Annotated in this window: 99 protein-coding genes and 1 tRNA gene (2 of these 100 running past the window's edge); 42 read left to right on the top strand and 58 right to left on the bottom strand. The window is 44.3% G+C overall.

Annotated features, from left to right (window positions below; all coding sequences use genetic code 11):
• The 5 genes from R8G66_15300 to R8G66_15280 all read left to right on the top strand — a co-directional run.
• Positions 1-1974, top strand: the 3' portion of a protein-coding gene (locus R8G66_15300; GenBank protein ID MDW3193736.1) for a hypothetical protein. Its footprint begins 75 nt before the window's first position; 1974 of the gene's 2049 nt are visible here — the last part of the coding sequence; its start codon lies beyond the left edge, outside the window; its stop codon occupies positions 1972-1974.
• A complete protein-coding gene (locus R8G66_15295; protein MDW3193735.1) occupies positions 1940-5416 on the top strand; it encodes a CHAT domain-containing tetratricopeptide repeat protein in 3477 nt (1158 codons plus the stop codon). The genes R8G66_15300 and R8G66_15295 overlap by 35 nt, the downstream gene beginning before the upstream one ends.
• A 171-nt stretch (positions 5417-5587) precedes the next feature.
• Positions 5588-5944, top strand: coding sequence for a hypothetical protein (locus R8G66_15290; protein ID MDW3193734.1), 357 nt, complete (start codon positions 5588-5590; stop codon positions 5942-5944).
• 141 nt (positions 5945-6085) lie between these two features.
• Positions 6086-6607: a hypothetical protein gene (locus R8G66_15285; GenBank protein ID MDW3193733.1), complete on the top strand. Its 522-nt coding sequence runs from the start codon at positions 6086-6088 to the stop codon at positions 6605-6607.
• A gap of 3 nt (positions 6608-6610) precedes the next feature.
• On the top strand, positions 6611-7333 hold the full coding sequence (locus tag R8G66_15280; protein MDW3193732.1) for a hypothetical protein: 723 nt from the start codon (positions 6611-6613) through the stop codon (positions 7331-7333).
• A 111-nt stretch (positions 7334-7444) separates the two neighbouring features.
• On the opposite strand, the gene R8G66_15275 is transcribed toward R8G66_15280, so the two are convergent.
• The 8 genes from R8G66_15275 to R8G66_15240 all read right to left on the bottom strand — a co-directional run bounded on the left by R8G66_15275 (position 7445) and on the right by R8G66_15240 (position 14619).
• Complete coding sequence (locus tag R8G66_15275) at positions 7445-7969, bottom strand: hypothetical protein (protein ID MDW3193731.1); 525 nt, start codon at positions 7967-7969, stop codon at positions 7445-7447.
• A 72-nt stretch (positions 7970-8041) separates the two neighbouring features.
• Positions 8042-9013 carry a hypothetical protein gene (locus R8G66_15270; protein MDW3193730.1) on the bottom strand — a complete coding sequence of 324 codons (972 nt, stop codon included), beginning with the start codon at positions 9011-9013 and terminating at the stop codon, positions 8042-8044.
• A gap of 342 nt (positions 9014-9355) precedes the next feature.
• The gene (locus tag R8G66_15265; GenBank protein MDW3193729.1) at positions 9356-10168 is read right to left on the bottom strand and encodes an SDR family oxidoreductase; all 813 of its coding nucleotides are present in this window, start codon (positions 10166-10168) and stop codon (positions 9356-9358) included.
• Entirely contained in the window at positions 10165-10749 is a 585-nt protein-coding gene (locus R8G66_15260; GenBank protein ID MDW3193728.1) for an SRPBCC domain-containing protein, read from the bottom strand. Before R8G66_15260 ends, R8G66_15265 begins: the two co-directional genes overlap by 4 nt.
• A 58-nt stretch (positions 10750-10807) precedes the next feature.
• Positions 10808-11386: a Crp/Fnr family transcriptional regulator gene (locus R8G66_15255; GenBank protein MDW3193727.1), complete on the bottom strand. Its 579-nt coding sequence runs from the start codon at positions 11384-11386 to the stop codon at positions 10808-10810.
• Between the two features lie 140 nt (positions 11387-11526).
• Positions 11527-12438: an alpha/beta hydrolase gene (locus R8G66_15250; protein MDW3193726.1), complete on the bottom strand. Its 912-nt coding sequence runs from the start codon at positions 12436-12438 to the stop codon at positions 11527-11529.
• Positions 12439-12511: 73 nt separating this feature from the next.
• A complete protein-coding gene (locus R8G66_15245; protein ID MDW3193725.1) occupies positions 12512-14260 on the bottom strand; it encodes a TonB family protein in 1749 nt (582 codons plus the stop codon).
• Complete coding sequence (locus R8G66_15240) at positions 14257-14619, bottom strand: BlaI/MecI/CopY family transcriptional regulator (GenBank protein MDW3193724.1); 363 nt, start codon at positions 14617-14619, stop codon at positions 14257-14259. Before R8G66_15240 ends, R8G66_15245 begins: the two co-directional genes overlap by 4 nt.
• A 353-nt stretch (positions 14620-14972) precedes the next feature.
• On the opposite strand from R8G66_15240, the gene R8G66_15235 reads away from it, so the two are divergent.
• Entirely contained in the window at positions 14973-15974 is a 1002-nt protein-coding gene (locus R8G66_15235) for a hypothetical protein (protein ID MDW3193723.1), read from the top strand.
• A gap of 185 nt (positions 15975-16159) precedes the next feature.
• Here the strand turns inward: R8G66_15235 and R8G66_15230 are convergent, their stop codons facing one another.
• From R8G66_15230 to ubiE, 5 genes are all read right to left on the bottom strand, one after another.
• Positions 16160-16855, bottom strand: a complete 696-nt coding sequence (locus R8G66_15230; GenBank protein ID MDW3193722.1) for an SDR family oxidoreductase — start codon at positions 16853-16855, stop codon at positions 16160-16162.
• A gap of 328 nt (positions 16856-17183) precedes the next feature.
• The gene (locus R8G66_15225; protein ID MDW3193721.1) at positions 17184-18524 is read right to left on the bottom strand and encodes a saccharopine dehydrogenase family protein; all 1341 of its coding nucleotides are present in this window, start codon (positions 18522-18524) and stop codon (positions 17184-17186) included.
• A 10-nt stretch (positions 18525-18534) separates the two neighbouring features.
• Positions 18535-19293, bottom strand: coding sequence for an SDR family NAD(P)-dependent oxidoreductase (locus tag R8G66_15220; protein MDW3193720.1), 759 nt, complete (start codon positions 19291-19293; stop codon positions 18535-18537).
• Complete coding sequence (locus R8G66_15215; GenBank protein MDW3193719.1) at positions 19290-20066, bottom strand: porin family protein; 777 nt, start codon at positions 20064-20066, stop codon at positions 19290-19292. Before R8G66_15215 ends, R8G66_15220 begins: the two co-directional genes overlap by 4 nt.
• Positions 20015-20737, bottom strand: coding sequence for a bifunctional demethylmenaquinone methyltransferase/2-methoxy-6-polyprenyl-1,4-benzoquinol methylase UbiE (gene ubiE, locus R8G66_15210; protein MDW3193718.1), 723 nt, complete (start codon positions 20735-20737; stop codon positions 20015-20017). Before ubiE ends, R8G66_15215 begins: the two co-directional genes overlap by 52 nt.
• Positions 20738-20829: 92 nt before the next feature.
• Between ubiE and yihA the strand changes: the two genes are divergently transcribed.
• Both yihA and R8G66_15200 read left to right on the top strand, forming a co-directional pair.
• On the top strand, positions 20830-21429 hold the full coding sequence (yihA, locus tag R8G66_15205) for a ribosome biogenesis GTP-binding protein YihA/YsxC (protein MDW3193717.1): 600 nt from the start codon (positions 20830-20832) through the stop codon (positions 21427-21429).
• A 121-nt stretch (positions 21430-21550) separates the two neighbouring features.
• On the top strand, positions 21551-21976 hold the full coding sequence (locus R8G66_15200; protein MDW3193716.1) for a response regulator: 426 nt from the start codon (positions 21551-21553) through the stop codon (positions 21974-21976).
• A gap of 98 nt (positions 21977-22074) precedes the next feature.
• Here the strand turns inward: R8G66_15200 and R8G66_15195 are convergent, their stop codons facing one another.
• The 6 genes from R8G66_15195 to R8G66_15170 form a co-directional block, all read right to left on the bottom strand.
• Entirely contained in the window at positions 22075-23577 is a 1503-nt protein-coding gene (locus R8G66_15195) for a TolC family protein (protein MDW3193715.1), read from the bottom strand.
• A gap of 14 nt (positions 23578-23591) precedes the next feature.
• The gene (locus R8G66_15190; protein MDW3193714.1) at positions 23592-24980 is read right to left on the bottom strand and encodes an HlyD family efflux transporter periplasmic adaptor subunit; all 1389 of its coding nucleotides are present in this window, start codon (positions 24978-24980) and stop codon (positions 23592-23594) included.
• A 2-nt stretch (positions 24981-24982) separates the two neighbouring features.
• Positions 24983-27166 (bottom strand): ATP-binding cassette domain-containing protein, encoded by a 2184-nt coding sequence (locus R8G66_15185; GenBank protein MDW3193713.1) that lies wholly within the window; start codon positions 27164-27166, stop codon positions 24983-24985.
• 1 nt (position 27167) lies between these two features.
• Complete coding sequence (locus R8G66_15180) at positions 27168-27842, bottom strand: TetR/AcrR family transcriptional regulator (GenBank protein ID MDW3193712.1); 675 nt, start codon at positions 27840-27842, stop codon at positions 27168-27170.
• Between the two features lie 287 nt (positions 27843-28129).
• Positions 28130-30730, bottom strand: coding sequence for an ABC transporter permease (locus R8G66_15175; protein MDW3193711.1), 2601 nt, complete (start codon positions 30728-30730; stop codon positions 28130-28132).
• Positions 30727-31065 (bottom strand): helix-turn-helix transcriptional regulator, encoded by a 339-nt coding sequence (locus R8G66_15170; protein MDW3193710.1) that lies wholly within the window; start codon positions 31063-31065, stop codon positions 30727-30729. Before R8G66_15170 ends, R8G66_15175 begins: the two co-directional genes overlap by 4 nt.
• Before the next feature lie 1800 nt (positions 31066-32865).
• On the opposite strand from R8G66_15170, the gene R8G66_15165 reads away from it, so the two are divergent.
• Positions 32866-33027, top strand: a complete 162-nt coding sequence (locus R8G66_15165) for a hypothetical protein (protein ID MDW3193709.1) — start codon at positions 32866-32868, stop codon at positions 33025-33027.
• A 10-nt stretch (positions 33028-33037) separates the two neighbouring features.
• Here R8G66_15165 and R8G66_15160 read toward each other — a convergent pair whose 3' ends face one another.
• From R8G66_15160 to R8G66_15125, 8 genes are all read right to left on the bottom strand, one after another.
• Entirely contained in the window at positions 33038-33355 is a 318-nt protein-coding gene (locus tag R8G66_15160; protein ID MDW3193708.1) for a hypothetical protein, read from the bottom strand.
• A 74-nt stretch (positions 33356-33429) separates the two neighbouring features.
• Positions 33430-33636 carry a hypothetical protein gene (locus R8G66_15155; protein ID MDW3193707.1) on the bottom strand — a complete coding sequence of 69 codons (207 nt, stop codon included), beginning with the start codon at positions 33634-33636 and terminating at the stop codon, positions 33430-33432.
• Positions 33637-33645: 9 nt separating this feature from the next.
• Positions 33646-36123 (bottom strand): HAMP domain-containing sensor histidine kinase, encoded by a 2478-nt coding sequence (locus R8G66_15150; GenBank protein ID MDW3193706.1) that lies wholly within the window; start codon positions 36121-36123, stop codon positions 33646-33648.
• A gap of 97 nt (positions 36124-36220) precedes the next feature.
• Positions 36221-38839, bottom strand: a complete 2619-nt coding sequence (locus tag R8G66_15145; protein MDW3193705.1) for a tetratricopeptide repeat protein — start codon at positions 38837-38839, stop codon at positions 36221-36223.
• 132 nt (positions 38840-38971) lie between these two features.
• The gene (locus R8G66_15140; protein ID MDW3193704.1) at positions 38972-40921 is read right to left on the bottom strand and encodes an adenylate/guanylate cyclase domain-containing protein; all 1950 of its coding nucleotides are present in this window, start codon (positions 40919-40921) and stop codon (positions 38972-38974) included.
• Positions 40899-42461, bottom strand: coding sequence for an MFS transporter (locus R8G66_15135; GenBank protein ID MDW3193703.1), 1563 nt, complete (start codon positions 42459-42461; stop codon positions 40899-40901). The genes R8G66_15140 and R8G66_15135 overlap by 23 nt, the downstream gene beginning before the upstream one ends.
• A 155-nt stretch (positions 42462-42616) precedes the next feature.
• Positions 42617-43741, bottom strand: coding sequence for a YncE family protein (locus R8G66_15130; protein ID MDW3193702.1), 1125 nt, complete (start codon positions 43739-43741; stop codon positions 42617-42619).
• Between the two features lie 6 nt (positions 43742-43747).
• Positions 43748-45724 carry an Ig-like domain-containing protein gene (locus R8G66_15125; GenBank protein ID MDW3193701.1) on the bottom strand — a complete coding sequence of 659 codons (1977 nt, stop codon included), beginning with the start codon at positions 45722-45724 and terminating at the stop codon, positions 43748-43750.
• A gap of 149 nt (positions 45725-45873) precedes the next feature.
• Here R8G66_15125 and R8G66_15120 point away from each other — a divergent pair, with 149 nt between their 5' ends.
• Complete coding sequence (locus R8G66_15120) at positions 45874-46371, top strand: transcriptional regulator (GenBank protein MDW3193700.1); 498 nt, start codon at positions 45874-45876, stop codon at positions 46369-46371.
• 14 nt (positions 46372-46385) lie between these two features.
• Here R8G66_15120 and R8G66_15115 read toward each other — a convergent pair whose 3' ends face one another.
• Positions 46386-46859 (bottom strand): hypothetical protein, encoded by a 474-nt coding sequence (locus R8G66_15115; GenBank protein ID MDW3193699.1) that lies wholly within the window; start codon positions 46857-46859, stop codon positions 46386-46388.
• A gap of 531 nt (positions 46860-47390) precedes the next feature.
• Between R8G66_15115 and R8G66_15110 the strand changes: the two genes are divergently transcribed.
• The 3 genes from R8G66_15110 (at position 47391) to R8G66_15100 (ending at position 51047) form a co-directional block, all read left to right on the top strand.
• Positions 47391-47909, top strand: a complete 519-nt coding sequence (locus R8G66_15110) for an RNA polymerase sigma factor (GenBank protein MDW3193698.1) — start codon at positions 47391-47393, stop codon at positions 47907-47909.
• Positions 47910-48045: 136 nt separating this feature from the next.
• Positions 48046-48381, top strand: a complete 336-nt coding sequence (locus R8G66_15105; protein ID MDW3193697.1) for a PadR family transcriptional regulator — start codon at positions 48046-48048, stop codon at positions 48379-48381.
• Complete coding sequence (locus R8G66_15100) at positions 48378-51047, top strand: ABC transporter permease (protein MDW3193696.1); 2670 nt, start codon at positions 48378-48380, stop codon at positions 51045-51047. The genes R8G66_15105 and R8G66_15100 overlap by 4 nt, the downstream gene beginning before the upstream one ends.
• 162 nt (positions 51048-51209) lie before the next feature.
• On the opposite strand, the gene R8G66_15095 is transcribed toward R8G66_15100, so the two are convergent.
• The 7 genes from R8G66_15095 to R8G66_15065 form a co-directional block, all read right to left on the bottom strand.
• Entirely contained in the window at positions 51210-52358 is a 1149-nt protein-coding gene (locus R8G66_15095; protein ID MDW3193695.1) for a hypothetical protein, read from the bottom strand.
• The gene (locus tag R8G66_15090) at positions 52345-53028 is read right to left on the bottom strand and encodes an ABC transporter ATP-binding protein (protein ID MDW3193694.1); all 684 of its coding nucleotides are present in this window, start codon (positions 53026-53028) and stop codon (positions 52345-52347) included. The genes R8G66_15095 and R8G66_15090 overlap by 14 nt, the downstream gene beginning before the upstream one ends.
• Before the next feature lie 2 nt (positions 53029-53030).
• Positions 53031-54239, bottom strand: a complete 1209-nt coding sequence (locus tag R8G66_15085; GenBank protein ID MDW3193693.1) for an FtsX-like permease family protein — start codon at positions 54237-54239, stop codon at positions 53031-53033.
• Positions 54236-55450 carry an FtsX-like permease family protein gene (locus R8G66_15080; protein ID MDW3193692.1) on the bottom strand — a complete coding sequence of 405 codons (1215 nt, stop codon included), beginning with the start codon at positions 55448-55450 and terminating at the stop codon, positions 54236-54238. Before R8G66_15080 ends, R8G66_15085 begins: the two co-directional genes overlap by 4 nt.
• Positions 55451-55456: 6 nt before the next feature.
• Positions 55457-56203: an outer membrane lipoprotein-sorting protein gene (locus R8G66_15075; protein ID MDW3193691.1), complete on the bottom strand. Its 747-nt coding sequence runs from the start codon at positions 56201-56203 to the stop codon at positions 55457-55459.
• Positions 56200-56778 carry a TetR/AcrR family transcriptional regulator gene (locus tag R8G66_15070; protein MDW3193690.1) on the bottom strand — a complete coding sequence of 193 codons (579 nt, stop codon included), beginning with the start codon at positions 56776-56778 and terminating at the stop codon, positions 56200-56202. The genes R8G66_15075 and R8G66_15070 overlap by 4 nt, the downstream gene beginning before the upstream one ends.
• Before the next feature lie 253 nt (positions 56779-57031).
• Positions 57032-57958 carry an aspartyl/asparaginyl beta-hydroxylase domain-containing protein gene (locus R8G66_15065; protein MDW3193689.1) on the bottom strand — a complete coding sequence of 309 codons (927 nt, stop codon included), beginning with the start codon at positions 57956-57958 and terminating at the stop codon, positions 57032-57034.
• Between the two features lie 205 nt (positions 57959-58163).
• Between R8G66_15065 and R8G66_15060 the strand changes: the two genes are divergently transcribed.
• Genes R8G66_15060 through R8G66_15050 form a run of 3 tightly spaced genes read left to right on the top strand, consistent with a single transcriptional unit; the run spans position 58164 to position 63046 of the window.
• A complete protein-coding gene (locus tag R8G66_15060) occupies positions 58164-58568 on the top strand; it encodes a response regulator (GenBank protein MDW3193688.1) in 405 nt (134 codons plus the stop codon).
• Between the two features lie 23 nt (positions 58569-58591).
• On the top strand, positions 58592-61267 hold the full coding sequence (locus tag R8G66_15055) for a TonB-dependent receptor (protein ID MDW3193687.1): 2676 nt from the start codon (positions 58592-58594) through the stop codon (positions 61265-61267).
• On the top strand, positions 61268-63046 hold the full coding sequence (locus R8G66_15050) for a YfiR/HmsC family protein (protein MDW3193686.1): 1779 nt from the start codon (positions 61268-61270) through the stop codon (positions 63044-63046).
• Positions 63047-63104: 58 nt separating this feature from the next.
• On the opposite strand, the gene R8G66_15045 is transcribed toward R8G66_15050, so the two are convergent.
• From R8G66_15045 to R8G66_15015, 7 genes are all read right to left on the bottom strand, one after another.
• Positions 63105-64583: a hypothetical protein gene (locus tag R8G66_15045; GenBank protein ID MDW3193685.1), complete on the bottom strand. Its 1479-nt coding sequence runs from the start codon at positions 64581-64583 to the stop codon at positions 63105-63107.
• A gap of 956 nt (positions 64584-65539) precedes the next feature.
• Positions 65540-66628, bottom strand: coding sequence for a serine hydrolase (locus R8G66_15040; protein ID MDW3193684.1), 1089 nt, complete (start codon positions 66626-66628; stop codon positions 65540-65542).
• A gap of 107 nt (positions 66629-66735) precedes the next feature.
• Positions 66736-68112 (bottom strand): hypothetical protein, encoded by a 1377-nt coding sequence (locus tag R8G66_15035; protein ID MDW3193683.1) that lies wholly within the window; start codon positions 68110-68112, stop codon positions 66736-66738.
• 135 nt (positions 68113-68247) lie between these two features.
• A complete protein-coding gene (locus R8G66_15030) occupies positions 68248-69099 on the bottom strand; it encodes a phytanoyl-CoA dioxygenase family protein (protein MDW3193682.1) in 852 nt (283 codons plus the stop codon).
• A 125-nt stretch (positions 69100-69224) separates the two neighbouring features.
• Complete coding sequence (lgt, locus tag R8G66_15025; GenBank protein MDW3193681.1) at positions 69225-70055, bottom strand: prolipoprotein diacylglyceryl transferase; 831 nt, start codon at positions 70053-70055, stop codon at positions 69225-69227.
• Complete coding sequence (locus tag R8G66_15020) at positions 70052-70237, bottom strand: hypothetical protein (GenBank protein ID MDW3193680.1); 186 nt, start codon at positions 70235-70237, stop codon at positions 70052-70054. The genes lgt and R8G66_15020 overlap by 4 nt, the downstream gene beginning before the upstream one ends.
• On the bottom strand, positions 70218-70715 hold the full coding sequence (locus R8G66_15015; protein MDW3193679.1) for a sigma-70 family RNA polymerase sigma factor: 498 nt from the start codon (positions 70713-70715) through the stop codon (positions 70218-70220). The genes R8G66_15020 and R8G66_15015 overlap by 20 nt, the downstream gene beginning before the upstream one ends.
• Before the next feature lie 319 nt (positions 70716-71034).
• Between R8G66_15015 and R8G66_15010 the strand changes: the two genes are divergently transcribed.
• On the top strand, positions 71035-71214 hold the full coding sequence (locus R8G66_15010; protein MDW3193678.1) for a hypothetical protein: 180 nt from the start codon (positions 71035-71037) through the stop codon (positions 71212-71214).
• An 89-nt stretch (positions 71215-71303) separates the two neighbouring features.
• The gene (locus R8G66_15005) at positions 71304-72647 is read left to right on the top strand and encodes a tetratricopeptide repeat protein (GenBank protein MDW3193677.1); all 1344 of its coding nucleotides are present in this window, start codon (positions 71304-71306) and stop codon (positions 72645-72647) included.
• A gap of 29 nt (positions 72648-72676) precedes the next feature.
• Here the strand turns inward: R8G66_15005 and R8G66_15000 are convergent, their stop codons facing one another.
• The 5 genes from R8G66_15000 to R8G66_14980 all read right to left on the bottom strand — a co-directional run bounded on the left by R8G66_15000 (position 72677) and on the right by R8G66_14980 (position 77294).
• On the bottom strand, positions 72677-73111 hold the full coding sequence (locus R8G66_15000; protein MDW3193676.1) for a helix-turn-helix transcriptional regulator: 435 nt from the start codon (positions 73109-73111) through the stop codon (positions 72677-72679).
• A 294-nt stretch (positions 73112-73405) separates the two neighbouring features.
• Complete coding sequence (locus R8G66_14995; protein ID MDW3193675.1) at positions 73406-75274, bottom strand: SUMF1/EgtB/PvdO family nonheme iron enzyme; 1869 nt, start codon at positions 75272-75274, stop codon at positions 73406-73408.
• A gap of 60 nt (positions 75275-75334) precedes the next feature.
• Positions 75335-76138 (bottom strand): CPBP family intramembrane glutamic endopeptidase, encoded by an 804-nt coding sequence (locus R8G66_14990; protein ID MDW3193674.1) that lies wholly within the window; start codon positions 76136-76138, stop codon positions 75335-75337.
• Between the two features lie 76 nt (positions 76139-76214).
• Complete coding sequence (locus R8G66_14985) at positions 76215-76427, bottom strand: helix-turn-helix transcriptional regulator (protein ID MDW3193673.1); 213 nt, start codon at positions 76425-76427, stop codon at positions 76215-76217.
• Between the two features lie 3 nt (positions 76428-76430).
• Positions 76431-77294: a DUF2975 domain-containing protein gene (locus R8G66_14980; protein MDW3193672.1), complete on the bottom strand. Its 864-nt coding sequence runs from the start codon at positions 77292-77294 to the stop codon at positions 76431-76433.
• A gap of 127 nt (positions 77295-77421) precedes the next feature.
• Between R8G66_14980 and R8G66_14975 the strand changes: the two genes are divergently transcribed.
• Positions 77422-78201 carry an SGNH/GDSL hydrolase family protein gene (locus R8G66_14975; GenBank protein MDW3193671.1) on the top strand — a complete coding sequence of 260 codons (780 nt, stop codon included), beginning with the start codon at positions 77422-77424 and terminating at the stop codon, positions 78199-78201.
• Here R8G66_14975 and R8G66_14970 read toward each other — a convergent pair.
• The 3 genes from R8G66_14970 to R8G66_14960 form a co-directional block, all read right to left on the bottom strand.
• Positions 78182-78991, bottom strand: a complete 810-nt coding sequence (locus R8G66_14970; protein ID MDW3193670.1) for a hypothetical protein — start codon at positions 78989-78991, stop codon at positions 78182-78184. The two genes, R8G66_14975 and R8G66_14970, sit on opposite strands and share 20 nt — an antisense overlap.
• Positions 78992-79003: 12 nt before the next feature.
• The gene (locus tag R8G66_14965; protein MDW3193669.1) at positions 79004-79294 is read right to left on the bottom strand and encodes a hypothetical protein; all 291 of its coding nucleotides are present in this window, start codon (positions 79292-79294) and stop codon (positions 79004-79006) included.
• 349 nt (positions 79295-79643) lie between these two features.
• The gene (locus tag R8G66_14960; protein ID MDW3193668.1) at positions 79644-79940 is read right to left on the bottom strand and encodes an iron-sulfur cluster biosynthesis family protein; all 297 of its coding nucleotides are present in this window, start codon (positions 79938-79940) and stop codon (positions 79644-79646) included.
• Positions 79941-80042: 102 nt separating this feature from the next.
• Here R8G66_14960 and R8G66_14955 point away from each other — a divergent pair, with 102 nt between their 5' ends.
• From R8G66_14955 to R8G66_14890, 14 genes are all read left to right on the top strand, one after another.
• Positions 80043-80564: a hypothetical protein gene (locus R8G66_14955; GenBank protein MDW3193667.1), complete on the top strand. Its 522-nt coding sequence runs from the start codon at positions 80043-80045 to the stop codon at positions 80562-80564.
• 246 nt (positions 80565-80810) lie between these two features.
• Positions 80811-81263 (top strand): D-aminoacyl-tRNA deacylase, encoded by a 453-nt coding sequence (dtd, locus tag R8G66_14950; GenBank protein MDW3193666.1) that lies wholly within the window; start codon positions 80811-80813, stop codon positions 81261-81263.
• A gap of 167 nt (positions 81264-81430) precedes the next feature.
• Positions 81431-82894: a hypothetical protein gene (locus tag R8G66_14945; protein ID MDW3193665.1), complete on the top strand. Its 1464-nt coding sequence runs from the start codon at positions 81431-81433 to the stop codon at positions 82892-82894.
• Positions 82876-83505, top strand: a complete 630-nt coding sequence (locus R8G66_14940; protein MDW3193664.1) for a hypothetical protein — start codon at positions 82876-82878, stop codon at positions 83503-83505. The genes R8G66_14945 and R8G66_14940 overlap by 19 nt, the downstream gene beginning before the upstream one ends.
• Before the next feature lie 130 nt (positions 83506-83635).
• Positions 83636-84691: a complex I subunit 1 family protein gene (locus R8G66_14935; GenBank protein ID MDW3193663.1), complete on the top strand. Its 1056-nt coding sequence runs from the start codon at positions 83636-83638 to the stop codon at positions 84689-84691.
• A gap of 12 nt (positions 84692-84703) precedes the next feature.
• On the top strand, positions 84704-85831 hold the full coding sequence (locus R8G66_14930; GenBank protein ID MDW3193662.1) for a 4Fe-4S dicluster domain-containing protein: 1128 nt from the start codon (positions 84704-84706) through the stop codon (positions 85829-85831).
• A complete protein-coding gene (locus R8G66_14925) occupies positions 85828-86328 on the top strand; it encodes an NADH-quinone oxidoreductase subunit J (protein ID MDW3193661.1) in 501 nt (166 codons plus the stop codon). Before R8G66_14930 ends, R8G66_14925 begins: the two co-directional genes overlap by 4 nt.
• The gene (gene nuoK / locus R8G66_14920) at positions 86325-86630 is read left to right on the top strand and encodes an NADH-quinone oxidoreductase subunit NuoK (GenBank protein ID MDW3193660.1); all 306 of its coding nucleotides are present in this window, start codon (positions 86325-86327) and stop codon (positions 86628-86630) included. The genes R8G66_14925 and nuoK overlap by 4 nt, the downstream gene beginning before the upstream one ends.
• Positions 86627-88561 (top strand): NADH-quinone oxidoreductase subunit L, encoded by a 1935-nt coding sequence (locus tag R8G66_14915; GenBank protein ID MDW3193659.1) that lies wholly within the window; start codon positions 86627-86629, stop codon positions 88559-88561. Before nuoK ends, R8G66_14915 begins: the two co-directional genes overlap by 4 nt.
• Before the next feature lie 5 nt (positions 88562-88566).
• On the top strand, positions 88567-90171 hold the full coding sequence (locus R8G66_14910; protein MDW3193658.1) for an NADH-quinone oxidoreductase subunit M: 1605 nt from the start codon (positions 88567-88569) through the stop codon (positions 90169-90171).
• Positions 90171-91574: an NADH-quinone oxidoreductase subunit N gene (locus tag R8G66_14905; protein ID MDW3193657.1), complete on the top strand. Its 1404-nt coding sequence runs from the start codon at positions 90171-90173 to the stop codon at positions 91572-91574. The genes R8G66_14910 and R8G66_14905 overlap by 1 nt, the downstream gene beginning before the upstream one ends.
• Before the next feature lie 20 nt (positions 91575-91594).
• Positions 91595-93484: an amidophosphoribosyltransferase gene (locus R8G66_14900; protein MDW3193656.1), complete on the top strand. Its 1890-nt coding sequence runs from the start codon at positions 91595-91597 to the stop codon at positions 93482-93484.
• Positions 93485-93715: 231 nt separating this feature from the next.
• Positions 93716-95350, top strand: coding sequence for a DUF3843 family protein (locus R8G66_14895; protein ID MDW3193655.1), 1635 nt, complete (start codon positions 93716-93718; stop codon positions 95348-95350).
• Between the two features lie 9 nt (positions 95351-95359).
• Positions 95360-96793 (top strand): pyridoxal-dependent decarboxylase, encoded by a 1434-nt coding sequence (locus tag R8G66_14890; GenBank protein ID MDW3193654.1) that lies wholly within the window; start codon positions 95360-95362, stop codon positions 96791-96793.
• Between the two features lie 304 nt (positions 96794-97097).
• On the opposite strand, the gene R8G66_14885 is transcribed toward R8G66_14890, so the two are convergent.
• Positions 97098-98540, bottom strand: coding sequence for a hypothetical protein (locus tag R8G66_14885; protein MDW3193653.1), 1443 nt, complete (start codon positions 98538-98540; stop codon positions 97098-97100).
• Between the two features lie 198 nt (positions 98541-98738).
• Between R8G66_14885 and R8G66_14880 the strand changes: the two genes are divergently transcribed.
• Positions 98739-99221: a Crp/Fnr family transcriptional regulator gene (locus R8G66_14880; GenBank protein MDW3193652.1), complete on the top strand. Its 483-nt coding sequence runs from the start codon at positions 98739-98741 to the stop codon at positions 99219-99221.
• A 123-nt stretch (positions 99222-99344) separates the two neighbouring features.
• Complete coding sequence (locus R8G66_14875; GenBank protein MDW3193651.1) at positions 99345-99797, top strand: hypothetical protein; 453 nt, start codon at positions 99345-99347, stop codon at positions 99795-99797.
• Positions 99798-99926: 129 nt separating this feature from the next.
• Here the strand turns inward: R8G66_14875 and R8G66_14870 are convergent.
• Together R8G66_14870 and R8G66_14865 are read right to left on the bottom strand one after the other, a co-directional pair.
• A tRNA-Leu gene (locus R8G66_14870) sits at positions 99927-100008 on the bottom strand.
• 328 nt (positions 100009-100336) lie between these two features.
• A complete protein-coding gene (locus R8G66_14865) occupies positions 100337-100741 on the bottom strand; it encodes a nuclear transport factor 2 family protein (GenBank protein MDW3193650.1) in 405 nt (134 codons plus the stop codon).
• Between the two features lie 76 nt (positions 100742-100817).
• On the opposite strand from R8G66_14865, the gene dinB reads away from it, so the two are divergent.
• Positions 100818-102026: a DNA polymerase IV gene (gene dinB, locus R8G66_14860; GenBank protein ID MDW3193649.1), complete on the top strand. Its 1209-nt coding sequence runs from the start codon at positions 100818-100820 to the stop codon at positions 102024-102026.
• A gap of 113 nt (positions 102027-102139) precedes the next feature.
• Positions 102140-103972 (top strand): long-chain fatty acid--CoA ligase, encoded by a 1833-nt coding sequence (locus R8G66_14855; protein MDW3193648.1) that lies wholly within the window; start codon positions 102140-102142, stop codon positions 103970-103972.
• A gap of 136 nt (positions 103973-104108) precedes the next feature.
• Here the strand turns inward: R8G66_14855 and R8G66_14850 are convergent, their stop codons facing one another.
• From R8G66_14850 to R8G66_14830, 5 genes are all read right to left on the bottom strand, one after another.
• Positions 104109-105827, bottom strand: a complete 1719-nt coding sequence (locus R8G66_14850; GenBank protein ID MDW3193647.1) for a sulfatase-like hydrolase/transferase — start codon at positions 105825-105827, stop codon at positions 104109-104111.
• Between the two features lie 485 nt (positions 105828-106312).
• Positions 106313-106984 (bottom strand): hypothetical protein, encoded by a 672-nt coding sequence (locus R8G66_14845; GenBank protein MDW3193646.1) that lies wholly within the window; start codon positions 106982-106984, stop codon positions 106313-106315.
• Positions 106985-107091: 107 nt separating this feature from the next.
• Positions 107092-107694, bottom strand: coding sequence for a hypothetical protein (locus tag R8G66_14840; GenBank protein MDW3193645.1), 603 nt, complete (start codon positions 107692-107694; stop codon positions 107092-107094).
• 7 nt (positions 107695-107701) lie between these two features.
• The gene (locus tag R8G66_14835) at positions 107702-108187 is read right to left on the bottom strand and encodes a sigma-70 family RNA polymerase sigma factor (GenBank protein ID MDW3193644.1); all 486 of its coding nucleotides are present in this window, start codon (positions 108185-108187) and stop codon (positions 107702-107704) included.
• A 123-nt stretch (positions 108188-108310) separates the two neighbouring features.
• Positions 108311-111025 (bottom strand): S8 family serine peptidase, encoded by a 2715-nt coding sequence (locus R8G66_14830; protein MDW3193643.1) that lies wholly within the window; start codon positions 111023-111025, stop codon positions 108311-108313.
• A 131-nt stretch (positions 111026-111156) separates the two neighbouring features.
• Here R8G66_14830 and R8G66_14825 point away from each other — a divergent pair, with 131 nt between their 5' ends.
• The 5 genes from R8G66_14825 to ggt form a co-directional block, all read left to right on the top strand.
• Positions 111157-111984, top strand: a complete 828-nt coding sequence (locus tag R8G66_14825; protein ID MDW3193642.1) for a M57 family metalloprotease — start codon at positions 111157-111159, stop codon at positions 111982-111984.
• Positions 111985-112535: 551 nt separating this feature from the next.
• Entirely contained in the window at positions 112536-112736 is a 201-nt protein-coding gene (locus R8G66_14820; GenBank protein MDW3193641.1) for a hypothetical protein, read from the top strand.
• 8 nt (positions 112737-112744) lie between these two features.
• Positions 112745-112894 carry a T9SS type A sorting domain-containing protein gene (locus R8G66_14815; protein ID MDW3193640.1) on the top strand — a complete coding sequence of 50 codons (150 nt, stop codon included), beginning with the start codon at positions 112745-112747 and terminating at the stop codon, positions 112892-112894.
• 353 nt (positions 112895-113247) lie between these two features.
• The gene (locus R8G66_14810) at positions 113248-113844 is read left to right on the top strand and encodes a hypothetical protein (GenBank protein MDW3193639.1); all 597 of its coding nucleotides are present in this window, start codon (positions 113248-113250) and stop codon (positions 113842-113844) included.
• Between the two features lie 84 nt (positions 113845-113928).
• A protein-coding gene (gene ggt / locus R8G66_14805) for a gamma-glutamyltransferase (GenBank protein MDW3193638.1) crosses the window boundary here: on the top strand, positions 113929-115343 show its 5' portion. Its footprint extends 283 nt past the window's final position; 1415 of the gene's 1698 nt are visible here — the first part of the coding sequence; its start codon is at positions 113929-113931; its stop codon lies beyond the right edge, outside the window.

The raw sequence follows: 115343 nt of genomic DNA, 5'->3' as shown, positions 1-115343 counted from the left end.
ATACTGGAAGCGCAAAGAAGCCAGACAAAGGACGAATTCTTTTTTGCCTTGCAGGATTTCCAGCGACTCAATCCGCAATTCTCCAATGTGTATTTTCAATTGGCGCAGGCCAATTTGGATTACTTCTCCAGTGCAGATCCGATTATCAGTCGAGCCGCTTCAGTACAGTATATCTACAATGCCAAGATCAATGCGGGTCTGGCCAAAAGCTTCTATGATGAAAAAGAAGCGATCAAAAACCCGGAATGGTACAATTTGCCTAAGATCAGGGAGCGAGACTCATTGGTCATCATGATCAATCAAAAAGTTGATGGCTTGTACGATTCAGTATTGGTTTACACGGATCGATACGAAGCGTTGATCAGCAACTATGATAAAGCGGTGCAGAAATACCTGACGTCTCGTGAAGGCTTTGTGGAGATCAATAACAGTAGTAACAACCTGAGAGAGCTCTTTCTGAAAGCGGACAAATCACTGGAAGATGCCATCGATCAGGTAGGACAGGACTTTGATTCATCGATGTATTACCTGTCAGCATACCGTGATCTTTACCAGCAGATGCCACATCCCAGAAAACGTCAGGTATTGGTCAAACGGCAGCAGATCGAACATTTTCGAATGAACGGCATCACACCTTCCAATTTTCTTGCGGATGAAATTGTGGTTTGGGATTACGGTCAGTGGTCCAAAGACTTCAGGCAGCTTTTAAAAGAAGAAGTAGATGGCCTCAAAGGAGAAATCACAGAAGCCTACCGCTTTTTCCAGGCCACCAATCGTCGCATGTTGCAAGGAGACGAATGCTTACAAGCGAATTTGGAAAACCTGAAACTGCAACGAATCATCAACCTAGTAACGAAGTATGATAATCAATCTATTTTGATCGATGTATTTGCTTATGTCGGAGAGAAGCTGGAATTCGGGAATAAGTTTGTCTATGAGAAGAACTGCAACATCATCGATAATCTCCCTTCAGATGATATCATTTCCCGTAAAGCCCGCGCGTTTCAAAACATCTATGGTTCCTGGTTTGCTGCGGATAGTTCTGCACAATTGATTGAACAATCTCCGCGTAATCAGACGCATTTTTCCTGGTTCTATGACAGTGACATGCCAGAAGGAGCCGTAGGTTTTTCTGGTCAACAGCGACAAGAAAACAAGGAAGCATTTATTGAAGAGCTGGACCGACTCTATGAGCTTTCCGCTATACAAAAAATGGAGCTTTCAGATTCGGTAAGGTTTGCCCGGCAGGATTCTTTATTGTTGTCAGACTATGCGGCATCAGATGGCGATGCGCTGATGATTTATACGAGTATTGAAACATCCGACAGTACACGATTGGTTTATGGGAAACAAGGAGAGGAACTTCGAATGATGTCCATTCAGGAAGATCGGGAGGATTTTAAATTGTTGTGGGAGAAGCCACAAGCAGTGCCTGCTTCCTATTTCAAAGTGTTGGGAGACACCTCTTTTGTGTCTGTTCATCAACAAAACCTCGTTCATTTTTACTCTTCAGGAACCGAGAAAGTCAACCTCAAGTTGCCGGCAGGTAAGATGAAGAACCTGCTTTACAATTACCTGCGAGCCCAATATTCCTTGCTGATACAGGATGCTGAAAATGACACCACTTACCAATTGGTACAAATGGACTATCGGGGAAAGACGACCGCACAAGGCAAGTTCACAACATCGGGTGAAGTGATCACCCACTTTACCAATGGTGATCTAGTCTGGGTTTTTGCGTCCATCAGTAATCCTGATAATACCACGACACTACGCGCTTATACATTTGATGCGACTTTTCAGCCCGTGGGTGTTTTCGATTATCAATTGGCCAATGAGCTGGATGACGTTCGGGTGGTGAAGAATGATGATCAGACATTGACAGTAGCTGCCAGATCAAGCGCTACGGATGAGAAATATGTTTATGCACTACTCAATTATGAAGGGGAAGTTCAGCACGAATCTGTTTTTTAAGGTTTTTTTCCTGCTGGTTGTATGCAGCGTTCAGGCACAGGACATTGACTTTCAAGCCAGTACTACGGCCATTGATGACCTCATTGCACAACAGGACTATGAGCAAGCATACGGTGAACTGAAAGGCTTTCAATCTGCCATTTCCGGTACCGCCTATCAAGAGGAAGACTCTGTCAGGCTGTACTTGTTTTCTAAGCTTTCACAGGTTTACTATCAGCTGGATAGTTGTACACAGGCGATTGAAAACAATAGAGGAGAAGCGGAGCTTCGTATGAACTTATTCGGTCCGTCTGAGATCACAACACTGCAGACCATCAGAAATCTGGGCGTGTATTATTTGAATTGTGGAGAGTACATTCAGGCAGACAGTACCCTGTCGCAAGTGGTGGACCTGCATCAGAAAAATATCGGTAAGATCGATGAACTGTATGTCCGTACTTTAGATGACCTGGCCTTTGCCAAAGGACGTGTAGATCAACCAGACGAAGCAATTGAGATATATGCCAAGATACTGGAAATATTGAGCAACTCACCCAAAGGAGGTTTTTACTATCAGGTGGTCGAAAACTACAGTGCTCTGCTGATGAACAACGAACGTTTCGAGGATGCGGTCCCCTTTTATCCGGAACTTAAAGAATACATGAAGGACCGTGCTGAATACGTCGACTTTTTGAAAGATTATTATAATGTTTTTGTTCATCTAAAGGACTATGCCAAAGCGTATGAGACCAGTAGCAGTATTGTCGAATGGTGTGCGATCGGTCACTGTTTGCCAGAAGTACATTTAAATTTCAATTTAAATGCTGCCCGACTAGCTGTTTTGATGGGTAAATACACGGAAGCCGATCAATATTACTCTGAATGCCAGGAAGCAGAAGGATCAACGACTAATGATGAGATACAGGTGTTGTTGGAGCAGGCAGACGTCAATGGGTACCTGGGCAAACCGTTTGAGCAGGTAGGTGGCCTGGAAAAGTGCCTCGACCTTCATGTTCGCAATGGCCTTACAGATAGTACTTCTTACTCTCGGGTGGTTTTGCGATTGGGGAATTTATTGACACAGTTAGGTCGTTTCGAGAAAGCTGAGACTCTGTTTACCAATTACATCGATGCTCTGGAGCGTGATGCCAGTGCTGATTCTGAAAAGCTGGCACAGGCTTACCAGTCGCTGGGGAATCAAAAGTACTTGCTACGAGATTTCAATGGGGCTGACCTGTACCTCAACAAAGCCCGACAAACTTTGCTCGATCATTCCCTGGAGCAATCAAGGGCTTACGCCTCGGTGCTTAATAGTCTGGGTGCCTTGCAGGAAGGTCTGGCCAATTATGACCAGGCGGAACGATACTACAAAGTTGGGCTGGAGGCTGCTACACAAGAGGATGCAGGCTTGTCATTGCGCGTGGCTCTGGCCGCTAACCTGGCCAATATTATGAATTCTTTTACGCCGGAGAATGATTCGATTGAGCTGTTGTTGAGCAAAGCCATCGGCTGGCAACAAAGCTTGACTGGAGAGAAGCACCCGGAGTATGCCAACTTGTTGAACAAACGAGGGTTGCACTTGCAGGAGACGGAGCAATTTTCTGCCGCCGAGTCAGATTATCAGAAAGCCCTGGAAATTCTGGGCAACTCCGTGGGTAGGTCACATCCCGAATATTTATCGGTGCTGTCTAACCTGGGCTTGTTGTATGATGCACAGGGCAACGATGAAGCGGCTTTGAAATACATGCTGGACGCCAAACAACTGTACGAGCAATTCTATGCGGATGACAATCCGGGCTATGTACTGGCCGTCAATAACCTCGCGAACACCTACACGCGATTGGAACGCTATGACGAAGCGGCACCTTTGTTTGCCTATCTGGCGGACATTGTCCTGAAAGAGATCCGAGAATCTTTCAGCTATCTTTCCGAAAACGAAAAGAAGCAATTCGTAACCGAAAAACGAAAGTTTCAGGACAATTTGAAACGCTACATCGTTTCGCGGTTTACAACAGATCGTGTTGATCCTCAGATGCTGGCTACCTGGTACGAGTTAGAATTGACAATGAAAGGAATCCTGCTGAATTCCACCAAACGAGTTCGTGAACAGATATTCAAAAGTGGCGATGAAAATTTGATTGCACTCTTTTCAGAATGGTCCTTGGCACGCCAGGAGGTAGCTAAACGTCAGTCGCTAAAAAGTGACCTGAGTGCTAACCAGAAACAAGCACTTGATTCTTTGACCCAGAAGATAGCAACGCTGGAAAAAGACATTGCACGAGCATCCGGGGATTTTGAGAACACTTTTGCGGCTGAGAAGTCTGATTTTTCATCAGTCAGTAGTGCTTTAGGTGCTGATGAGTGCAGCATTGAAGTCATTCGTACCGAGATCAATGGCGACAATATTTATACTGCGTTGTTGGCCTTGCCCGGAGCTCAATATCCTGAACTCATCTTGTTAGGAAAAGGGGAGGTATTGGACGAAAAGTCTTTCGCATTCTATAAAAACACCATCAAGTTCAAAATCGATAATGCCAAACCTTTTGATATCTACTGGAAGCCCATCCATGATCGGATCAAGGACCTGGGAATCAAGAAGATCTACTATGCTCCCGATGGCGTTTATCATAAGATTAGCCTGGCCACGCTCTTCAATGGCGAGACCAAGTCTTATTTAATTGAAGATTATGAGCTGGTACAATTGACATCCACCAAAGACATTGCACGGGTAAAACAACCAGCATCAGGGATAGATACATCAAAAAAGATCTTGTTGATGGGACGGCCCACTTATACTTTTTCAGGAGAAAATAGTGGCAGTATTGCTGGTACCAGAGGTCTGGCGTCTTTTGAAAATATTGCAGATCTGCCCGGAACGGAGGCAGAGGTCACTGAAATCAACGCGACGCTTGGCGAAAAACAATTGCAACCGACCTTGTTGCTGGGTGAGGAATCTACTGAAGCCAATTTCAAGGCCAATCTGGATCATGACATCATCCATATCGCGACACACGGATTTTTCATCGATAAGCGACCAGGGTTAGGGGAGTACCTGGACCCGATGTTGTATTCAGGCTTATTGTTGGCCGGTGCCAGTGAGGAGTCCACCATGGCCAATACCGGCGAAGATGGTGTGCTGACCGCCTACGAGATCATGAACATGGAATTCAGCAACCTCGACATGATCGTGCTTTCTGCCTGCGAAACCGGAACCGGTCAGGTGGCCTCCGGTGAAGGAGTTTATGGACTACAACGTGCGTTTTTTGTGGCGGGAGCCAATACCTTGATCATGTCCCTTTGGAAAGTGGATGATAATGCCACCAAGGAGTTAATGATCGCTTTCTACCGCAATTACCTGAAGACCGGAGACAAACGCGCTTCTTTCCTTGATGCGCAGAAAAAGGTGAAAAAGAAGTACAAATCACCCGTGTACTGGGGAGCGTTTGTGATGGTGGGAAGTTAACTGCCAAACCTTCTACCAGATGGAGCTTTTCAGCCCATATTTCACCACTCATCATTTTATATCAGGATATCCAAACCTTGGATAGTCAATGGTGTTATATGACTTTGAGAGCGGTAGTCGTGAAATAATGTGGCTGCCTGTCTTATTCTTAAACCACCTAGCTAACACACCATGTCTGTAGACTATATCATTCACAAGAAGAAGAGAATTCTTGAGGCGGATTACTCGCTTTGTGAGACCAAAGATGACTTTTATAAAAAGATTGATGAGCTGACGGAAGAAGTTGCTGCTTCGAAGGATCAGGTACGTGTATTGACAGACGTCACCTTCGCCAATGTGGGTAATGATTTTTTGAGTCGCGCAAAGACCAAAGCCAAGCCACTGCAACATAAGGTCGATAAATCTGCGATTTTGGGCGTCACAGGATTCAAGAAGCTTATTCTAAATGCCTATACCAAATATACTGGGAGCAAGATGCGGGCCTTTACTTCCAGAACAGAAGCACTAGATTACCTGGCTTCGGATTAAACTTCATCGCTACTATCGCTAAAAGGTGATTCCTATTAGCTGAAAAGGTAGTCTTCGTTTAAGCCAGACCGGATCATTCGAGATCCTGCTTTTTTCTTGCGTCACGAAACGTTATTTTTAGTTGGCAATTCAGCATGACGTATGAAAAACTTTGAGCAGCGGCTGACAGGAGGCCATCCTAATTCTCTGGGGAATACCCTGGAGGTGGTGGAGGAAGTATTTGCAGATCATTCGTTGTTTGAGGAGTTATTCAATTGCTACTTCAGTGACGATGAAGTGGTTCGTTTGCGGACTTCAAATGCGGTTAAGCGGGTTTGTAAAGCCCATAAACAAGTACTTATTCCCTACATTGATCGTTTACTAACGGAGATTGCTGCGATTGATCAGGCTTCTACACAATGGACGCTGGCCAACTTATTCGATCTATTGTCAATAGACATGTCCAAAGATCAGTTAGAGCAAGCAGAAGCGTTGTTGAAAAATAACCTGGCTCATCATCAGGATTGGATCGTGCTGAACAATTCTATGGAAACATTGGGAAAATGGGCCAAAAAAGATCCTATGTTGAAGGCATGGTTATTGCCACATTTGCAAAGACTTGCCGGGGATACCCGGAAATCGGTGGCTCGAAGAGCCGATAAACTTTTAAAAATATTTAGTTAATCCATGTATCGTCTTTTATTCATTGCCTTGTTGTGGGCTTGCCAAAGTCCGACCCAGGAAGCTGCCGGCGGAGGATCAGTATTCGAAGAACAACCCGTAGCGGAAATCCAGGACCCCCAGGAAATCCCTGTTCCGGAAGGATATAATATACTAGAACGAGTCGATGGCGACCTGGATAAAGATGGAATCGAGGAGGCTGTTGTAGCGTACAATACAGCTGAAATCGATGAAGGCTCTTTCAAGAATGTTGAGCGAGATTTGATCATCTACAAACAGCAAGCAGGTAAATGGGTGAAGTGGAAATCCTCATTGCAGGCCTTGTACGGGAGTAGAGACGGAGGCATGATGGGTGATCCGTATGATACCATGTCCATTGAGATTGGAATACTGAACATTCAGCATTTTGGTGGAAGTTCCTGGAAATGGTCGGTGACGGATAAATACCGCTATCAGGACAATGAGCTTTTTCTCATCGGTTATACCAGTACTTCAGGTGCACCATGCGAATACTTTGTGAATGCAGATTTTAATGTATCTACCGGGAAGATCATCATAGAAAAAGAATGGGAAAACTGTGATGACGAAAATGCCGAGAACAAGAAAGTAAGTGAAACCTCTTTAGTCCAGGGATTGAAAGTTACCTTGCAAAACAGACACGACAAGCGTATCCATATCGTGACGCCAAAAGAGAAACTGGAGGTTTTTGTGTCTACCGGGCCCAATTAACCATTTCTAATCCTCGATTGTATCGAGGATTCCTAAGTTGTCGCGATTAGATCGCCTTGCAGAACCTGGAACAGGATTAAACCAGGTCTTCGACTTGAGAGAAGAAAAGCATTACCTAGGTAAGTACTTCTCAGGAATTGGATTTTCCTCGGATTCGGCAGTCCAGTAAATATTCACGATCCACCATCTATCTACACTTTTCATGAGCTGGATGCTGTTGATGCCCCGGGCAAAAGGTTTTTCATCCTTTTCCGATCGATAGGACTCATAGGTACTGAAAATATGTGTGACTTGACCAAAAGATTCCTCTACCCGGTTGATTTCAATTTCAAAGAAACCATTCTCTTCAAGCCACGCGCCAGATCTTTCGATGTATCCTTCCGGGCTTAGCGCCAGGTAGGTGATTATGCCGTCTTCGTTTTTGAAACTAGGAATCAATTGCGCATCGTCCGTAAAGAGGAATTTGAACAACTCCCAGTCCCTTTTCTCGCCAGCTTCTCCGGAGATAACACCATAGAGCGTTTCAATTGTGGAATCAAGTGTTTTTACTTTTTCCAGATAGGAATCTTGTGCTGTGGCGCAGCAAGTGAATAAAATAAGGAGAAAAGAAGCAGTCAATTTCAGGATAGCGCGCATGAGCAAGATGATTAGTGCTATCTAAAACTAAGCACTTTCGATTAGAGTATGGTCCGGATTTCTATAAGCGGATCACTCCACCTTTTCAAAGAAGTTGTAAACGCCATACGCTTCAGGGAAGTAGTCCGTCCGGAGTTTGTTGCCATCAAAGACCAATTCAACACCATTTCGTTCTGTAGTTTCCAGATAATTCCAGAAGCCATAAGATTGTCCATTCGGAGAAAAGTAGTAGGCTTTGGCAATCTCTTCTTTGATCACTTTGCCATTGTGCCCGAACCTGATCTGACCTTCTTCTGTCAATTCAATTTCATAGGAACCATCCGTATCATCCGCCGAGATCAATTGACCATTTTTCACCGAATACACCCATTTCCAGCTTCCAGTTGCTTCAGGTTGTTCTTTTGAAAATCGCAGCCATCTGGCCGTTTCTCTAGCGATTCCCTCCACTGCGTAGGGAACATCCTTGCGATTGATCTCCTGAGTTTCATGATTGAAATACAGGGTGTGCATGTATTCGTGGATGATCATTCTGCTGGCAGCAACGGAATCATTATTATCAAGGTATCGGTTGAAATGGTGCTTTGATACCCGAATATAGGGGCAGCCCAACGGTGTGAACCCTGCTGTCATTGTACTCCAATTCCTGGCTTTCATTTCCTCAGCAGGCATGAATTCCAGAACGATATCCATGACGTGATCTTCGGTATCAATCATATCTAATTCTTCCATTCCGGCCGACCGGCAATGGATGTCAAAGCGTTCTTCGTGTGCCTCCAACAGGCTGCTCAGGATTTCTTTATTGGTCATTTCTTCTCTGAGGTATGGACGCTTGAATTCCATCGGCGTATTGAGCACTGCATGTTGGAAATAATCGGAATTAATGATCTCTGTAATCAAAGGAGGGAGGCTCACGATAAATGAGTTCATCTGAACTTCTTCTGAAGAAAGTCCATAAACAGCATGAATACGTACTTCTGTTTGATTCCCCTGCCCAAATAGAAAACCACTACAGTTCAATAGAGAAAGGAATAAGGTCAACTTCATACATGAAATATTGAAGCTTCTTGCATTCATTTCCTAAAGATAGAAGAATCGAAAGTGTGTATCTTACTTGTGCTCATTCAAATAGGGATACACTGAGGTCCTCGAAGTGTAACCCTCCGTAGGTACAAGGATTCCTGATTGGGATCTATTGCTAATCCTCGTTTGTAACGAGGATTGCTAAAGTATCGCGATTATATCGCGTTCTGGAACCTTCGTATGATCACATTTTCCCATCCTATCTAGCGGAAGTTTGCAACTTTCGCTATTTAATGAATTGGAGTTTATGTTTCCTATCCAATTTACGTTTGCGACCAGGTAGGATTGGGTTCTCGTACAAAGCAACTAGGTAGCCTGCTGATGTTTGGTCATCCCACCCATCACCAGTTTCATGATCCTGATTTTTGCCCATCTTTGTACGGTTCGCAAGGAATAAACCAATAGTTTGGTAAGCCCTCCCGGGAGCACGGTCATTTTTGACCCCAGTGCTTTTAATATCTCGGAGCTAAGGTCTTCTGGTTTCATTACACCATCCATTACCATATTGGCTCGTTTGGCGAAAGAAGTTGCCACGGGACCAGGAGCTGCCGCCAACACATCTACATTTTTTTCCTTCAGTTCATGATAGAGTCCCTCTGCCAGACTTTGGACATAGGCTTTTGTAGCTGCATAGTGTGCGGTATAGGGTGTACCCTGAAATCCGACCATGGAACTCATCAAGATGATGCCTCCTTGTTGTTTTTCAGCAAAGTATTGAGAGAAATAATGTGTCATTTCCAATAATGCTCGACAATTGACTTCCAGCATATTTAATTCTTCATGGATGGAGGAATTAATAAAATAGCCAGAAGTCCCAAAACCTGCATTAGCAATCAACAATCCTACGTTCTTATTTTGCGTGGCATTGATGATTGCTTCAATAGGATCAGCACCTAGATCCATGCCGAGTACTGCCGCCTTAACCTGATATTTCTTTTGGATCTCTTCTTTCAAGCGTTCCAGCGCCGTGGTATTTCTAGCTACCAATAAGACATTAATGCCACATTTAGCCACTTCGATTGCCAGCCATTTTCCAATGCCACTGGAGGCTCCGGTAATCACCGCCCACTCGCCATATTTTTTGTGGAACTTACTTATGAAGTTTTTACTAAGACTCATTTTGCTGAAAGTTTATTGGATTGATTTTCTAGCTTTTCTTTGAAACCACCCAGCCAGATGTCATGAAGTTTCTGCAGTTTATTTGGGAGGAATACTTTCTGCAGTTTGGCTAACGTGCCTGTCTGCGTTTCATCCGTGATGAGCAGACATCCGTTCTCATTTTGGACAATTAGCCAGGAATGAACCGCATGTAATTTTGGATGGTTCGTTTCCCAGGTCAATCGTTCATTTGGAATGTATTCAATGACCTGAGCATCGAAATCCCTATTCATGGTATGGAATTTCAATTGAGATGCTGACCTGATCATTCCATTTTCATCATTGAGCACTTCAACATTTTGCATGCCTTCGTACCATTCTGACCATGATTCTGCCTGGATCAATAAGTTCCAGACTTCTTCCGGCCGAGCCTCAACCTCTATGCGGTTGTGGATATAGAAATCTACTTCGGAGGGGCTTGCTTCTTTAGGCCAATTGATTTGGTCATTGTATGGCTCACCCGTTTCAATGCGTTTTTTTAGGGAATAGCAACTGCTAACAGCCAATAGCAGTGACACCCAAACTAGAGATGGTTTTAACATGATTTTTGCTTTTCAGCAAAGTTGGATCGGGGGTGTCCTCAAAAACGATAACAAATGTTTACGTTTTATTCAGGTCTTGCTTTTTCAACCGACTAAGATGAATAGAGGTGATGCCCAGATAGGAGGCAATCATATGTTGAGGTACCCGGTTGTGGATGTTGGGAAATACTTCTGTGATGGTGTCATAACGTTCTTTTGGTGTACGGGTGTACTGATTCTTGATCCGATTGTCTTGATATATGAAATAGAATTCCGCGATCAGTCGACCCATTTTATCTCCTTCTGTAAGGTTACTGTAACCCCATTCGATGGCATTTCTGGGCAATACGATCACTTCTGTTTCTTCCAGTGCTTCAAGGGTATATAGGCTATGCTCTTTCCTCATGAATGCTGAATAATCACATATGAATTGATTTTCTAACGCAAAATGTATGGAATGTTCGTTGCCTTCCTTATCAAGAACGCTGACCCGTACGATTCCGGAAACAATGAAAAACACTTCGTTGGGATAAGTCTGGGGCCGGCTGAGTACTTCCTTTCGTTTCAGCTTTTTCGGAAAGCACCTGCTAAGAAAGTCATCCAACTCCTCTTCGGAGATATTGATCATTTGTTGCATTGCAAATTGAAGTGCTTCCATGACGGTGTAATTCCTATACTAGGATAACAACTTTCTTTGAATCGCAGTTATTTCTTTTTGCTTATCTCTTTTTCGCCCAGTCCCAATCTTCGTTTATAACGAGGATTCCTAAAGTATCGCGATTTTATGGCGTGATGCAACTACTGTTTTTTGACCATATCAGCATAGTCCTTAAGCACAAGTTTGATGCTGGTAATGACCAGTTCCGGGTCTTCCCATTGGACGAAATGACCGGCATCCCCGCTATATAGAAGCATGCCACGCTCTACTGACTGAATGACATCTGTCCACCTCGAAACCCGATGTTTCAATTTCGATCGGAAATAGCGTTCCTCATCGTACTCCTTAGATTGCTTTTCCACGGGTTTACCAAATTTCCCGCCTACAATGATATGGACAGGGATGTTGGGCAATGGTGTGGATTGGATGGCGTCGAAATTTTTTAGTCGCATGGCTTCCAGGGCCTGGCCCTCTCGCTGAATGGCGGGTGGGGCATTTACCCTACGTGTTGCACGATTTTCGATTTCCATTTGAATGTGCTGATCGATCTGATCATCATTCCAGTCCAGTACCTCATAATAATCCCGTTTGTTCAGCTGTGTCTCTGTGAAGTCGCCAGGGTCTACGATCACCAATCCCGCCAACTTATGAGGGTAGTAAACTGCAAAACCTCGCACGTAGATACCTCCAAGAGAATGTCCAACCAAAATGTAGGGTGGTTCCAGTTTAAGGTAATGAAGCAGTCTTACTAGTCGATTAGCGACATTCACTGGTGTCGGTATTTCATCCACTGCTTCAGACTCCCCGATGCCAGGTCGGTCATAAGCGAGGATGGCTCCCAAATTGAGGCTATCTGCAATGATCTTATCCCAATTGCCCATGGGGGTACCTGCTCCGCTTTCGAAAATCAATAGCGGTTCTCCGGTTTTTCGTTCTTCAATACCAATGGTATTGACCCGAATTTTCACACCATCTACTTGCACAAATTGAGGTTGCGCAAGCGACGAATAACAATAGATCAGCCAAAGACCAGAAGCGATGATCCATTTCATATCCATAAGCATTTGAGAGGGAGTAAACGTCTCAAGCCCCCGATAGGAACTTGAGACTTTGACCTTTGGGTTTTTATTCAGGTTGTAGCAGGATGCTTTCGTACCCGATAAAGCTTACCTGTAATTCTTCATTTTTGCTGGCGGAGATGGTGAAATTTCCTTCCAGATCGGATACGGTGCCTCGCGTTGTACCAATCACGACAACATTGACGCCAGGCAGTGCTTTTTGATCACTACTCATGATTTTTCCAGTCCATTGACCATTGTCGAATTTCGCGTCAAGTTGGAATTTTTCGTAATCCGTGGTGACTTCTTCCAGAATGATGCTCCCTCCAGGGTTTCCGTCTTTACTTACAAATTCATTCATTATTTTGAACTGTATAGGCATGACCATCCTTACCCTCACGGATTTTCCTCGCTGCTTTCCAGGATTGAATTTATTCACACTTTTTACCACCCGTACCGCTTCCTCATCACATCCATACCCAATACCATCGATGGCTTTTACCTCAGAAAGCGTTCCGTCCTTTTCTACTATAAATTGGACATTCACGATCCCTTCGATATTATTTTTACGAGCTTCCTTGGGGTATTTGATATTACTCGCGACCTGTTTGTAAAACGCGGGCATTCCTTCCTCATACTCAGGTTCTTCTTCCACCAGGGTAAACAAGTTACTCTCGGCTTGAGATTTTTCTGATATATAATTAAAGTGCCTGCTATCTTTCTTCAGTGCGATAAAGATCCGTTGAGATTCCCGGTCAATGTTAAGCGTATGGATTGCATCGGGATCCATTTCTTTCAATGCTTCGATCTTCTCAAAATTATTGTCTTCGGGAATCGCCACGCTGACAAACGCGAGTTCATCTTTTAAGGAGGCGAGCTCAGCCTTCATGTCGGCAGGAAGTTGGTCAAAGGTGATGGAACTACTATTTTCTCCCATCTCCTTCAGGTTGTTATCAATTTCTTCGCTACATGCGAATGCGATCAGTAATATCGCACCAAGAGCCGTCAGTGCCCCCAGCTTCCAGGGACGGACTGTTTTTGCTTTTTGCTTCATTGCATTTAATCGTTTGAAAATAAATCCATCATGGAAAGAGCTGGCCAGGCTTAATCCATGAGTGGCTAAAGTTGAACTGATCAGTATAGACGAATACTGGTCGATGTGATACGTTTTCAAGGCGTATGCATCGGCCTGGTACTCGTGTATTTTTCTAATTTCTTTGTTGAGGAACCAAATGGTAGGTACCCACCAGAAGCACACTTTGAAGAGTTCGAGGAACAGTAAGTCATAAGAGTGGCCTAGCGAAACGTGTGCTTTTTCATGCTTTAATATCACGTGGTAATCTTCGTGTTCCATATTGATCTTTTCATTGAGGAAGATCCAGTTGAAAAAGGTAAAACTGCCTTGTACTTGTGCTACTTTTCTAACATGGAAGTTGTGAAATCGCTCATGGTTGCTTTTGCGTTCCAGGCGAATGATCTGGAAAATATTTGCCAGGAATTTGAGTAACAGAAAACCGCTGATGGTGAGGTATATATAAAGGAAAAGTTCGGGTGTCCAAATAGAGGTTTGTGCCGGGGTGGCTACGGGAAGTACATTGACTGCCATTGGCTGTAATTCGATGGCACCTACTACCGCTTGATCCTCACCAAAAGAGATTTTGGGCAATTTCAGGAGCGGAATGATCAACGCCAGCAAGGATGAGCCGATCAGGTAGATGCGCATCTTCTGGTATTGGCGTTCTTTTCGAAGCAATACCCCATAACCCAGGATAAGTGCCAGGTGGATCGCGCCCAATTCCAATAGATAATTACTCATGATTGCTTGTTTTTTAGTTCTTTTAGGAGCTCTTCCAATTCATTCAGACTCAGGTTTTCTTCCTTGGTGAAGAAGGACACCATTTTCTGATAAGATCCGCTGAAATATTTGCCTACAAATCCAGTCATGAATTTGCTCGTATACTCCTCTTTGGAGATCATCGGATGATATTTGTGAGACTGCCCGTGAGCTTCATGTCCCACAAAGCCCTTTTGTTGCAAAATCCGCACCAGGGTAGAAATGGTACTGTAAGCAGGTTTAGGCTCCGGAAACTTCGCGATAATGTCTTTGACAAATCCCGATTCCAGGTCCCATAGTACCTGCATGATCTCTTCTTCTGCTTTGGTTAATTCCTTCATTTAATTTTTCTCTGAACTAAAACTTTAGCTCGAAACTAAAAGCTTAGTCAGGAATAAACAAGAAAACCTGACTAAAAATTTAGTTGGGTAGTGAATTGACTTAATAAAACCACTCGCGGCGCTCCCTGGATCATTGTGCGCTTTATAAATGAAGTCACAACTTTTATGATCATAGGGGAGTCTGCGAGTGATCACCTACCTGGTGAAAGTTTGCCACTTGCGCCTATAGATAGATTAAGAGTTTTCCAACTCCCCGATTCATAACCCGATTCCTTATCAATCGAATTATTATTCAAATCGAGGAATTCAATCCTGATCTCACTAACTTTCTTCATGATCAATACTCAAAATCAATGAAGTCTTTCTGGTTAGTAGCGTTTGGTTGCTTTGTTCAGTTGTCGCTTTTGGCGCAGCCATTACAATATGGTGAAACCAGGTATTTCAGTTTCAAGAACAACTTCTGGATCAACCTGCATCATTTCCTGTATCAAGAGGCCTCGGGAAGTCAGCTGAGACACTTGCAAGAAGACGGAATGACATTTCTTGATATTGGAGAGGCGCCGATAAGAAAAGGGCTCTCACAAGAAGATCAGGAAATACTACAACAAGCCATCAGCTATTACACGAAAAAACTGGTCGCTAAGGACCTGAGAACGGACCTTGGGCAAATGCGGACCTGGTTTCGCAAGCAACCTGAAAATGGCCAAATTACAGATACACGATTCACCAGGGAATTTACGGCTATACTGAATAGGGTTGCTCCGATCTATCGGTCTAACTTCTGGCAACTCCATGAATCTCATAACTGGGAAATCATGGATCAACACATTGAGCGGATTTACCAGATAGAGGAGGCCATGATCCGAAAAATGGAAGAAATGTCTGCGAATGTCTGGCCTGCTGAAACAAAGGTACGTGTGGACTTGACAACCTATGGCTCCTGGTCCAGTGCCTATTCCAGTTCAAGGCCTATCATGAATCTGGTGATCTCCACCATCGATCCAGGCCATGAGACAAGTGAATTCATCGAAACGACGTTTCATGAAGGGACTCATTTGCTTTACCTGTTCGATCAAAGTCCGGTTAGAGATGAAATATATAATCAGGCAGAAGCACGAGAAATGGATTTCCCTCGTGGACTCTGGCACGCATGGTTGTTTTACCTCTGTGGCAAAGCCACGCAAGAGGAATTGGCTGCTTTTGACGAGTCGCACCAGCTCACGATCGACACGAAGAATGTCTTTTCCAATTACAATACACCAGCCTTACGAACCATACTGGATCGCTATTACGAAGGGAAGTTGGATATGAAGGAAGCAGTGAAGACCCTCCTGGATGATCTGGCTTCGAAATAGCCCCTGACGCCCCTGGCGAAGGTTTGCAACTTTCGCCTATAGATAAAATGGAGTTTCCACCGCAAAAGCGTCATTGCGGAATTTTTCGGCCTATATTCAAATGGGCGAAAAATGTCCTTGCTATCTCATTAAGAGCTTTTGTGTTGATTCATTCCAATCCGTAGCTGGTCCGAGTTTACAACTCTCTAGAATGAAATTGCATTCTTATCCCTAAAGAACTTTCCATTGGGTCCACTTTCCGGCAATTGCGCAGCCCAGACGATGGATTCTGCACCCTTCTCCGGACTTCTGGTAGCGCCGGATCCGCCCATGTCCGTTCTCACCCAACCGGGACAAACTGCATTTACTAAGAGTCCTGTGCCCTGGAGTTCTGCACCCAACTTGATGGTAAGGACATTCAAGGCAGCTTTTGAAACACTGTAAGCAGGAGTGCCACCTGACATGCCGGAGATAGCTCCTGATCCACTGGATACATTAACGATTCTGCCATAGCCGGCTTTTTTCATTAGGGGAATGAATGCATTCGTCATGCGCCAGGGGCCAAGCAGATTGGTATCCAGGGTTTCCTGAACATTCGTCAAGTCCGCGTTTTCCGCCTTTTGCCACGTGTCATAGTTGATCCCTGCATTGTTGATCAACACATCCAGCCGGCCGAATTTCTGCTCCACGAAGTTCCTTATCTGATCAACACTATGCTGATCACTCACATCAAGGGTGTGGAAATAGAGATTGTCTGGATTGCCGAGTTTGGTCAGGGCATCCTCACCGGAACTTTCACTTCTGGCGGTGAGGATCACTGAATGATCTTTTTCCAACAGCGTTTTGGCCACAGCAAAACCTATTCCGCGATTGGCGCCGGTGACGAGTGCAATTTTGTTCATAGGTGGAAGTTAGTAAGCATGAATCAATTCCTTTGCTTATGTAACGTGGTGAAACATACTTGTGATAATTCCTTTCCCGGTAATAGAATGGATCTTACCAGGGTCTAAATAAGAGTAGTCTATGCGTAAGAGTCCTGATACGCATTGATCTTCACCTTTCACTTTCCTATACCCAGTGCATTTCCTGTCGTCGTGCGTTGGTGTCCTTACAAATGGCAGTAAATGATAAAACCTCATAGGTTTTGTGAAGTGGTAGTTCGGGACCTATGAGGTTTGTGATGGTTTTTATCCCTAACAGGGTCTCAAACTACTGTTAGGGGTTCATGTTTTACGAAATGGTCTCTCTCTCCTGAAAGTCAAAGCCAAGTTCCTGTAACTCTGCCAATACAGGCTCATAGATCTCAGCTTGCGTAGGGATATGTGTTCCGGTGAGTTTGAGTTCACCTTTTAGGAGCATTTTCGCAGCGATGGCCATGGGAAGTCCGACGGTTTTACTCATGGCAGTATTCACTTGATCTTCACCGATGGCGACCATGTGTGATTGGATCTGTTTTGGCCGGCCATCCACGATGAAATCAAACTTGTGCCACATCACGATCATGTCCAGATCGGTCTCATCAATGGTCCACTTCTTTTTCAATATGTGCTCCAGGATCTGAGCAGGAGTGCCTTTATCCATCCCTATCAGATCATCGGAAAAGAGATCCAGCCACTTGAGACGATACATCTCTTCTGATTCCAAACCGAGGTTCAGGTAGTGTGCCAGTTTCAGCTCAACTGAATCATGAGGGTTGTAGGATAGGAATGAGTTAATGAACTGACGATGGGTCATTTGAGCCACATCTTCCATTTCGTAAGTGTCATCCGTAGCGCCTAATTGAATAAAAATATCCCAGGTTTTGCAGAAACCTAATCGCCTCAGGGTCCCTCGGTACAATGTCTTGATGCCTCGCAGATTATAAAGGTCCAGGTACTTCAACGAGTCCCGGTTGGCGTAACCCTCGAAGTAGCCATGACCGGGGATGTGGATCACCTCGGTTCTGCCAAACAATTTGTGGTACGGGATATATTTAAATCTTCCTTCCTGCACAAACTTTACATTGCCGGTTCCTGCCATCACTACATTGCGAGGATTCCAGGTGAACTTGTATTGCCAGGGATTATCTTTCTCTGTGTTGTCAGCCAGCAAACCTCCGGTAAATGTCTCAAATCCGGTCAGTTCATGACCTTCCTTTTTGATGGTATCCAAAACCTTCATGGCCGACATGTGGTCAATCCCCGGATCCAATCCCATTTCCATCAACAGCAGTTTTCCTTTGGCAGCAAACTCCGCCGAAAGCGCTTCAATCTCTTCGGTGAGATAAGAGGCGGTGATCATATGGATACCTAACGCAGCACAGCGTTTCGCAGCATGTATATGCATGGATGCGGGCAGCATGGAAATGACTAAGTCCGCTTTTTCAAATGCCGTATTGGCTTCGGTATCATTCAAAACATCAAATTCTGTCAGTTGAATGCCGGGGAATTCTTTGACTCGTTGTTGACCGATCTCCTTACTTTTTTCACACAGGGTAAGGGTCCAGTCTTCAGATTTTGATTGTTGATGCAAGTATTGGATCAATGAAGAGGCTGAGCGGCCTGCTCCCAGGATTAGTATATGTTGGCTCATTTAGGGGTGATTATTGCTTCTTTACGATCGTAGCACTGGCTTGTGCTGTTGGTAATATGGTCAATTCGGCGATGGTCACATGGGCAGGTGCCAGCACAGCATATCTTATTGTATCCGCCACATCATTGGCCGTCAATGGTTCGAAACCTTTGTACACTTGTGCAGCGCGATCGGCATCTCCTTTGAAGCGTACTTCCGAAAACTCAGTTTCCACCAGACCCGGCTTAATTTCTGTGACACGAATGTTAAAGGGATTCAGGTCCTGGCGCATGCCTTGTGTGATCGCATCTACGGCAAATTTAGAAGCACAATAGACATGTCCTTTTGGATAGACTTCTATGCCGGCAATGGATCCGATATTGATGATGTGCCCTCTCTCTCTTTTGACCATGCCGGGAGTAATGGCATTGCTAACGTATAGCAATCCTTTTACATTGATGTCGATCATGGCATCCCAATCTGCCACCGATGCTTCGTGAAATGGGTCTAATCCATGTGCATTCCCCGCGTTATTGATCAATACTTCGATGTTTTGCCATGCTTCGGGCAGGGAAGCGATTTTTTCAGCTACCGCCTGCTGGTCCCGTACATCAAAGTCCAGTTGATGGATGTCTGTGTCGGATGATAAGGCTTCGGCAAGTTGGGTCAGTCGCGCTACGCGACGGCCGCAAATGATCAATCGGTGGCTGGGTGCAAGCAATCTTGCCGCGGCCTCGCCAATACCACTGGAGGCACCGGTGATCAAGGCGATCGGTTTTTGGTTCGTCATCTTCTGAGTCTTCTCTTTTTGAGGTAACTGGGTCCGCCCTCAAAAGTGATGAAAAAGGTGAAATTATGCTGAACCAATTTATCGAGTGCCGCATTGAAATCATTTTTATTGTCAGAAAGCAGGTTTCTGAGCCCCCAGGAATACCGGATTTCCGGAGAAAACTTAAAAAGTGGGAAATAAATATCGAAACCGATCCCGGTCTCAATGGCAAAGTTCCAGTTTCGGGTTTCGAGTGTTTCCACATCGGCCACTTCATCGCCTCGAGCTGCAGCTTCCAATGATGGACTGACCCCACCCACCACATACAGTGCGTGATTTCTCCTACGCACGCTTTTGTATTTTAAAACGATCGGCAATTCGAAATAAGTGGCGTCCTTGAACAAAGCGAAAGTGGTCCCGTTCGTAAACCGATACTGTAGCTCATTTTCATAGAGTCCAAAGGTGGGTAACACCCGCAGGTCCAGGTATTGTAGTAAATGGAAATTGACGACAAATCCAACTTTGAAACCACCCAGTGCCCGGTTGGCAATAGAATGCAAAGAGTCAAACGACGGACTTACAAAAGTATCGTTGTATTTAAATACATACCGGGAAGCATGACCGCCAAATGCAAATCCATAGTGGATGAATTCATCATCATAATGGATCAAATTTTCCGTTCGCCCCGAAGATGATTGTCCCCAGGATGGAAATGAGGCCAGCAGCACTAAGGCTACCAGGCTTATTTTGAGCCAACGTATATCGAACTTATGCCGAGGGTAAGGGGTCTGCATTGGGTGTTCAAAAAACCTATCCTGTCTAGGATGTTCAAAAAGTCTTTACCATCCGGAAAATTGCGAACAGAATCAGGCAAATATGTATAAGCCGCCTGGTCTTTGGAAATTAATCTCCCCACCGATGGCAAAATATATTTGAAGTAGAATTGATACAGCTGCTTGAAAGGGAACATCGTGGGCTTGGAAAATTCCAGTACCACTACCTTTCCGCCGGGTTTCAATACCCTGTACATATCAGCCAATCCTTTTTCCAAATTCTCAAAATTCCTTACGCCAAATGCAACGATCACTGCATCGAACTTATTGTCATCAAACAACAATCCTTCGGAATCCCCTGAGCGTAATTCGATGCGGTCGTCGTATTTTTTTTCCTTCATTTTCTTGCGACCGACTTCCAGCATGCCTTCGGAGATGTCCACTCCAATGACTTTTTCCGGATTCAGGGCCAGTGCTTCAATGGCAAAATCTCCCGTTCCGGTGGCTATGTCCAGAATCTGTTTCGGTTGGTCTTGCTTGAGCATCTTGATGGCTTTTTTACGCCACATGATGTCGATCCCCAAGCTAAGAAAATGATTCAGAAAATCATACCGCTTGCTGATGTTGTTGAACATTTGGGCGACTTGCTCTTTCTTCCCTGCGGTCTGCTCCTTGTAAGGCACTATCTCCATAATTCATGCAATATTACGGATTAACCTATAGCCCATCGCATAGGTTAAGAATATTCCTCTCAATCGCGAACAAATTCCTCTAATTTTGCGGCATGAATCCTGTGAAAACGGCTGTATTTGAGAAGAGTAGCTCCAAAATTGAAGAATGCCCTCCGCCAAAAGTTCCTGAATATGCATTTATTGGTCGGTCCAATGTGGGCAAGTCTTCGTTGATCAATCACATCACAGGGAATAAAAAACTGGCCAAAACTTCCGGGAAGCCAGGCAAAACCCAACTGATCAATCATTTTTTGATCGATGACCAATGGTACCTGGTGGACTTACCGGGTTATGGCTGGGCACAGGTCAGCAAGACGGAAAAAGCCAAGTGGAAAAAGATGATCGATCGGTACCTGCGAGAGCGAGAGAATCTTGCGTTGGTATTTCTATTGATCGATTCACGACATGAACCGCAAAAGGTAGACATGGAATTCATGCGCTGGCTTGGACAGAATGAAATTCCCTTTATTCTGGTCTACACCAAAGTAGACAAGCAGAGTAAAAACCAGACGGAATCCAATATTGCCAAGTACCGAAAAATACTTAAAAAGGAATGGGCGGAGCTGCCAAAATATTTCACCGCTTCGAATGTTACGGGTGAAGGGCTGGAAATCATAGATTATGTTCGTCTGCTCAATGAGGACTTGCATTAGCAAGAATAATCCCGCTTGACCCCATTAAATTTCCTTATGAGCCAGATTTAATTAGTTTGGTTCTTGAATCAAGTATTTTTGTAATAACCTTAGACTATAGAGCAAAAACACCGACGTTTAGATGGCAGAAGTAGCTGAAAGAAGATCAAGAAAGAAAGTAAAGGAGTTTACGATCCTTTATGTAGACGATGAAGCTCCGAACCTGAGAGGATTCAAAGCGGCATTTCGTAGATTATATAACATTAAGGTAGCCGATGGGCCGGAAGAGGCTTTGGAGATTGTGAAATCTGAAAAGATCGACCTGGTGGTGACTGACCATCGCATGCCCGACATGGTAGGAACTGAATTGTTGGAGAAGGTACATGCTTTCAATCCCGAAATCAAGCGTATGATCCTGAGCGGATTCATCAAACGGCACGAACTGGACGAAGCTGTCGGAAGCTTTGGTATCCATGAGTTTGTAACCAAACCATGGGATTTTGATGAAATGCTGGAAATCTTCGAACGTTTACTAAGAACCAATCCCGACGTTAAGAGCTTTTCTTAACGGTCTTAACTGATAAATATTAAAGAAAGGGTAGCTGCTTGATTTTCATTCAAGCAGTTACCCTTTTTTGATGGAGGCTTTTGTAAACTCTTTAGAGATCAATTCACCGGCGAAAGCAAAGGATACCCTGCTTCATACAAGATCTCCGCTTTCAACTTCTGAGCCTTCGCCTGGGTCTTCAGGAATTTCAACCTGGAGTTGATGTATTTATCCTGCTGGATGTTGAATTTGAACAGGTCACTTTCTCCGGTTTCCAGATTGAACAGCTCCGCCTGTACCAACCGATTGTAATTATCCGCCATTGATTCATAGTTCCTGGCATTCCTGTCGGCCATTTGCAGTTCCGCATAGCTCGTTCTCAGCTGGTTTTCAATGGCCAGCTTACTGCGTTGCAATTCCAGGTCATTACTCACGATTTTAAGTTTCGTTTTCTGAAGTTTTCCTCGTTCTTTCCTTAAGAAAATAGGGAACGAGAAGTCCAGTCCAAGTTTGTAATTGTCATTGAAGTCAATGGTAGAAGACTCACCCTGAGGGGTGATGGGCGCATCAATAAATGAATAATTAAAGTCCAATTGGGGCTTGAGGGTTTCTCTATTCCAGCGCTGTTCCACCTCCAGCTGACTGCCTTTGCCCTCTAGTTTTTGAATTTCGGGATGAAAAACCCGTGCCCAGGTCACCATGTCTATCAGGCCTTCTTCTGTAGGAATGGCCCCAAACGTGGACAAAGTGTCGGGAACCACTCCGTCCTGAAACCCCAATGGAATGCCTTCTACCGACCAAAGGTGAACAGCCAGGCGCAATTGGGATTTGATGTAATCAAATTTTACTTCTTCATACTCTACCTGACGTGTTTGGTAGTTGATCATGGCCTGAATGGTGTCCACAGGCGCTGCTTCTCCGAACTGAAAATCCAAAACCAGTCGCTCGTACAGTTCCTGAGCAATGCCCACACTCTGCTCCAAAAGCAACACCTCCTGATAGGCGAGTTGCCATTCCCAATAATCCTTGATGGCCGTGAACAAGATCTTGTTCACCATTTTTGTTTGTTCAGCTGTGGCGATGTTTTGATAGATGCGCGCTTGTTTGACCACTGCACGTCGTTCATCGATAAACAATCCTTTACCAAGTGGGATAGCCACACCCGCCGTGACTTGTTGGTAATCACTACTGGGACTAATGAACCTTTCAGGATTAAGGAAATCACCCTGCGCTCGGTCAAAAGTGATTTTGGGATCGATGGGAATCCAGGTAGGAACCTTCAAGGTTGTGTTCAGGATGTCCCAATATTCCGTGTCTTTTAGATTTTTCAGGTCATACCCCGCCGATATCTTCGGATCGAAATTTCCTTTTGCACTCAACAATTCGGCGTTGGCCATTTCTCGTACCATTTCCGCCTGTTGCACCACCGGATGATTGGCCAAGACCATATTGACCAGTTGCGAAATGGAAAAGGTGGTCTGAGTAGAATCTACTGCCGCAGTGGAGACTGCCACATTGGATACTACCACTGAGGACATTGAAGTGATATCCAATGAATTAGTTTGAGCCTGACTAACCCAGGAAAAACCAATGAACAATAAAGCGTAAATAATGGATCTCATGTTGGAGATAGCTCTCATTTTTTGCCATTCTTATCACCATTTCCGTTGCCTCCTTTGTCGGAAGTGTAGGAGTCGGCACCAGGTTCATCGTACAGACTTGGAGGGAAGCCATTGAGCTGTCGCCAGATCTCGTACCATACGGAGACATTTTCCAGCATTACCCATCCTTTGATACCAGATCCCATTCTAAGTTGCTGTGGCCACGGGTCTTCATTTTCATCAGGTTTGATCAAAATTCGGAACATGCCTCCTGAGGTGTTTACCCGATCAATTACCTGAACGGTCCCTCCGAAAGTACCCACAGAAACAGCCGGCCATCCCGAAAACTGCAATGCGGGCCATCCGTCAAATTCAATTCTCACTTTTCGACCCTGTGAGATCAATGGTACATCCATGGCCTGAACGTACATTTCTACCGCCAGATCCGGGTTTTGCGGCATAATACTCGCAACTGCTTCTCCTTCCTTGATGGTTTCACCCAGCCCTTCTTTCAAGGCTTTGACCATGTATCCGTCTTGTGGAGCAATCAGGTAATATTGGCCTTGCCTCACCTGTACATTGCTAAACTCATTGCGGAGTTTGGCAATTGATCCTTGAGTTTCCTGAATTTCGGAAAGTGTGGCTTGCAGGTCAGTGGTGGCCTTGCTGATCTTTTCAGCATAATTGGCCTGTATGGCTGCCAGGTCTGTCTGGTTAATGGCCAGATCCGCCTGACTTTGTAAGTATTTGTTTTCAGCCTCTAAAACTTTGGCCGCTCCCTGCTGGTACTTGTTCTCCAGGTCCTGGAATTTTGTTAAAGAGATGTTCCCACTTTCGTAACGTTGCTTGTTCCGTTCGAAAATATTGTCGGCATTAGCAAAGGCCACTTCTTGCGCTTTGAACTTGATGCTATCACTTTGTACTTTCAACCCTCCCTGAATGATCTTATTCCTGGCCTGTTGAAGCTTCGCTTTCAATGCGGCTTTCAGCGCCGTAATTTGATCAGAATAGGCATCACGTTTAAGTTCCTTGGCCTCAAGGCTCATCACTTTGGCGTCGATTTGTTGCTGTAACCTGGTAAGGATCTCCGGATCAAAATATTTGTCTTTTACTTCGGCAAGTCGCAGAATCGTGTCACCCTTTTGGACGAGATCTCCTTCGAAAACATACCATTCAACAATTTGACCAGGGATAGCCGATTGGACCGTTTGTGGTCGATTGGCTGGATTGAGTGCAGTTACTTTGCCCTGCCCACGAATGTTCTGCTGCCAAGGTAAAAACAGTGAAATAATGGCCACTGTAAAAATGGTCAGCAAGACCCTTGCCAGGAAGATGCCCAGGTTTGGAGTTCTCAGCGTTTTGAGCGAATACAATTGTTTATCCGCTAACTGGTCGTCGATGCTATTTTTAGAAATGTTCAGCATGATCAGTTAAGATTTTTTACGACTTCTTCATTGGACAAGACCTGATCCACCGGACCATCGACCAGGATCTCTCCTTTACTCAGGTATACCGTTCGGTCGCAAGCAGCCATGATCAAAGGATCATTAGATACCAGGATCAATGTCCATGGATGCGAAGGCTCTGTAAGTGTCTGGATCAGTTTCAATCGCTCGTTTTTAGAGAAGGCCCCAAACATATCATTTAAGATCAGAACGTTGGGTCGTTTTGCCAGACACCTGGCCAGAATAAGCTTTTGTATAAAGGTCTGAGAAAAACCTTTTCCTGCACTCAACATCGGAGTATTCAGTCCGTCAGGCAGAGAGTTGATTTTGTCTTGCAGTCCCACAAGTTCCAGCGCCTCAATGGCTGCCATTTCCTCGGCAAAAGGCTTACCTACTAGGATGTTTTCTAGAATCGTACCTTCAAAGATGTCTTCCGCGGAAACATTCTTACCAATTCTGTCACGCAAGTGCACACGGTCCAGATCTCTGAGGGAGTATTTGTTATAAGTCACTGAACCATCAAACTGGCTATACATACCTGCAATGGTGTTGGTCAGTGTGTTTTTTCCGGACCCACCTACACCACTGATACAAATTCGTTGGCCACTCGGTATCGTCATGTTGATGTTCCTGATCGAAGATTGCCTGGTGCCCGGATAGGTATATGAGAGATTGCGGACGTCTATGGTAAATCCTTGATAAGGAACATCCGGATTGGTTGGGATGTCGATGCCTCCAGTGGTTTCAAGGGGCAAATCTGTCACATGAGAGATTTTATCTACGGCCGTGAGCATGTCATAAACCACGTCCATGTACATGATGATTTTCTCCACTGAGTTCAGGATGAGGATGATGATCACCTCCGAGGCTACAAATTGACCAAGGGTAATTTCTCGCTGAACCACCAGAATCGTACCGATGATCAGCAAACCCGCCGTTACTACTGCTTTGAAAAGTAATACGTATGAATATTGCGTAATCAGGACGCGGAAGTGCTTCCTTCTGTTCTTTAAGTAGTTGTTGACGAAGTAGTCGGTTTTCTTAATTGGAAGGTCGGTACTTCCGGATAATTTGAAGCTGTACAGTGCACGTGCCAGTTCCTCCAGCCAGTACACCGCTTTGTATTTATACTTCGATTCCACGATCGAAGATTGCAACCCTTTTGGACCTGTTAAATAGAAGATGAGAAACAGAATCACCATTAGGAATAGGCCAAAGAAGACGAAGAATGGGTGATAGAACGATAGCAATAAAAGGCCAAACAAAATTTGGATGATACCCGTAGACAAGTCGATCAAGAGCTTGGGTAATCCCTTTTGAATGGTCAGTACGTCGAAGAACCGATTCATTAATTCAGGAAAATGCAAGTGCAATACCGCTTCCATTTTGATCCTGGGTACCCGGAATGCAAATTCAAAGGCTGCTTTGGTAAACACCCTCCTTTGCAAGTATTCCACAATCGTAATCTGTAGTACCTGGAGTAACCCTGATCCCAATACACCTAGAATGATGATAGTGATCAGAAAATAGACCGAACTGAAGAAAACCCCTCCAGAGATCAATTCAATGGCAGCCTGTATCCCCAGCGGCAGGATCAAACTAGTCACCCCAATGATCAGGGCATAGACATAGACATAAAAGATGTCACGCTTGTCTGCGCGCAGCAGCCTGAATAACCTTTGGACAGGGGAAAGTTTTTCTATCTCACCTTCGCCCATGTCACTGCCAACCACACTGTTGTAAGCAAAGACGGAAAGAAAGACCAAATCGCCAGCATCCGTACGTAGGATCTGTTTTTCATTGACGTCTTCCCAGTTGCGTACCTCATTTCGTTCGGGAAACAACAGGGTGATCTTCTTGTTGTCTTTTTTGTTGGTATTGACAATGGCCGGGATCGGCGTATCATCTTTCCAGATGAAAATGACCATTGGAGAATCGAAGTTCTCTACAAAAACTTCAAATTCCTTTGGTTCAATCTCTTTCTTGATGAAAACAATCCCCGTATTATTCGCAATGTTGGTCAAGTCCCTGATGAATTCCCCTAATTCGTCGATATGATATCGTCGGAGCAAGTCATCGGTCGCCTTAAGCACACTGCTATCCAGGTCCATGTTGAGCAATTGTGCGCTCTCGTGGAGGATTTGCCGGATGGTCTGATTATTCATATCAGTTACTAATTGCTTTTAATACCAGTGTTTTGAGAAATTCAAAATTATCGGTGTAGGGATCTTTCGAATCCCGCATTTCAGATAGGGTAGGGAGGTGTTCTGCGAAAAAGATCTGCTGATTGGAGGCCTCCAGGCAAGTACTCACCAATGAATTTGGGTAAGGAAAGTCCTTGTTGATCTCCAGAATGATACTACTGATCTTCTTGCAGAGTGATTTGTAACCCAGGAAGAGTCCATCTTTATTGTCTTCATCGACCTCTCGCGTCAGATAAGTCTTGTCTGACTCTGCAATGACGATGCGTTGCAATGCCGGCTCGTCAATGTCAGGAAAGTTGGCGTCTTGCTCCTTCTTATCAGTAATCGTCTTCAATGCGATCAATAAACGCTCCTCGGCAGAAGGAATGTTATTGGTTTTGAAAGTGATGAGGTGCTCCAACCAACTCCAGTACCAGGCGATGAGGTAGATCAGCAGCTTATGTTTGTTTTCAAAATAGCGATAGATGGAAGCTTCTGTGGATTCAATCGCTACTGATAGTTTTTTGAAGGTAAAGGCTTCAAAACCCATTTCATCGATCATGGACACACTTTGCTGGATGATCTTTCGTCCCAGGTCAGTGGATTGTGGATCCTTGAGGTAAAGGTTCGGATTTAACCGCAGTTGCAGGATGGTCATAGCAAGATAGCTCTATATCGTTTACGATAGTATTGCTATCAAAACGCATAGCGACTTAAAAAGTTCAGGAAGTGCTACTTTTTTTAATGATAGTATAGAATGGTAGGATGAGTGGTGCTGATTTGTACTCAAATCAACATGGGAGGGGACAGATTGTTTTTGTGTTTGGTTGAATTTCGTAAAAAGAATGCGCCCGGCAGATTACCGGGCGTTCAATTAATCAGAATATTTCCGAAACCGATAAGGCTTTCGCTAAGGCCTAAAGTTTCTTAGGGTTTCGGATCGGTTTACTCTGCCCTCAATGTCTTTACCGGATTGGAACTGGCAGCCTGATACGATTTGAAGCTCACCGTCAATGCACCAATGATGAAAGTCAGGAGGCCTGCCAAAATGAAGCTCGTCACTTGTAGGTTGGTTCGATACTCAAAGCTTTGGAGCCAATCCTGACAATAGTAATAAGCAATCGGGGTGGCTATGAGGAACGAAAGGATGATCAGCCTGGAATAATCTTTGGAAAGCATCAATACCAAAGGCACGATACCAGCCCCATGAACTTTCCGGATCCCGATCTCTTTCGATCGTTGCTCGGTAGAGTAGGAAACCAAGCCTAACAAGCCCAGACAAGAGATAAAGATGGAGATAGAAGAAAAGATATTGGTGAGTTTACTCACGATGAAGTCGCTTTCGTAGCTTTGCGCATAGGACTCATCCATCCATTCGTATTCGAATTCCTCATTGGGGTCCATGGTACGGGTGATTTCCTGAACCGCAGCCAGGGTTTCGCCAGGTTTGTCGCTTACTCGTATGAGGGCCACATTGATATTGGAAGGTCGATACCACATGATCATAGGAGCGATTGGCGTATGGAGGTCACGCATGTGGAAGTTTTTGACGACTCCTACAATGTGACCCGGAACACCCCAAATACTTAGTTTTTTACCAATGGGATCATCATAGCCCATCACTTCTGCCGCTACTTCATTGATGATGTAACTGAGCGAATCATTCAGCTCAGGAGAGTAATTGCGGCCAGCTGCTATTTCCATTTCCATGGTAGACATGAAATCATCGTCGACGAGGATAACCTTCATCTCATATTGATCATCTGGACTTTTTCCTTCCCAGCTTGCTGAACTGGTGGAGCGGCCATAGTCCAGTGGATTACCTGAGGCAGCGGTCATTTGTTCGATTTCAGGAATTTGAGTGAGTTCTGACTTATATGTATCAAAACGTCCGCTTAGGTCATCACTAAGCCCAACCATCAACACGTTTTCACGGTTCATGCCCAGGTCCTTATTCAGGACATAATGCAGCTGATCTTGAATGACCAGGGTGCCTACGATGAGCAACATCGTAATAGCAAATTGGATGACCAGTAAGCTTCTTCTGAAAAGTGCGGAGCCCGCAGACCGGGTCATCGTACCTCTAAGGGAATGGAGGATGTTCAACGCTGGCATGATCAATGCCGGGTAGCTACCAGAAAGAAGCGTCATTCCGACCATGACAATCAGGATCAGGCGCCAGATCTCCAATTGTGTGAAATCCAGCGCAAGTGATTTTGAAACTAGATCATTGAAGGCAGGTAGCACCAACCAGACAATCAGAATGGACAAGACGGAAGCAAACAAGGTAAATAGGAAGGCTTCTGTATAAAACTGAGTTCGTAATGATCCTTTTTTAGCACCCATGACCTTGCGAACACCAATCTCTTTGGCACGTCTTCCGGCCCTCGCCGTAGCGAGGCTCATGAAGTTGATGGCGGCTATCACCATCAGAAAGAGTGCTACCACGATCATTAACCGAACCTGATCAATCCGGCCACCGGACACTACACCATTTTCGAAATTTGAATAGAGGTATTGTTCTCTGAATTTTTGGATAAAGAGTAGTTCGTGGCCAGCATTGTCGCCTTCGCTGACATTGTCCATGATCTCGTTGGTGATGCGTTCATTAACCGCGGCAGCTTTTTCGTCTGAACTGGTCGTGAAAAAGAGACTGAAAGAGCCATTGCCCCAGTTATCCACCCAGGAGTTGGTGTCGAAGAAAGTTTGCGCAGGCAACAGCCAGTCAAAGGTCAATGTAGAATTCGTTCCGGGATTTTCAAATATTCCGGCAACAATAGCATCTTGTTGCTCGTGGACACGCATGGTAGCACCCATGGCGGTTTCTTTCCAGTTCGAACCGAAGAACTTCTCCGCCGTAGTTCTGGAGATCATGATGCCGCTATGGTCTTCGAGTGCGGCTTTGTCGCCTTGCAGCATGGTAAAAGAAAAGGTCTCGAAAAAATTGGCAGAGACGAATCGGCCTTCCTCTTTAGATCTTTGATCTCCAAGTTGGAAGAACAAGTCCATGGGCCAACTGTAGTAAGTGATGGACTCCACTTCCGGATATTCGGTCGAGATCAGATCGCCCAGTGGTTTGGGAACCGAAGAAGTGGTTACTACAGAGCCAGAAGATTCATGCATGTTTCTCCAGACCCGGTAAATGTTGTTGCCATTCGCATGGAACTGGTCCATTTGCATTTCGTCACTGACCCAAAGGGCGATAAGTAAGGAGCAGACCATGCCTACGACGAGTCCGGCAATGTTGAGTGCGGTGTAGCCTTTGTATCGGAGGGAATTCCGCAAGGCCACTTTTAAATAATTCTTGAACATGAGATTTTGACGTTTTATTGGATTGAGTTTAATGCTTTTGACAATGCCCGGCCGAAATAAGAGCAACACATCCAGCAGGTACCTGAACCGGGCTTTTCGCCGTGAGGTCTCCAACCGTTCGGTATACAATTCGGCCAGGTCTCCTTCCACATCTTCGATCAGGTCCGGATGGCAAAACCACCGGAGCCATCGGGTGACCCATAGAGGAGGAGAGTTTTGAGAGATGCGGCTCATGCGAACTTGAAATCGAAGGCTATGGAAGGAATGGCTTCCCAAAGCTGCTTGCGGGTTTCCATGATGTGGTCCAGCGCTTCTTTACCGACCGGAGTGACTTTAAAAAATCGCTTTCGTTTGCCACCGCGGCTGGCTGTTGCTTCTCCGAAGTGAGAGGAGAGGTAGCCTTTTTTCTCCAGGCGATTGAGGGCGGTACGCATGGCCCCGACGCTGACACTTCTTTTCAGGCGTGTTTCTATGTCCTTTTTGATAGTGATCCCATAAGCGTTTTCGTAGAGGATGGCCACGGTCAGCATGACAATCTCCTCAAATTCGCCCATTGCGTACTTTTTCATAAGGCTTTTATTTAAATCCTAAATGTAATCTAAATATAAAAGTCCTAAACGTAGCTATAATAAAAAGGTTTTTGTTTGAGGAAACCTATATGGTCTAATAGCTGGTATGAAGAGATCTTATAGGTTTATTAGAAAGGGGTGGTGAGGCTGGAGTTGGCTACAAGCCAAAGAAATATGGATCACTCGACAGGAGCCGAGCGATTGCTAATATGTTGGTGTAGTTTCAAACTACACCTAGGGGGTGCCTTTCAACGAATTGGTCGTATTGGTACTTTGAGCGTATCTACTTTACATCAACAACTAGCCTAGTAGGGAGTTTGTCATCTGAAGTAATTTCTAAAGGTTATGACTTGCCATCTGAAAGAGGTTTAGAAACCAAGATAACAGGCTGTGCATCAATATACCCCTTATCCAATTTCTGCTTAGGATTAGCATTTGCTTTTGGGACTATTTGCATAAAACTTCAGAAACAAAGATTGATTGCGATGATAGCTAGCAGAGTGTTGGTGGTTTTCGAAGATTTCATAACGGAGGAGTTTTCACTGAAGATAAAAATCATTTCTCATTTAATGGGCGTCAGTCCTAAAACCGATGGAAACTTGGCATAAAAAAAGCCCCGAAGGGCTGATTAGTCTCTTTCAATGTGATGGACTATTTCTCACTCTTGGCGTTTTGACCTTGAGTACTGGCCCGCCCTTAATCTGTCTGAGTTGACTCTTTTCAAGCTTTCTCATAGTTGTAAAATTTAGTTGAGTAATGAAGTTATTTAAAAGCCCCGAGGGGCTTGGATTAAGATTAACCCCCACCTTGACTGACTCTCAACATTGGGGTTTTCCCTGCTTTAACGGACTGAGCTTGTTTCACATTCAGCTTTTTCATAGTTGTAAAATTTAGTTGAATAAATAATTGATCGATCAGGACCAATGAATCCGGATCAGAAACGTTCGTCCCCATTCAGGTACCAGTTCGATATTTATTAGTTATCTAATAGTACTTGACCTCCTGGGTTAGTTCGACTGCCTGCTTTGATTGATTGTAATTGCTTCGCATTCAGCTTTTTCATAGTTCTAATAATTTAGTTGAGTAATGAAGTTGTTTAAAAGCCCCGAAGGGCTTGGATTAACCTATTTCAGGTCATTGTTTGATGGTCAATTTAGGACCCCCTTTAACAGACTGTGCTTGTTTCGCATGTAGTTTTTTCATAGTTGTAAATTTTTAGTTGAGCAAATAAGATACACAACAATAGACAGAGTTCAAAGCTGATAGGCTCTGAATTAGCTAAAATCCAGGATAATATGGATTGCTCGACAACAGCCGAGCTTTGCTGTAGGGATTAAAAAAAGCCCCGAAGGGCTTAACTCATCATCCACCTGTTGGTTGTCCGACTTTCAATTTAGGACCTCCCTTCACAGACTGCAATTGTTTCACATTTAGCTTTTTCATAGTTGTAATATTTAGTTGAGATATGACTAAGGCAAATAACATACCCAATTCAAATACCGATCAAAATAAAGAGTATAAAAAAAGCCCTCCTGTACTCGCTCGGTTTTGCCCCGCCGTGTAGGCCGAGTGAGTCATATTTATTTAGGCTCAAGCCTAAAGAAGTAAGTCTGTGTTCTGAATTGGCTAAAAGCCAGGGATATATGGATCGCTCAACGAAGCCAAGCGATTGCTAAAAAAAGGAGTCTAATTTCTCACTAAAAATAAATTAAAATGAAAAATAGAATCGCAATAAAGGTGAAGATGTAAACGACGTAAGAGAAGGAATTTTTGCGAATCAGGAAAGCAATGGCCGATGGAATGAAAATTAGTGTCATCGTGCCGAAAAAAGTACCTACAGTGAACCAAACTTCGCTTATTCCTTCCACGCCGCTTGTTTTTGATGAGAGAGGTATGCTGGTGATCAATGATGCCATGATTGCGACTAAGGCAGCGATCTTATTTTTTCTAGTATTCATTTGAAGGAGAACGCCTACCCCAACTTCCTGATCATTTTCTCCAAAGTCTCCAAAATAAGCGTATATATAGGTTCGATCATGGGTTCTAATTTGGTGAAACTCGCTGTATCTCCTTCTTCTGCGGCTCGACCAATCATCATATAAGTCAACACTTTTTTCCTGAAGGTATCATCGAAAAGGTCAGCGTAGGGGTGGAGGATATTGATGCAAGTGGCAGTCCTGTTGGCAGCAGCTTTCTTCACATCTCCATCGTGTTCTTCGGGTACGATTTCGACCTTCTTGACAGCTGTTAAAAGCTTTAGGAGAATTTTCTTTTTGTGTTTCTTATTCATGGTGTCGTATGCTGATCGCCAAAGAAAGCAAGAAAATTTATTTTGTCATGCTGAGCCTGTCGAAGCGTGACAAATTATCCTTCCTTTTCTAACGATTTGACTTTGGCTTGTAGTTTCTCGACTGCTCGCTGACTGATCAGCAATGCGATAAATGTGAAACCAAAAGCGGCCCAAAGAAAAGTAGTATGTCCGATGAAATGGGCAATCCTTAACAGTGCCAAAATGATGATGATGAATGCGCTGCTTCGTTGAATGACTTTGTTGCTTTTTAATAAATCCATGGCCAAAAGTTAAGGAGAAACTTCCAGATCGACGAGCTGTCGATACTTCTCTGTGTCAGATTGTTCTACAGCTACACGTAGTTCCTGAGCCCAGGGTGATTGCATATTGCGGGCCTCGTCACGGTTCAGGATCTTGAAGATCTCCCCAGCCTGATAAACTTGCAATTTTCTCAGCTCTTGGGCTAATTCCTGGACCAGGTTCTTTTCTTCGTGAACCACCAAATTGTCCTCAATCCCTACTGGCTCCTGGATTGTTTTTATCGGCAGGGTAAAGGTAAACGTACTTCCTTTCCCATGTGTAGACGTGACCTGGATGTCTCCATCGTGTGCTTCTATAGCCAGTTTACAAAAGGTAAGTCCAAGACCTGTTGACGTGACATGTCCTGTTTTTCTGGCGTCGGTTTGCCAGAACTTTTCAAAAACATGTGGGAGGTCATCTTCATGAATGCCTGAACCGTAATCAACGATACTAATGGTCAGGAAGTCGTTGGAAGTTTGATTAGAGGTGATCTTGATACTGGATTGACCGCTGGAATACTTGATGGCATTGGTCAGTAAATTAACTAGCACCCGGACAATGAGACTATCATTGCAATGCACCGCAGGATTGTCTTCCAGCTCCCGTTCAATGGTCAGGCCTTCGGAATAAGCGAGTAATTCTACCTGTAGCACTGCTTCGGAGATCAGTTTCTGGATCGAATGTTGGGAAGGGTTGAGGTGGATCTGTGCTTCCTCAAATTTTTGAATGTCCAGCATGTTGAGGACCAGACTCAGCAATTGCCCACCAGACTGATGAATTTGTTTCATCTTTTCTTCCGACTCGTTTTCAGACAGCCCCAGAATCACATTCAGGCTGTTTTTCATGTCATGTGCGATCATGTGTGTCAGGCCATCCTTGAAGCTGGAAAGCTCCTGCAATTGTTGGTTGCTAAAGGCCAACTGATTGGCTTGCTCCTGGATGTGGGCATTGTCTTTTTGCTTGGTCCGATAGGATCGGTAGAAGCTGATGGCCAATAAACAGACCAATCCGAATCCGGCAAAAGCACTGTATTGGATGACGCGCTGTTGCTGCAATTTGTTGTTCAGTGAAAGTTCCGTCTTTTCTTGTTCGGCCACCAAAGCGAGGCGCTCTTTCTCGGCTTTGTGTTCCTGATCTACGATGGTGAATTCCTGCGTTTGTGCTTCCGATCTTAGGCTATCATTCAATGTTTTGAAAAGTTCCAGGTGTTTGAGAGCGAAGGTCAGATTGCCGCTTTTTTTATGAATGCGATACAGCAGGTCATTGATCTCTTTATCAAACTCCATGTTGACTCCCAGGCTATCACTCCAACTCTGGGCCGTGTTGGCATAAGCTAGAGCGCGGCGAGCCTGTGATTTTCTGAGCAATAATTCTGCCTTGCTTTTATTGAGAAAGAAACCTTCAAAAGCCAATTGCTTTACTTTTTGTTGGACTAGTCCTGAATCGGCATAAGCTTCGGAACGTTCATAGTCTCCCATGTCGAAATACAGATCAGACAAGCGGCTTTGGATATAAATGATGTCCACTTCCAGATCTAGATTACGGGCCATTTTAAGACTCTTAAGGTAGTAGAAGGCTGATGAATCATAAAGATCAAGCGACTTATACACGTCTCCCAATTCATAAAGTAAATTGATAGCTCTGGAACCATCTCTGGTCATATAATTATCGTGTGCCTGTAAATACAATTTTTTGGCTTGTTGATAATCATCACGCATGTACAACAACGAAGCCAAAGCGAAATTAAGGGTCGCAATGGCCTGATCTTTTTCAGGGCTGTTGTCCATGTTAGAAATGGCATCTTTTCCTTCCTGAAGGCTGATCAGGGATTTTGCGAATTCTCCTTTGCCGCGATAAATGAAAGACAAGTTGCTTAGGGAAACGGAGATGATATCAATATCTCCTAAGGCAATCCCAATTGCTTTCTGTTTTTCTATGTAGTATGTAGCAGAATCTTGTTCACCCAAATAGAAGTAGGCCGCTCCTATTCTGCCCATCACACCTCCATAACGATTGCTATCAGCTGCCATCAATGCGGCATTTGAAGTCATTCGAAACTCGGTCAGGCTCTTTTCAAAAGCTCCGGCAGCTATATAAGCAGCACCGGCATCTGTACCTCGTCTGGTAAATGTCGACCAGAGTTTGTTTTTCCACGATTCGGGCATTTCAATAGCAAGCAAGCTGTCTTCCTCCGCTCGTGCTTTTTCATACAAAGCAATGGCTTCCTGAAGTCCTGTTGACTGACTGGCTAATTTGGCTTTGAAGTAGGCAGCATAGGCAACCGCGGGTACATAACCCTCCGACTTAGCGAGTGTTTCTAATGATTGAATAACAAGTTGGGCACTGTCCGTATTCGTCTTGTAAACTTTGAAGAATTGTGAATTCAGCGAATCAGTAAGCGCAACGTAATCTTGCCCATGTCCGAAAATGCTGATCAGACACAGGATACTAAATAAAAGACTTCTCATGAAAGGCGGTAAGTCGAGTATGCTGTTGGAAAAGTAACTATGCGAACATTGAATTCAAAGTAAGTCCTGATGAATGGACCATCATTTTATTCATGGATCAGCCTGCGGCTTCCAGATCCACCAGTTGACGGTACTTCTCTGTGTCGGACTGTTCCACGGCCATGCGGAGCTCCTGAGCCCAGGGTGATTGCATATTGCGGGCCTCGTCACGGTTCAGGATCCTGAAAATCTCTCCAGCCTGATAGACTTGCAGTTTTCGTAGTTCCTGTGATAATTCTTCCACCAGAGATTGCTCCTCCTGAACCACCAACTTGCCTTGCGAGGCTTCTGGTTCTGCCATTGTTTTTAAAGGAAGAGTGAAGGTAAAGGTGCTTCCCTGACCATAATTCGAGGCTACATGAATATTTCCGCCATGTGCTTCAATGGCCAATTTACAGAAGGTGAGCCCTAGTCCTGTAGAAGTGACTTGTCCACTCTGCTTTGCTTTGGTCTGCCAGAATTTATCAAAGACGTGTGGCAGGTCATCTTCGTGAATGCCTGAACCGTAATCAATGATGCTGATAGTCAAGGTGTCTGTGGAATTTTGACTTGAGGTGATCTTGATACTGGATTGACCTCTGGAATACTTGATGGCATTGGTCAGTAAATTGACCAGGACCCGTACAATGAGACTTTCGTTGCAATGTACCAAAGGGGCATCATCCAGCTCCCGTTCAATGGTCAGGCCTTCGGAATAAGCGAGTAATTCTACTTGCAGAATGGCTTCTGAAATTAGTTTCTGGATCGATTGCTTGGATGGGTTCAGATGGATCTGTGCCTCTTCAAATTTTTGAATATCCAGCATGTTGAGGACAAGGCTCAGCAATTGCCCACCGGACTGATGGATTTGCTTCATCTTTTCTTCCGACTCATTTTCAGATAGCCCCAGGATCACATTCAGGCTGTTTTTCATGTCGTGTGCAATCATGTGCGTCAGGCCTTCTTTGAAGCTGGAAAGCTCCTGTAATTGTTCGTTACTAAAGGCTAATTGATCTGCCTGCTCCTGAATGCGGGCATTGTCAAGGCGTTTTCTTCGGTAGGATCTATAGAAGATCACCGCCAAAATGATGAAAAGTATACCACCTCCAATCGTAGCATATTGAATTGCTTTTTGTCTTTCCAGTTCATCGTTAAATGCGAGTTCTTTCTGCTGTTGTTCAAGATCTATTTCTTTTTTCTCCCGATCAAATTCATATTGCATCCTTAGCTCCGTAAGTTTCTGAATGGAGTTCTCGTTCAGGATGCTGTCTTTCTGTTCAGAATAAAGTTTATGGTAGGAGAAGGCATTTTTGAAATCACCTTCCTGATAAGCGATATCTGATAAAATCTTTGCTGCGTCACTGATACGTTGACGGTTCATCTGAGCCTCCGCATTTTTTAAGGCCTCCCGGGCATGTTGTTTACTGCGTGTCAGGTCACGCTGATGAAGATAAACGGTGGCCAATCCCAGACTTGCAGGAGCCAGGACACGGGTCAGCTGGTGTTGTTTGCCAACCTTAAGGGCTTCTTGAAAGTAATATTTGGCGCTATCATACATGTCCAGCTTCAGGTAATTGTCGCCAATGTCATCAAAGAGCGTGTTGATTTTACTGAGTTGACCCTGGCTTTCGGTCAGAGCAAGCGCTTTCAGGTAATAATTAGTTGATTCACGATAATGCCCTTGTTCGCTGAGCAGTTCGGCTACATGACCATAGCCAACCGCCAGTGCTTCCCGGTTATTTTGCTCAATACCTAATTTGATGCCTTTTTGAAAATATTCCATGGCCAGTTCATATTTTTTCTGGCGCATGTAGATCATTCCTACACTGCCATACACGTAGAAAATGCGGCTGTAAGACTGATAGGCCTCCAGGATATCCAGGGATTTTTGATAATGCTCCAGTGCTCTTGGAAGATCACCTTGTCGTTGGTAGATGCCACCGATGTTGTTCAACTGGGTAGCCATCCCCAATTCATTGTCGAAACTTCTGTTAATGTTCATTGCCTTGCTGAAGAACTCAGAGGCTTTGTCCGGATCACCCATCATGTCGTAGACCTGCCCGATGTTGCTGTAGGGTGACTTTAATTCAAAAGTTTTGTGCGTTTGTTGATAGGCGGTGATGCTTTTGTGCAGATCAGCCTTACTCTCCTCGAGATTCCCGGATTTGGCTTTGACGATTGCAATGGTATTGTAAGCAAGCGCCACACCATGATGATAGTTGATTTTTAGAGCAAGGGCCAGGCCGTCCATGACATCCCTTTCTGAAGCGATGTGTTCTCCCATTTTTTCATAAATGGCCCCGCGTTCCAGGATCAGCCGACAGGTACCAATGTCATATCCAATTTCCTCACTGATTTCCAGTCCCTGCTTGAGGTATTCCATGGCCCGGTCGAAGTTGCCTAATCGATCCTGGGCATTGCAGAAATTGAGCATGGCGCGTGCTTTTCCGAAAGGGAGATTGGCTTTAACACTCAGGTCGTGAATCGCCGTATCTAATTGTGCAGCTTCCTCAGACTTACCGAAGAAGAACAATGTTTCAGAGAGCTCGATCATTGCCGCCAGACGACTGGAATCTCCTTCAGCTTTTGCCACAGCATCTCGCCACTGACGAATCGCCATGTTTTCAGTGTCTTGCCCGTGTAGTACCAGACAAGCCAGCATAAGTGTGCCAATGAGCATCAAGCAGGATCTTCCCATAAGACTAAAATACTATTCAATAGGTGTTAGAGTCAACCTTTTAGTGAGGGATTGAACTGTATGCCGCCCAATTTCACACCTTCCATGGAAGAACCATGTTTTTGATCCTTCTTTAGATTGGTAAAAATCGATTTAAGTCTCGGGATTTTCTACGAGTTGTAGCCCAACTGTATCCAGCAATTGACTGAACCGGGGTTCTGAGCGGATAGGTCGCCAAATTGGGCTGAGGTGTAAGAAAATAACTGCACCGATCTTATCTGTTACACATCGCTCAAGGAAATCGATAGCTTCTTTTTTTCTACCCATTCCTGTATACAAAATAGCAAAACTCATGTGGAAAGATTTATCTTCTTCATTTCCGGCATCAACTTGCAGCTTCTTTAAGTATACTTCAGCCATTTTAAGGTCACCTTTTAATCCATAGGCGTAACCCAATTGTGCGTAAGGCTTTAAGGCATGAACTGAATCTTCGGACAGGAAGGATTCAAAAATAGAAATGGCTTTTTCATAATCTTTTAACATCAAATAGGCCCAACCTTTGAAATCCAGCGCCACTTTAAAATCCGGATCTTGTTCCAGTAACCAGTCATAAATGGCAATAGACATCTTATAATCTCCCATTAGATAATAAGAATCGGCAAGTGTACGGTTGTTTGTCAGTGAAAGTGGATCGATTTCGCGGGCCTTTTGTATATAGGTAATGGCGGATTTCACTTTTCCTTTGATCAGGTAATAAAGACCATAAGTAACATTAGCTTCGGAAGACCTGGGATTGATTTCCAGCGCCTTTTCCAGGTGATTTCTACCTCTTTCAAAATTCCAGTAAAAGAAAAAGTCTGCAAAGGCTAAAGCGACGTAGCCATCCTCATTTTCCGGATTCAATTCCAGCACCTTGTTAGCCGTGTCTACTGTTTTTTGAAAGCCTTCTTTCGGCGGTAGATACCTAGTCACTGCAAGGAGCGAATAAGCACGAGCTAATCCTCCGTAGGCCTGATCGTAAAGGGGTTCGAGTTCCAAAGCTTTCAAGAAGGCTTTCTCGGCGAGTTTGGCATCACCAGGAGTCCACTTGTTATAGTAAAACTGACCTTGTAAATAGTAGTTGTAGGCTTCCAGAGATACGGTAGGTTCTGATCGAATCTCAGCGTGTTCATCAAAGGAGAACTTTTCACTTAATTCATTGGTGATGGTTTGTGCTACTTCGTCCTGAAGGTCAAAAGTGTCTACCAGCTCCCTGTCAAAACGTTCCGTCCATAGTTCATAACCATCTGACGTGCTACTCAATTGAGCATTGATCCGGATACGATTGCCTGATTTTTTGATACTGCCTTCCAGCACTGATTGTACCTCCAACTCCTTACCGATTGCCCGAACATCGAGATGTTTCCCTTTCAATGAAAATGAGCTTGCTCGTGAAACCACCTTTAATCCTTCCAGATGTGTTAATTCTGTAATCAATTCTTCAGTAAGGCCATCACATATATATTCAGTATTCGGATCAGGACTTCTATTGACAAAAGGAAGTACTACGATGCTTTTGACACGTTCTTTTACCTTGCCTTTGAGGTCACTCCGGGAAGGGACAACCAGTCCATCATTGGTCAGTGCATAAATCTCTACCGGGCGTTTGACGTTTTTTAACTCAAATTCACCCATCAACGAAGGCTTGAAAGCAGAATGATTCTTGATGTCATCAAATACTTTGTCTGAGATCATGACAGAACCAGTCGTAGCAAAAGATTCTATTCTGGACGCAATGTTGACACCATCACCATAGACACCATCTTCCTCAATGACCACATCACCGCTATGGATACCAATTCTCAGCGGAATTTTACTGGTGATTGACGCTTTTTGGATATTTACGGCAGATGTAGTGGCTGATATTGTGCTATTGAAAACAGACAGAGCCCCATCTCCATAGTATTGTAGCACTTGTCCGTCATGTTCGGCAATTTCTTTTTCAAGGATTTTTCGATGACGATCTCTAAGCCCTTTGGCATTGATCTCATCATCTTGCATGATGGCGGTATAGCCCGCCAAGTCGGTGAACATGATTGCACTAAGCTGTCGTTTCGCCATCATTCTTGTTTTTCTTTTCAACCATAAAAAAGGCAATGCCCGAGCTCACGAATGCTAATACAGCACTCAGCAACGCGACAATCTGATAGGTGCTAATGAATCCCCATATAAACATTTTGTTGATCTGAAATTGGAGGTTTGTTGCTAGCTGTTCAGGGGCCCTAGCCTCTCCGAATTTAGCTGCTTCAATCACAATTTCAGATCGAATATTTTCCTCAAACTCGAAGCGATCCATGACTTCTGCAACGTAGTTGGTGAAGATCATGATTGCTACAGCTCCCATGATGGCATTGATGAACGTACTTGCGATCCTAGTTACACTGTTATTGATTCCGGAAGCTATACCCGATTTGCTGACGTCCAGGCATGTCATCACAGCGGATGTTAGCGGTACCACCGTTATGGCCATGCCGAGGGCAAAAACGACTAAGGGAGGAAAGAAGGTGGTCCAGTATTCCGATGGCCCTAAAGTATTTCCGATCATGGACATCCAAAGCATGCCCAGGCCGGTAAGGGCAGGACCAATGATAAGAAATGGACGCGCACCGTAACGATCCGTCAAACTTCCCATTTTCCTGGCCAAAGAAACCATAATCACAGAAAAGGGCAGGAAGGTGAGTCCCGCTTCCAATTGCGAATATCCTTGTGCCTGTATCATGTTGAGGGAAAGGAAAAGCATGATAGCGCCCAATCCGGCATAGAGGAAGAAGCTAAGTAAATTAAGTCCTGCAAATGTTCTGTTATGGAACAAGCTCAAGGGCATCATTGGGGCATTTGCATGTCGCTCAATCTTTAAGAAAAACAAAAAAGCCAGGATTCCGAAGATCAGACTTGCGATCACCACTGGATGTTGAAACCCCCATTCGGGCATCTCCAGAAAACCAAAGGTGAGACAAGCCAGGCTTACAACAAGCAAGGTGGCACCCCACCAATCTATGGTCGCGGCTCCGGGTTCACGGCTTTCCGGCACTTTTAGATGCAATACCAACCAGGAGAAAATGCCTAAAGGCACATTTATGTAGAAAATGAACCTCCAAAGACCTATATCAGCCAGCGCTCCTCCCAATACCGGACCACAAATTCCAACAATGGTCGTGGCTGCCGACCAGGTGCCAATGGCTTTGCCCTTCTCTTTTTCGCTGAAAATAGAAGAGATGATTGCCAGACTTCCTGGAATCATCAGGGCACCACCTGTGCCCTGGATCATTCGGAAAATAATCAGAGATCGGATTGAGGGAGATAAACCACAAAGAATTGAGCCGATTGTGAAAATGAGGATGCCAATTTTAAACATTTTAACCCTTCCTAGTTTGTCACCCAGGCTGCCCCCGACAATGATTAAGGCAGAAAGCATCAATAAATAGCCGTTGAGTACCCAGAAAAGATCAGTCGCATTGGCCCCAAGGTCTCGCTGCAAGGAAGGAAGGATCACGTTGAGTGCCGTAGCATCAATAAAGGCCATGCTGGAAGCCAATATCGTTGAAATGATGGTCCATTTTCCGATGGTGCTCTTCAGTGAATGATATTCATTGGTTTCTGACATGTACTCAAGTTAGGCAAATCACATGGACAAGACGAATCAATGAATTCAAATAGGACAGGCCTGTTTAATTTTTTGAAAAAGGATCTAAAACAGCCTTTTAATAAACAAAAAAAGACTGCCTAAGCAGTCTTCATTCTTGGTTGGTTATAAAATGCTTAATCTTCCATTTTCCAGAAAGCAATGCCTCCGGCTTGTTTACCCACTTCCGCATAGGCAACTAATTCCATCTTCTTCAGATCGATCACATCCACAGATCCTGGTTGTCCACCTTTTCCTTCGACAGAGATGAATGCATACTTAGAATCAGATGAAATAGCGATGCCGTGCGACACTTTCCGTGAATTGGTGATTTTTGTGGCCTCTTTCCCTTTTTTCAGGTTCCAAACCGCTGTGGTTCCTTCTGATTTGTAGGTGGCCACCAGTGTCTTACCGTCCGGGCTTATCTCTACATTATAGGGTCCTTTTCCTGTGGTAAAAGTTCGGGTAGTTTCCCAGGTTTTCGTATCAATCTCCAATATTTCATCTGAGCCATTTCCTGCTACATAGACTCTACCGTTAGTCGGATGCGGAATGACCCAGGTAGGTTTCACCTTTGAGTGACTCATGCCTTTGTCCATGTTCATGTGCTGGCTGTGGTCCATTCCTGCGTGCATCGAGTGATCCATACCTGCTTCTTCCTTGTCCAGTTTCAATACTTTAGACACTTGTAAGGAAAGGGCATCAATCTCGAAAAGCTCGCCGGACATCATTGCTACCGAATAGTGTTTGAGTCCGTCAGGACTGATCCGGGAGCCATGGGGCATGGAACCTGTGGTGATCTTTGTAATCTCACTCATGCTGACCGGATCCACGACAGAAACTGTACTTGGTACCATTCTTCCATGCAAATTGAAGTTCACACAAAATAGCAAACCACTGGCTTCGGAAATTTGCATGGTTGCCGGGAAAATGCCCAACTCCACATAATCCACGAGTTTGTTATTGTCCGTTCGGTATTTATAGAGCCTTCCATAAGGATTGCCATGTGCCATGGAGAGGTACCAGAATTCTCCTGAAGGGTCTACAGTGATTCCGTGCGGCCCTTCGATTTCAGTAGGCTGGTATCCTACAGCGATGGTTTCAGCAACTCGTGCCGTTTTGCCATCGAAGTGAACGACGGCCACTTCATCTTCAGATTCCGCTGCCACATAGACGTAGTAGTTCTGCGCCTGTGTTCCCCAAGCAAGCAACACAAACCCTACGGTAAGTAACATTTGTCTCACGTTTGAAAAGGATCTCATGCTGGTTTATCTCGTTTCGATTTTCGTATTCTTGGGCTTTTTCGTCTCTACTTTCACTGCCCAAAGGCCACTGTTCCAATCAGAGAAGAAAATGTGTCCTTTGTGTGGCTGAGGTCCCCAGGCCATCGGTGCATTCGCGATACGCCCTTCAGGATCTGTTCCGAGGAACCAGGCAACTTCACGGCCTTGTCGATACAGGTCTCCCATCAGATCACCAGAGATGTCCACAACTCGCAAACCTGCATTGTAATTAGCCACATACAGCAAGTCGCCATCTACCCAGTAGTTGTGTGATCCAGCTCCAGGTACTTCATATTTTGCGACTTCCTTGGGATTATCCATGTCCGTAAAATCGATGAAGTGGAGGTATCCTGCAGGAATGGTTGGGCTGTCGTCCACATGAAGTCCGTTCGGGAAAGCTTCGTCACCACCGATCACGTAGAATTTACCTGTTTGCTCATCCTTATACGGGAAGGCAGCGTGGTTCCATCCGCTAGGATAGGCGTAAGAAGAAATGATCTTTGGGTTTGCCGGGCTTCCACCAGCCATGCCGTTTCCAACGTCAACCATGAAGACGCCATCATCCCAGTTGGAAGAATACGCGATGCCATCCATGACCCATACATCGTGGATGGAGTGGCCTCTGGTCTCTAATTCAAATTCCCCAACCTTCTTAGGATTGGCAGGATCTTCAATATTGATGATGTCATAGCGTTCACCATTGCTCAACGCATAAACGTGATTTTGGTAGATGAACAGGTTGTGCACACCACCGGTCAACCCATCAGTATAGGTCGAAATTTGTTTTACATCTCTCGGATTAGTAACATCCAGTATGACGATACCATTTTTTCGATTGGAAGCCCCTTCACGTGAAAGGATGCAGATCTTGCCATCTTCGGAGACTTTCACATCGTTCACTGTTCGCGCGTCCACGGTGATCGTGTCGATGAGAACCATGTTTGCAGGATCCGTCACATCCCAGAAAAACGCTTCACCATTGCCACCCCAGGTTCCGGTAACACAATAATCTCTTCCGTCTACACCTTCCCATACCCATAGGTCTGAAGTGTGTACATCCGAAACGGCGCCTTTTCCGATCAACTGGACTTTCTCTGTGACATTTCTTGGGATCGCCTTGATGGTTTTTTGGGTAGTGATGTTCCCAAATGCAGCAGTGATGGTGTATGTTCCGGCTACGTCTGCTACGAATCGTCCATCGTTCTGGATCATGCCACTGGCATAGGAAGAGACATCTTCTGATTGTCCCTGGAATGCAAATTTTGGTTGAATACCGCTGAGTTCTTCTCCGGATTGGCCATACGCTTTGAATTTAAACGGAATCACATCACCGGTTCTTACTTCCACTACATCGCTCATGAGTTCCAGTCTACTCACTGGATTCTCTTTGACGGTCAGGTCTGTGGTGGTAGTCAGGTTGCTGATGCGTAGCGAAATGCTTGTTTTTCCAGGAGTGAGGGCCTGCAGGTTTCCAAAAGCATCAATGGTGGCCACTTCGGGATTTGAGGATTCATAGACTGGTTTGGCATTGACCATGCTAAAGCCCTTCTCATCAATCGCAGAGAATTGTATAGGCAGATTTACTCCGGTATACAATTCTGAAGGCAATTCATTGATCTCCAGGGTAGCGGGCTCACTGTAATCCACAAAAACAGGAATATCAGCCCGGCCATAGCCTTCAATTCCGGATGATCGGGCGATCACGATGATCCGACCATTTCCTGGTTCATATCCGGTGACTACTCCTTTTTCATCTACGTCAGCTATTTTTCCTTTGGAGCTGTAATAATAGAAATTCGCTTTCAGCTTTTTTCCAGATTCGTCGAAGGCAGCTACTTCCAATTGGGTAGTCCCTTCTACTTTCATATTTATTTCTTCAACATTTGGACGTACTTCTATCTTCTGAGCCATGCCCAGGAAAAGTTGACCAGAAAGTACAACGAGTAGTAAAATTCGTTTCATCGGTTGATAATTTTTATAACTGGTGACCAATCTAATAAGTAAATCAGGTTTTTTTTTGAACATTTTACAGCAATGGTGAGTAATACTTACGACTTGGATTTTTAATTTTCAGAAATTTCAAAGAGTATTGGATGTTGAATACTGTGACGATGGAGCTTGAAGAAGCTAAACAATCTTTGATAGAAGCCTGGGGAACACTCGGAGGCAACTGGGGAATCAACCGTGCGATGGCCAAAATCCACATTTTATTGATGATTTCGCCAGATCCGCTAAGTGCCGAAGATATCATGAGTGAATTGAACATTTCCCGGGGAAATGCTAACCTGAACATTCGCGCACTGATCGATTGGGGACTGGTTAGTAAGAAATTAGTGCCAGGTGAGCGCCGAGAATATTTTTATCCCGTAAAAGACATGTGGGAACTGCTGCGCATTGTAGCAGCAGAGCGCAGGAAGCGTGAAGTACAACCCGTGGCCAAAGTTTTGGATGACGTAAGCCATGTCGAGGTAGATTCTCCGGAGGCAGAAGAATTCCTGCGAGTGGTCAAAGGCTTGAAAGGCTTGATCGATAGTGGTGATCTGGTGCTTGATATCCTGACAAAACTCGAGAAGAACAGATTCGTCAAAGGATTGCTTACCATGCGGTAAGTAATTCCAATTACTTATTCTCCGGATCCAGCGTTGCGCTGGAAGATCATTGTGACAGTTGATGAGAGAAAGGCCAGCAATGCGCCTAAAACGATGTTAAAGGATTGGGTAGCCAGTTCCTGGATATCACCAGCGCTGTTATTCACATCTTTCATGAATTCATCCAACAAGGCATTGAAAGCCTCATTGACCAAAGGATCAGGTGTCTTTACATATTGATTGGTGATCTCATAGTGCTTTTGTCTGATGAGTTCGTATTTCTTTAAAACCTTGTCAGGATCATTGAAATCCTGTTCCCAAAAGGCGACATAAGCAATCTCCAATAAGATGCTAAGATATATGGCCATGAGGGTGAACCAACGCGCCAGTATATAAACGTCCTTCTTTTTTTTAGGGGGTAAAGGCCGAGGTGGCTTATTCTGTGTTGTCAGTACATGGGTAGCAGTAACCAAATGCAGTGTCAACTCGATGGATTGAACTAATCTCATATAAGCTTGAGTCATGCAATTACTGATCTGATCCGTTTTTTAAAGTGGGTTCTGCTCCACCTGGCTACTCTGTTCAGGATTTTGGCTTTCCTCTTTCTCATATCGATTCATCAAGATGGTATGCAAAAAAGCTCAAGCTACGCTTCGATAAATTGAACAAATCTGAGTATGAAATAACTATTTGTCGTATAACTAAATAGTGTCACGATCTACGATGGTTTGTTGAATGAACGGCTAAATCTCAGCGGTCTTGAGAGCTATTACTATCGGTAAGAATAGTAGGCAGATGAGAATCATTACCATTCAAAAACAGTAATCTATCTGGGGAAAAGAGGTGGAATTTTTGATAAATCAATTGAAATCACCCGTATTTTTAAGGAGAAATCGTTTTAAAATTACCGATAAAATAAGAAAAACCTCCGTTTAAACCTTCTCAGTACACTTCCAGCTGTTTTTGCTTCACAAACTTTCAATACTTTTTGAAAGTTTGATATATCTCGTATATTTGTAGAGAACTAAACTTACAAAAGTATGTCTGAGGTAGAATTCGGAACCGCAATCAATAGCTATGCTAAGCCACTTTTTGGATTTGCTATGAAACTCACCAAAGACGATAGTGACGCGAAGGATTTGATGCAGGAGACTTTCGTCAAAGCGTATACCAATAAGGATAAATTTCGTGAAGGAACTAACCTCAACGCGTGGCTGTTTACCATCATGAAGAATTCATTCATCACCCAGTACCAGAAGGCGGCCAGACAAAAGACATACGTTGATAACTCTGAAGACCTTCACTTGCTCAATACGGCTGTTTCTCACAATGAGGGTGCCAGAAACCTGAGCTTGCATGAGTTGGAAGCCAGAATTGCGGCACTGGATGAGAAGCACAGAAGGCCGTTCGTGCTTTATACCAAAGGATTCAAATATCAAGAGATTGCCGAGCAATTGAACATCCCGCTGGGAACAGTGAAAAACAGAATTCACGTGGCCAGGCATGACCTACAAGCATACGTGATGAAGTTTAGAGGTGACAAAGTAAGAATGAACTAAGCAGACGATTTGTATTTTAGATTTAGATAGTTTTGAAAAGGCGGCCGGTTTTACCCCGGTCGTTTTTTTTGATAATTAGTTGTACAAAAACTCAACTAATATATAACTTGTGCGTTTGTACAAGAAATGAATACTCATGAGAGGTGAACATATTGGAGAATTGGAGGAATTGGTATTGCTCACGGTCGGAGCGTTGGACCGGGAAGCATATGCTGTCCTGATCATGGAAGAGATCAAGAACAACTCCAGTAGAAATATGGATGTGACAGCCATACATTCCGTGTTGCGCCGGTTAGAGAAAAAAGGATTTGTCGCTTCCGAAATGGGAGGAGCTACAGCAGAACGTGGAGGCAGAAGAAAGCGGTTTTTCACACTGACTCGTTCGGGCAGGAAGGTCCTGGACGAAACCATGGATCTTCGGATGAATCTGTATGCCAAACTGCCGAAACTTACTTTCTCTACCCTTTCATGAGCCCTCATCCACCCAGATGGGCCGATCGATTCCTGCAATGGTTCTGTCGTCGGGATATATTGGAGGACCTGCAAGGTGACTTGTATGAGATATTCGATCATGTGGTAGCTGTAAAAGGTCAGAGAAGGGCTAGCTGGATCTTTGTCTGGCTCGTTTTCAGGTCATTCCGCCCTTCTGCCATCCGGTTAAATGTCAAAGTCAAAAACTCAATTTTTATGCAATCCAAGATCAATTTGAAAGTAGCCTTTAGGGTACTCAAACGAGATCGGTCCAACTCCCTCATCAATCTGTTAGGGCTGACCATTGGGATCTCTTGTTTCATTTTATTAGGTCTGTATGTTAAGCAAGAGCTTAGCTACGATCACTTTCATAGCAAAAAAGACCGCATCTACAGGTCATGGTTAAAAGAGGATTACGGGGAAGGTAAGATCTTTTTCAATTCCAATACCCCGTTACGTTTCGAATCGCTTCTGGAAGAGAATTTCCCGGAAGTTGAACGGTCAGTTCAGATCACCAGATTTGAATTCCTGACAGGTAAGGGGGAGAATAAGCTTCGGGAAGAAGTGTATGTCGTTTCACCGGATTTACTGGAGGTATTTGATTTTAAACTGCTGGCAGGTAACCCGGAATCTCCTATTCCTACTAGAAATGACCTGTTGATTTCGGAACAATTTGCGAGGAAGTATTTCGGAAATGAAAATCCGGTAGGACAGCCGTTTTACCTGTCGATAGGTCCGGAGTTGAGAGAGTTCACGATCACGGCTTTAATGGCTGATATTCCTTCGGAATCCAGTGTGCAGTTCGACCTGGCCATTTCCTCCGCGAATGATGATATCCTCTATGACGACCGGGTAAGACAGGCGTGGTTTACAATCATACCAGAGACCTACGTGCTGATCAATGAAAATTCGTCGATTCAGACGGTGGAAGCGGGCATGCAGGATGTGGTCATGTCTTATCTGGAAGGCGAGGTAGAGCGAGATGTGTATCAGATTGGATTTCAACCACTGACGGATATTCACTTAAATCCTGATATTCCCCTGGGTTTTGCTCCGGTGGGAAACCCTGAATATGTATCGATCCTCGGTTTTGTCGGGATACTGGTACTGATCATCGCTTGTATTAATTACACCACCTTATCTGCGGGACAATCGATCAAACGCGCCAAAGAAGTGGGCGTGCGGAAAGTAATGGGAGCACCAAGAAAAGGATTGATGGGTCAATACCTGACAGAGAGTGTCCTTATGTCACAGGTAGCCATGCTGTTGGGGACAGTAATCGCCATTGTGTTGATTCCTACTTTTAATTTACTGACTGGTGTTACCTTGTCCTATGCCTTCCAATGGTGGCACATTGGGTTGTATTTTGCAATCGGTTTGTTCATCGGATTGCTGGCAGGGGCTTATCCAGCATTGGTCATTTCCGGTTTCAAGACAGTAAGTATCTTGAGAGGTTCCTTACAATCAGTAGGAGGGATGTCTGTTCGAAAAGGACTAGTGGTCGTCCAGTTTTTGATGACTGTTTTCTTACTGAGTACGACCCTGATCATGAAAAAACAGGTGAATTACCTGAAAAATGCTGACCTGGGGTATGACTATGAAGCGGTGATTTCCACGCAATTGCCAAGCGATCCCGAAGCTCAAAGACTTTCACAGCAGATCACCTCAGGAATGGAAAATGGTGAGTTGTTAAAAGCCAGGTTGGAGCAATATCCTGAAATTTCAAGGATAGCCCGAGGTAGCCATATTTTCGGAACGAATGGCTGGACGGGGTTGGCCTATACGGATGATAAGGGGGTTTTTCGTCAGTTTCGACTCTTAGTGGTAGATGATGATTACCTGGATGCTTTTGGTATTGAAATCGTGGATGGTAGAGGTTTTGAAGCGAATAATGGTTTGGACCGTCGCCAATCGGTGATCCTGAATGAAACGGCTGCCAAATATTTTGATTTGGAGAAACCTGTTGGAAGTAAACTCCCGGGCAATGACTTTGATGAACACCGGATCATTGGGGTTGCTAAGGATTTTCATTTCACTTCCTTGCATTCGGAAATTGAGCCTTTGGTCATTGTGCAAAACATTATACCTATAGCCCGTGGTGTATCCGATAGTGATTTTGGGGATACGGTCGTGCCAAAATTGGTGTTTACCTATTCCGGATCCAATTTGACGAAAGGAACTGAAATTTTGCAGAAGGAGTGGGAAGCACTGTTTCCCAACGTGAGTTGGAACTTTGAATTTATCAGCGAAAATCTACAAAATCAGTATCAGGGTGAGATTCGAATGAACCGACTGATCACTGTAGCAACCGTGCTGTCCATCGTCATTGCTAGTTTGGGTTTGTTAGGGCTGATCATGCTAGTAGCCAATGCCAAACTCAAAGAAATTGGTATCCGCAAAGTGATGGGTGCCTCGGCCGGGGCCATCTTCAAGCTGCTATCGAAGGGGTTTGTCTGGCAGTTGTTGATTGCTATTGTACTATCCATTCCTCTGACTATTTGGCTTATGAATAGCTGGCTTGAAAATTTTGCCTACCGCACAGACATTGGCGCCGGGCTATTTGTGATCAGTGCATTATTGTCCGTCATCGTAGCAGGTCTGGTGATCTTGTACCATACTGTTCGCGCTATGCGCGTAAACCCTATTAAGTCATTGCGGATGGAATGATGCTTCGACAGCCAAGTGAGATTTAGCAGGATATTAACTATCCCGGCTCTCGTGCCGGGGTGTCCGACCAGGGATCTTCTAATTTGAAGGTTTCTGATAAGGGTTTCAATAATCTACAAACAAAGCGTCAGGTTAACTAGGCGTTCCCGAGCTTGTCGAAACCTAGAAAGACCACTTTACCCTGGCGTACATTACATAAACATCATCACTATCGCTCCAGGCGAAGATCTGCCCAATTAGGTCCAGATCCAGGTTGCTAAGCATACTCCATGTCAGGAAGGGGTTAATGAACACACCCTGATTACCTGGAAAAGTCATCGTTGAAATTCCAACATTGAAAAGGGGATGAGCAGGAAAACTGGCCTGAAGAAAAGCAGAATAGCGATAAGGAGACAAGGAACGAACATCCAGGTTGGCGGTACTTGCCTGGAGTAACGAACCACTCGTTATGGGTGCAGAATTGAATAAGATAGATCCATTGAGGTAAAGTGAGTTGGCGAATACGTAATCTCCGGAAATGGATGCCAGAAAAGTCCGTTGATCTGTATTTCCAAGTGGTTCAAAGTAGGTCATTTCACCTTTGAAGCCTGCATTGCCGATACTGCCTGCCCAACCGCCACCAAGTACGAAATTGTTGCGCATGACACCACTGAGTACCTGAAAGTCGTAGTTATGCTGATTCCATTTGTACAAGTAAGCAGCGGTGACTTCATCCAATTCATCAGCCATGGAAACAGCGATCTCGTAGCCTCCCGCGTAGCCCCGGTATTTCTGGAAACGAATGGCGTCACTACCCGGCCTTTCTTCATAGTCAAAATCAAAGAAGGAGTACGCATTGAAGATGTCATTTGGATTCCAGGCCAGGTTTACGCCCCAGTTGATGCGCTGCCTGCCGACACTCAGGGACCAGCTTTCCTGTTTCCATTCCGCATAGGCCCGATCGATCATGCTATGAATCACCAGATCGTTTTTATCGACCACCAATATGGACGCATCGAAGTAGTCATCATTTACATCAATGAATTCGCCATAATTCGGAATTTGAGAGACGAAATCACCGAAAAAGATCCGATTCCTGACTTCCAATCGGAATTGAAATTGCTGACTGGGAAACCAACGGAAGTTCAACCGGTTGTGAATGAGATTGTCTATAGCTACATCGTCCTGACTGGGAAGAATATTCATAGAAACCATGTCCTTCAGATAACCGGAAAGTCGTGTGGTTTTTTTCTTCTCTTCCTCCTCTTCCTGCGCCACCAATGAGGTGGCCAGCAGCAATAAGATCAGTAGTAGAAAACTACTTTTTTTCATCGGAAACGATCTTTCCATCTTCCAGCGTGATCACACGTTTGGCTTTATCAATCACCCGTTGATCGTGGGTGGAGAACACAAAAGTAACTTGCTCTTCCTCGTTCATTTGAGCCATGATGTCCAACAGATCTGAGGTAGACTTGGAATCCAGGTTGGCCGTAGGTTCATCTGCCAGGATCACTTTTGGCTTACTCGCCAAGGCTCTTGCTACTGCCACTCGTTGTTGCTGGCCGCCGGACAATTCTGAGGGCTTCCGGTCTAAAGTTGCTAAAAGCCCCATTTTTGACATTAATTCATTCACGCGTTCATCACGATCCTTCTTGCTCATGTCCTGCAACAACATAATGAATTCCACATTTTCTTTAGCAGTCAAAACAGGCACCAGGTTGTAGGATTGGAACACAAACCCAATATGTTTCAGACGGAAGTCGGTCAATTGGGCTTCTTTCATTTCATGGATCGCCTGATGATCGACGGTCACGTTTCCTGAAGTAGGTTGATCCAGACCGCCAATCATATTGAGTAGCGTCGTTTTACCACAACCTGACGGGCCCACGAGCGCGGTGAACTCACCCGTTTCGACATGAAGAGATACACCGTTGATGGCGTGAACAGGGATGCTGTCCGGGTTATATACTTTTTCTAGTTGATGTGTTTCGATGACGTTCATAATCACAATTTTCGAATGGCTTCAAGAGGATTCAAATGGATGGCTTTGAGGGCCGGGTAGATGGCACCAACAAACGCGGTGAAGATTACCACCAGCATGAGGCTGATGTATTCACTGCCTTGCATGGCAGGATAAAAAATGGCTTCCGCGCCATATTGGGCCAGTGCATCTGCATAGGCACTCATGTCCAGTCCTTTGGTGTTGAGCCAGGTGATTGTCGCTAGTCCAAGTAAGCAACCTACAGGTCCACCCAACATCCCGAGGAAAAGCGTCTCTAGCAGAATCATACTAAACACTTTGCTTTTGTGCATGCCAATCGATCTTAACATGCCTATTTCACGAGTACGTTCCAATACGGCCATGAGCATCGTATTGATGATCCCGAAGAGTAAAGCCAGCATCATGATCACGGTCATGATCCGGGTAATCATTTCGGAGGACTCTTCCATCAAATTGAATTGCGGTGCTACTTCTTTGTAGGACCTTACTGAATTGCTAGTGAACTGTGCAATTTGAATTTGTGTAGAGTCAATGGCTTGTGCACTGTGGAGCAGGATCCCTATTTCATGTGGTTGATCGATCAGGGTAAGTTTGGCCAGGTCGTCTTTTCGCACATAAACGACACCCTCGTTGATGGCCGGCGATTTTGAATTGAAGATGCCCTCCACGCGAAAAGCGGCAGCAGTGATCTCGTTGGTTTTATCCTGAAAGGTTAGGACAACCTTAGATCGTATCTTGACCTTAAGTTTTTCAGCCAATTTTTCACTGATCAGGATGGGGTTGCGTTTGAATTTCTGAAAATAAGTGCCTTCCACCATTTGCTCGGAAAGTTGAGTCGTGTTAGCTTCTTTCGCCGGGTCGATGCCAAAGACCTGGATGCCAGTATTGGTTTTTGGAGAAGCCAACATGGCATTCACTTTCATTCGATCAGAATAGGACAGAATTTCTTCAATTTGTCCCAAATGGTCTTCCAACCCAGCATAATCCTCTAAAACGTATTTTAGGTCCGGATCTTCCAGATAATCTGCATGATGTATCTGGATATGGGCGTATTCATAGTTGACAGCACTCCGAATGAATGCATCACCAAAGCTATTGTAGAAGCCGATCATAAAAATCAAGGCCCAAACGCCAATCGCGATGGCTCCTATAACAGTGAGGCTGCGTCGCCGTGACCGCCAGATATTTTTCCATGATAATTTAGCAATCATTCTTTCAGGGCTTTAATGATTTTCAGTCGTTTGATGTACATCATCGGGTAGATTCCCAATAGCAAGGAGATCAACAACACCACAATGGCCTGATTGTAGAAAATGACCGGGTCCATCGAAAAAGGCATGATGGCTTCGTATCCAAAACTTTCGAAGGCTTTGGCGTAATCACCTGTGAAATAGATCGGGTTGTGATAGAAATAGATAACCAATGGTGTGCTGGCTAATAGTCCGACGGCAACGCCTACGAAGGTCAAAAAGATGATTTCCAGTGCTACAGTGACTTGGATCTTCGAGCGTTTCATCCCAATGGAATTTAGGATGCCAAATTCATAAGTCCGTTCTTTGGTCATCATCAGGAAAGTGCCGAGGATACCAAACCCTATCACTGCATAGAGGATGTAGATCATCATCAAACCACCGTAGTAGTCCATTTCGATGCTCTGGATCAGTTCTGGCATCATCTCTTCCCAATTCATGACCGTCAAGTTGGAGCCTTCCATCTGCTGCTGAACAGATTGTTGAACTTCAACCATGTCTTTGACTTGTAGTAATAAAATTGATTGGGAGGTGATCATTTCAGGTGCGCCGTAAAATACCTGAGCGGTTGCCAATGGCATGTAAACCGCTGTTTGATTGAACTCCGGGACCGGGAATTTTAAGAAACCAACCACATGATATTTGCCAACAGCATTTACCCCATGATACCCCTGACTTATCAGTACCAGTGTGTCACCCAATTGCATGCCCATGTACTCGGCTAGCCCTTCGGCGATCATGATCCCTTCATCTTTCAGGTATGCACCTTGCGTTACTTTCTTGTCTAGCAAGGTCAGTTGTGCTTCCTTCTCCGGGTCGATGCCATTGATCATGACTCCTTTTGTATGATTTTCGTAGGAGGCCAGCGCGAATGAGGATAGTCTTGGCACACTGACTGCCACTTGGTCATCATTTAATTGAAGGTTTGCTATTTCCTCGATCAAGTAAGAGTTGTCCAGTACTTTGTCGTCCCAGTATTCCTCCTGATGCACGGCAAGGTGTCCGGTATAAAACCGTACCGAGTTGTCAATCATTCGCTCGTAAGAACCGAGCTGCATGGACTGCATCACCACCGCAAAAAACACCGCGAAAGCGATCGAAGAAGCCGTGATCCAGGTCCGTTTCTTATTGCGCCAGACATTTCGCCAGGCCATGATGAGATAGAGTTTCATGTTAGCCTATCTTAATCTTTTCAGGTTCTGCAAGGAAAAGAACCGGTCATCCAGCTCCACATCAAAAGCCATTTTCTCATAGATCATGACCGTTTTTTGATCGGGGTTTTCTGCCGGGATCATTTCTAGTCGGGAGGGGATGCTTCGATTACCAAATTGCTTAATGTCGGACAAGACCATGGTGTTGATCAGAAAGCCATCTTCATCGTAATACTTGAAAAGCAACTGGAAATAATTATGCTGCTCGACGTAGGCGAGGATACGTCCCCATACTACCGGTGCATCTTCATGTGGGATCAGTTCCAGTTTCCACGCCGTGTATTCCCCGATAGTGGTATCGCCTAACAGGCGATGCTCATAGTCTTTCACGATGGAGGACTCCCTTACCAGGTCATCATTGGTAAAATCCGAACCCATCCAGCTCTGCATCATCATGGAAGGTGGCATTTTGATCACCCGATCAATCGTTGGTTGCCAATTCCACAATTCCTTCTCTCGTTTTAGAAACCCTGTACCCGCATCTCGAGCTGGGTCCGTGATCAAGGTCAGGCTGTATTCATTGCCTTTCGACCAGGTTTTCATGCCGATTTCGCGGGTCCATTTGGGCCGTACTATGGTCATTTTCATCTCACCTTGCGATGAGTTACCCTGCATTAATTGATCTGCTTTTTGCACGATCTCTTTGGCAGTTTGTCCCCATAAAGCAGTCGCGCTAAACAGGGAGAACATCAGAAAAAAATATTGCTTTTTCATAGCAAATGATACTTATCTCGAAGTGTTTGTTCCATTTCAGTGAGGTAGTCCTGCTCATTGAATACATAGTACTGCATGCCGATTCCATCAAAGAGCGCACCTAAAATGCGTGCTTCCGCCGTAGGATTTTCATACCCTAATTCCCGAAAAAGCTCGGTAAACATGGCCACATATCCATTCGCTTTCTGAGTAGCCATTTCATGGATGAAATCAAAATCGTGCACTTGTACCGTCAGGTTGATGAATAAAGCCCACTGGTGCTCATGTTCTCGCATTTCCCGAAAGAACCAATCGATGATTTTATTGAGTCGGTCCTTTGCACTTCCTGTCATTAATTCAGAGACCTTTTCCTGGCCACCTTCTATGAAGAAGTCCACCAGTTGCTTCAGGATGTCTTCTTTGCTATCGAAATAGTGGTAGATCAGGCCTTTCGAAATACCGGCTTTTTTTACGATATCCGAAATGGTCGTGCTTTTGTAGCCTTTGGTTCCGAATAGCTCCAGTGAGGATTCCAGAATCTTTTGGCGAGAAGCGTCTCGCAGTTCTTTGAATTGTTCACTTGAACGAGGGCTCATACTTTGACTGAACGTTTGGTCAATAAAAAAGTTCTCAAATATATGGCAAATTTTATTGTCGCCTTGATTCGATCAAATGAGTAAAATCATTCATTAGAATGAGATGCGTAGGAAGATTTGAAATATGAGGGTATAGGGTTCTTGGCAGATTAAAACATCACTTAAAGTCTGGTGTGCGTTTGCAATGCCTAACTCGCTAGTGCTATGGTAGTAATTTTATGGGAATCAACCTTAAAAACGCTCGCTAATTTCTTTAAAACAACACCCAATAAATAATGCCCCCATATAACACCCACTTCACCACATAGTAAAGTCGCTCGTTGTAAGCCTTGAGTTTTTTGCCTACGAGGCGCTGGGCATAGAGGTACTTGAAGATCTTGTTCAGGAACCCTGTTTTGTCATTGGAGTCATTAGGAGATTTGGCAGCGGCCACAATGAACCACGAGAAAAAGTCATTAAGCCATTTGCCCAAACGATTTTTCATGGGTCGACGGACATCACAGAAGAAGATCAGGCGATCTTGTTCGGTGCGATTCTCGGCATGGTGCAAATAGGTCTCGTCAAACAAGACCGCTTCACCATCACGCCAGGCATACGTTTGGTTGTCCACGTCAATGAAACAATCGTCCGAATTAGGAGTCTCTAAACCCAAATGATATCTCAAAGAGCCCGCATAGGGATCACGGTGTTTGGGTAGCTTAGAACCTGCAGGCAATACCACAAACATGGCGGCCTTTACGGAGGGCGTTTGCTTCAAGAGTTCGATAGTTCTGGGGCACTGATCAATCGAGGAAGGGTGAAAATCCTTGGAGTACCATTTCAGGTAAAATCGCTTCCAGCCCCGGCGAAAGAATGAGTTAAATCCAATGTCGTTGTATTTGTCCGATCCCTTAATGGTTTGGTTTCGGTTCAGATCCAGTGCTTCTTCTTTCAGTACTTCCCAGTTTTGAGTCAGTACTTCCAACTCGGGAACATCGTTTAGTTTCAGGAAAGGCTTGTTTTGAACGCTCGAAAAGGCATACATCAATAAGTTGATAGGCGCCATGAAGGTCGAGTGGTCAAAGATCTGACGGCTGAATTTGAATCGACGTTCCCCCCTGAAATGGATGATCGATCCACAAGCGGCAAAAAAAGTAATGATGATCACACCTGGTGACGTCAGTAAATTCAGCACTCCCATACATTCGCAAAGTTGAGCAATTGGTATTTGCCTCCCAAATTCCAGGATGCTAAAGTCCTTGTGCTAACAAACCCAAAACACGAATTCTTTCCTGCATATCCGGTAAAAAGTCGCGATCATCGATTTTTCATTCCTGATGCATAATCATTAACTTAATTTTGATTTTTTAATCAACACTAAAACAGGTCCGCTAGCTTTTTACCCCATGAGTCGTCATAAACTCAATTCATTTCTCATCATTGATGATGAGGAGGCCAATGAATTCATCACGCGAACATTCCTTGAAAGAGCGAATTGCGTAGAGGAGATCGTATCCGTGAATGATCCCAGGGACGGCCTTAGTGTCCTTGAACGCAATGAGATGCCAGAGGTAATCATTGTCGATATCAACATGCCCGGTATGAATGCCTGGCGGTTTTTGGAAGAAGCCCGAAAAGTAATGGGTAATGGAAGCTTCCCATTTGTGGTGATCTTAAGCTCATCAGTGAGTATCGAAGACAAAGAAGCAGCTGCGTCACATCAGGATGTGAAAATGTTTGTCAGCAAGCCCCTCAATCCCGACAAGGTGAATGAGATATTGGATCAATATTTTGCCGCCTACCCATCATGATCCACAGCCGGAACATCTGTTTGATGCTGGGCATTTGCCTGGTCATGAGCTTTCCGTCTCTGGGACAATCAGTAAAGGTAGCGGGCAAAGTTTATGATCAGTTTGGTAATCTTCCCGGTGCTAAAGTAGCCGTTGAAGGGTCGACCATTTCCACATCTACGGATGTTAATGGTAATTTTTTGATGAACATTGATCCGGGAACCTACAACATTGTTGCCGGATTTGTTATGTACAGTGACAAGGTGCGACAAGTAGACCTGGAGGCTGGGGATAGCATTTACCTGGATTTTCAACTTGAGTCAGGCTTTAGTATTGATCAGGAAGTTAATGTGGGTACGCGATTTACTCCACGGGCCTTGCAGGAAACGACCGTTCCTATCGACATTATTAACAATGCCATATTAAGTGCTTCCCCTCAGATCGAATTGGGACAGATCATGCAGTATAGCGCGGCATCTTTTTATTCCACCCATCAGACCATCTCAGACGGATCAGACTTTATTGATCCTGCTACTTTGAGAGGACTGGGTCCGGATCAGGTGTTGGTGTTGATCAATGGAAAAAGAAGGCATATCAGCTCGTTGTTGAATGTGAACGGGACAGTTGGTCGGGGTAGTGTGGGTACGGATTTCAATGCCATCCCTGCAGGGGCCGTAGATCGAATAGAAATACTCCGCGACGGGGCAGCGGCTCAATACGGTTCGGATGCCATTGCTGGTGTGGTAAATATTGTATTAAAAGAACGGACAGGGGTGACTACCGTGGATGGTGGCTATGGGGTCAATGAATTGGGTGATGGCTCCACGAAGTTCTTTTATGGAAATGGTGGTTTTGATATCGGAGAAGGCGGCCATGTCAACATGACACTTGAGTTCCGGGATCGAGGAGCAGTCAATCGTGCAGGTGCTTATCAAGGTCCTGTTTATGCCAATAACAATCCGACTTTAGATGAGGTACTAATCAGTCAACGCGACTTCTTCGATCAGACAGGCTATGACAATCAGCGTGTGATGTCCATCGGTAGCGCGGCTACCAGAAATCAAAGTGTGTTCTTTAACATGGAGATCCCTATCAATAACGTGACGCAATTTTACGGCCATGGTGGGGTGAATTTTAGACAAGGTAAAAGTCGGGGTTTTTATCGCTTTCCAAAAGACAGTGTGCGTGTAGTAGCCGAATTGTATCCTGATGGTTTTTCTCCTGGATTACGCACGGACATCAGAGATGATGCAATCACCCTGGGTTTTAGAGGACTGAAAAATACCTGGAATTTAGATCTGAGTAACACCATTGGAAGGAATCATTTGGATTTCAATGTGGAAAATTCCAACAACGCCAGCCTGGGACTGACATCACCAACGGATTTCTATTCCGGAGGCTTTTTCTATGCCCAGAACACCACGAATTTCGATGCATTTCGCACGTTCAATGCCCTCCAGGGGGTGAATGTAGCTTTTGGAGCGGAAATGCGGATTGAAAGGTACGAGATCATCAAGGGCGAGGAAGCTTCGTATGTCAATGGAGGAGACTCGGTGCTTGTGGGGGCCAACTGGATGCAGGCTGCTCCGGGAGCACAGGTGTTTCCTGGCTTTCAGGAGGATAATGAACTGGAAGAATTCCGGACCAACAATGCGTGGTACCTGGAAATCGAAAGTAAGATGAGTGATGCTTTTCTTTTGGGTACGGCGCTGCGATATGAAGTGTACAGTGATTTTGGGGATCAGCTGACCTGGAAGCTTTCCGGCCGCTATAAACTCGGTGAAAACTATAGCCTCCGCGGCGGCTTGAGTACGGGATTTAGGGCGCCTTCGCTGCATCAGTTCTATTTCAATAATGTCGGAACACAGTTCGTGAATAGTAATCCGCTTCGGGTAGGTACGTTCAACAATGAAAGTACGGTGGCCAGAGCGTTTGGGATCGGAGACTTAAAGCCAGAACTTTCCGATCATATCAGTCTGGGATTCATTGGTAAACCGACAGCTGATTTTACCATCAAGGTGGATTTCTATGACATCCGGATCCGGGACCGCATCGTGCTTTCCGGTCGTTTTGATGAGGGTTATGAAGCCATTTTAGGTCCATTGGGGGTAGGAGCAGCGCAGTTCTTTACGAATGCAGTCAATACGCGAACAACCGGGGTGGACGTTGTGCTCAATTATCGGTTGAAAATGCCGCAATACGAGTTTTTTAGCCTGCTATCGGGAAATTGGACCAATACACGATTGGATGGTGGAGTGCAAGCCAATGGAGCCCTGTCAGGTGAGGAAGAGGTACTTTTCAATCGTGAGGAAATTTCAAGGGTAGAGGTGGCTCAACCGAATTTTAAGATCATTTCGCAAAACAATCTGAAATATCAGCAATTCAGTTTTGATGTGAATTTCACCTTGTTTGGTAGAATAGAATATATCCATCCCGAAGATGGAGATCAAACCAATTGGATCCTGAATACATTCAATGGAATGGTAGAAAGCAGGGATCAGACCTTTGATCCGAAACTGATCACTGATGTTTCTGTAGCTTATCAATTCAGTGACAATTTTAGGTTTTTGGTTGGTGGGCACAACCTCATGGATGTCTACCCGGATGAGCACGCCCACTCGGGAAATACTTCTCACGGAAGTTTTAGGTACAGCAGACGCGTACAGCAATTTGGCGTGAATGGACGCCACTGGTTTATGAAGATGACCTTAAGTTTCTAGATGCGGAAGTTTCTTTTCTTAATTACATTGGTTGGGGGGCTGCAAACTATGGCTCAGGACGAAGAAATTCGTACGAAACAGCGGGCTATATTCATTTACAATTTTGCAAGGCAGGTTGTTTGGCAAAACGAAACAGAGTTGGATCAGTTCAGTGTGGGTGTCTTGGGGACCGATCCGGTGGTACAGGAATTGTCGAAAATGGTGAAACAAGGCCGTACGGTACGCGACCTTCCCATGAGGGTCCGCCGGATCACGAGATTGTCAGACATCAGTAGATACCAACTGGTTTATTTGCACAAACAATTCAACTACAACATCGATCAGGTATTGGAGTTTGCGAAAGGCCAAAATGTCCTGGTTGTCAGTGAAGGGTATGGTTTCAATGAGTCTATGATCAACATCATCGAGACCACTGATGGTTTTGAGTTCGAGTTGAATGAGACCCGGTTGAACATCGAAGGTTTCACCATCAATAATGGTCTGCGCCGAACTTCTATCAGTACGGCTGAACGATGGCAGGAGTTGTATCAGGCTTCTTTCCAATCATTGGAGGAAGCGCGATCATTATCAGAGGAGCAGGAACAAGCTTTGGATGAACAAAAAGCGGAGATTGGCACGCTTAATCAACGCATTAATGATCAACGATCACTCATGGATGAGCGTCGCCTGGAGGTTGAATCTCTTAAAAGAGAGAGCGAGGTTCAAAATGACTCCCTGCGTGCATTGCAACTTCGTAGTGAAGCCCAGAAAGCAGCTTATGAGCGGCGGGAGCAACAACAGCAGGTTGTAGAGCAAGAATATGAAGATCAGATCGAAGCCCGACAGCAGGAGATTACCAGGCTGGATCGAAACCTTAAGCAGCAAAAGCAGGAGTTGGAACAGCAGGCCATCGAGCTTGAAGAGCAAAATCGAAAGATAAACATCCAGCGTCAAGAGCTCAATGCTCAGCAGTGGTTTACGATCTTGTTCGCTATTCTGGCTGCACTGGCATTCATTACGGTCTTCTTTATTTGGAGAGGTTATCGCATCAAAAGAAAAGCTAATGAAACCCTGGCCATCAAGAATGCAGCCATCGAAGCTCAGGCGCGTGAAATTGATCAGAAGAGTCAGGAAATGGAGCAGTTTGCCTATATCGCCAGCCATGACCTGCAAGAGCCACTCAATACCATTTCAGGTTCCCTGTCGCTGATTGATGGACAAAACTTAGACGATGTAGGCACTTCCAGTGTCAAGTTTATCGATGAGGCCATCATTCGGATGAGAAAAATGATCAAAGGATTGATGGAACATGCACGCCTAGGTGCAGATGTGGAGTTTCAGCACCTGGAGGGTCTGGAATTGCTGGAAGGTGTAAAAACGAATCTTCATCAGACAATTCAGGATAAAAAAGCCAAGGTGGAGTGGGGAGAACTTCCCCCATTATATGGTCACGAAGTAGAGTTGTCCTTGCTTTTTCAGAACCTCATCAACAATGCATTAAAATTCACCGTACCTGATCGACCTCCTGAAGTGCAGATTTCAGTACAAGAATATGTCGAAACATCAGAGCAATTTTGGCTGTTCAGGGTACAGGACAATGGCATAGGGATCGACCCGGCTAATCAGCAGAAAATCTTTGGAATTTTTCAACGCCTCAACAGTCGCTCGCAGTATGAAGGCAGCGGCATCGGTCTGGCTCACTGCAAAAAGATTGTGGAATTGCACGGTGGCAAGATCTGGGTAGAATCTGAACTTGGGATCGGGAGTACATTTTGCTTTACGATCAGAAAGGTAAGCTGAAAGACCACCCAGATTGCTCCGGGTGGCCGTTATCAGGAGAGTAGTTGACCCTGAATAGTTAAGGGTTTTTAGCAGACTGTGCCAGTTTTCCTTTGTGCACCGTCACTTCGAGTAAATCATATTTGTTTCGTACTTGCCTCGGATTATTATTCAGTAGTCCTTTCAGGTGCGTATCGAAAAACGCGGTGACCAATGAGTTGGTGATTTCTAGCCCTAAATATGGATCAATTGTGCCACAGCCACTCAGCGAATTGACGGGGATCATCAATGGGATGTCCATGAAATTTGGGTGTCCGGATTTAAGAAGCTTACATTCATAGAAAAGATCCGTACTCTTATTGATGTATATGTGGGAGTTGATGTCCTCATGTTCCGCTGGCCAATCTGCAGAAATATACAAATAGGGGATCTGATAAATACTGTCGATCATATTACCCCACTGAATACCATCCAAGTTGGCAGCCGCTTTGATCCGCTTGTCTCGCATGGCCACTTTACCTGCAGTGCCACCTCCTACAGAGTGTCCGAAAATACCAATCTGATCCAGGTTCATCTTGTTTTTGAGCAAACCGAAATCATTCCAATCCTCGAGTAAGTCTAGTGTCAGGATCACATCATCGGCCCATCGGTCTTCGATGGTTCCTTCAAAATATGTTTTAACCGCTTCACTTACAATTGGATGTCGCTCCTCATAATCTAATCCATCTTTGAAGGCCTTGATCAGTGGTTCTACGGCGGTCATAGCGCCTTCGGATATTTGACGTTGATAGCCATAGTCAAATGATTTGACTTCTCCGTCAGGTAATGTTACACCAAGGCTTTCGTACGTGTGATTCATGTTGATCACAATATATCCCTGACTGGCAATCTCGCTAAGCAAGGCGTAATACCCAGTGGCTTTCGAACCATATCCGTGGGAAAAGATCAGTACGGGGAAACTGCCCTTACTGATAGGGAGTTCCTGGTAAGCATGCGTTTTGACACGGTCAAGGTAGTTCAGGGCATTGGCGGGTAAGCCATATTTGGTTGCAAAGCCTGACCTGCTGCCACGATCTACATACACGTCCCTATTGTAGTCATTGGTCGGACCCTGGCCGGGGTACCATACTTTATACATGAATTCTCTTTTGTCCGAAGGATCAAGAGTGATGGATTCGTCCAACTGGGAGATATAATGGAGGGAGGTTGTTCCTACAGCATGCACACCTGTTGGTTGGGGTAATGAAAATACAGGCAATACCATTGGTAGGATCCAGCCAACCGCAGCAATCAATATGATGCCCGAGTATCCGATTAAGCGTAAGAATGATAACCTGGCAGTGTCGGGGTTCATCGTCAGTACTCGCCAGGCGAGAATGAGAAGCAGAAGGTAAGCAGGGACCATTTGCCAGCGCCACCCTTCGATGATGAAGTGCAGTAAAGTTACTGTGCTCACTACTCCGACCAAATAAAGGGGTTGGATGGATCGTGTAACTGGCCTTTTTACGAAGGGAAGAAGTGTTACTACAATCAGTAGTAGGATCTCAAAAGTTCTCATAAGCAATCAGCTGTTAGCAGTTAAAATTATAATGAGCAAAGCTTGAGTGTGGCAATAAAAATGACAATGTCGAATCCGTAGCTAAGTGTGTCGTTTGTCGATAAATGGGACAATTCGTACTGAAATTGAGCTTATCAAGATGGAAACCATTTCGAAAACTGAGACGAGTCCTGAAATTCGTACAACAATCTGTAAATGTTGATAACCTCGTGCATAACCGTGGTATAACCAGGGTATAATGAGGTGGAAAACCTGTTGAAAATCAGGGGTTTATAAAATTTGGAATCGCAAAAGTATAGGCTACTTTAGTATCACCAAGCAAGGGATAGGAAGCTGAAACGAAAGTTTCCAACCAGACAAAGGGAAGCGGATGTGAGTTACGGCTCAGGTCAGCGAAGTTTGAAAGGTTGTGACGGAAAACCGGACGGAGAGGCAACTCGAAGAAACGGAACCATCGGGAATCCGAACAGTAGTTTGGAGCGATGTAGAAGCTACGGCAACTACATGGTTAATAGGGCAAGTTCAGCAATGGGCAGGCCCTTTTTGTATTTAGAGACAACTATGGATCAATCGAAAAACCTGTGGAGCAATAGTATAAAATCGGAGTTGTCGGATAGTGACGACCTTGATTCATTTTAGGTTTTTGGTTCAAAGAAGAGCAGAAAAGAATGCGGACGGCCAGTTAAAATTCTGTTCGAGCCAGAAGAATTTCGTTTCAGTATCGTTTCTTGATTGGCGAGTTTATTTTATTCCTGCTCTTTTGGTTCAAAAAGCGTTAAAAAATGAATCCAGTCTATATTTTTCCCCACTTTTCATCGATGGAAAAGTGGGAAGGAAGAAAGTGTTTCTGACAGAAATGTGCCTAAGCCAGGTAATCTATGCGATTCACTCAACTCTTTAATCTGAATTAATGTTCTTTAATAGGTAACTCCCCATAAATATTGCTTGATCCACAACTATTCACTGAAAGTCGGAAGGATCACGTCTCTGACGATAGCAAAAGGTATTTTGTCTTTTTCAGAATTATAAGCACCGCCGGTAAAAATCACCACAAGCTCCAGCTCAGGAAATGACATGATATATTGCCCTCCATTTCCCGTTGCCGTCTTGGATACTTGCCTTCCTTGGGGTGTCTGAAAAGGCAAGTTCCACCACAGATAGCCATAGTTGATACCCGTTATTTTCGTTTTAGAAGAGGTAGCGTCTTGAATCCATTGTTCTGAAATGACTTGTTTTCCTTGCCATTTCCCTTTATTCAGGATCAGTTGTCCAATTTTAGCCATATCCCTGGGCGTCATGTAAAGTCGCTTACCTGATTCAATCACCTCTTTATCTGATGTGTGTCCCCACTTGACATTAGAGATGTCCAGGGGATTGAATAAATATTGTTGCGCAAATGCTTGAAGTGACATTCCGGAAGCCTGACTGATGATCTCTGCCAATAAGATGGTGCCCATCGAGCAATAAGCAGATACTTCTCCTGGTTCGTGAATCATGGGTAGGTTCAAGGTGTATTGGATCCAATCTTTCTTTTTGTAGACTTTGTCTTCTCGCCCTTTCGATTGCTGATCCCAGTCATTGCAATCCAGGCCGCTGGACATGGTGATAAGGTGCCTGATGGTGATTTTTTCCTTACTGTCAGTCAGGTTCTTTCTTGGAACATGCGATTTGAGGTATGTAGATATAGGATCATCAATGCTTTTAATAAATCCCTGGTCCAGGGCAATTCCCAATAGGAGGGATCGAATACTTTTGGTTACTGAGCGCAAGTCGTGAGGTTGATCCACTGTATACCCGTCGAAATATTCTTCGATGATGAGTTGGTTTTTGTGGATTACTACTACGCTATGAATCTCGTATGATTCGTAATGAAGTTGCTCAAACAAATCTTCAATACTGACGGGAGTGAACTCTAATTCATACAGACTCGCCGTTTCCCATCCGTCATTTAAGGCTTTTGGAGTGGAATAGGTATAACTCGACTGGCTAAATCCATGGATATTAACCCATAGGCATAAGATGGATGCAGCTATTGCTTTCTTCATGATCCTGAAGGGGAATACACGATTCCGAAGTAAGCTCAATTGGGATAACTGCCGAACGAATTAGGATTATTTAACCCTTCCTTTCATGATTTTTAACGTCATGGACGCTACTTCGGTAAAATTGGTTTCAACCTCAGATAGCTTGGATCTTCCTCTTTGCCCTTTGCTGCCGGTGCTGCCACATAGCCATTAGGACTTAGCTCTCTATAAAAAGGAATGATCGAAAATAAGCCTTGGTACATCTCATCAGGCCCTTTTACCTTCACTGTATGCATGCCTTTGGGTAAGTCGGTGATGTCCAGATAAGTAAGTAATCCACGTTGTTTTGTTTTCTGTTTGTAATGAAATAACCACTCAACACTATCTATTTTTTCATCATCCAACAGCACCTGATAAAAATCTTTAGCACAATGGAGTTTTACGTATCGGCTGGCGGTATCCAGCTGAATCAGCGAGTCATAGTTGCAATGTTTTTTGATGGAGTCTTCCCTGCCAATCTTCAATACGGTGAAAAGGCGTATCGTATTTTCTGAAATGATGTCTGATTGAATGTGCGCCTGCGTAGAGTGGATTTTATCATTTTGGTCGTCATAGTTTCCGCTGAAACTTGCGACATATCCGCTGGTATCCCAGAAAATTAATCGGGACCAACTCTCACCCGGGATAGCCCCACTCCAGGCGATCCTACCCATTAAGAAAACACTACAAAACACGAAGAACACCAGGAAGCTGCCGATTTTCCAGCGATTGTAGTTGGTGATTAACGTAAAATAGATTGGGCGATAGAACCGTGCCAATGAGAGTGCACTTACAACTTTGTGCAGTGGATAATAAATGCGTGACAGCCAGGACCATCGCTTAAGCAGCCCCAACGTGACGAAATCAAACAGTGCCACAAAAGCCACTCCGAGGGCAACATAGACGTAAATTTTAATGATCAATTCGTGAATGTCTGAAACGTTATTCACGCCCACGTAAACCAAAGAGGAAACTACTGGAATGATGATGGTGACCAATACGAACATGTATCCTCCGATGATAATCATGAACATCATGAAAGAAATAGAGAAGAGCGAACTGCATAGCTTCTCGAGATTGATGATGATCTGTTGAATAGGAGGGATGCGATCTACTCGATCCTTAAACCGAGGGCTGAGTTTGAGCTTTTCTTTATTGATTCCGTTGGGAAAGGTGAAGCTAAGACCGACCATGCCGACCCAAATGCCCCTGCTGATCAGGTGCAGTATCAAGCCAAGTATCAGCCAGTACAAGGCAATCTTCAAGAGCGCAATCATGTTATCCAGGTCAGTGAAGTTGCCCCAGATGTTCAACTTGGCATAAGCTAAAAGTTCATCCAGTAATCCGGGCGCCTGAAACATACCATAAAGGACAATCCCGGACAGTAGAATTTCCGGTTCCCAGCTTTTCAACTGAAGTTCACTTAGCCATTGTGGTTTTTCAGAAGTAGGGTCAGGTTGAGACATGAATGGAATGGTTGTGCTCCAGCTGATAAAAATAGTGAGAAATAAGAATTAAGATATTACAAGAAGTCAGTTAGTTGCTTGTAATGTCGTGTGATTTCTACTACTACTTTGAGTATGTAAACTCATCTGAGTCCATTATTGAAATCCATAGTTTGCGGGGATTGGTTGCTCTCGTAGCTCCAGGATTTGTTCGATTACCTGAGACTCTGGAGGTAACATTGAGCTAGAACTCCCATTCTTTTGATACTGCTTAGCGGATCGGTTAGTTAATAAAGCTTTCCAGTTTTTTAGCAGATAGATCCATTTTTTGGAGAATGAGCCATGACCGATAGCTGCAGATTCGGACCACCATTCCATGTATAAGGTACGTCGAACGCCAGCTGTTTTTTTAGGAAGTGAGCTATGTACGATCATTAGGTCATGAACAATGAGATCTCCTGCGTTCGCTGGGATTTCGATAATGAATTTCTCTTGGTTCCTTGAAATGGATTTGATGTTTTGTCGTTGTGATTGAGATCCTGGGATCAACTTTAAACACCCATCTTCGTGGTTGGCATCATCAAGATAAAATCCAATGTTCAAGTACGGTGCTATTCGTGGATAAATGGCGTCTTGGTGCCAAAGAACATTTGAGCTTGAATGCGCATGTTTGAACAATACATCGCATTGCATGGGAATCGCATCATTGCCGCAAAGAGATTCTGCAATATTCAATATGGCTTCATGGGCTAATAACTCCAAAACCTCCTCAGGATAATGACCCATTAAATTGTTGATCCTTGCAATAAATCGTGGATTGTCCATTTCCAGAAAACTTATATTCCTGGCAATAAATGGATCAGATAAATCGAATGAATCGCGATTGTGATCTTTTAACAATGATTGCCATTTATTAACCAATTGATCAGGAATTGCTTTTGGGAGATGTAAATAGCCGTTTTTGAGGAAAAACTGCTTTTGTTCTGCACTCAAAGCTAGGGTTGTCATAAGTATTAGTTGATGATGCGAATTGTATAGTTGGTTCCCCAGAGATTGGTTTCTATCATTTTACGACGAAAAATTACATAAGTTTTGGGCCTTGATCTATATCCTTTTTTTCCATAACTGTAAGATTAAATGTTTTGTGAATTTATATCGATGTATTGCGATTTCAGGCTCCATATAATCATCACTATTCCCAAAAGTACTAATGGAATACTTAAATTCTGACCCATGTTCAGGGTAAGCCCTTCCTCAAAAGCGACTTGATTTTCTTTGACAAATTCCACGAGAAAGCGCTGAATAAAAATGAACACCATACCAAGACCAAATATGAATCCAGCATTGGTGTTAAATTTCCCAGACTGCCAGATCAGAAACAGCGCGAAACATAAGGTCAGGTAAAACAAGGCTTCATACAACTGCGCCGGATGCCTGGGCACTTGATCGATGCGGGTAAAAACAAATGCCCATGGTTGATCACTCGGGATACCAATGATCTCAGAATTCATCAGATTGCCAAGTCTGATGAACCCTCCCAGGGCAGCTCCACCTACAGTTAGTCGATCTAGTAGCCAGAGATAATTCTTTTGATATTTTCGGGTGTACATGTAGAGGGCGAACAATGCACCTAATATGCCTCCATGACTCGCCAGTCCTGCCAGTCCGGTGAATGTAAAGGTGGGCTCAAGTCGAATCGGCAAGATTTCAATCGGATGTTGCCAGTAGTGAATTGGATCATAGAATAAAATATGTCCCAATCGCGCACCAATGATCGCTCCCAGAGCGACATAGGTAGTGATTTTGTCTAATGCTTCAATAGGGACCCCTTCGATACGAAAGATGCGCGAGACAATCTGATAACCAACCAGCATGCCCAGGACCCAACTGGCGCCATACCACCTCAGGTAATCAAATCCGGGAATGATATTAGGGTCAATGTCCCAAATGATGGCCGAGATCATCCACCTACACAGAAAAAAGTGATGACCAGAAACAATACTGCCTTGGCGAACAGTCGGTAGGCGTGGGTCGCGTCGGTATTGGGTTCCTCAATGAGCATTAAGATCTCTGTGGTATTCAGATCCTGCATACCATTTTGTGTTTTGAATCGCTGCCACGTTGGCTTAAGGTCGTTTAGTTGCATAAGTATGGGTATTGAATCTCGATTTTAACTGGGCTTTGATACGATTGAAACGAGTGGCTACGTTGGAAGTCGAAAGGTCGAGCATGTTTGCTATTTCCTTGTTTTTATAGCCTTCCAGATGCAGTACCACCATGGCCTTGTCTACATCCTTTAAAGTCTGGATCACCTGATGAAGTAGCTCCAGATCATCATCCGAGTTGCTGGTTTGAAGGAGTTGCTGATATCCGTCAATGGAGGTAAAGCTGGTGGAAGGTTGTTCTTTCCGCTTTTTAGAAAGCAGTGTATTCAAGCCTACCCGGTAGATCCACGTGTTGATCTGCGACTTTCCTTCAAAAGAGTCAAAGGATTTCCAGAGTTGAAGTACAATGTCCTGAAATGCATCCTTTTGATCCTCGGGAGTGGCATAATATACCTGACAGAGGCTGCGGATGGTTCCCCGGTGCTGATCAATGACTTGTATGAAGTGACGCTTGTCCAATTTGTAGATGAAGCTACTGCTATTAACCTATTAGTTGCAGATTTATCAGAAATGTCACAAGAAGAGGAAAATAAATGTGAAAAAGTTTCTCGGTCTCTGATCAGAGATGATATCCATCAACACACTTTTAATGTCCGTGACATTATGCAATGAAACTTCGAATTATAAGAATATTCTGCTTCTATTCTGAGAAAAAAAGTATTGAAAATGCTACTAAGACACTCGTGAGTAAATCAAAATGCAAATAAAATATGCATTTTATTTCCAAAGTTTTAGGGTATGTGCTATCTTTAATGTTGAATATTAAAGCGTGGAACCTATGAACAAAGCACGGTCTTATTTCTTTGCCTCAATCATTGCAATTGGTTTGTTATTTACAAGTTGTAGCCTAACCACAGACCTTGAAGACATTCACTCTACTCCTTTGCCTGATCTGGAAAATACTGATGGTAATGCAGGTGGAACGGGTGGAAGTAACCCACCACCTCCCGGTGGTTGAAAAAATAATTGGCATTATTTTGTGAAACCGCGAGGGTATGTGTAGTTTTTTTATTATCTATACCGGTGAATTAGTGTGGAATTATATTCATGTTTGCCCAAATCACCCGAACCAACCGGTACGCTATCCTATTATGCCTACCTTTTCTTATTCCTGTTAAGATCCTTGCTCAAGCTGAGCTGACGGCTGCTGATCAATATGAGACGGCACGTGAGCTTTATTTGGAATCTCCGGATGACGCGAGAGTGCATGGTCAGCGAGCCATGGATCTCGCATTGGAAGAGAGAGATTTAATAACCATGGCAAAAGCGCACTTTCTGCTGGGTTATATCTACGATTATCAGGAAGACGCGGCCAATGCCTTCCATTTCTATTTCGGTGGTATTCGGGCCTATCGTAAGCTGAATGATCCGATCCGTATACAGCAACTGTACGAGAACCTGGCTTACATTGCTGAGCGCAAGGGGGTACACACCGTGGCAGAGCAACTTCGGCGTGACCGGATGGGTGTCAAGTCTTCCGTGGACTATCGCATGCAAGCGGATATGCACTACGATTTGGGATTGTCATTGAAGCACCAGGGAGATGTGACAGATGGGATAAGGAATCAACTTCAGGCACTTCGCATACTGGAAAGCAATCCTGATTTGAAGGATACCATAGCTTATGCGAATATTTGGTTGGAATTGGGTGTGCTTAATTACATGGAGGCTAAGGCGGTTAATGATCACATCTTACTGGATAGTGCGTTGCTATGTTATAATCGAGCGCTCCATTTCAATGGTACTGATGTCATCCATCGAAGCAAGGTACAGAACAACCGTGGCAATGTGCATCGACTTCTTGGGCAGTATGATCAATCAAAAAAGTATCTCTTTGATGCCCTGGAACTAGCAGAAGGTCAGGATAAGTTAAAGATCCATAGCTATTTCAACCTGGGTCGGGTCTACTTCGCAGAACGGATGTTGGATTCTGCCATCTGGGCCTTCACCCGATCTCTCGAAATCAATATCGATGAGTTGAATTATCAAGAGTCGCAAACACTGTATGAAAACAACATCGAGCTATCCAAAGCTCCTGAGTTGTTTGGGTCAGTAGCCTACCTGGATTCACTTGGGATCAAAGACATGGAAATCCGGGGGCGGGCCATGCGTCATGTTTACCGGATTGCAAGAGATCGCTATGAGATCATCAATGCGAGTAATAATTCCATGATTGCTCAGCTCTATCAACAGCATCGTAAAGCCCTCGCCAAAGAAGAGCGTTGGGGACTGATCATGAGTTGGAGCCTTTGGACGTTGCTACTGATGACGATCGTGGTTGCGGCCTGGTTTTGGTGGAGGAGGTATAGCGTAAAGCAACACAATCGCCGACTCGCACTTCAGATGGAAAAACGCCTGAAGGATAAATATGGGATTGAGCTTAGGGACTGATCTGAGAATGGGGCAGATTCTGTACACCATCAAAGCTTAAGGCGTTTCATTAGCAATAAGAGCTCCTCCTGAATATTCTGCTTTTCCTCGATCATTCGACTAACATCGAGGGTAAGCTCATCCAGCATTTTCCTTCTTTCCTCAAATTCCTGCTCATTGGCCATGAGTTGTATTTTGGATATGATGGTGCTGCCAATGGGCTTGTAATCGACGATGAAGTCCTGTGCAGGGTCATCAAGAAAAAAGGTATCGAATGTGCCCTCTGTCATTTTTCGAGTGAGGAAATAGTGCAGATTGATGTGGTAATTGTCGACTAGTGACAGTAGAAACTCCTGTCGAGGTTCCACTGCTTCTTCATAAGTGGCCAGCTTGCCACGGTTGATGCCAAGTTCAATGGCAAACTTCTTCTGACTCAGGCCTTTTTGTTGCCTCCAAAACTTAAGATTATGACTGAAATGGCTCAAAAGTAAATTTTTTTAATAAAATGCGTATTTTATTTTCAAATGACAATTTAATTGTCAATATTTACATCACTGATCACGTAATGATCATAGATTGATAAACCAGAGCCGGGCTTAATGAGCACGAAAGATACAAATTGTATGAAAACTTCAGATGATGGCTGCCGTGTGACATGACAGGCGACTCGACCGTGGAGCGAAGTTAGCCGCGTCGAAAGATGTATGCTCTGTTTGGCGGAGTAATACCGATGCTGGTTCTATGGCAAAGGTGAAGTTTCATGCTTCACCTTTCTTTTTTCACCTAATTAGCTGTTCTAATACGAAATTTTGAACCGATGCAGGATTGACGCGATTGGTATTTGCGAGTACCACAATATTGATGTCAAAGTCCAATACGTGACTTAATAAAGTGTTTACACCCCAAATCCTTCCGTATCGTTCCGTGACTTTGATCACAGTTCGATCGTGTTGTTGATATCGTACCCATAGACCATACCCGTAACTCCGGGTTTCGGGGTACGTCCTTAGGAGCTGGTCCATCGATTGATCATTTAGCAAGGCATTTTTGCGAAACAAAGCATCTGAAAAGGTGGCGAGATCTGCGGCGTTTGAATACATCGCACCTCCAGTAAAGTAGTTTGCTATTTGGATATTACGATCTCTCTTTAAGTCCTGTGTTTCTTCCTTCCAGGTATAGCCTTGGGGAAATCTCTTACTGGATGTGGAGTAGGTGATCAATCCTGTATTTGATAATCCAAGTGGATCCAGTATGCGCCTGGCGAGCACTTTTTCATACGCCTCATCTTCTATCTGTTCTATGATCTTTCCAAGGATGATGTAATCCCCATTGCTATAATTGAATAGAGTACCAGGTTTAACTTCAAGACTGCCCTGACAATATTTAGTGAACAGGTCATCGGAAGAAAGGCTATCCAGGAACATCAGGGGGATATCGTTTTTTTCCGGAAATATCGTTTCAGGACGTTTAATCCCAGAGGTATGATTGAGGAGTTGATGTATGTAGACAGAATCTCTAGCTGGCCCCAGGTATTCGGGTAAATATTGACCGATGGTCTTGTTAAGGTAAAGCTTTCTTTCTTCTGCCAACTGAAGGATAATTATGGCTGTAAAAAGCTTAGAAATGGAAGCAATGGCGAAGGGTGTTTGATCTTGATGATGAATCATATTCTCAACGTCTGCCCATCCGAAACTGCCATGATAGAGGGTTCGGTTTTTATGAGTGACTCGGATTACCCCACTGAAATTTTTCTCTTTCGCGAATGTCTCAATCTTTTCAGATAAGTCGACATCCATGATCACTCGAAAGCCTTTACTGACTGGAAAAGCACCAATGAGTTGGGCACTGCTGCGAGCTGAGACCCTCCCTGCTGTCGCTTTATTGTCCCAACTCCCGCCTCGGAGTATCCGATAAGAGCCATTGACAGGCCCGGTCGGATTTACTCCGCCTTGGAGTTTATATTCATAGGCGTCGCTACACCACTCTTTCACGTTGCCACTCATGTCGAAGATACCCAGCTCATTAGGAGATTTTGAGCCCACTGGATGGGAACCTACATCCCGTTTGAATCCCCAACCCGTTTTTGATTCATCCGCATTTTCAAAAGAGTACGACACTTCTTCAGCGGTGTTGCTTCCACTGTAAACATAACTACTACTTTTTTGACCAGCTCTTGCAGCATATTCCCATTCAGCTTCTGTAGGTAGTCTGTAATTTTGATTGGTGATAAGGGATAGCCATTTTGTGTAAGCTTGGGCGCCATACCACGTGACATTGGATACAGGATAGCGTTCATAGCCTGGCTTTGCTTTGAATGTGCCGTCTTTGGTAGCAACGATCAGGGCGTATTTGTCTATTTTGTACCACCTTTCACCACCCTCCACCTGATTTCCCTCACTGGAGAGAAAAGCCGCATACTCGGAATTGGTTACTTCATATTTTCCCATCCAGTAGTCAAATAAAGTGACTTGAGTGATGGGTAATTCATCACTTACACATTGTCCGATCTGCTCTTCCGAGCAACCCATCTGAAATGCACCACCCTTTACGAAGACCATTTCGGGTACAGGCGCTGTTATTGTTTGACCGAGGCTCTGTAGGACTATGAATGATAGAATTGGAAGGATCAGGTTGATTGGTCTCATCATTTTCGTTGCTAAGTTTAAATCAGAGACATGAAGTCAAGCCTTTAAGTTGCACCAGGGGGATTATTTATACTGCTGCAACAAGTGTTCTCGTTGGATTTTAGGGAGTTGTCTAAGGGCAAGTATGAAAAATGGAATGACAATGATGATGCTTAGCACTGCTTCCCATACCCGGTATTCATCGATGTTGCCAGGTTCAATAGCTCCCGGAAGATCGTGAAGATTTCCGGAGAAATTGATCAGACCATGTAGGCATCCGATGGGAAATATGCGCTCAGTTCTAAGCAGAAGGATGCCAAAGGCAATACCAAACATAGTAGCGTAAGTTACCTGAGCACATACTGTAATGATATTGGCATCTGGAGAAAGCAGGTTGACGAAATGTAACACGCCAAATAAAAAACCTGCTGTGAAAATCGGTATGATGAGTCTTTGTCTGGCATCAGCACCAATCAGTAAATGTGGAAGTACATACCCTCGAAACACCAGTTCTTCCGAAAATCCAACCGATAACATGGCTAGAAGTAAAATGAATATATCTCCTATTTGTATGCTGTCAAATTGATAATCTAGTATCCAGTACTGGAAAGGACCGGCTAATAAAAAGTACAGTGGCACAATGATGAGAAAAGTAATCTTGGTTTTTAAGGTAGTGAGCCCCGCAAGTTTCTGATAACCTGAACGGTAGATCAGCACAAAGGCGCCAATCATAATGATCAGATTTTTCATGATATCCCCTAGTTGCTCAGACTGAAACGAGGGAAAATCAAAAGCCCTGAAAAATGCTTCAAAGGGAAGCAGGAGCAATAACAGGAAACCGAATGCTACGGCTATGCCTCCACCTAAATTTACATTTGATGAGCTCATTGTTCCCGAAGATACTTTAGTACATCACAAAATGGACGGAACAGGAGGAATTCGGCCTTAATCTTATTGCGATTACTTAATCTGTTTCAGAATGATATTCCAGGATATCCCCCGGATGGCAGCCCAATGCCTCACAAATGGCCTCCAGCGTCGAGAACCGAATGGCCTTTGCTTTTCCAGTCTTCAAAATTGACAGGTTGGCGGTGGTGATCCCTATCTTTTGGGCGAGCTCATTGCTTTTGATGCCGCGTTTGGCCAACATCATATCCAGGTTAATAACTATGGGCATGGGTTAAATGGTCAACTCATTTTCAGCTTCAATGGAATTGCCTAGCTGCAGCAAGGAGCTTAATACCAGTAATGAAAATCCAACGATGAAAATACTCCACTCAAAGGTAATTGTTGGATTGATGTTGATGTCAATGATGCTTTTCATCCATTTGCCATTGTCGAAACTTTCTAACATGATATAATCGTTGAATTTGGTCAGAAAATAACTACGAGAGGCACTGAATATCTCTGAGGCAATCAAGATCATCCCTAGCCACTTGACCCTGGTGGCAATTTTTGGCTCAAAAGAGAAGGATTTCTTTAGGCTGAAGAAAATGCACTTCAATTGGTAAAGAATAAGGATCGTTAGGATCAAATTGAGCTTATTGGATAGCTGCATGAGCACATTGAGCCAGGAGTCGGACGATTTTGCATAAACCGTTCCAAATGCCGTGATATCGGAACGAGTGTGTTGTAGGGGCCCCTTTTGCGGCGTATGGACTCCTTCCGGAGTATCCTTGTAAATGGTTACTTCATTGTGCCAGAAGTGCTTTTTTACATTTGGTAAACGGCTGATACTGTCGCTCCATTGGTCCAATTCCTGATTGGGCAGTTCAATTTTGGAGTACCTGCGATTACCGCTACTGATGCTATTGCCTAAAGAATCCAAAACCTCATACCTGACAACAGAATCAGGAACAGCTAAATGAACTTTCACAGGTAAGGCAATAGGATCATAGACCGGAAGATTGTGCCATCCACTTATGATGATCTCTTCATTATAAAAATCTCTGGCTGTAGTGATAAGGCCAAAAGCGATCAGGAACCAAAATGATATGACAAATACCCGATGAAGGACAATAATTAAAAGGCGGTTCTTTTTCATTTTATTATCGTTTTTCGATAACAAATTTATGGAAATTATTGATAAACAATAATTTTTCTCATTTTCGATCTTTGGTTTAACAGATGTTCGGGCTACGCTACTGAAAAATCCTCCCTATGTTCGCAAGATGCTTAAGATCTACCTCAGGTATTGGTTAGGTGTGCTTTTGACCATTCCCCTGTTGCCTATTTTGTATGTGCAGGGAAAGCGCGTGAAAGCCAACGTTCCCTCTTTGCCGGAAGCCACAGGTACTGACGGGTTAGTCAGATCGAATAATGCGGAAGAAACATGGAAGCTGCTCGTCATTGGGGAGAGTACGATGGCGGGTGTTGGGGTCAAAACGCACGAGGAGGGTTTTTCAGGGACATTGGCTAGGGAGTTGTCTCAATTGATGGAGAAAAACATCGAATGGAAGGTGTTTGCTAAAAGTGGTTACACGGCTCGGGAGGTGCGAGAGAAACTGATTCCGTCTATTGATGAAGCGACATGTCCTGATTTGATTGTGATTGGATTGGGAGGAAATGATTCTTTTACCTTGAACACGCCCTGGGGCTGGAAAAAACAAATGAGTTTACTCGTGGAAGAGATACGTAACCGATTCCCGAATACTGCCATCATGATTGGTAGCCTTCCTCCGATCAAGGAGTTTGCAGCTTTTACACCTTTGATGAAATGGGTCATTGGAAACTTATGTGAGATACTTGGAGAGACATTAAAAGTTGCTGTTCAGAATCAATCCCAGGTTGCCTATCATCACCAGGTGATCACTTTTGAGCAATGGAAGCGGAATTTCAATATCGAAGCGAAAGACGAAGACTTTTTTAGTGATGGAGTGCATCCGTCAAAATTGACATATCAGACAATGGCCAGGGACATGGCACACTTTATCAACGAGCAGCTTCCTTGAAAAACCGGGGATCCGGACGCTTATAAACGTAACCCAATTCATTGATAACTTTCTTCGTCAGTATGATTCTGCCAGCAGGTTTTTCCGCTTCAATAGTGGTGGCTTCGCCCAATTGTTGATCCATTATGTCTTGTTTGGTAGGGTGTTTGGGAGCTACCACATTGTAGGTCTTTGCTGAAGATTTCACTGAAATCATTTTTTCGATGACCCCAGCAATATCTTCGTAATGGATATGATTGGCTGCTTGATGTGTGTCCTTGATTTTGTACTTGCTCAGGAAGCGATCGTCACCCATGAGGCCTGCTAACCTTAAGATATTGATCTGAGGAAATGCAGTTTGCATCTGAAGCTCAACGGATCGGATGTTGGGTTGAAGTTCCGATTCAGTTATCGTATCCTCTTCAATCTCCATTTCCATTGATGGATATACACCAATTGAGCTCATCAAAAAGATGGGGCCCTCAAATCCCTTGATGAAACGACTTACATTTTCGAAGCGATTTTTTAGAACAGATATTTCGGTGCGTTTCGAGAAATTGACGGTAAGGATCAGGAGATCCAGTTGTTTAAGTTCGCTCCAGGGCTGAATAGGCTGCACTTGCTCACCGGAAAACTCCATCATGGTAGGATGTATTTTTTCCTGAATCAGACTTTCAAATTTATCTGCACTCCTCGTGGTGGCGTAGATCTCAAAATTCTCATTAAAAAGTCTGGCTAGTCGAATGCCTAGCCATCCTGCCCCAATGATGCCCATTTTTTTCATCTTGGAAAGGTAAGAGTTGGTGAGCAAGTTTTTGGTGTTTTATAAGAAACTCATCACCATGTTGAGCGCTATTACCGCAATGAGAAGAATTGATCCCAATTTTAGTTTCAAATCGAATTTTTCACGGGTAACAATTGCTTTTATAAAAATTGCGATGCTGGCTATGAGCCATAGTAATGCGATCCAATTGAAGATTTCAATGTTGTTTGAGAATTTCTGGGCATCCTGAAGAAAGTCAACAAAATCATATATCAGGAATGCAACGGTGATGTTGATCATTAAATATATGCCAAGGCAAAATAGAATGGCAATGCCGCTGTTTTTAAACATGTTGGTTTGGAATGAAGAGGTATTAACTTCAATAATACAAAAAAAGGTCGCTAACTCGTAGCGACCCGATTGATTGTCGAAGATTTGTCTAGCAGGTATTCTTAAATGTCTTTAGGTAAGGCGAAATAAACGGTTGAAAAGACCTGTGGTCTAAAAAGAGAGGAAGTCACTTCATGGTGACTCCCTCTGCCTGTCTCACTCTTAAATTTCCAGCTGTCACAAAGATGTATATAGAGGTGATTTTGGGATGCGTTTTGTCGTTGGTTGGGCTAAAACTTCTGACGAATGGGAGATAGGCTTAGACGAACAGGTGAATTGCGCCTTTTTCGCCGAAAATGACGAGGATAAATTACTGATCTACGAATAGAAACCCGCGGGCATCGGCTTCATTGTAAAAATCCACTTTTTTCCCCATAATGTACATTAATTCCCGTTTTCGGATCAATACTGGGATTTTTTGAACCTCTAATGTAAGGTCGTCTTCTTTAGGTTTGTCAAACCCAAGGGTGAGCTTCACACCGGCACAACCCGAACCACCTTTTACGGTTACTCGTAGCGAGTAATCAGACGGAATTTGCTTGTGCTCAAAGATGTTTTGGATCTCTTTGGCTGCCTCTTCGGTTATCTCAATCGGATTTTCTGCCATTGCTTATTGAAACATGCCCGTGTAGTAAGCGTTATTGCTCAAGATCGGGATCACAAAATAACTAAATTTGATCCGTAACAAATTAACATGACTATTCATTCCATGGAACCTTTGATTGAGTTGATAAAAGTGTTGGGCCCCGCTGCTTTGGTATTGTATCTGGCTTATTTGCTGGTGCGTTCATTTCTGAATAAGCAGCTTGATGAAATTCGATTGCAGGTTGCACAAAAAAGTCAGGAGGTGGTCATTCCTGTGCGATTGCAGGCCTATGAAAGAATTTGCCTGTTATTAGAAAGAATTTCACCTACCAATCTCCTTTCCAGGATCAATAATCCGGAGCTCAATGCCATAGAGTATCAGCATATCCTGATCAATGAGATCCGTGAAGAGTTCAATCACAATTTGTCGCAGCAAGTGTACATGTCTGCAGAAGCCTGGAATCAAGTGCAAAGCGCCGTAGAAGATGTGATCAGCCTTATCAATGAAGCCGGTGGCAGTTTGGAAGGGGAAGAAAAAGGACTGGCTTTGGCAAAAAAAGTCATAGACCTTAGCATGGCTCGTCCTGCGGATTCAACCCGACAAGCACTTGATTTTGTAAAAGGAGAGATTCAAGGGATTTTTTAATAATCGACAGACTCAGCTCATAATATTCTTTTTTAGCACTGTGAATGAACAAGCCAGTTTTTTAGTCATTCCGCTGATGATGGTTTTCTGAACTTGTCAAAACTGGAGTTTCGACGACTCTTATTGTACCATTTAACCACGACAATGGTGTTTTTCGAACTGCTAAAAGTGGTGTCAATGGTGATAGTTGCTTATTTTAGCTGAGTAACGCTTTTTATTTTTTACTGACAATTTTTTTGCTACTCTATGATAGCTGTCATACAACGCGTACACGAAGCCAATGTTTCTATTGAAGGTGACATTACTGGAGCCATAGATGAGGGACAGTTGATCTTGCTCGGAATCGAAGATGCAGATGGTCAGGAAGACATTGACTGGCTGTCCAAGAAAGTGCTGAACCTCAGGATCTTCTCAGATGAGGAGGGGGTGATGAATCTAAGTGCATTGGATGTGAAAGGCGAGTTTTTGATTGTAAGTCAATTCACACTTCACGCCAGTACTAAGAAAGGAAATCGGCCTTCTTACATCAAGGCCGCCAAGCCGGATATCGCGATCCCACTTTATGAAAAATTCATAGAAGCAATCAAATCAGGAACAACATCAAAAGTTCAGACCGGTACATTTGGTGCGGATATGCAGGTTTTTTTGAAAAATGATGGCCCTGTAACCATCATTATTGATACTAAAAATCGGACTTAATTCCCCTTGTTTTTATTGTTTTATCAGCCTTTGATTAAGGATTCTTTTTCATTAGGTAATAAATTTTTCAAATTTTGAAAATCATTTCTAATTAACGGAAATAATTAGGTACTTTCGTCTCGAAACAATTTTTTCAAAACACAATTTTTTTCAAAACAAAAACGATTATGAAAAATTCATTTTTAATGTTTTTTGCACTGGTGCTGTTTGTCGTCGCGTGTGATGATACAACAGAATTCACGGCCTCGGATGAGGTTGTTCCAGATCTAAATTCCTTATCTGCTTCCATTGATAAAGATGAGTTGCTGGATGATTTTGCCTTGACGGTGGCTAAGAGTATGGACGATCCTGAATTCAGGGCACTGATCAAGAAGGAAGCTATGAAAATGTATGATGGAGACTATGATATCTTCTATAAGTTTCTGGAAAACATGCCACTAAAAGATGATATGGTGGTGAAGGAGCTTCTAATGGATCAAATCAATGGTACAAAAACTGCTGGCAGAGGTGTGTCTGGTGGAAACTGGTTGGATGCTTTAAAGGTGAAATATCCTGATCTGCAAATTGCTGTTCCTGTAAATATCGAAAAATGGGATACCGAGAATTTCACGCCATTAGTGACCTTCCTCACGGACGACTATAATGAAAAAACGACGCTTACTGTTAAGGCCTATGATTCTAAGGGTAATGCTTTTGAATTAAGTACCAAAGAAGAGCCTGATTTTCCTGTAGTTGTCATTAGCAGATCAGAGCGAGTGGATGGTGATGGAAACTTGCTGTACACCAAAGATGAGTACATTGAGATCAAACCCGAAGAATCGGAAGATAAGGAAGAGAACGCAGGAAAATCGGAAGTATTTCCTACTGCGCCTACCAACTTAAATATTTTGCCTACAGGTTCGTCTGGTCAGTATATTTTGACATGGGGAGATGTGGCCAATGAGACTAAATATCAAATCATGAGGATGAGACCTCAAGATGCGAATTTCCAATGGATTGCGGATGTTCCTGCAAATCAGACTTTCCTGACCACATACATCGGACCTGCAGCAAAAACATTCTTTATTGTAAGAGGCATACATGTTAAAAGCTCGGGTGGAATCGATCATGGTCCATGGTCAGCACCTATTGCGACAAAAGGTTCTGAAAGAGTAGATGGAGAGCGACTAAAGATGGCACGTATGTACTTGTCTGGAAGTAGACTAAAGGACATAGAAGGTTGGGTAAGCGGAGCTCCCGAAATTTTCGTCAGAATTGCTATTGGTAATACTTCTTCAAGTTCAATTATCTATACTTCTGGGAAGCTAGAACCGGGTAGCAGAGGTGACATTAAAAACAAATGGTGGAACAAGTCGGTAACCATGCTAAACGCTTGGGATGTGGCTACTTTTGGAACAGTTCTTCGAATCAATTTTATCGAGAGAGACAAGTCCTGGGCAGAAGGCACCAAGATCACTATATCAACGCAATACGAGGACAAAATGGATGACGCTACAATTAAGTCAGGCATCACCGCGGAGACTACAATTAATGATGATCTAACAGAATTTGCCGAAGATGCTATTTTCTGGTGGCAAACTCGAGATTTCATTTACGAGCAGAATGGATTTAAATGGCAGCTATCCAATTAATCCATAATTTTCAGAGAGGTCGCTTGAAAGGCATAGTTCTAATTTTGTTCTTAACAAGTTGCCTCTTTGGCTTTGATGCGTTCTCGCAAGAATCTGCAGAAGAATCAAATAATTACGGAAGAGCCATCGAGTTGGCCGCCGGATTTTCGATTTCACCACCTTATCCGCGGTTGCCAGGTGGGTTTCTATCTATGGGGTTTGAACAGTCTGTCAAAAAGAATTTTGCTTTAACCAGTGCCATTTCCTGGGCTTACATGCAAAAGGAAGATTTTGACATAGAGGATTTCACGGAAAAAGTCCATGTGATCAATTTGGATTTTGGTGTTAATTATCAGCGTGAATTCGGCCTTAATGTCTTCGGGGTATCAACGGGCCCGGTGCTCCGTTACCTGGATCGGGTTTTTATAGGGAACGTAGTTTCCAGGGGAGATCAAGTGCTCGATTATGACGTTGATACTGAAGGAGGCTTCTTTCTGGGGTACCATTTAGGTGGGTATTGGGACTATCGATTTAATGATAAAGCAAGTATTGGAATTAGGTATAGGTCTTTTTTATTCTTTGATCGTTTTTCCAATCAGACGCTGGGAGTTTCTATCAAAAGAAGATTCTGATCATTAATTAATAAGAGCTAATTGAATGCGGTGAGGATACTTACCGCATTTTTTTATGCTTGACATTTTGTTATCCTCTAAATTCGCCTTTTAATCAACTTTTCACCATTTGTTTGGGTTGTTGAACTGAATGATCGCTTTTCTATTCTATCTTCCTTTTTTACTCGGCTTCGTGGTGTTAGGAGTCTACGGCGAGCGGAAAATTTCTGCCTTCATTCAAAGTAGGGTAGGACCGATGGAAGTAGGTCCGATAGGATTGCTGCAGACTGTGGCTGATCTCTTGAAAATGCTCCAAAAAGAGCACATTGTTCCTTTAAAAGCTGATCGACCTTTGTTTATCTGGGCCCCTTTGGTGGTTTTTGGTTCCATCTTCACTGGCTATGCGCTGTTGCCCCTGACCGACCTGGAAGCAGGTAGCGGTATACAAACCGGCATCATCTTCTTGTTGGCTTTCGTATCACTCGATGTATTGGGTATCCTGATGGCCGGCTGGGGCTCAAACAATAAGTTCTCCTTGTATGGCGCCATAAGGTCTGCTGCACAGGTAATTTCCTATGAGATCCCACTTGGACTCAGTATCCTTTGTGTGATCATGGTTTGCCAGAGTGTAGACTTACAAGAAATTGTCCTGCAACAAGGTACGGGTATGGAAAATCACCTGTTTGGAATAGCTGCTACTGGAGTAGATACCTCCGAAGTGGGTGGTTTCCTAAATTGGAACCTGTTTCGCGTACCCTTGTTGATTCCCGTGTTCCTTATATTCTTTATCGCAGGTATGGCAGAAGCCAATCGGTCCCCTTTTGATTTACCAGAAAGTGAGTCTGAGATCATCGGTGGATACCATACTGAATATTCAGGATTTCAGTTTGGGATATTCATGTTGGCCGAATACGGCATGATGTTGCTGATTTCCTTTTTAGCAGCCATCTTGTTTCTGGGCGGTTGGCAAACGCCCTTGCCAAACATGGGATCTTTTGCTTTAGCGGAGTGGACTACAGGAACGTATTGGGGGGTATTCTGGTTAGTGACTAAGGCCACATTTTTTGTACTGGTACAAATGTGGATACGCTGGACTTTGCCCAGGTTACGCGTGGATCAACTGATGAGTTTGTCCTGGAAATACCTGACTCCAGCGTCGTTGATACTGGTTTTTTTAATCGCCATGTGGAGGTTGTGGATCATGTAATGTGTTGATGAAATGTCAGAATACTTCAAACATATAAAGCAATCGGTCAAGACCGTCTCTGAAGGGATGAAGCTGACGGTGAAACATCTGGCAGAAGCCCGGGTTCAACGCGAACCTGTGGGCGTTCAGGAGGCAAATTATTTTGAATGGGACAAAGGGATTGCCACATTACAGTATCCTGCGGAATCACTCCCGGTACCTGATAATGGTCGTTATCGCCTGCACAATGAAATCGACGATTGTATTGTTTGCGATAAATGTGCCAAGGTTTGCCCGGTCAATTGTATCGATATTGAGCCTGTTCGGTCGGCAGAAGAAATCGGCAAAACTTCAGATGGTACTTCAAAGCGCATCTACGCGGCCAAGTTTGATATCGACATGGCCAAGTGCTGTTTTTGTGGGCTTTGCACCACGGTGTGTCCTACAGAATGCCTGACCATGACCAAGGTCTATGATTTCAGCGAGTTTGAAGTAGAGGATCATAATTACGCTTTTGCGGAAATGACTCCTCTGGATATTCTGGAAAAGAAAAAGGCCTTTGAAGAACATCAAGCGGCCAAACAAGCCGCGAAGGCTAGTGCAGCACCTACGGCAAAAAAACCTGCTATTGCGAGACCAAAGCCAGCTGCAGCCGCTTCTCCGGAAACGACTCCTGCAAAAAAACCAGTTTTCAAACCCAGGGTTCCTCCGGTGAAAAAACCAGCTTCTCCAGCTACTGGAGAGACGGAACCTTCGGCGACCCCCAAAAAGCCAGTCTTCCGTCCTAAAGTCAAGCCGGTAATAAAGAAAAACGAGCCTACGGATCAGGATTCACAAGCGTCTTCCGCTCCAAAGCCTGTAGTAAAGCCCAGGGTAAAGCCAGTCATTAAGAAAGCAGAGGATCAGCTTGAGAATGAAACACCAAAAGCAGCCAGTCCTAAGCCTGTTGTAAAACCCAAGATCAAACCGGTCATGAAAAAGCCGGTGGTCAAGCCAGTGATCAAGAAGGCCGAACAAGAAGAAAAGACTAGCGAAAAGAAAACAGCACCTAAGCCCGTGATCAAGCCCAAAGTCAAGCCGGTCATGAAGAAGCCGGTGGTCAAGCCTGTGATCAAAAAGAAGGACGATCCGGCCAATAATCAATCTGAAACCAACGAATGAACATAGAAGAAATCCTTTTTTGGTCTTTTGGTGGGGTAGCCTTGCTTTCAGCGTTGGGAATCATTATCAGTCGCAATGTGATCCATGGAGCCTTACTATTGGTGCTCACACTACTGAGTTTGGCGGCGATCTTTATTTTATTTGGAGCGGAGTTTCTGGCAGTGGTACAGATCCTGGTTTACGCTGGTGGGATTGTGGTTTTGATGGTTTTTGGGATCATGATCACCAAAAGAGAAGGAGAGGGGAATTTGAATGCTTCCAGTCATTACCTGGTGCCCGCGATCCTTATTGGGGGACTGAGTTTATATCTGCTGGTTCGAGTCATTGGTCGATTTAATTTGACAAATAGTATTGTTGAGCCATCTCAAGTTCAGGTGCAAGAAATTGGGATTCAACTGATGACTACCAACCTGGTGGCTTTTGAATTGATCGCCTATCTATTATTAGTGGTGCTTGTTGGAGCTGCATTTTTAGCTAAAATCAAAACCTCCGCATGATTCCCTTTGCTACATATGGACTCTATTTGGCCGCGGCGCTCTTTTGCATAGGGTTGGTCATCATCCTCACAAAAAAGAACCTGATCTTTATTCTGATTGGTACGGAATTGTTGTTGAATGCCACCAATTTGAACCTGGTGGTTTTCTCAAGAACGAACCCAGGATTACAAGGGCAAATGCTGGCGCTATTCATCATAGTGATCGCTGTAGCGGAAGCGTCCATTGCATTGGCGATCCTGCTGAACATATTCAGAAAGATGAAAACTTCTAACCTTAACGAATTAACCAAGCTAGGGAATTGAGTGTCTGGACAATATATAGCCTGATTTTATTGTTGCCTTTGTTGCAAGGCATGGTGATCTATCTGTCTCGTAAGAAATCACTATTGATTCCATTCGTGCTGGTGGGTATGCTCACTGGTTTATTGCTGACTTTAAACCTGCTGTTTTTTGACCTGGAATCAAGCCATTCACATCGATTTGAGTGGTTCCCTGGCTTTGAGATAGGCTGGCGACTGGATCAGATCTCGCTTTCACTCATTGCGCTGGTGTACTTTATTTCATTATTGGTGCACTTGTTTTCCTCTTTCTATCTAGAAGGAGAGGAGCGTTATCGATATTTCGGAAAACTTGGGTTTTTTACCTTCTCCATGATTGGGTTGCTGGCAGCTGATCATTTGCTGTTATTGTTTGTGTTTTGGGAGCTGGTTGGGTTTGCCTCCTATTTGTTGATTGGATTTTGGTACAAGGACATCAACAATAGTCAAGCCTCCAGAAATGCCTTCATTACCAACAGGGTTGCGGATGTACTGCTATTGGCTGGAATACTCACCCTTTGGGTCAATACCGGAAACTTATTCGTTTCGGATTTAAATGCGATGGAAGCGACACCCTGGTTGACCTTTGCTTCTGTAGGCCTTTTGGTCGGAGCAATGGGTAAGTCGGCACAATTTCCATTCCATACCTGGTTGCCACATGCGATGGCCGGCCCAACGCCGGTTTCCGCCTTGATACATGCAGCGACCATGGTTGCTGCTGGAGTATATTTATTGATCCGGGTTTCGATCATATTTCCGGAACCTGTTATGATGGCAACCGCCATCATTGGCGCATTTACCGTTGTGATGGCCGCTTTTTTTGCCTTGACGCAGTTCGATATCAAGAAGGTGCTTGCGTATTCTACGATCTCTCAGTTGGGATACATGATCCTGGCCATCGGTGTGAGTTCCGTAGAAATGGCTTTCTTCCACCTATGGACACATGCCTTTTTCAAGGCCGCTCTCTTTTTGACGGCTGGTGCGATCATTCATGAAATGCATCATCGCCAACCAAAACTCGACCCACAAGACATGCGATTCATGGGGGATCTTCGTCAATCCATGCCTGTGACATTTTTAGCTTATTCTATTTGTTTGCTGGCATTGGTGGGTCTTCCCTTTTTTAGTGGCTTCTTTTCCAAGGACGGAATTTTGTTAGCCGCGGTAATCAAAGCAAAGTCCTTTGGAGGTATCTGGACGTTGATTCCAGTGCTAGGCCTTACTGGTGTATTGATGACGGCTTTCTACATGGTTCGTCAATGGCGCCTGGTGTTTTTTAAGAACGAATTAGAAGCAACAGAAAGCAACAAAGAGGCTGAACCACTATTTACAGTGAAATTGCCTTTGATTTTACTGGCATTGGGGTCGCTATGGTTTTGGTATGGCTTCAACCCAATAGGGGATGGCACAAACCTGACCCAGGCGTTGTTTGGAGAAAAAGATCATGCGCACTATTTCTGGTTGCCCATGATTTCGGTGGGGTTAGGAATAGCAGGGATGGCATTTGCTTATGTGAGGTACAACAATACTAAAATTGAAGACCGGACCTTGATGACGGCAGAACGACTTAACCCAATACAGAAGCTTTCTTTTCAAGGATTGTACCTGGATCAACTGTATGAAAAGGCATTCATTCGATCATACAATCAATTAGCACTACTGTCAAAGGCCATCGATGAACGAGTAATTGATCCTTTCTTACATTTCATCAGCATCAGCACAGTCGTTTTGGCAAAAACTGCTCGATTATTTGATCACTATGTTATTGATGGCTTCGTTAATTTCGCGGCTTGGTTGTCAAGGACGCTTGGATGGTTTTTGAAGCAAATACAATCCAAAGACTTGCAATCTCAATTTTTCATTTTGCTGATGGTGATATTGCTGGTTTTGCTACTCTTGATCAATACTAATCTCTAAGGAGGATGGGAATATTAACACTGATCACATTCATCCCTTTGTTAGCTGCCCTGATAGTGGTGGTGGTGCCTGCTAATCAGCAACAGGCCCCACGTTGGATTGCCATGATAGCAACAGTTTTGCAGCTTGTTTTCTCTGTCGTTGCGTGGCTCCAATACAAGAATCCCGATGCTTCCGAAGCTTTTACGAAATCCTTTCAGCTCGTGGAACAAATGGAATGGTTCAGCCTTGCCCTTAGCAAATCACTGATCTTCAAAGTCGAATATTTCCTTGGTGTTGATGGGTTTTCATTGCCATTGGTGATGTTGTCATCACTCATTTTGGTCATTGGTGTGATCAGCTCCTGGGCCATTCAGAAACAAACGAAAGGATACTTCTTCTTGTACTTGCTGCTGGCTACATCAATCGTAGGCTGCTTTGTCGCGCTAGACTTCTTCCTGTTCTACCTGTTCTTCGAATTGATGCTCTTGCCGATGTTTTTTCTCATTGGTATCTGGGGTGGCAAACGAAGAAGCTATGCCTCCATCAAGTTTTTCATTTATACACTGGTAGGTTCCTTGTTGATCCTGATCGTAATGATCGGTTTGTACACTTCGGCAGTCGAGCCCGGAACGGAAATCCATACGTTCAATTTGCTGCACCTGATGGATGCATCGAATTACCTGCACGAAAGTGTTCTTGCGCCAGGTGCTCAAAACTGGCTGTGGGGACTGCCGATTCGTGAAGTGGCCTTTTTAGCCTTGATCATTGGTTTTGCAATCAAACTTCCGGTAGTGCCATTGCATACCTGGTTGCCCGATGCACACGTAGAGGCACCTACTCCTATTTCTGTCATCCTTGCAGGACTGTTATTGAAGGTAGGCGGGTACGGTATTTTAAGGATTGCTTATCCGATCTTTCCCGACGCGGCCTGGGAATGGTCTTACCTGATTGCTGGGTTTGGCGTACTGTCCATCATCTATGGGGGTATGAATGCACTTGCTCAAAGAGACTTTAAAAGACTGGTGGCCTATAGTTCTGTTTCACACATGGGATTCGTCTTGCTTGGGTTGGGTGCTCTGACTGTGGAAGGCGTTTCAGGATCCTTGTTTCATATGCTGTCACATGGTTTGATATCGGGAGCTTTATTCCTGATCGTAGGGGTCCTTTATGATCGAACGAGCAATCGAACCATTGAAAACTTTAGTGGACTGGCATCCAGGCTCCCCGCTTTCACAGCTGTGGTGGTTTTGGTGTTTTTTGCTTCCCTGGGACTTCCTGGCTTGTCGGGTTTCATTGGAGAAGTCATGGTGTTGATGGGAGCTTTTGCTTCAGCCGGATCCAATGGCGTGGTGCCATTCACCATGGCCATCATCGCTACCGTTGGTATATTAATTTCTGCCATTTATTACCTGTGGACCTTACAACGAATGTTTTTCGGAACCTATTGGGTACGAAAGGCAGAGTGGGAAGGTCAAATGAGTGACCTCAATAAGCGAGAGTACCTCATGTTCATTCCACTTATTTTGTTGATCCTGTTGTTAGGGATATGGCCTCGATTGGTATTGGATATCTCTCAAGGCACGGTAGAGCAATTCATTACGCATTTGAAAACCTTCAGCGCCAGGTAATGGAGGCCACATCTATCAATAGCCTGCTCAATGAAAACCTGGATGGCTTATCCAAGCTATCAGCTGAGTTGATTTTGATCTTCGGTTCTATTGTTCTATTGATTTCAGGAATCTTTGGTCTTCAGCGTATGCTGCAAGTCGGACTTTATGGGTTAATCATTGCAGTAGCCATTTTCTTCAAATCCACTAGTATCGGTCCTCTGTTCAATGGTGATCTGGTCGTGACCGAACTTGGTAGTAATGTTCAGTATTTATTGCTATTTGCTTCCCTGTCCATGATGCTGTTTAGGTCGTTTTGGAAGCGTAATACGGAATTCTATTTCATGCTGTTGGCCATGCTCACAGGGTGTATGCTGATGGTCTGTGCCAGGAATTTACTGCTCATCTTTTTGAGCATCGAATTGGCATCTATGCCAGCTTATATCGCTACCGCTTTTCATTTTCGCAAAAAGAGTTTTGAAGCCGCGATCAAGTATTTATTAACTGGGATCATTTGTTCCGCCATCATGCTATATGGTATGAGTTTGATCTATGGTCTGGAGGGAACCTTGTTACCTGCTGGACAGGTCTCAGATGAGTTGCTTTCTCTGGTAGGCTGGTCCATGCTCCTTGTAGGCATTTTGTTCAAAGTATCCGTTTTTCCCGCTCATTTATGGGTGCCTGCTACCTATCAGGTTGCTCCAACGGAACTGGTTGCTTTCTTCACAATCGTTCCTAAAATTGCAGGATTTGCGCTACTCTTGAGTCTGGCGCCTGTACTACAGCGTGAGTGGATCATCAATATCCTGTTCCTTGCCGCCATCGCTTCCATATTGATAGGAACTTTTTCGGCCTTGCAGCAAACTCAGGTTAAGCGAATGCTGGCTTATGGAGCGATTGCTCATTCAGGGTTTTTGTTGCCCCTTACTATGCTGCCAGACTATGGCAGTCAGGCATTTTTGTATTACATATGGGTTTATGCCCTGATGAACATAGGCGCTTTTTATTTTGTTTCCTGTTTTGAAGAAAAAGGAGAATTGGAATTAGCCCGGTTGTCTGGTTTGGGGCAGATGTCCCCGATCATTGGCGGAGGTGTGGTAGTGATCATGATTTCCCTGGTTGGGTTGCCACCAACGGCTGGATTTTCTATCAAATTATGGCTGTTTTCGGCAGTTTGGCAAGCTTACGAAGCTTCCGGGAATTATCTGTACCTCACTTTCGTTGTGCTGGGTATATTGAGTTCGGCGGTATCATTATTCTTCTATCTGCGGGTCCCTTATTACTGTTTTATGGTACCTTCAGAATCGAAGGAACTGCGATCGAGTAATTGGAAAATGGCAACATTTATGCTTTTTTTTGCTCTCTCGCTCATTTTGGTTTTCGCCGTGCCTGACATTTTCGATAACTTTATCTTGTTAAATTAGTAACATACCACCTGTGACCCATGAGCGATCCTATTAAGCACGAATGTGGCATTGCCCTCCTCAGATTGAGAAAGCCACTTCAGTACTACATTGATAAGTATGGAACGCCGACCTGGGCCATGAGCAAAATGTACTTGCTCATGCAAAAGCAGCACAACAGGGGGCAGGACGGGGCAGGAATTGCCAATATCAAGATCAACATGCCTCCGGGATACCGATACATCAGTCGATACCGGACCATTGACCCACGACCACTGGAAGATATCTTCGAAAAAGTAGGTAAGAAATACCGAAAAGCGCTCAAAGAAGGAGGTAAGGACAATTACAATAGTGCGGAATGGATGCGTGAAAACTGCGCATTTAGTGGTGAGCTTTGGTTAGGCCATTTGCGTTATGGAACACATGGTAAAAACAGCATTGAAAGTTGTCATCCGTTTTTGCGTCAGAATAACTGGAGAAGTAGAAATCTCGTGGTGGCCGGAAACTTCAACATGACCAATGTGGATGAGCTCTTCAATATTCTGGTAGAGCTTGGACAGCACCCGAAGGAAAAAACCGATACGGTGACGGCCATGGAGAAGATTGGTCATTTCCTGGATGACGAGAATCAAAAAATATTTGAGAAATACAAAGGTCAGTATTCCAATAAAGAGATCACCTCGGTGATTGAAGAGGAGTTGGATGTACAGAAGGTACTGGAACGCTCTTGTAAAGATTTTGACGGAGGCTATGCCATGGCCGGATTAGTAGGACATGGAGCAAGTTTCGTCGCACGAGACCCAAACGGCATCCGTCCGGCTTACTATTACATCGATGATGAGGTGGTAGCAGTTGCTTCTGAAAAGCCTGCCTTAAAGACCACTTTCGAATGCGAATACGATGAGATCCAGGAAATCGATCCGGGACATGCCTTGATCATCAAAAAAGACGGGAACATTCGACAGGCACAGTTCATTGAGCCACAAGAAAGAAAGTCCTGTAGCTTCGAGCGCATTTATTTCTCCAGAGGCACTGATCCGAACATTTACAATGAGCGCAAGCAATTAGGGAAGTTGTTGATCCCTCAGGTGCTGAAGTCTTGTAATTTCGATCTAAAGAATACCGTATTTTCTTACATTCCCAATACTGCGGAGACGTCCTTTTTGGGACTCATGCAAGGGGTGGATCAATACCTGATTGATAAGCGGAAGGAAGTGATTCTGGAAGGGAAACCGACCATTGATTCTCTGGATGAAATAATGAGTTTCCGACCAAGGGTTGAAAAACTGGTCTTGAAAGATGTAAAGCTTCGTACGTTCATTGCCGATGATGAGCATCGAAACGACATGGTCAAGCACGTTTACGATACCACGTTTGAGGTGATCAATAAGGGGAATGATACCCTGGTCGTGATCGATGATAGCATAGTTCGTGGTACCACACTGGAGCGTAGCATCCTGACCCTACTGGATAAACTGGGCCCAAAAAAGGTAGTCATTGTTTCTTCTGCACCTCAGATCAGATATCCGGATTGCTACGGTATTGACATGAGCAAAATGAAGGAGTTTGTAGCCTTCCGGGCGATGCTTGAATTGCTCAAAGATCATGACAAAGAATACCTGCTGGATGAAGTATTCGATAAATGTCTGGCGTCTACCAATGATCCCGATCAGCCTAATTTTGTGAAAGAACTTTATGAGCCTTTCACCTATGATCAAATCTCATCCAAGATTTCAGAAATTGTGAAACCTGAAGGTATGAAGGCGGAATTGCAAGTAGTTTATCAAACCGTCGAAGATCTGCACAAAGCTTGCCCTGCCCATATTGGTGACTGGTACTTCACTGGTGATTATCCTACTCCAGGTGGCAATCGCGTAGTGAACCGCTCCTTCATTAACTTCATGAAGGGTGTGGAAGTGAGGGCGTATTAGCCTTCGACAGGCTCAGGCTCACTAACCGAGTGCTTCAGGCTAATTATTGGAATCTGGATTTAGAATAAAATCATAATGCTGCAGGACGACCGGTAAGGGAATCTCTATGTCGATTTTTCCTGGCAAAGAATCTCTCTAGTCGGACTGATAATAGCGATTTTGATTGGCCTTGAGATGAACTCTCATAATATACAGTCATACTATCTGAATGTGTTCTAGCTTTGGTGGATCATGAAAAAAGCAGGGCGGATTTACATCAATCAATGGCATTCCTTTAAGTCACCAGATGCACATTCTTCCACCGACACATATTATCTCAACCTATGTAATGAGATCAAGCAAGGTATCTACCGAACGGAAGCCTGGGAAACTCTAGAAGAAATATTAGACAAAGAAGGTGTAGATCAACTTTGCGTTTACCTGGCTGCGTATTTGGAAGATCTCGTATCTGAAACCAACATCTGGAATTCATTTGTCAGGGTTCATCAAAGATTGTACGATACGCCACTGCCGTATTATGAGATCAAAGAATACTATGCAGGTGAGGTGAATTATGAGGATATCTGTTTTTTGATCTGGTATTTTCTTAATTGTTTGCAGGAACATGAATTCGTCTCTCATTTGAATGTTTTCATTCTACAGCTGGGAGAAGCCATCACTGACATGCTCATACCTGCCTGGGAGGAGGCCCCCGAGAATCAAAGGTTAAAAGCAAGCTATGAGTTATCTGAGTGCGAGACGGATTATTATGTCGCCAGGTCATACATGGAACATGTCTTTTTCGACTCTTATTTATTTTATCCGGATACGGGCATTCGCCTAAAGGAGACATTGGAAGCCATTGCTGAAGAACACGCGGAGGATGATAACCTTTCTGGTTTTCTGGACGATTCCAGAGATCATCTTTTGTACAACACTCGTACTCAACTGCTAGCACTGAAAAGTCATGAATGGGTGGCTGAGATCCTTGGGGATACACACCCTTTACACGAGGCCTTCCAAAGCTTGACGCCTAAAATCAACTCGGTCTTTTTGTACAAAGGGGAACGTGGCACTCATTTTTCAATTGAACACATCGCATCAGGTCGGGCTTTTGATGTGCGTCTGGAGGATTTTATTTCTGTTGATGAATTTGAAGTAGATCGTACGATGATGATGTTAGGAATCGTCAATTGGAGAGAGGAATGGTGGTTTTCCGGAGTGTGTTCTCCTGCACCGTACGATGAAAAAATCGTAGAAGAACAACGAGGTTCTTTAAGCAACAAGCAACAGGTTCATTTTCTTCAGGATCCACAAAAGACAGGAGAAGTGCTCAGCTTTCAAAGGAAGTGTTTTTTGGAGTTCAACGAAGGTCAACCCATTGCTTTCATGTGGCTTAAGGACGTGGAGGTATTCATCAATGATTTTTGGGAGCACTACGAAAAACATTTGCCTGCTGATCTACGCGCTGTAAGTAATGTTTCGAAAGAGAAGTCAATTGGCGAACAAATGATTCGTCAACTGTTTGAAGATAATCGAGGTTTGGAAGCATCGAAGGAAGTGGTCAATGCATTGGTTTTCTTCAATCCTATTGCTGGGCTGGAAATTGTTCCAGGATTTAATGATTTCTTCCCCTTCGATCATAATCAATTCTACAACGCAGAAGATGCCAATGACTATGTGGATAGGATTTTCTTTGCCGAAAATGTGTCTAAAGAATTGGCTGAGTTTTTCGTCGAGCATGCCGGGGACAAACTAGACTTCTTTAAAGAGGATATGGGCGTATCCTATTTGCACCACCTTGACTTTTTACTTCGGTTTTGGAAAATGGATGATTATCAAACCAGTCCTTCATTTAGTTTAGTTTGTGATCCTGCGAATCAATAGAGCAATAAAATGTTTGATCTAAGCCCTGAAGAAAGGCAGCGGGTTATGCTGCATACGCTACAATCACTGGAAGATTATTATCAAAACACCAGAGGTAGGAGGGTTTCTCCACCATTGGATATTCCAAGAATCCAACAGCATGCCCAAGTTGATTTTGGTAAGGACCGATCTGAAGAAGCTGCCGTTGATCATGTGATCTCCGGGCTGGAACAATTTGCAGTTCAGACACCTCATCCTAGCTATTATGGCCTCTACAATCCCCGCGCAAACTTTGCCAGTATACTGGGAGACCTGATCGCAGCAACATACAATCCTCAAATGGCTGCCTGGAGTCATTCCCCCTTTGCCGTAGAAGCAGAGACACACCTGATCAAGGAATTCGGAAAGAAGTTTGGTCTGTCGGAAGGATCAATAGATGGTGTTTTTACGGGTGGGGGAGCAGAGGCCAATACCACTGCCGTGCTGTGTGCTTTGAATCATGCCTTTCCTGATTTCGCAAATGAGGGAGTGGTCAATGTGGATAGAAGACCCCTAATCTACTGTTCAGAGGAGGCCCATCACTCTGTCATTAAAGCGGCTCGTTCCGCAGGTCTGGGCTTAAAATCTGTGCGAAATATTCCCGTTAATGCGCACCAGGAAATGGTTGTGATTGCTCTAAAAGATCAATTGATAAGTGATATTGCTGCAGGACATCAACCCTTCATGCTTATCGGTACCGCAGGCACAACTGGTACCGGGGAATTAGATCCGTTGCCACAACTTGCGGAAATTGCGAAGGCACATGATCTTTGGTTTCATGTAGATGCGGCATGGGGTGGGGCAGCCATCTTGTCGGAGAGTTGTCATCATTTACTCGAAGGAATAGAGGAGGCCAATTCCATCACATTCGATGCACATAAATGGTTGTCAGTGCCCATGTCAGGAAGCATGTTCATCACCGCTGATCCTGAGATTTTAAGTAAAAGCTTTCGGACTACCACAGAATACATGCCCAAGGATGCCGGTGATCTTGAAATTGTTGATCCATTCACGCATTCGATCCAATGGTCTCGTCGTTTCATTGGCCTTAAGCTGTACTTATCGCTGCTTATGTACGGATGGCAAGAATATGAAGCCGTGATCAAACACCAAATCAAAATGGGAGATGCATTAAGAAAACGCTTACAACAAAAAGGCTGGAAAATACTGAATCAAACACCTCTTCCGGTGGTGTGTTTTTCGCATCAGGTATTCATGGAGGATCGTGAGTTTGTTCCGTGGATAGCCCAAGCGGTTGTGGACTCGGGAAAGGCCTGGATTTCACGGTATCCTGTTGATGGTAAACCTGCCCTGCGAGCGTGCATCACGAATTACGATACACAAGAAGAAGACTTGCAAGCACTGGTAGATTTGCTAGAAAAGAAACGTGGTGATTACGATCGAATGAAGAACATGGGGATTTGATGACCCTCCTTTATATTTCAATACTGTCACACGGAGTTGGTAACTGTCCGATGCCAAAAAACACGAAACAGGGATCGGCCCGCCGAAGCGTCGGACCGCCGAAGCGGATAGACTAAAATAAGCGCGTCATGCCGGTTTTTCTCAGCTTAGATTCCGAAGGAAGTTGAGAAAATACAGGTATCTCTTTCACGCGCTTTATACTTTATTTATCGAAAAATCATTCATCTGTTACAGATAGATAAGCGATGTGTGGTAATACCTATTTATCTTGTAAAACTTGTCAGGGCAAGATTAACATAAGCTGCTAATTCTTCCTCTTCAGCCCCGACTCATCCACTGTATGGAGTTTAAAGACCTTCACTTTTCGTTCAATATCAACTGTGGTTGGAGCTGTTTTTCCGTTCCTAAATACCCCAATGCATTCTCCTTTTAAGGTTTTGGCCATCCACCAATGATTGGAATAGGTACCCTGTACTATTTTTTCATCTGGCTGTAACGTTGCATAAGCGACTGGGTTTTGATCATGGTCAATCCAGAGGAGTTGGACTGCTTCAGTGAGATGATTTACGAAGGTGATGTCAGTGGCCTCTACAGCGCCTTCGATGGTCAACTCTTTAGGGTCTCTACAAGGTTCCAGGACTGCTGCGGCTGTTACTACGTTCAGTTTGATGACTGGAGTGACTGGTTTGTCATCGCTTGCCTGATCCTGAGGTTTGTTTTCTTCCGCTACTTCTTCCTCAGGTTCTTCAGATGTTTCCTCTATTGCTACTGATATTGCGACAGGTTCATCTGAAGTCATCGTCACATAGTGATTGCGTGTCCAATTTTTGCCATCATCACCAGAATAGTATGAATGGCCACCTTTTATCGGGATTTTAATGGTAACTATTGATCTCCCAAGCGCATAGTAATACTCATCATCTTGCCTAAATTCCTCGAAATGGTATGAATCTTGAAGGTAATCCTGATCCTCTATCCAGAAGGCGTCGCCCCCTTTGGTAATGTTCCTGGTAAAGGTGCCGCCATGGAAACTGTACACGGTTTGATGGACCACTGCTCGATTATCAATTTCTTCATCAGTGATAAAGAATGGGCTTTTTCTCAGGTGAACTTTGTCATCTGGCGTCAAATATGTTTGGTCAGGGTACTTTCCATAGATGCCCGTCCACATGATGGCATCTGCATGTTTTTTGGTGTCTTGAGGGTGAGGTAAGCCAAACGCATGACCAATTTCATGACCCAGTCCTGCAATCCACCGAGGGATATCTCGCTGAGTTGGATGCCTGCCCGTTAAACCGAGTAAATCGTCTTCAGGAAGGTAGCAGATTTGCCCACCACCTCGACCGGAACTTCCAGGACCATCTGAGTACATGACCCAGGTGTAATTTCCAGGGATCGCTTCATTGGGGAGGAGTCTTTTGATTTCACTGAGGGTATGCTGAAAACCCCAATCTCCTTCGCCAACACCAGGTATAGGCGTGCCTGTAAACCAGTTAGCAGGTTGATTGGATTTAAGCACCTCTACTATCGGCTCATTCAAGCGAAATGTACGTCCATTCATCTGTTTCTGATACCATTTTTGGATGTCCAGGACAGCCATTTCAATGGCTGCTTTATAATCTGCACGTTCCTGCCGGTCGGCGGATACGAGGTAGACAACTCGCACAGAAGGCGGCTGATCTTGCGCTGTTGCTTTAAAGCCCAGACACATGCAGATCAGACAAAGAGAGATAATGGTAGTTTTCATGGGACATTTAAATGTGCGCATGAAGATAGAGGAAAGAAAATTGAAGACAAGATAATGGGTGTGGAATGCTGGCTTGAAGTGTGAATAGCAGCTATTTGTGCGTGTGATTAAGAGCAACTTAATGAGGATAAATAAGTGGGATCAATCGCTTTTAAGTGATGCGGGTTAATTTGTCAAATGAAAAGAACGATACAGTGAATGGGAGTCCAAAAATTAAGCGTCAAAAAAGGGGAGATCTTACAACATAAAGGAGAGCTAAATTCAAAAGTATATATCGTAAAGAAGGGCTTACTCCGATCCTACTCAAGAGATGAGAAGGGGAAAGAACACATTTTTATGTTTGCTCCGGAAGGTTGGATCATGGGCGATGCGGTTGATCAAGCCAGTCGAACCGAGCTAACCATTGATGCCATAGAAGATTCAGAGCTCATTGTCAGAGAAAAAGATTTGGAAAGAGACGGTACTCCTCAGGGCTTTGAGGGATTGGCTCGGCGGTTACTGGTCTTGCAGCGAAGGATCATCATGATGATGAGTGTTTCTGCGATTGAAAGGTATGAGCACTTTGAGAGCACTTATCCTGAATTGGTGCAACGGGTCCCACAAAAGATGATTGCTTCTTATTTAGGGATAACACCTGAGGGACTGAGTAAAGTAAAGGCCAATCGATTGAAGGGGAAATAGTTTTAGTCATCATCCATTTCTTAACCTAGGTTATTGTGATCTGATTTGGTGTGAGTCACCTTCGTGTGAATTTATCTATTAGAGAATAGGGTCGTTTATGCTACGGCCAAAAATCAACTGATCATGGGTTACTCATCACTATTCAAAATTTCCGCAGTGCTGTGGATCATTTGGGGTCTGGTTCACATCTTGGCAGGAGTCATGACTGATGCTTTTATTTTATCTGATGACATTCAGGGGGCTGTATCGGGTATTGCAGATGCGGTTGATCCCAGCACTTTAGCCGCGAATTACCCTCCTGCTTCCGGAGCCATCATAGGTCAGCATGGTTTCAATCTGTTGTGGATCGGGATGGTGACTCTCATTTGTGGATTCTTTATCTGGAAAGGGAATAAAAACGCCATTTTCTTAGCTGCCTTGTGTGGAGGCCTCGCTGATCTCGGTTATTTCTTGTTCATGGATTTAGGAGGCTACGTCAATTTCGTTCCGGGCACGGTGATGACCCTGGTTTCCAGTGCTGCGATTATCTTGAGTTTTATGGCGTATTTTCAGTCCAAAAAACAAGCTTCAGCTTAAGAGTGTAAAGAATATAGAAGAGATATCTAATCTCGTCCATTATTCGTTTGTTAGCTCTCATTATCACAATGCGACTGTCTTAAAAATGATGCATAAAAAAAGCGTAGAAGAAATCTACGCTTTGTTGAGTGCGCACGAGAGGATTCGAACCTCCACGCCCGAAAGCACTACCGCCTGAAGATAGCATGTCTACCAATTTCACCACGTGCGCATGAAAGGAGTGCAAATATATTTCAATAGATCAAAACACATCAATAAAATTTTAATGTAGAATCAAGATCACTCATCAGAGCTATAAAATTGTGTGCAGAAAAACCCAATAACCGATTAACCAAAAACCTGCCTCCGGCAGGTTAACTCAGGATCATTCGAGATTTACTGTTCTAAATGGATATAACAATGATCCTGCACACACCCAGATTGCATGCCCTTCCTTCCGAGGATGGAAGTACAAGGCGCAATCGTCGGTGAGTCTTAGTTTTTCGGGAGCTAATCTGCCTGATAAAAGAAGAACCCCCGTAGGGGTCCCTCCCAAACAACTAAACAGTTGGTGGTTTCGGTGGCTCGTAGAAGAACTGTTCAGTGAGTATCCTGCCGTTTTCCACATGATACAAGCATATTTCCTCAGATTGCTGTCTCCCTCCTTCGTGAAAGGTGATGTCGCTGACCATTTTCAAGACGATGTGCGTTCCTGCTACCAATGGCTCAGAGACGTCCACACCATGAAATTCCTTGACCATCTTTGACCATACCTGTCCTTTCTTCTGGATGTTGGCGATGCCGGTTGTAGTGCCACTCATTGCACCCTCAGGCTCTATGCTTGTTGCATTTTCGTGAAAAAGTTCATCGAGTGCCTGTTCCCAGGCGCCCCGCCGGCACAACGTGACCAGCCGTTTTGCCACTTCTGCTGTTGTCATTGTATTAGGGTCTAAAATCCTTAGCAAAGATAGGAAATTAATTCTAATATAATTAGTAATTTACTAAAATAATTAGTTGAATAATCGCACTTTTGCTAACACCATGCGAACCATCATACATCTAGACTTAGACACCTTTTTTGTGTCGTGCGAGCGTTTGATCAATCCTAAATTGATTGGTAAACCTGTGATCATCGGAGGAACTACCGGGCGAGGTGTTGTTTCTACTTGTAGTTACGAAGCAAGGCGTTTTGGCGTCCACGGAAACATGTCCATGCGACTGGCCAAAGAACTGTGTCCGGAAGCCGTAGTGATCCGGGGTAACAGTGGTATTTACGGCAAATATTCCAAGGCAGTTACTGAAATCATCAAAGAAGAATCACCTTTATATGAAAAGGCCTCCTTCGATGAATTCTATGTAGACATGACCGGTATGGACCGCTTTCATGGTACTTTAAAATGGGCGCGTGAACTGAGGGAACGGATCATTAATGAAGTCAATTTGCCGATCTCTATGGGTATCTCCGTGAATAAAACAGTCTCTAAGGTGAGTACGGCCCAAGCCAAACCCAATGGAGTACTACAGATCGATCGGGGGAAGGAAAAAGGGTTTCTACGGCCCTTAGTCGTCAAAGAGATCCCGGGGGTAGGACCAGAAACCTATTACAAGCTACGTGACATGGGTGCGCAGCATGTAAAAACCGTGCAGGAAATGCCCAAACGATTCATGCATGCTGCTTTTGGAAAAAACGGGTTGACCATCTGGAATCGTTGCAATGGGCTGGATGATTCTCCGGTTGTGCAATACCATGAACGAAAGTCCATTGGTATAGAACGAACCTTTGAGCGGGACACGATAGATGTGCATAAGATGAGGAGTTTGATTATCGCCATGGCGGAGAACCTGTCCATGCAACTGCGCACCGGTAATAGACTCACTTCTATTGTAACCGTACGGATTCGCTATGCGGATCTTACGGTATTTTCGAAGCAAAAGCGGATTCCATTTACCTCCAATGATCATGTGCTGATTGATGTTGCCAAAGAACTTTTTGAGAAGCTCTATGAACGCCGATTATTGATCCGATTGATAGGGGTACGCTACAGTGGGTTAGTTCAGGGTGGACATCAGATCTCCTTACTGGACGATACCGAAGAAATGTGCAACCTCTATCAGGCCATGGATCACATCCGTAAGCGCTTTGGGCAAGATGCAGTCAAAAAAGCCATCGCCATGGGTACCAAGAACATTGGTACCATGAACTCCTTCAATGGCGAGCCCAACTGGATCCCGGCGCATAGGAGGGCTTAGTTTCCCTTTCATCAACAAATAGCCCGTCTCATACGGGTTAAGCTCATTGAGTTGTTTACTAAGTGATTAAGTTTGTAATCGTTTTCACTATTTCCAGTTACAAAACAGAGGTCATGAGAGTCTTTGATTTACTATTCAACCAGTATACGCAACATAAGTTAGAGGACGCGCTTTGCTACAAAGTCAAAGGGGAATGGATCAAGTACAGCACGGGAAATGTGATCAGTGTTTCCAGCAGACTTAGCCTGGCGTTACTCGAGAAAGGAATCAAAAAAGGAGACAAGATCGGGCTGATCTCTGAGAGCAGACCGGAATGGAACTTCATTGATTTTGCTTGTCAGCAGATTGGTGCGGTATTGGTCCCCATGTATCCAAATATTGGCGCTAAGGACTATCAATACATCATTGAGCAATCGGAAGTCAAGATGCTCTTTGTGTCAAATAAGGAGATTCTTGCCAATGTAAAAAATGCCTTGAAAGGCAGGGAGTCATCCACGGAACTCTTCACAATCAATAAAATCAGAAATGAAAAGCACTGGAAAGACTTGCTGCCACTTTCAGAAGGCCGTGAGATCAAAGAATTGAAGCCTTATCGTTCGGCAGTCAAAGAAGATGATCTCCTTACCATTATCTATACTTCAGGGACTACCGGAAATCCGAAAGGGGTGATGCTCACGCATAAAAACCTGGTGAGCAATGTGTTGGCGTATGAGCAGCTTTCTAATCTTGTGGCAGGTGACAGGGCTTTAAGCTTTTTGCCGTTGAACCATGTCTACGAGCGAATGTGTATCTATGCTTACATCTGGCTGAAAATAAGCGTCTACTATGCAGAGAGCATCGATACGATTGGTGACAACCTGAAAGAAGTCAAACCACATGCCTTTACCACAGTGCCAAGGTTACTTGAGAAAGTCTATGCCAAAATCATGAAGACAGGCAGTGAACTGGGGGGCATCAAGAAAGGTATATTTAACTGGGCGATCGGCTTGGGGCTGAAATACGATCCACGTGCAGACATGGGGATCATTTATCAGAAGCAACTCAATGTAGCTCGTAAACTTGTTTTCAGTAAGTGGAAAGAAGCACTGGGAGGTAATATAAAGACCATTATTTGCGGAGCAGCTGCTTTACAGGAACGATTGGCCCGTGTCTACTGGGCTGCGGAGATCCAGGTGATCGAAGGCTATGGCCTTACGGAGACTTCACCCGTCGTAGCAACATCCTCTGTAGAAGACTATAGAATTGGATACGTAGGTAAACCGCTCGAAGGAGTTGAGGTCTCGATGGCAGATGATGGCGAAATTTTGGTCAATGGGCCTAACCTGATGAAGGGATACTACAAGAATGATGACATGACCGAGCAGGTCATTCAGGATGGCTGGTTCAAAACCGGTGACATTGGTACCCTTGAAGATGGTTACCTGAAGATCACTGAACGGAAGAAGGAGCTTTTCAAAACATCTGGAGGGCTTTACATTGCGCCACAGCAGCTGGAGAAAAAGCTGAATGAGGCCAACCTCATCGAGCAATCCATAGTGGTGGGAGAAGGGGAGAAATTTCCGGCAGCCATCATCGTTCCGAATTTTGAGGAATTGATTGAAGAAGCAGGGAAAATGTTCATCATGGCTGCTGACTTAAGTGAGAGGATCAAAAATCCGGAAATCATCAAGCTCTTCCAAAAACTGGTCGATAAAGCCAATCAAGACTTTGGACGATGGGAAAAGATCAAAGATTTCCGATTAGCGCCGGCCTATTGGTCCATTGAGGGAGGTGAGCTTACCCCCACCATGAAACCCAAAAGAAGGGTCATCATTGAAAAGCACAAGGACTTGATCCGGGACATGTACAAAGGCGATGGTAAAGAACTCTTCAAGGACATTGAGGAAGTTTCTATGGATGAGTTGGATGCTGATATCGTTGAGAAGATCAACGAGGGTAATTCTTAGGTTGCATTTGATTTCTATTAAATTCAAAATGGTTATCGAAGCAAATTAGGCGCGTCATGCCGGTTTTTATTGACATATATTCCGTAGGATGTCAATAAAAGACCGGTATCTCTTTTTCGCGCTTTTGTGAAGTACCCTAAAACAACACCCCATCCTTCTCATAAGGAGGAATGTCCTTTCCTGGCTTCCCATAAGCCCGCATTATTTCCCGAATGAACATCGAATAGATGCCCTCATGCTTGATAGGGCATGTCAGGTTTTCTAATGAATCCTGAAATCCGTAAGCGTCAAAACCCTGAATGAAACCTTGGTCTTTGGAAATGACATGAATCAGCGTTTCATTTCCATATTTTACATGATCTCCAAGGACATGCGGTTGATGATCTCCGATCAGTAGAAAGATGTCATGGTGATGGGCTTGCTTCAGGATGAAATCAGAAAGGAAATCCAACTGATAGGTAATGGCCTTTTGATAATCGGCATGGGTAGGCTCCTGTAAAAATTCCTGTCCAATGTTTTCCTGATTTCGATGGTTCAGCGTTTTCCAGTCCGGAACGACCTCCGATGGAGAGATGAATGGAGAATGTGAATTCTTTGTCAGATAGAACAAAATGAATGGATCTTCTTTCAATTCACGCTTGATCTTTTCTTGTGCAAAATTCAGGACATATTGATCTGCAGGACTTTCAGTGAAGCCATAAACAGGCCCGGAGTAATCCATGTCCCTGGCGAGGATCCATTGGTCAATCCCGAAAAAGGAAGCCATTTGCCGATAAGGCACCATGACTCCTGCTTTGGGTTGGGTAGCGTTGAGGTGGTAAGACTGGTAGCCTTCCTTCATGAAAACTTTCATCAAGGTGTCGTAGCGATACAGTTCCGCTTTGTTGAGGAGGAATTCATAGGCGAAGTTGTTGGCTACTTTACTGCCGAAGAGTACGGAAGTATATGCTAACCAGGAAGGACCTACTGGAGATACAGATTCAGAGAGGTTAGAGGTGATCTTCCAGCCAGCTGCTGACAAAGCATTTTTGAAGGTGGAAAAATCCTGAAGGAACCTTTTGCTGAGTCGCTCTTCCTTCAGTAAAATGCTTCCATACGACTCGACGAACAGACAATAAATATTTGGTTTTTGGGCAAGATTGAGTCGTGTATTTCTGGACTGGTCAAGTTGATCGAAGTTGGTCCTTTTTAAGCGAGAGACGAGCTTCCAGCTATTGATGACATTGAATGCGATCCTGAGTGGTGCAATCAGTATGCGCATGGCCGTGTCACTTTTAGGGCGATAAATGCCGTATTTCCAGATTCCAACTATTACATACAAAACAAGGGTTAGTGAAAGGAATAACGTGATCCAATTGGGAGGAAGCTGTGAACTAAAAGCCAGTAGTTGATGAAAGCCCGCCGAAAGACCTATGATCATGATTGCTGCCAAAAGCGAGGAAAAGACCACTTTGACTTTGGACTCACCCCACAGAATGCCGAATGCATTGAGAATCAAACGAAAGTCGTTGGAAAAGATGGGATAGACCTGATAGATCTTGCTAAAAGCGTAGTGATAGATACTGTAGAGGAGCAGGAAACTGTAGTATAGCGTCGCTGCAATGATACCTTGATCAAAGGTTAGCCAGCGATAAAGTAGAACGATCAGGGAAACATCGACACTAATTCGGTAAAAGTCCGGATTGAAGCTGAAGAACAAGGCATTGTGGTCCATTCTGTTCTCCATTTGAAAGGGATTGAGGTACCGCGCCTTGAACTGGATCAGCGTATGGAAAGCAAACAGACTGAAATTGAACAAGAAGAAAAACAACCAGAAAAGAACTTCTTGGTACCAGATCACATCTCCATATCTCATACAAGTTTTCAGTTTTTCATTCTCTGTTTTGAGTCATTGGGTGAAACTACAATTTTTCGATTCAGGACACGTATGGTTTTTTGTTGAATTGAGATTTGAGGTAATAAACGTCGGTAAAAGACATACTCTGAATGTGAAACTTTTCAAAAATCAATATTAACCGTGGCTAAAAATGCGAATGAATTATCAATATTCATTTGAAATCCTTTGTTGCGATAAAAATTTTGCACTTTTCAATACATCAAGACTACATCAATTGCCTGAATGCTCAATATTTAATAATTGTTCGTCTTATTATTGAATTCGTAAAATCCTGTAATAGTATGAAGAAGTGATCAGTTGGTCTATTTAATAGCTGGCTGATGGAAGGATGCATTACGATTCATGTTTAGTATCTCCAAAAGGCTAGTCTTACATTGACTAGCCTTTTGATTTTACCCAGGGGCAGTTATAAAGAACTAAGAAGGTCCAATCTTCCAGTTCCCTTATCTTACTATCTTCTGAGCAGTTACTGTCACCGCACCAAAGTGCTTGAAGGCAGAGTCTCTGGGTTCGGACAAGGGTGGCGGAGGTTCCTGACCAACAATTTGGAAAACGAAAGGCATCATGATCTGTTCACCCGCATGACTGACATCCCAGGAGCCATCCAGCTTTCTGAATACATCTTTGATGGCGCGCTGTACGGACTTGCATCCAGCACCATTAACTTCTTCCAAAATCGTTTTGCCCTCCTGATCGATGGACAGACGAGCCATGCAGGTTCCCTGAAACCCGGCATTTCGGGCAGCTGACGGAAAACGCATCTTCATGGCGATCTGCTGATAAAAGTCCTTCAATCCTTCTGAGAAAAGTAGCGAATCACCTTTGAATCCCATTTTCACTTGAAACTTGAGCGAAGTGGGCAATACCAACTCTTGCGGAAAATAGGAGGGATGCTTGAGTGTCCAAAGGTCTTCTGGTTGGCCGGGTGCCGAAAAATACCCGAGGAAGTTACTTGTGGCGATCAGTGAGTCCTCGTACCATACTTCCAGTCCATCAATTGGTTGGTTGGTGGTTTTGTCGACGCTACGAATCACATAGGAATCCTGTGCAGTTAATGATGCTGAGTAACAGCAGAGCACCAGGACCAGCATTGCTATCGGTGTATTGTTTTGCATGAGGTGCAAGATAGTACGTGCTGATCAACTGCGTAGAATATCCCAAACATGATTGATATCTCGAAAAAAAATACAAACAACTTTCCTTCGACTCCTGCATCATGGCATCAATGATCAATTTCTTCAATCATGGCTTTTGCTGACAGCACACTTTTATGATAGGATCGCTCATAGGTTCTGGTGACAGGAATGGCAATGATGGCAACCATCAAAAGTATCATGCCTAGCATCCAAGGGTGGTGATAAATATCTACTCCAAAACCTGTGAATATGATTATGGGCCACATACAAATCACTGCACAAATGCCCAGGATGAGCTCAATCCGGGCTAACTTAATTTTTTTGAGCTGTAGGGTGGCCAGGTGCCTTTGTAAGATCGAAATGGGCGTGGTTAAGTCCTGTGCTTTTCGGATCAATTTTATTCGATGTGATGAGAAAACAATCAGACCAAATGCTGATGAACTAGCAATAAGTCCGGGAATGCTGTATTGCCAGATCGTCATGAGGTGCCAGGATATCGCCAATAAGTAAATGGCTAAGAGCAATGTGCTTCCCAGGGTCACAAGTTCTGACCATAGTGGTTTTTTAAGGGTGCGATGTGCGGTTTCAAAATTTATTTTTCTCAACAACTCTTGATTCATTTCCAGTACTCTGTCAAGTTTCTGGTCCTGTTGCTGCCAGGTATGTTCAAGTTGGTCCATATTCATCATTGATAGCTTATTTGAGTTTATTTATATTCTTAGATAATTGGTTTTTGATCCTGGCAATTTTTGTAGCCACATTTGATGGGGTGATTCCCATGATATGAGCGATTTCAGTGTGTTTCAAGCGGTCCAGGTACAACATCATCATTGCCTTGTCTGTAGGCCCCAATAGCTGTATGGCGCGATAAAGTAGATCGATATGGTCGCTATCACTGGTGTCATTTTGAAGATTGATGATGGTGTCATCGATTCGTTGCAGATTGGAGAGGTAGTTGTTGAGCTTTTTAGTCTGAGTGATTGCTGTGTTGATGGCCACACGATAGATCCAGGTGGACAATTTAGAAGCTCCACGAAATCGCTCCATTGAAAGCCAGAGTTGGATCAAGATCTCCTGCTCCAGGTCCTTTCGTTGCTCTTCATCCGCACCATACAGGTGGCATACTTTGAAGATCAGCTTCTGATGTTGTTTGACAATTGCTATAAACTCCTCTTGTTTCATGCAAACGCTTTGACCATTAGTAGAGGAAAAAGGGGAAATATCACAGGAGCATAGAAAAAACTTGTGATTGCTAATTAATGATGCTTCAAGTGTTTTCTACTTTCAAACCAACTGCTCTGGAAATCATTGCCCTACCACAAACCTGCCAGTCTTAACGACTTCACTCTCTTTGATGATTCGGAAATAGTAGACACCTTCCAGTTCACCGACTGGGAAAGTTTCCGCTTCCGCACTGATGAGGAAATTGCTGACAATACGGGCCTGAGAATCCACAATTTGGAAGATGGCATCGGTTGTTGGGCTGAGTAAGGACAATTGGCCGTCATATACCGGGTTTGGGAAAAGGATGTATTGCGAATCATCAGTGGTGAAAATTTCCACTTCCTCTGAGCTGATCTCAAGTCTGGAGCTGGTCGAGAGCATGACCTGATAGATCGTCCTTCCTGGAGTAGGGCTGGGATCGATGACGATGTAGCTGTCCTGGTCAGGCACCACATCGAGTAGGACGGATACACCTTGCCTGTCACTACGGAGTACGCTTAAAGAAGTGATTTTTTCAGGAGTACTCAGCGATATGGTCAATTGTGCGGCTCCCTGATCATCGATAGAGACAAGGAAACGATTAAGGTAGCAACCAGCGCCCTGTTGATTCACGTTGAGGGTTTCATCAGATAGTCCGGTTACATGATTGAAAAGAGGTGTGACAGTGAATTGATTCCCGGGGAAAGCAGACCTCTCGATCAATGTATCCAGTCCCTGAACTTCGGAAACAGCAACCAATGCGCTACCATCAAATCGGGATAACTGATATGAAGGAGCGCCGACATCATTCCAACTGAGAGACATCTCTTCATCACAAAGCAGGTCGACTGACAAATCAATTTTGGGATGGATCGCGAAGGTATCAGAGAGGAACTCCTGACCTTCAAATAGGGCGCGTAAGATTACTTCGCCCGAAAGGTCTGGCGTGTACGAGACCAATTGGTCAGCTGTGCCGATAGCGGCAATTGATTGCCAGGAACCTTCCAACGTTCGAATTTCCAGCGTGCCGGGTGCCGAAAAAGTTTGATCAAAATACAAGAAGGCTTCCTCTCCGGTGGTGAAAGCATCCAGTTGGGTAGGGTAGGTCCATTCAAATTGATCGGCTGCTGAGATATGATAGGCGATTGCAAAACCCTGATCGGTGGTCAGGTTGCTGCTGGATACTGCAATGGAGTAGCTTCCGGAAGCCGGGGATGGGATGGTGATCATCTCAACGTTATTTAGGGTGTCGTTTCCGGGAACGGCAAGAGCGGATAGCAGATTGATGTCCGGCCGATGATCCAATACCCAGGGTTCCCAGGTGGTACCAGCGCGAGAAACGCGCACATTCAGGTCATGGACCAGGGCATAAGCATCCGCATCATTGGCAGGAGGATCGATCCAACTGAGCACCACTTTCAGTGCTGCAGTCCCCTCGGGAACATCGATGGTATGATTCATTGAGGTGTTTGTCGTGGTAAGATTATCCTGAATGAAATGACCAGAATCAATCAGATCCGTAGCTCTGGGTAGAGACATCTGCCCGTATCCGGTTAAGAAGTCCGGGCCGGGAGCACCAACCTCTTTACTGGAGGCAATCAGAATGGCCTTCATCAGATCGATGGTTGCATACTCGTCGTGTAGTTGCTCAAAAAGCTCCTGAAGGACCAGGCTGGCCCCGGTTACCAAGGCAGCAGCATCGGAAGTGCCACTCCCTCCGTAAGCGGTTAACTCAGGTTTGATACGCCCATCATAGGCAGGTCCGGCGGAATTTGCGTCCGCAACCTCACCCAGATCATCAGACCCTGTGACCACCAGTACGTTTTTGGCTTGTTTAAAGCTGCCTGTGAGGGTTCGGTACCGCACAATGTCTTCATAATCGCCGGTGCTGTTCAATGCACCCAGGTTGCCGGAAGAAAATACATGTAGCAGGGTTGGGAGTGTGAGTGCCTGTTGATCAAAAGCTACGGATTCGACGCCATAGAAATTTTCAACCCCTACGCCGTAAGAATGATTCTGTAGGGCAATGTTCCTGTTGAGGAATGCCTGATCGGGGGCGGGTAGTAAATTAGAAAAGTCCTCGGAAAGGAATCGGGTCGCACGTGCCACACCTTCTCCGGCTTTTCCGCTATTGGCGGCACCTCCGATGAGGGTGGCCATGTTGGTAGCGTGGTTGACCTGGACTGTGGAAGTGAGACCATCCCAGGAGGCGCGTCCTGCCAGGTCCAGGTCGGCAGTATCCAATGCATTTTCTTTTACCGAGACGATCAACGAAGCTCCATTAAGATTAGGGTATTGTTGATGTGTTTTTCTGATGCCGTTGATCCCAAGATTATGAAGGCGTTGCAAGCTTTCTTCTTTTGGAGTCCGATTGGCTGGCTGAATGAACGTAACCGATGGTAGTGGTAAAACTTTTTCCTTGAGCGTTTCGATGTTACCGTAAACCAGTGATAAGGATCTGTCAGGATCAAACCAATGCTCGTGAATGCCGTTTGTCGCGCTCAGGCTTTTTGCAGTCCTGATGTAGAAAAATCCTTCTTGCAACTCGTTTGCAAAACCACCCCATTTCCATTCGTGGTTAATACCGGAATTACCTGCTGATTGCCCCCCCTTTTTAGCACTTTTTTTACGTACAATTACTTCCCCGTTTCCCAGTCTCCGTATGACCTGATATTTACTGGTAAGTTCACCCTTATTGAGTTGCAAATATGGACTGTTTGCAATTGGGATTAAGGGGCTGCTGTTCAGTACATTAGGGGATTGAGCAGCCAGATTAATTGAAAGGAAAATAAGGATGATGAGAAGCGTAATTCGCATCTTGCGAAAATAGTTTTTTTTCCTAAATCGCTGATATAAAACATTTTAAACGTTTTCATTGAAAACTTTGTCACAACAAAAAAAAACATATATTGCGAACTGAAAATTCAAATTAACCTAGTTTATTTCCTATGAAAAATGTGTTTAAGGCCATGGCTATTGCTATGGTAGCCTCGGTTGTTTTGTACAGCTGTACTTCTGAAGAGATCACCAGCTCTGAGGACATTTCGCCTGCCATGATGGCGTTGATTACAGATGCTGGTTTTGATGTCGCAAACCAAGCGCCAATTGTATTCGAAGATGGGTTCCTGATCGAAGGTGATATTTACCTTACTGAGGGACAACTGAGAGAGATGTCTCACGGTCACAGAATTCCTGTAGCGGAGCAGTATTCTACGAACAATCTTGTGTCCACGGGTGGATCAAGAAACATCACGATTTACGTACCTACCGGTCGAAGAGGTTTCAGCGCCGGTATGATTGCAGGTTTTGATGAAGCGATTTCTCGTTACAATGCAGAGAACCTGGAAATTACTTTTAGTAGAACTACGAATAGAAATGCGGATATTTCTGTTTCTCGTTTGAAAAGAAGAGATGAAAGGCAAGGTATTTTAGGTTCTGCCGGATTCCCTACGAATTCTGGAGATCCTTTCGGATCTATCCAGATGAGCGGAATTTTGGAATCTTCCTTCGGATTGAGCACTGATGGTATTGCTACCATTTTTGCGCACGAGTTGGGCCACTGCATCGGATTCCGTCACACAGATTACTTCGACAGAAGCATTTCTTGTGGTGGAGGTACTGCTAATGAAGGTGATGCAGGTATTGGTGCAAATCTGATCCCTGGAACTCCTGCTGGCGCTTCTTTGGCAGCTGCATCATGGATGTTGGCTTGTACTGATGGAAGCGATCGTCCTTTCAACAACGATGACCAAACTGCATTAGACTTCTTGTACTAAAAAATTGAAGAGTTCAATAATAGCGTTATTTAGGTAGCGAGATTATTTGATATTCTGGTTGAATAGAGAAGGCCGATCCCTTTAGGATCGGCCTTTTTTGTTGATACTTTTTCTAGTCTATTTTACTCGTTCAAGATCAAGCCGAAAACCTGTGGAGTAATTGCATTAATTGGAGTTGCTATCACCTAAGGCCATGCTTCATTTTAGGATAGCAAGTCGATCACTTTATTTACAGAATGCCTCGTTCAGATTAGCTTGAAATTGCAGTACATCACTAAATACAGCCGATTGCAGTCATCAAACAGGTGATGGCTGTGATATTAATCTCTGTGGTTGGGGGAATAATGAAGAGCAGTTCTACAAAGGGGAAATGTAGAAGTGAGTGGTGGTACACTGAAGATCACCGCAAAAAGGGAACGCAACCGTGGGAGTCGATATACTTCCGCGAGGATCAATATCAACGGTAAGCAAGGATTTGCCTTCGGAAGAATGGGGTAGCTAACCTTCAGACCTGAGGTTTGTCCAAAGGAGCTGTAACAGTAAATGTGTGCGTGGATAATGTAACAAATACCAGCCTGCCATACGATGCCAGTGCCAACGTCATTACTTGTACCGGAGCAGGTGCTCGGTCATTCATCACGAATGTTGAAGAAGTTGCCGAGCTGAATGTGAATTTTTATCCTATCCCGTTTGTGGACGAATTCAGCTTGCAGTTGGCTTTGCCGGAGGCGCAGGAAGTGAATATAATTTGATTGATGTCATGGGTAGAACAGTCCTGAATCAAAGCGTGGCGCTACAGGCAAGGCAGAGAGAGGTAAAAGTGAATGTAGACCGGTTAGATCCTGGCATGTATTTCATGAACTTACGCATTGGAGGAGACCAATATCAATATAGGTTGATCAAGAATTGATTTGCGATTCTAGTTTAGTATCTCGAAAAGGCTGGTCCGCCCCGATGATTATCGGGAGGGCTGGTCTTTTTTTATGTCATTTGAAGGATGCTTTTCTTTTTTTAATCAGGAAATTACCTGTAGAGTATGCTTCTTGATCAATACAATCGTTTGAAATCACCTTATTCGAGGGATATCATTATAAATGCCTGAAAATCAGAATTGTATACATAGAGACAGTTCAGAATTTTAGTCGAGTAAATGGGTCCATTGGTCGAACTTTTCCCTAACTTCGATAATCGTTCGCCTAACTATGCCATCGCTATAGGGAAATAGTCTTACTCACATACCGCTTAACCGTAACCAGAGTACAGATGAAATTTTCGTTTTTTGCCAAGTCTCCTTCGTCAGAGACTAAACAGTCCACCACATCCACGCCTATTGTTTCAGAGGAAGTCATTGATCAGGCCATCGATGATCTATTGACCAGTGAAGAATTACAGGACCTGGAGTACTTGTCTAAGGTCGTAGAAAAGTCCGTTCCCAAAAAAGTCAAACCCCGTTTTCGGATCATCAAAGAAGTAAATGGTAGCAAATTTATGCTTGATGAGGTCAATGGCCTTTCAAGAATCAACTGGTCCGGTTCCGTGACCAAAGAGACTGCCTCCGTTTTGTTAGAGCTAGGAGGAGATAGTGTGGAATTTCAGGGATACAGAAAATTGATTTTAGACCGACGAGGACTCAAAGAATTTGATACGGAGGCTCGGATCTGGATGAAAGGGTTCATCAAAGGCAGGGCGAAAAATATTGTCGGAAAAGTCGAGCGACTGGCCATGGTCAACCGACAAACTGGATCAGGGAGCATTTTTGCCAATTTTATAGGTTCTGCGATCAAAATGGTGATGCCTAATCTGAAAATCAAGAAGTTTACGGATATTCATGATGCCCTCGACTGGACGATGGAAGAGTAAGTAATCAGATTACTTGCCGCTGGTCCTATTTTCAAAGTAGTCGGCTGTGTTTTTTTCTAGCTTTGATGGTGAAATACTTTCATCATGAAAAAGCAGCTTTTCTCAATTCTTCTGTTGGTTATTGCCGTCACTGTTCAGGCGCAGGATCGTCTGACCGGACAAACTTTCACCACACGATCTGAAGTGTTGGCTAAAAATGGCATGGCAGCCACCAGTCAGCCTTTGGCAACGCAGGCGGCACTGGATATTTTGAAAAAGGGAGGCTCGGCCATGGATGCGGCAATTGCCGCCAATGCAATACTCGGACTGGTAGAGCCGGCTAGCTGTGGGATAGGCGGAGATATTTTTGCCATCGTCTGGGATGCCAAGACGGAGAAACTGTACGGTTTCAATGGCAGCGGGAGATCTCCAAAATCGCTGGATATTGCTTACTTCCAGGACAAGGGCATGAAGCAGATCCCGCTCTTTGGTCCACTGGCAGTTTCTACTCCCGGCACGGTGGATGGGTGGTTCATGATGCATGAGAAATTTGGGAAGCTGCCCATGATCGATATTTTGGCCCCTGCCATTCAATACTGTCGAGAGGGTTTTCCGGTATCGGAAGTCATCGCCTACGAAATGGCGACCAACTATCAGAACAAAGTAGACTTCCCAGGCTTTGCTGAAACTTACCTGCCCAATGGCCGTCCTCCGAAAAAAGGAGAAGTATTTGTCAATGCAGACCTGGCCAATACCTATGAGAAGATCGCGAAGAAAGGAAGAGATGTCTTTTATAAAGGTGAAATTGCTCGTACGATCGCCGCTTATATGAAAAAGCATGGAGGGTTCCTGTCTTACGAGGACCTGTCCTCACACACCGGGAATTGGGTAGAGCCTCTGAGTACCAATTATAGAGGATATGAGGTGTGGGAGCTGCCACCAAATGGGCAAGGCACGGCCGCTTTGCAAATGCTCAACATCCTGGAAGGATTTGACATCAAAAGTATGGGATTCGGGAGTGCAGCATACCTGCATGTGATGACGGAGGCTAAAAAACTAGCCTATGAAGACCGAGCGAAGTTTTACGCTGATCCGGAGTTCAACAAACTTCCGATTGAAACACTGATTTCTAAAGATTACGCGACAAAGAGAAGCAAACTGATTGATCCTGATCAGGCGGCCAGGACCTATCCTGCAGGAGACCTGGAAATTGAGACAGGAAATACTACTTATCTGACGGTAGCGGATAAAGATGGGAACATGGTTTCCCTCATCCAAAGCATCTATTTTGAATTTGCGTCGGGCATGGTACCAAATGGACTAGGGTTCGTCTTGCAAAACCGTGGGCAAATGTTCAATGTACAGGACCCTACGCATGCCAATGCGCTGGAACCTGGGAAAAGGCCTTTTCATACGATCATTCCTGCGTTCATTACTAAGGATGGAAAACCATGGGTGAGTTTTGGACTGATGGGTGGTGCGGTCCAGCCACAGGGCCATGCACAGATCGTGGTGAATCT

This window comes from Cytophagales bacterium (assembly GCA_033344775.1).
Lineage (GTDB): Bacteria > Bacteroidota > Bacteroidia > Cytophagales > Cyclobacteriaceae > JAWPMT01.
The sequence above is the reverse complement of the archived record's forward strand: the minus strand, read 5'-3'. Positions and strand labels throughout refer to the sequence as shown.

Excerpts from the sequence above, each read along its gene's own strand:
- R8G66_15295 (MDW3193735.1), top strand. The coding sequence starts at position 1,940 with ATGAAGGGGAAGTTCAGCACGAATCTGTTTTTTAAGGTTTTTTTCCTG.
- R8G66_15290 (MDW3193734.1), top strand. The coding sequence starts at position 5,588 with ATGTCTGTAGACTATATCATTCACAAGAAGAAGAGAATTCTTGAGGCG.
- R8G66_15285 (MDW3193733.1), top strand. The coding sequence starts at position 6,086 with ATGAAAAACTTTGAGCAGCGGCTGACAGGAGGCCATCCTAATTCTCTG.
- R8G66_15280 (MDW3193732.1), top strand. The coding sequence starts at position 6,611 with ATGTATCGTCTTTTATTCATTGCCTTGTTGTGGGCTTGCCAAAGTCCG.
- R8G66_15275 (MDW3193731.1), bottom strand. The coding sequence starts at position 7,969 with ATGCGCGCTATCCTGAAATTGACTGCTTCTTTTCTCCTTATTTTATTC.
- R8G66_15270 (MDW3193730.1), bottom strand. The coding sequence starts at position 9,013 with ATGAAGTTGACCTTATTCCTTTCTCTATTGAACTGTAGTGGTTTTCTA.
- R8G66_15265 (MDW3193729.1), bottom strand. The coding sequence starts at position 10,168 with ATGAGTCTTAGTAAAAACTTCATAAGTAAGTTCCACAAAAAATATGGC.
- R8G66_15260 (MDW3193728.1), bottom strand. The coding sequence starts at position 10,749 with ATGTTAAAACCATCTCTAGTTTGGGTGTCACTGCTATTGGCTGTTAGC.
- R8G66_15255 (MDW3193727.1), bottom strand. The coding sequence starts at position 11,386 with ATGGAAGCACTTCAATTTGCAATGCAACAAATGATCAATATCTCCGAA.
- R8G66_15250 (MDW3193726.1), bottom strand. The coding sequence starts at position 12,438 with ATGAAATGGATCATCGCTTCTGGTCTTTGGCTGATCTATTGTTATTCG.
- R8G66_15245 (MDW3193725.1), bottom strand. The coding sequence starts at position 14,260 with ATGAGTAATTATCTATTGGAATTGGGCGCGATCCACCTGGCACTTATC.
- R8G66_15240 (MDW3193724.1), bottom strand. The coding sequence starts at position 14,619 with ATGAAGGAATTAACCAAAGCAGAAGAAGAGATCATGCAGGTACTATGG.
- R8G66_15235 (MDW3193723.1), top strand. The coding sequence starts at position 14,973 with ATGAAGTCTTTCTGGTTAGTAGCGTTTGGTTGCTTTGTTCAGTTGTCG.
- R8G66_15230 (MDW3193722.1), bottom strand. The coding sequence starts at position 16,855 with ATGAACAAAATTGCACTCGTCACCGGCGCCAATCGCGGAATAGGTTTT.
- R8G66_15225 (MDW3193721.1), bottom strand. The coding sequence starts at position 18,524 with ATGAGCCAACATATACTAATCCTGGGAGCAGGCCGCTCAGCCTCTTCA.
- R8G66_15220 (MDW3193720.1), bottom strand. The coding sequence starts at position 19,293 with ATGACGAACCAAAAACCGATCGCCTTGATCACCGGTGCCTCCAGTGGT.
- R8G66_15215 (MDW3193719.1), bottom strand. The coding sequence starts at position 20,066 with ATGCAGACCCCTTACCCTCGGCATAAGTTCGATATACGTTGGCTCAAA.
- ubiE (MDW3193718.1), bottom strand. The coding sequence starts at position 20,737 with ATGGAGATAGTGCCTTACAAGGAGCAGACCGCAGGGAAGAAAGAGCAA.
- yihA (MDW3193717.1), top strand. The coding sequence starts at position 20,830 with ATGAATCCTGTGAAAACGGCTGTATTTGAGAAGAGTAGCTCCAAAATT.
- R8G66_15200 (MDW3193716.1), top strand. The coding sequence starts at position 21,551 with ATGGCAGAAGTAGCTGAAAGAAGATCAAGAAAGAAAGTAAAGGAGTTT.
- R8G66_15195 (MDW3193715.1), bottom strand. The coding sequence starts at position 23,577 with ATGAGATCCATTATTTACGCTTTATTGTTCATTGGTTTTTCCTGGGTT.
- R8G66_15190 (MDW3193714.1), bottom strand. The coding sequence starts at position 24,980 with ATGCTGAACATTTCTAAAAATAGCATCGACGACCAGTTAGCGGATAAA.
- R8G66_15185 (MDW3193713.1), bottom strand. The coding sequence starts at position 27,166 with ATGAATAATCAGACCATCCGGCAAATCCTCCACGAGAGCGCACAATTG.
- R8G66_15180 (MDW3193712.1), bottom strand. The coding sequence starts at position 27,842 with ATGACCATCCTGCAACTGCGGTTAAATCCGAACCTTTACCTCAAGGAT.
- R8G66_15175 (MDW3193711.1), bottom strand. The coding sequence starts at position 30,730 with ATGAGCCGCATCTCTCAAAACTCTCCTCCTCTATGGGTCACCCGATGG.
- R8G66_15170 (MDW3193710.1), bottom strand. The coding sequence starts at position 31,065 with ATGAAAAAGTACGCAATGGGCGAATTTGAGGAGATTGTCATGCTGACC.
- R8G66_15165 (MDW3193709.1), top strand. The coding sequence starts at position 32,866 with ATGAAAATTAGTGTCATCGTGCCGAAAAAAGTACCTACAGTGAACCAA.
- R8G66_15160 (MDW3193708.1), bottom strand. The coding sequence starts at position 33,355 with ATGAATAAGAAACACAAAAAGAAAATTCTCCTAAAGCTTTTAACAGCT.
- R8G66_15155 (MDW3193707.1), bottom strand. The coding sequence starts at position 33,636 with ATGGATTTATTAAAAAGCAACAAAGTCATTCAACGAAGCAGCGCATTC.
- R8G66_15150 (MDW3193706.1), bottom strand. The coding sequence starts at position 36,123 with ATGAGAAGTCTTTTATTTAGTATCCTGTGTCTGATCAGCATTTTCGGA.
- R8G66_15145 (MDW3193705.1), bottom strand. The coding sequence starts at position 38,839 with ATGGGAAGATCCTGCTTGATGCTCATTGGCACACTTATGCTGGCTTGT.
- R8G66_15140 (MDW3193704.1), bottom strand. The coding sequence starts at position 40,921 with ATGATGGCGAAACGACAGCTTAGTGCAATCATGTTCACCGACTTGGCG.
- R8G66_15135 (MDW3193703.1), bottom strand. The coding sequence starts at position 42,461 with ATGTCAGAAACCAATGAATATCATTCACTGAAGAGCACCATCGGAAAA.
- R8G66_15130 (MDW3193702.1), bottom strand. The coding sequence starts at position 43,741 with ATGAGATCCTTTTCAAACGTGAGACAAATGTTACTTACCGTAGGGTTT.
- R8G66_15125 (MDW3193701.1), bottom strand. The coding sequence starts at position 45,724 with ATGAAACGAATTTTACTACTCGTTGTACTTTCTGGTCAACTTTTCCTG.
- R8G66_15120 (MDW3193700.1), top strand. The coding sequence starts at position 45,874 with ATGGAGCTTGAAGAAGCTAAACAATCTTTGATAGAAGCCTGGGGAACA.
- R8G66_15115 (MDW3193699.1), bottom strand. The coding sequence starts at position 46,859 with ATGAGATTAGTTCAATCCATCGAGTTGACACTGCATTTGGTTACTGCT.
- R8G66_15110 (MDW3193698.1), top strand. The coding sequence starts at position 47,391 with ATGTCTGAGGTAGAATTCGGAACCGCAATCAATAGCTATGCTAAGCCA.
- R8G66_15105 (MDW3193697.1), top strand. The coding sequence starts at position 48,046 with ATGAGAGGTGAACATATTGGAGAATTGGAGGAATTGGTATTGCTCACG.
- R8G66_15100 (MDW3193696.1), top strand. The coding sequence starts at position 48,378 with ATGAGCCCTCATCCACCCAGATGGGCCGATCGATTCCTGCAATGGTTC.
- R8G66_15095 (MDW3193695.1), bottom strand. The coding sequence starts at position 52,358 with ATGAAAAAAAGTAGTTTTCTACTACTGATCTTATTGCTGCTGGCCACC.
- R8G66_15090 (MDW3193694.1), bottom strand. The coding sequence starts at position 53,028 with ATGAACGTCATCGAAACACATCAACTAGAAAAAGTATATAACCCGGAC.
- R8G66_15085 (MDW3193693.1), bottom strand. The coding sequence starts at position 54,239 with ATGATTGCTAAATTATCATGGAAAAATATCTGGCGGTCACGGCGACGC.
- R8G66_15080 (MDW3193692.1), bottom strand. The coding sequence starts at position 55,450 with ATGAAACTCTATCTCATCATGGCCTGGCGAAATGTCTGGCGCAATAAG.
- R8G66_15075 (MDW3193691.1), bottom strand. The coding sequence starts at position 56,203 with ATGAAAAAGCAATATTTTTTTCTGATGTTCTCCCTGTTTAGCGCGACT.
- R8G66_15070 (MDW3193690.1), bottom strand. The coding sequence starts at position 56,778 with ATGAGCCCTCGTTCAAGTGAACAATTCAAAGAACTGCGAGACGCTTCT.
- R8G66_15065 (MDW3193689.1), bottom strand. The coding sequence starts at position 57,958 with ATGGGAGTGCTGAATTTACTGACGTCACCAGGTGTGATCATCATTACT.
- R8G66_15060 (MDW3193688.1), top strand. The coding sequence starts at position 58,164 with ATGAGTCGTCATAAACTCAATTCATTTCTCATCATTGATGATGAGGAG.
- R8G66_15055 (MDW3193687.1), top strand. The coding sequence starts at position 58,592 with ATGCTGGGCATTTGCCTGGTCATGAGCTTTCCGTCTCTGGGACAATCA.
- R8G66_15050 (MDW3193686.1), top strand. The coding sequence starts at position 61,268 with ATGCGGAAGTTTCTTTTCTTAATTACATTGGTTGGGGGGCTGCAAACT.
- R8G66_15045 (MDW3193685.1), bottom strand. The coding sequence starts at position 64,583 with ATGAGAACTTTTGAGATCCTACTACTGATTGTAGTAACACTTCTTCCC.
- R8G66_15040 (MDW3193684.1), bottom strand. The coding sequence starts at position 66,628 with ATGAAGAAAGCAATAGCTGCATCCATCTTATGCCTATGGGTTAATATC.
- R8G66_15035 (MDW3193683.1), bottom strand. The coding sequence starts at position 68,112 with ATGTCTCAACCTGACCCTACTTCTGAAAAACCACAATGGCTAAGTGAA.
- R8G66_15030 (MDW3193682.1), bottom strand. The coding sequence starts at position 69,099 with ATGACAACCCTAGCTTTGAGTGCAGAACAAAAGCAGTTTTTCCTCAAA.
- lgt (MDW3193681.1), bottom strand. The coding sequence starts at position 70,055 with ATGATCTCGGCCATCATTTGGGACATTGACCCTAATATCATTCCCGGA.
- R8G66_15020 (MDW3193680.1), bottom strand. The coding sequence starts at position 70,237 with ATGCAACTAAACGACCTTAAGCCAACGTGGCAGCGATTCAAAACACAA.
- R8G66_15010 (MDW3193678.1), top strand. The coding sequence starts at position 71,035 with ATGAACAAAGCACGGTCTTATTTCTTTGCCTCAATCATTGCAATTGGT.
- R8G66_15005 (MDW3193677.1), top strand. The coding sequence starts at position 71,304 with ATGTTTGCCCAAATCACCCGAACCAACCGGTACGCTATCCTATTATGC.
- R8G66_14995 (MDW3193675.1), bottom strand. The coding sequence starts at position 75,274 with ATGATGAGACCAATCAACCTGATCCTTCCAATTCTATCATTCATAGTC.
- R8G66_14990 (MDW3193674.1), bottom strand. The coding sequence starts at position 76,138 with ATGAGCTCATCAAATGTAAATTTAGGTGGAGGCATAGCCGTAGCATTC.
- R8G66_14985 (MDW3193673.1), bottom strand. The coding sequence starts at position 76,427 with ATGCCCATAGTTATTAACCTGGATATGATGTTGGCCAAACGCGGCATC.
- R8G66_14980 (MDW3193672.1), bottom strand. The coding sequence starts at position 77,294 with ATGAAAAAGAACCGCCTTTTAATTATTGTCCTTCATCGGGTATTTGTC.
- R8G66_14975 (MDW3193671.1), top strand. The coding sequence starts at position 77,422 with ATGCTTAAGATCTACCTCAGGTATTGGTTAGGTGTGCTTTTGACCATT.
- R8G66_14965 (MDW3193669.1), bottom strand. The coding sequence starts at position 79,294 with ATGTTTAAAAACAGCGGCATTGCCATTCTATTTTGCCTTGGCATATAT.
- R8G66_14960 (MDW3193668.1), bottom strand. The coding sequence starts at position 79,940 with ATGGCAGAAAATCCGATTGAGATAACCGAAGAGGCAGCCAAAGAGATC.
- R8G66_14955 (MDW3193667.1), top strand. The coding sequence starts at position 80,043 with ATGGAACCTTTGATTGAGTTGATAAAAGTGTTGGGCCCCGCTGCTTTG.
- dtd (MDW3193666.1), top strand. The coding sequence starts at position 80,811 with ATGATAGCTGTCATACAACGCGTACACGAAGCCAATGTTTCTATTGAA.
- R8G66_14945 (MDW3193665.1), top strand. The coding sequence starts at position 81,431 with ATGAAAAATTCATTTTTAATGTTTTTTGCACTGGTGCTGTTTGTCGTC.
- R8G66_14940 (MDW3193664.1), top strand. The coding sequence starts at position 82,876 with ATGGCAGCTATCCAATTAATCCATAATTTTCAGAGAGGTCGCTTGAAA.
- R8G66_14935 (MDW3193663.1), top strand. The coding sequence starts at position 83,636 with ATGATCGCTTTTCTATTCTATCTTCCTTTTTTACTCGGCTTCGTGGTG.
- R8G66_14930 (MDW3193662.1), top strand. The coding sequence starts at position 84,704 with ATGTCAGAATACTTCAAACATATAAAGCAATCGGTCAAGACCGTCTCT.
- R8G66_14925 (MDW3193661.1), top strand. The coding sequence starts at position 85,828 with ATGAACATAGAAGAAATCCTTTTTTGGTCTTTTGGTGGGGTAGCCTTG.
- nuoK (MDW3193660.1), top strand. The coding sequence starts at position 86,325 with ATGATTCCCTTTGCTACATATGGACTCTATTTGGCCGCGGCGCTCTTT.
- R8G66_14910 (MDW3193658.1), top strand. The coding sequence starts at position 88,567 with ATGGGAATATTAACACTGATCACATTCATCCCTTTGTTAGCTGCCCTG.
- R8G66_14905 (MDW3193657.1), top strand. The coding sequence starts at position 90,171 with ATGGAGGCCACATCTATCAATAGCCTGCTCAATGAAAACCTGGATGGC.
- R8G66_14900 (MDW3193656.1), top strand. The coding sequence starts at position 91,595 with ATGAGCGATCCTATTAAGCACGAATGTGGCATTGCCCTCCTCAGATTG.
- R8G66_14895 (MDW3193655.1), top strand. The coding sequence starts at position 93,716 with ATGAAAAAAGCAGGGCGGATTTACATCAATCAATGGCATTCCTTTAAG.
- R8G66_14890 (MDW3193654.1), top strand. The coding sequence starts at position 95,360 with ATGTTTGATCTAAGCCCTGAAGAAAGGCAGCGGGTTATGCTGCATACG.
- R8G66_14885 (MDW3193653.1), bottom strand. The coding sequence starts at position 98,540 with ATGAAAACTACCATTATCTCTCTTTGTCTGATCTGCATGTGTCTGGGC.
- R8G66_14880 (MDW3193652.1), top strand. The coding sequence starts at position 98,739 with ATGGGAGTCCAAAAATTAAGCGTCAAAAAAGGGGAGATCTTACAACAT.
- R8G66_14875 (MDW3193651.1), top strand. The coding sequence starts at position 99,345 with ATGGGTTACTCATCACTATTCAAAATTTCCGCAGTGCTGTGGATCATT.
- dinB (MDW3193649.1), top strand. The coding sequence starts at position 100,818 with ATGCGAACCATCATACATCTAGACTTAGACACCTTTTTTGTGTCGTGC.
- R8G66_14855 (MDW3193648.1), top strand. The coding sequence starts at position 102,140 with ATGAGAGTCTTTGATTTACTATTCAACCAGTATACGCAACATAAGTTA.
- R8G66_14850 (MDW3193647.1), bottom strand. The coding sequence starts at position 105,827 with ATGAGATATGGAGATGTGATCTGGTACCAAGAAGTTCTTTTCTGGTTG.
- R8G66_14845 (MDW3193646.1), bottom strand. The coding sequence starts at position 106,984 with ATGCAAAACAATACACCGATAGCAATGCTGGTCCTGGTGCTCTGCTGT.
- R8G66_14840 (MDW3193645.1), bottom strand. The coding sequence starts at position 107,694 with ATGATGAATATGGACCAACTTGAACATACCTGGCAGCAACAGGACCAG.
- R8G66_14835 (MDW3193644.1), bottom strand. The coding sequence starts at position 108,187 with ATGAAACAAGAGGAGTTTATAGCAATTGTCAAACAACATCAGAAGCTG.
- R8G66_14830 (MDW3193643.1), bottom strand. The coding sequence starts at position 111,025 with ATGCGAATTACGCTTCTCATCATCCTTATTTTCCTTTCAATTAATCTG.
- R8G66_14825 (MDW3193642.1), top strand. The coding sequence starts at position 111,157 with ATGAAAAATGTGTTTAAGGCCATGGCTATTGCTATGGTAGCCTCGGTT.
- R8G66_14815 (MDW3193640.1), top strand. The coding sequence starts at position 112,745 with ATGGGTAGAACAGTCCTGAATCAAAGCGTGGCGCTACAGGCAAGGCAG.
- R8G66_14810 (MDW3193639.1), top strand. The coding sequence starts at position 113,248 with ATGAAATTTTCGTTTTTTGCCAAGTCTCCTTCGTCAGAGACTAAACAG.